General features: G+C 45.8%; 122 protein-coding genes and 2 pseudogenes (2 of these 124 cut by a window edge). 97 read left to right on the plus strand and 27 right to left on the minus strand.

Annotated elements, in window-relative coordinates; genetic code table 11:
- Positions 1–428, plus strand: the final stretch of a protein-coding gene (locus tag RQP52_RS04310) for a YheC/YheD family protein (protein WP_315949680.1). The gene continues 622 nt to the left of window position 1, outside the view; the window shows 428 of its 1,050 coding nt (coding positions 623–1,050); its start codon lies off the left edge, out of view; the stop codon is at positions 426–428.
- 70 nt (positions 429–498) lie between these two features.
- On the opposite strand, the gene RQP52_RS04315 is transcribed toward RQP52_RS04310, so the two are convergent.
- Positions 499–1,626 carry a glycosyltransferase gene (locus RQP52_RS04315; RefSeq protein WP_315949681.1) on the minus strand — a complete coding sequence of 376 codons (1,128 nt, stop codon included), beginning with the start codon at positions 1,624–1,626 and terminating at the stop codon, positions 499–501.
- A gap of 151 nt (positions 1,627–1,777) precedes the next feature.
- Between RQP52_RS04315 and RQP52_RS04320 the strand changes: the two genes are divergently transcribed.
- The 8 genes from RQP52_RS04320 to RQP52_RS04355 all read left to right on the plus strand — a co-directional run bounded on the left by RQP52_RS04320 (position 1,778) and on the right by RQP52_RS04355 (position 11,316).
- The gene (locus tag RQP52_RS04320; protein ID WP_315949682.1) at positions 1,778–2,548 is read left to right on the plus strand and encodes a class I SAM-dependent methyltransferase; all 771 of its coding nucleotides are present in this window, start codon (positions 1,778–1,780) and stop codon (positions 2,546–2,548) included.
- Positions 2,541–3,236: a glycosyltransferase gene (locus RQP52_RS04325; RefSeq protein WP_315949683.1), complete on the plus strand. Its 696-nt coding sequence runs from the start codon at positions 2,541–2,543 to the stop codon at positions 3,234–3,236. The genes RQP52_RS04320 and RQP52_RS04325 overlap by 8 nt, the downstream gene beginning before the upstream one ends.
- A gap of 25 nt (positions 3,237–3,261) precedes the next feature.
- Positions 3,262–4,326, plus strand: coding sequence for a glycosyltransferase family 2 protein (locus tag RQP52_RS04330; protein ID WP_315949684.1), 1,065 nt, complete (start codon positions 3,262–3,264; stop codon positions 4,324–4,326).
- Complete coding sequence (locus tag RQP52_RS04335; RefSeq protein WP_315949685.1) at positions 4,323–6,227, plus strand: glycosyltransferase family 2 protein; 1,905 nt, start codon at positions 4,323–4,325, stop codon at positions 6,225–6,227. The genes RQP52_RS04330 and RQP52_RS04335 overlap by 4 nt, the downstream gene beginning before the upstream one ends.
- A 43-nt stretch (positions 6,228–6,270) precedes the next feature.
- The gene (locus RQP52_RS04340) at positions 6,271–6,471 is read left to right on the plus strand and encodes a BclA C-terminal domain-containing protein (RefSeq protein WP_315950383.1); all 201 of its coding nucleotides are present in this window, start codon (positions 6,271–6,273) and stop codon (positions 6,469–6,471) included.
- Positions 6,472–6,612: 141 nt separating this feature from the next.
- A complete protein-coding gene (locus RQP52_RS04345) occupies positions 6,613–8,877 on the plus strand; it encodes a type IA DNA topoisomerase (RefSeq protein WP_315949686.1) in 2,265 nt (754 codons plus the stop codon).
- Positions 8,878–8,883: 6 nt separating this feature from the next.
- Positions 8,884–9,567: a uracil-DNA glycosylase gene (locus tag RQP52_RS04350; protein WP_315950384.1), complete on the plus strand. Its 684-nt coding sequence runs from the start codon at positions 8,884–8,886 to the stop codon at positions 9,565–9,567.
- A 54-nt stretch (positions 9,568–9,621) separates the two neighbouring features.
- Positions 9,622–11,316 carry a M3 family oligoendopeptidase gene (locus RQP52_RS04355; RefSeq protein WP_315949687.1) on the plus strand — a complete coding sequence of 565 codons (1,695 nt, stop codon included), beginning with the start codon at positions 9,622–9,624 and terminating at the stop codon, positions 11,314–11,316.
- Here RQP52_RS04355 and RQP52_RS04360 read toward each other — a convergent pair.
- Positions 11,313–12,245, minus strand: a complete 933-nt coding sequence (locus RQP52_RS04360; RefSeq protein ID WP_315949688.1) for a zinc dependent phospholipase C family protein — start codon at positions 12,243–12,245, stop codon at positions 11,313–11,315. The two genes, RQP52_RS04355 and RQP52_RS04360, sit on opposite strands and share 4 nt — an antisense overlap.
- Before the next feature lie 204 nt (positions 12,246–12,449).
- On the opposite strand from RQP52_RS04360, the gene RQP52_RS04365 reads away from it, so the two are divergent.
- Complete coding sequence (locus RQP52_RS04365; protein ID WP_315949689.1) at positions 12,450–14,696, plus strand: PAS domain S-box protein; 2,247 nt, start codon at positions 12,450–12,452, stop codon at positions 14,694–14,696.
- Positions 14,697–14,752: 56 nt separating this feature from the next.
- Here RQP52_RS04365 and RQP52_RS04370 read toward each other — a convergent pair whose 3' ends face one another.
- On the minus strand, positions 14,753–14,983 hold the full coding sequence (locus RQP52_RS04370; protein ID WP_127456477.1) for a hypothetical protein: 231 nt from the start codon (positions 14,981–14,983) through the stop codon (positions 14,753–14,755).
- A 236-nt stretch (positions 14,984–15,219) separates the two neighbouring features.
- Between RQP52_RS04370 and RQP52_RS04375 the strand changes: the two genes are divergently transcribed.
- From RQP52_RS04375 to RQP52_RS04390, 4 genes are all read left to right on the plus strand, one after another.
- Positions 15,220–15,876, plus strand: a complete 657-nt coding sequence (locus RQP52_RS04375) for a deoxynucleoside kinase (RefSeq protein WP_315949690.1) — start codon at positions 15,220–15,222, stop codon at positions 15,874–15,876.
- 400 nt (positions 15,877–16,276) lie between these two features.
- Complete coding sequence (locus tag RQP52_RS04380; RefSeq protein ID WP_315949691.1) at positions 16,277–17,545, plus strand: FAD-dependent monooxygenase; 1,269 nt, start codon at positions 16,277–16,279, stop codon at positions 17,543–17,545.
- A gap of 25 nt (positions 17,546–17,570) precedes the next feature.
- Positions 17,571–18,551, plus strand: a complete 981-nt coding sequence (locus RQP52_RS04385; protein ID WP_315949692.1) for an NAD-dependent epimerase/dehydratase family protein — start codon at positions 17,571–17,573, stop codon at positions 18,549–18,551.
- A 79-nt stretch (positions 18,552–18,630) separates the two neighbouring features.
- Positions 18,631–18,939 carry a DUF4870 domain-containing protein gene (locus tag RQP52_RS04390; protein ID WP_315949693.1) on the plus strand — a complete coding sequence of 103 codons (309 nt, stop codon included), beginning with the start codon at positions 18,631–18,633 and terminating at the stop codon, positions 18,937–18,939.
- A gap of 95 nt (positions 18,940–19,034) precedes the next feature.
- On the opposite strand, the gene RQP52_RS04395 is transcribed toward RQP52_RS04390, so the two are convergent.
- A complete protein-coding gene (locus tag RQP52_RS04395) occupies positions 19,035–19,787 on the minus strand; it encodes an MBL fold metallo-hydrolase (protein ID WP_315949694.1) in 753 nt (250 codons plus the stop codon).
- Between the two features lie 243 nt (positions 19,788–20,030).
- On the opposite strand from RQP52_RS04395, the gene RQP52_RS04400 reads away from it, so the two are divergent.
- The 5 genes from RQP52_RS04400 to cyoD all read left to right on the plus strand — a co-directional run bounded on the left by RQP52_RS04400 (position 20,031) and on the right by cyoD (position 24,515).
- Positions 20,031–20,288 carry a hypothetical protein gene (locus RQP52_RS04400; protein ID WP_157326613.1) on the plus strand — a complete coding sequence of 86 codons (258 nt, stop codon included), beginning with the start codon at positions 20,031–20,033 and terminating at the stop codon, positions 20,286–20,288.
- Between the two features lie 275 nt (positions 20,289–20,563).
- A complete protein-coding gene (gene cyoA, locus RQP52_RS04405; RefSeq protein ID WP_315949695.1) occupies positions 20,564–21,550 on the plus strand; it encodes a ubiquinol oxidase subunit II in 987 nt (328 codons plus the stop codon).
- Between the two features lie 34 nt (positions 21,551–21,584).
- Positions 21,585–23,564, plus strand: coding sequence for a cbb3-type cytochrome c oxidase subunit I (locus RQP52_RS04410; protein WP_315949696.1), 1,980 nt, complete (start codon positions 21,585–21,587; stop codon positions 23,562–23,564).
- On the plus strand, positions 23,564–24,181 hold the full coding sequence (gene cyoC, locus RQP52_RS04415; RefSeq protein WP_315949697.1) for a cytochrome o ubiquinol oxidase subunit III: 618 nt from the start codon (positions 23,564–23,566) through the stop codon (positions 24,179–24,181). The genes RQP52_RS04410 and cyoC overlap by 1 nt, the downstream gene beginning before the upstream one ends.
- 1 nt (position 24,182) lies before the next feature.
- Entirely contained in the window at positions 24,183–24,515 is a 333-nt protein-coding gene (gene cyoD / locus RQP52_RS04420) for a cytochrome o ubiquinol oxidase subunit IV (protein WP_315949699.1), read from the plus strand.
- Between the two features lie 73 nt (positions 24,516–24,588).
- On the opposite strand, the gene RQP52_RS04425 is transcribed toward cyoD, so the two are convergent.
- Positions 24,589–24,723: a hypothetical protein gene (locus tag RQP52_RS04425; RefSeq protein WP_258567612.1), complete on the minus strand. Its 135-nt coding sequence runs from the start codon at positions 24,721–24,723 to the stop codon at positions 24,589–24,591.
- Positions 24,724–24,900: 177 nt separating this feature from the next.
- Between RQP52_RS04425 and RQP52_RS04430 the strand changes: the two genes are divergently transcribed.
- Positions 24,901–26,382: a L,D-transpeptidase family protein gene (locus RQP52_RS04430; protein WP_315949700.1), complete on the plus strand. Its 1,482-nt coding sequence runs from the start codon at positions 24,901–24,903 to the stop codon at positions 26,380–26,382.
- An 84-nt stretch (positions 26,383–26,466) separates the two neighbouring features.
- On the opposite strand, the gene RQP52_RS04435 is transcribed toward RQP52_RS04430, so the two are convergent.
- A complete protein-coding gene (locus tag RQP52_RS04435; protein WP_315949701.1) occupies positions 26,467–27,582 on the minus strand; it encodes an aminopeptidase in 1,116 nt (371 codons plus the stop codon).
- Between the two features lie 170 nt (positions 27,583–27,752).
- Between RQP52_RS04435 and RQP52_RS04440 the strand changes: the two genes are divergently transcribed.
- On the plus strand, positions 27,753–28,295 hold the full coding sequence (locus tag RQP52_RS04440) for a hypothetical protein (RefSeq protein ID WP_315949703.1): 543 nt from the start codon (positions 27,753–27,755) through the stop codon (positions 28,293–28,295).
- Complete coding sequence (locus RQP52_RS04445) at positions 28,210–29,445, plus strand: MFS transporter (protein ID WP_315949704.1); 1,236 nt, start codon at positions 28,210–28,212, stop codon at positions 29,443–29,445. Before RQP52_RS04440 ends, RQP52_RS04445 begins: the two co-directional genes overlap by 86 nt.
- Positions 29,446–29,492: 47 nt before the next feature.
- Here the strand turns inward: RQP52_RS04445 and udk are convergent, their stop codons facing one another.
- Positions 29,493–30,128 (minus strand): uridine kinase, encoded by a 636-nt coding sequence (gene udk / locus RQP52_RS04450; protein WP_127456463.1) that lies wholly within the window; start codon positions 30,126–30,128, stop codon positions 29,493–29,495.
- A gap of 114 nt (positions 30,129–30,242) precedes the next feature.
- Positions 30,243–30,560 carry a hypothetical protein gene (locus RQP52_RS04455; RefSeq protein ID WP_315949705.1) on the minus strand — a complete coding sequence of 106 codons (318 nt, stop codon included), beginning with the start codon at positions 30,558–30,560 and terminating at the stop codon, positions 30,243–30,245.
- 308 nt (positions 30,561–30,868) lie between these two features.
- On the opposite strand from RQP52_RS04455, the gene RQP52_RS04460 reads away from it, so the two are divergent.
- From RQP52_RS04460 to RQP52_RS04510, 11 genes are all read left to right on the plus strand, one after another.
- Positions 30,869–31,249 carry a hypothetical protein gene (locus RQP52_RS04460; RefSeq protein ID WP_315949706.1) on the plus strand — a complete coding sequence of 127 codons (381 nt, stop codon included), beginning with the start codon at positions 30,869–30,871 and terminating at the stop codon, positions 31,247–31,249.
- A 13-nt stretch (positions 31,250–31,262) separates the two neighbouring features.
- Positions 31,263–32,798: a sensor histidine kinase gene (locus tag RQP52_RS04465; RefSeq protein WP_315949707.1), complete on the plus strand. Its 1,536-nt coding sequence runs from the start codon at positions 31,263–31,265 to the stop codon at positions 32,796–32,798.
- Positions 32,795–34,360, plus strand: a complete 1,566-nt coding sequence (locus RQP52_RS04470; RefSeq protein WP_315949708.1) for a DUF3369 domain-containing protein — start codon at positions 32,795–32,797, stop codon at positions 34,358–34,360. The genes RQP52_RS04465 and RQP52_RS04470 overlap by 4 nt, the downstream gene beginning before the upstream one ends.
- A 61-nt stretch (positions 34,361–34,421) precedes the next feature.
- Positions 34,422–34,577, plus strand: a complete 156-nt coding sequence (locus RQP52_RS04475; protein WP_315949709.1) for a hypothetical protein — start codon at positions 34,422–34,424, stop codon at positions 34,575–34,577.
- A gap of 237 nt (positions 34,578–34,814) precedes the next feature.
- The gene (locus RQP52_RS04480; protein WP_315949710.1) at positions 34,815–35,666 is read left to right on the plus strand and encodes a patatin-like phospholipase family protein; all 852 of its coding nucleotides are present in this window, start codon (positions 34,815–34,817) and stop codon (positions 35,664–35,666) included.
- Between the two features lie 337 nt (positions 35,667–36,003).
- The gene (locus tag RQP52_RS04485) at positions 36,004–37,047 is read left to right on the plus strand and encodes an ABC transporter substrate-binding protein (protein WP_315949711.1); all 1,044 of its coding nucleotides are present in this window, start codon (positions 36,004–36,006) and stop codon (positions 37,045–37,047) included.
- Between the two features lie 27 nt (positions 37,048–37,074).
- Positions 37,075–37,365, plus strand: coding sequence for a thiamine-binding protein (locus tag RQP52_RS04490; protein ID WP_167054316.1), 291 nt, complete (start codon positions 37,075–37,077; stop codon positions 37,363–37,365).
- Positions 37,365–38,132 (plus strand): ABC transporter permease, encoded by a 768-nt coding sequence (locus RQP52_RS04495; protein WP_315949712.1) that lies wholly within the window; start codon positions 37,365–37,367, stop codon positions 38,130–38,132. Before RQP52_RS04490 ends, RQP52_RS04495 begins: the two co-directional genes overlap by 1 nt.
- An 18-nt stretch (positions 38,133–38,150) precedes the next feature.
- On the plus strand, positions 38,151–38,915 hold the full coding sequence (locus RQP52_RS04500) for an ABC transporter ATP-binding protein (protein WP_315949713.1): 765 nt from the start codon (positions 38,151–38,153) through the stop codon (positions 38,913–38,915).
- Entirely contained in the window at positions 38,912–39,718 is an 807-nt protein-coding gene (locus RQP52_RS04505; RefSeq protein ID WP_315949714.1) for a TatD family hydrolase, read from the plus strand. Before RQP52_RS04500 ends, RQP52_RS04505 begins: the two co-directional genes overlap by 4 nt.
- An 81-nt stretch (positions 39,719–39,799) precedes the next feature.
- Positions 39,800–40,363 carry a DNA-3-methyladenine glycosylase I gene (locus RQP52_RS04510; protein WP_315949715.1) on the plus strand — a complete coding sequence of 188 codons (564 nt, stop codon included), beginning with the start codon at positions 39,800–39,802 and terminating at the stop codon, positions 40,361–40,363.
- Positions 40,364–40,426: 63 nt separating this feature from the next.
- Here RQP52_RS04510 and RQP52_RS04515 read toward each other — a convergent pair whose 3' ends face one another.
- From RQP52_RS04515 to RQP52_RS04525, 3 genes are all read right to left on the minus strand, one after another.
- Entirely contained in the window at positions 40,427–40,729 is a 303-nt protein-coding gene (locus RQP52_RS04515; protein ID WP_315949716.1) for a hypothetical protein, read from the minus strand.
- 121 nt (positions 40,730–40,850) lie between these two features.
- Positions 40,851–41,840, minus strand: a complete 990-nt coding sequence (locus RQP52_RS04520) for a YpdA family putative bacillithiol disulfide reductase (RefSeq protein ID WP_315949717.1) — start codon at positions 41,838–41,840, stop codon at positions 40,851–40,853.
- 145 nt (positions 41,841–41,985) lie between these two features.
- Positions 41,986–42,162 carry a hypothetical protein gene (locus RQP52_RS04525; RefSeq protein WP_164819703.1) on the minus strand — a complete coding sequence of 59 codons (177 nt, stop codon included), beginning with the start codon at positions 42,160–42,162 and terminating at the stop codon, positions 41,986–41,988.
- Between the two features lie 200 nt (positions 42,163–42,362).
- Between RQP52_RS04525 and RQP52_RS04530 the strand changes: the two genes are divergently transcribed.
- The 3 genes from RQP52_RS04530 to RQP52_RS04540 are packed head-to-tail and all read left to right on the plus strand — an operon-like array spanning position 42,363 to position 43,612.
- On the plus strand, positions 42,363–42,671 hold the full coding sequence (locus tag RQP52_RS04530) for a Dabb family protein (RefSeq protein WP_315949718.1): 309 nt from the start codon (positions 42,363–42,365) through the stop codon (positions 42,669–42,671).
- 11 nt (positions 42,672–42,682) lie between these two features.
- On the plus strand, positions 42,683–42,937 hold the full coding sequence (locus RQP52_RS04535) for a DUF2164 domain-containing protein (protein WP_315949719.1): 255 nt from the start codon (positions 42,683–42,685) through the stop codon (positions 42,935–42,937).
- A 36-nt stretch (positions 42,938–42,973) separates the two neighbouring features.
- A complete protein-coding gene (locus RQP52_RS04540) occupies positions 42,974–43,612 on the plus strand; it encodes an NUDIX hydrolase (RefSeq protein WP_315949720.1) in 639 nt (212 codons plus the stop codon).
- Between the two features lie 432 nt (positions 43,613–44,044).
- Here the strand turns inward: RQP52_RS04540 and RQP52_RS04545 are convergent, their stop codons facing one another.
- Both RQP52_RS04545 and RQP52_RS04550 read right to left on the minus strand, forming a co-directional pair.
- The gene (locus RQP52_RS04545) at positions 44,045–44,209 is read right to left on the minus strand and encodes a hypothetical protein (protein WP_315949721.1); all 165 of its coding nucleotides are present in this window, start codon (positions 44,207–44,209) and stop codon (positions 44,045–44,047) included.
- Positions 44,210–44,223: 14 nt separating this feature from the next.
- Positions 44,224–44,478, minus strand: coding sequence for a YpbS family protein (locus RQP52_RS04550; RefSeq protein WP_315949722.1), 255 nt, complete (start codon positions 44,476–44,478; stop codon positions 44,224–44,226).
- A 194-nt stretch (positions 44,479–44,672) separates the two neighbouring features.
- Between RQP52_RS04550 and hrpB the strand changes: the two genes are divergently transcribed.
- From hrpB to RQP52_RS04605, 11 genes are all read left to right on the plus strand, one after another.
- Complete coding sequence (gene hrpB / locus RQP52_RS04555; RefSeq protein ID WP_315949723.1) at positions 44,673–47,165, plus strand: ATP-dependent helicase HrpB; 2,493 nt, start codon at positions 44,673–44,675, stop codon at positions 47,163–47,165.
- A 43-nt stretch (positions 47,166–47,208) separates the two neighbouring features.
- The gene (locus tag RQP52_RS04560; protein ID WP_315949724.1) at positions 47,209–47,946 is read left to right on the plus strand and encodes an alpha/beta hydrolase family protein; all 738 of its coding nucleotides are present in this window, start codon (positions 47,209–47,211) and stop codon (positions 47,944–47,946) included.
- Positions 47,939–48,202, plus strand: coding sequence for a hypothetical protein (locus RQP52_RS04565; protein WP_315949725.1), 264 nt, complete (start codon positions 47,939–47,941; stop codon positions 48,200–48,202). Before RQP52_RS04560 ends, RQP52_RS04565 begins: the two co-directional genes overlap by 8 nt.
- A gap of 37 nt (positions 48,203–48,239) precedes the next feature.
- Entirely contained in the window at positions 48,240–48,884 is a 645-nt protein-coding gene (locus RQP52_RS04570; protein WP_315949726.1) for a class I SAM-dependent methyltransferase, read from the plus strand.
- A 398-nt stretch (positions 48,885–49,282) separates the two neighbouring features.
- Positions 49,283–50,380: a GntR family transcriptional regulator gene (locus tag RQP52_RS04575; protein ID WP_315949727.1), complete on the plus strand. Its 1,098-nt coding sequence runs from the start codon at positions 49,283–49,285 to the stop codon at positions 50,378–50,380.
- A gap of 79 nt (positions 50,381–50,459) precedes the next feature.
- The gene (locus tag RQP52_RS04580) at positions 50,460–52,139 is read left to right on the plus strand and encodes a ribulokinase (RefSeq protein WP_315949728.1); all 1,680 of its coding nucleotides are present in this window, start codon (positions 50,460–50,462) and stop codon (positions 52,137–52,139) included.
- Positions 52,140–52,181: 42 nt separating this feature from the next.
- Positions 52,182–53,669: an L-arabinose isomerase gene (araA, locus tag RQP52_RS04585; protein ID WP_315949729.1), complete on the plus strand. Its 1,488-nt coding sequence runs from the start codon at positions 52,182–52,184 to the stop codon at positions 53,667–53,669.
- Positions 53,670–53,874: 205 nt separating this feature from the next.
- The gene (locus RQP52_RS04590; protein ID WP_315949730.1) at positions 53,875–54,876 is read left to right on the plus strand and encodes an aldose 1-epimerase; all 1,002 of its coding nucleotides are present in this window, start codon (positions 53,875–53,877) and stop codon (positions 54,874–54,876) included.
- Between the two features lie 98 nt (positions 54,877–54,974).
- Positions 54,975–55,130 carry a hypothetical protein gene (locus tag RQP52_RS04595; protein WP_181646487.1) on the plus strand — a complete coding sequence of 52 codons (156 nt, stop codon included), beginning with the start codon at positions 54,975–54,977 and terminating at the stop codon, positions 55,128–55,130.
- 71 nt (positions 55,131–55,201) lie between these two features.
- Positions 55,202–55,534, plus strand: coding sequence for an ASCH domain-containing protein (locus tag RQP52_RS04600; protein WP_315949732.1), 333 nt, complete (start codon positions 55,202–55,204; stop codon positions 55,532–55,534).
- A gap of 89 nt (positions 55,535–55,623) precedes the next feature.
- Positions 55,624–56,046 (plus strand): DUF2269 family protein, encoded by a 423-nt coding sequence (locus tag RQP52_RS04605; RefSeq protein WP_315949733.1) that lies wholly within the window; start codon positions 55,624–55,626, stop codon positions 56,044–56,046.
- A 2-nt stretch (positions 56,047–56,048) separates the two neighbouring features.
- On the opposite strand, the gene RQP52_RS04610 is transcribed toward RQP52_RS04605, so the two are convergent.
- The 3 genes from RQP52_RS04610 to RQP52_RS04620 form a co-directional block, all read right to left on the minus strand.
- Positions 56,049–56,747 (minus strand): class I SAM-dependent methyltransferase, encoded by a 699-nt coding sequence (locus tag RQP52_RS04610; protein ID WP_315949734.1) that lies wholly within the window; start codon positions 56,745–56,747, stop codon positions 56,049–56,051.
- Between the two features lie 153 nt (positions 56,748–56,900).
- Entirely contained in the window at positions 56,901–57,326 is a 426-nt protein-coding gene (locus tag RQP52_RS04615) for a threonine/serine exporter family protein (RefSeq protein WP_157326703.1), read from the minus strand.
- A 2-nt stretch (positions 57,327–57,328) separates the two neighbouring features.
- The gene (locus RQP52_RS04620) at positions 57,329–58,108 is read right to left on the minus strand and encodes a threonine/serine exporter family protein (RefSeq protein ID WP_315949735.1); all 780 of its coding nucleotides are present in this window, start codon (positions 58,106–58,108) and stop codon (positions 57,329–57,331) included.
- A 132-nt stretch (positions 58,109–58,240) separates the two neighbouring features.
- Here RQP52_RS04620 and RQP52_RS04625 point away from each other — a divergent pair.
- Positions 58,241–59,216, plus strand: a pseudogene (locus tag RQP52_RS04625) (FAD-dependent oxidoreductase); the annotation flags it as partial.
- 15 nt (positions 59,217–59,231) lie between these two features.
- Positions 59,232–59,393: pseudogene (locus RQP52_RS04630) on the plus strand (metal-sensing transcriptional repressor); the annotation flags it as partial.
- Positions 59,394–59,465: 72 nt separating this feature from the next.
- Here RQP52_RS04630 and RQP52_RS04635 read toward each other — a convergent pair.
- Positions 59,466–60,224, minus strand: coding sequence for an alpha/beta hydrolase (locus RQP52_RS04635; RefSeq protein WP_315949736.1), 759 nt, complete (start codon positions 60,222–60,224; stop codon positions 59,466–59,468).
- 87 nt (positions 60,225–60,311) lie between these two features.
- On the opposite strand from RQP52_RS04635, the gene RQP52_RS04640 reads away from it, so the two are divergent.
- From RQP52_RS04640 to msrB, 6 genes are all read left to right on the plus strand, one after another.
- A complete protein-coding gene (locus RQP52_RS04640) occupies positions 60,312–61,157 on the plus strand; it encodes an HAD family hydrolase (protein ID WP_315949737.1) in 846 nt (281 codons plus the stop codon).
- A gap of 33 nt (positions 61,158–61,190) precedes the next feature.
- Positions 61,191–61,640, plus strand: a complete 450-nt coding sequence (locus RQP52_RS04645; RefSeq protein ID WP_315949738.1) for a DUF6157 family protein — start codon at positions 61,191–61,193, stop codon at positions 61,638–61,640.
- A 182-nt stretch (positions 61,641–61,822) separates the two neighbouring features.
- Entirely contained in the window at positions 61,823–62,578 is a 756-nt protein-coding gene (locus RQP52_RS04650) for a DUF2087 domain-containing protein (protein ID WP_315949739.1), read from the plus strand.
- Positions 62,579–62,586: 8 nt separating this feature from the next.
- Positions 62,587–62,961 carry a GIY-YIG nuclease family protein gene (locus RQP52_RS04655; RefSeq protein WP_315949741.1) on the plus strand — a complete coding sequence of 125 codons (375 nt, stop codon included), beginning with the start codon at positions 62,587–62,589 and terminating at the stop codon, positions 62,959–62,961.
- Between the two features lie 125 nt (positions 62,962–63,086).
- A complete protein-coding gene (locus tag RQP52_RS04660; protein WP_315949742.1) occupies positions 63,087–64,019 on the plus strand; it encodes a manganese-dependent inorganic pyrophosphatase in 933 nt (310 codons plus the stop codon).
- Between the two features lie 113 nt (positions 64,020–64,132).
- Positions 64,133–65,113, plus strand: coding sequence for a peptide-methionine (R)-S-oxide reductase MsrB (gene msrB, locus RQP52_RS04665; RefSeq protein WP_315949743.1), 981 nt, complete (start codon positions 64,133–64,135; stop codon positions 65,111–65,113).
- Positions 65,114–65,186: 73 nt separating this feature from the next.
- On the opposite strand, the gene RQP52_RS04670 is transcribed toward msrB, so the two are convergent.
- Positions 65,187–66,077, minus strand: coding sequence for a cation diffusion facilitator family transporter (locus tag RQP52_RS04670; RefSeq protein ID WP_315949744.1), 891 nt, complete (start codon positions 66,075–66,077; stop codon positions 65,187–65,189).
- A 243-nt stretch (positions 66,078–66,320) separates the two neighbouring features.
- Here RQP52_RS04670 and RQP52_RS04675 point away from each other — a divergent pair, with 243 nt between their 5' ends.
- The 3 genes from RQP52_RS04675 (at position 66,321) to RQP52_RS04685 (ending at position 68,531) form a co-directional block, all read left to right on the plus strand.
- Positions 66,321–66,968 (plus strand): serine/threonine-protein kinase, encoded by a 648-nt coding sequence (locus RQP52_RS04675; protein ID WP_315949745.1) that lies wholly within the window; start codon positions 66,321–66,323, stop codon positions 66,966–66,968.
- Positions 66,969–67,017: 49 nt separating this feature from the next.
- A complete protein-coding gene (locus tag RQP52_RS04680; protein ID WP_315949747.1) occupies positions 67,018–67,281 on the plus strand; it encodes an HPr family phosphocarrier protein in 264 nt (87 codons plus the stop codon).
- Positions 67,282–67,496: 215 nt separating this feature from the next.
- On the plus strand, positions 67,497–68,531 hold the full coding sequence (locus tag RQP52_RS04685) for a Gfo/Idh/MocA family protein (RefSeq protein WP_315949749.1): 1,035 nt from the start codon (positions 67,497–67,499) through the stop codon (positions 68,529–68,531).
- A 47-nt stretch (positions 68,532–68,578) separates the two neighbouring features.
- Here the strand turns inward: RQP52_RS04685 and RQP52_RS04690 are convergent, their stop codons facing one another.
- Positions 68,579–69,475 carry a YitT family protein gene (locus tag RQP52_RS04690; protein WP_315949750.1) on the minus strand — a complete coding sequence of 299 codons (897 nt, stop codon included), beginning with the start codon at positions 69,473–69,475 and terminating at the stop codon, positions 68,579–68,581.
- A gap of 764 nt (positions 69,476–70,239) precedes the next feature.
- Between RQP52_RS04690 and RQP52_RS04695 the strand changes: the two genes are divergently transcribed.
- From RQP52_RS04695 to RQP52_RS04710, 4 genes are all read left to right on the plus strand, one after another.
- Complete coding sequence (locus RQP52_RS04695; RefSeq protein ID WP_315949751.1) at positions 70,240–72,162, plus strand: DUF2334 domain-containing protein; 1,923 nt, start codon at positions 70,240–70,242, stop codon at positions 72,160–72,162.
- 38 nt (positions 72,163–72,200) lie between these two features.
- Positions 72,201–72,635, plus strand: a complete 435-nt coding sequence (locus RQP52_RS04700) for an NUDIX hydrolase (RefSeq protein ID WP_315949753.1) — start codon at positions 72,201–72,203, stop codon at positions 72,633–72,635.
- A gap of 515 nt (positions 72,636–73,150) precedes the next feature.
- Positions 73,151–74,206 carry a YheC/YheD family endospore coat-associated protein gene (locus RQP52_RS04705; RefSeq protein ID WP_315949755.1) on the plus strand — a complete coding sequence of 352 codons (1,056 nt, stop codon included), beginning with the start codon at positions 73,151–73,153 and terminating at the stop codon, positions 74,204–74,206.
- 92 nt (positions 74,207–74,298) lie between these two features.
- Positions 74,299–74,511, plus strand: coding sequence for a hypothetical protein (locus tag RQP52_RS04710; RefSeq protein ID WP_315949757.1), 213 nt, complete (start codon positions 74,299–74,301; stop codon positions 74,509–74,511).
- Positions 74,512–74,534: 23 nt separating this feature from the next.
- Here RQP52_RS04710 and RQP52_RS04715 read toward each other — a convergent pair whose 3' ends face one another.
- Positions 74,535–74,834: a hypothetical protein gene (locus tag RQP52_RS04715; RefSeq protein ID WP_315949759.1), complete on the minus strand. Its 300-nt coding sequence runs from the start codon at positions 74,832–74,834 to the stop codon at positions 74,535–74,537.
- Positions 74,835–74,941: 107 nt separating this feature from the next.
- Between RQP52_RS04715 and RQP52_RS04720 the strand changes: the two genes are divergently transcribed.
- The 5 genes from RQP52_RS04720 (at position 74,942) to RQP52_RS04740 (ending at position 79,670) form a co-directional block, all read left to right on the plus strand.
- Entirely contained in the window at positions 74,942–75,250 is a 309-nt protein-coding gene (locus RQP52_RS04720) for a hypothetical protein (RefSeq protein ID WP_127456065.1), read from the plus strand.
- A gap of 7 nt (positions 75,251–75,257) precedes the next feature.
- Positions 75,258–75,728, plus strand: coding sequence for a hypothetical protein (locus RQP52_RS04725; protein ID WP_315949761.1), 471 nt, complete (start codon positions 75,258–75,260; stop codon positions 75,726–75,728).
- A 148-nt stretch (positions 75,729–75,876) separates the two neighbouring features.
- Positions 75,877–76,635 (plus strand): phosphoribosylformimino-5-aminoimidazole carboxamide ribotide isomerase, encoded by a 759-nt coding sequence (hisA, locus tag RQP52_RS04730; RefSeq protein WP_315949762.1) that lies wholly within the window; start codon positions 75,877–75,879, stop codon positions 76,633–76,635.
- A 76-nt stretch (positions 76,636–76,711) separates the two neighbouring features.
- On the plus strand, positions 76,712–78,088 hold the full coding sequence (locus RQP52_RS04735) for a PDZ domain-containing protein (RefSeq protein WP_315949763.1): 1,377 nt from the start codon (positions 76,712–76,714) through the stop codon (positions 78,086–78,088).
- 37 nt (positions 78,089–78,125) lie between these two features.
- Positions 78,126–79,670 (plus strand): SAM-dependent methyltransferase, encoded by a 1,545-nt coding sequence (locus tag RQP52_RS04740; protein WP_315949764.1) that lies wholly within the window; start codon positions 78,126–78,128, stop codon positions 79,668–79,670.
- A 38-nt stretch (positions 79,671–79,708) separates the two neighbouring features.
- Here RQP52_RS04740 and RQP52_RS04745 read toward each other — a convergent pair whose 3' ends face one another.
- Complete coding sequence (locus tag RQP52_RS04745; RefSeq protein ID WP_315949766.1) at positions 79,709–80,338, minus strand: TerC family protein; 630 nt, start codon at positions 80,336–80,338, stop codon at positions 79,709–79,711.
- Between the two features lie 107 nt (positions 80,339–80,445).
- Between RQP52_RS04745 and RQP52_RS04750 the strand changes: the two genes are divergently transcribed.
- From RQP52_RS04750 to RQP52_RS04800, 11 genes are all read left to right on the plus strand, one after another.
- A complete protein-coding gene (locus RQP52_RS04750; RefSeq protein WP_315949767.1) occupies positions 80,446–80,967 on the plus strand; it encodes a hypothetical protein in 522 nt (173 codons plus the stop codon).
- A 112-nt stretch (positions 80,968–81,079) separates the two neighbouring features.
- Entirely contained in the window at positions 81,080–81,982 is a 903-nt protein-coding gene (locus tag RQP52_RS04755; RefSeq protein ID WP_315949768.1) for an S-layer homology domain-containing protein, read from the plus strand.
- 132 nt (positions 81,983–82,114) lie between these two features.
- Positions 82,115–82,285 (plus strand): hypothetical protein, encoded by a 171-nt coding sequence (locus RQP52_RS04760; RefSeq protein ID WP_164819675.1) that lies wholly within the window; start codon positions 82,115–82,117, stop codon positions 82,283–82,285.
- 338 nt (positions 82,286–82,623) lie between these two features.
- Complete coding sequence (locus tag RQP52_RS04765) at positions 82,624–83,949, plus strand: ABC transporter substrate-binding protein (protein ID WP_315949770.1); 1,326 nt, start codon at positions 82,624–82,626, stop codon at positions 83,947–83,949.
- Between the two features lie 65 nt (positions 83,950–84,014).
- Positions 84,015–84,911: a carbohydrate ABC transporter permease gene (locus tag RQP52_RS04770; RefSeq protein WP_315949772.1), complete on the plus strand. Its 897-nt coding sequence runs from the start codon at positions 84,015–84,017 to the stop codon at positions 84,909–84,911.
- 6 nt (positions 84,912–84,917) lie between these two features.
- Positions 84,918–85,748 (plus strand): carbohydrate ABC transporter permease, encoded by an 831-nt coding sequence (locus tag RQP52_RS04775; RefSeq protein ID WP_315949774.1) that lies wholly within the window; start codon positions 84,918–84,920, stop codon positions 85,746–85,748.
- Positions 85,749–85,781: 33 nt separating this feature from the next.
- Positions 85,782–86,792 (plus strand): glycoside hydrolase family 43 protein, encoded by a 1,011-nt coding sequence (locus RQP52_RS04780; protein WP_315949775.1) that lies wholly within the window; start codon positions 85,782–85,784, stop codon positions 86,790–86,792.
- 133 nt (positions 86,793–86,925) lie between these two features.
- On the plus strand, positions 86,926–88,266 hold the full coding sequence (locus tag RQP52_RS04785) for an ABC transporter substrate-binding protein (RefSeq protein WP_315949776.1): 1,341 nt from the start codon (positions 86,926–86,928) through the stop codon (positions 88,264–88,266).
- Positions 88,208–90,049 carry a cache domain-containing sensor histidine kinase gene (locus RQP52_RS04790; protein ID WP_315949777.1) on the plus strand — a complete coding sequence of 614 codons (1,842 nt, stop codon included), beginning with the start codon at positions 88,208–88,210 and terminating at the stop codon, positions 90,047–90,049. The genes RQP52_RS04785 and RQP52_RS04790 overlap by 59 nt, the downstream gene beginning before the upstream one ends.
- Positions 90,042–91,643, plus strand: coding sequence for a response regulator (locus RQP52_RS04795; RefSeq protein WP_315949778.1), 1,602 nt, complete (start codon positions 90,042–90,044; stop codon positions 91,641–91,643). Before RQP52_RS04790 ends, RQP52_RS04795 begins: the two co-directional genes overlap by 8 nt.
- Before the next feature lie 78 nt (positions 91,644–91,721).
- Positions 91,722–92,957, plus strand: a complete 1,236-nt coding sequence (locus RQP52_RS04800) for a CapA family protein (protein ID WP_315949779.1) — start codon at positions 91,722–91,724, stop codon at positions 92,955–92,957.
- Between the two features lie 53 nt (positions 92,958–93,010).
- Here the strand turns inward: RQP52_RS04800 and RQP52_RS04805 are convergent, their stop codons facing one another.
- Positions 93,011–93,235, minus strand: a complete 225-nt coding sequence (locus tag RQP52_RS04805) for a hypothetical protein (protein ID WP_315949780.1) — start codon at positions 93,233–93,235, stop codon at positions 93,011–93,013.
- A gap of 105 nt (positions 93,236–93,340) precedes the next feature.
- On the opposite strand from RQP52_RS04805, the gene fosB reads away from it, so the two are divergent.
- Complete coding sequence (fosB, locus tag RQP52_RS04810) at positions 93,341–93,781, plus strand: metallothiol transferase FosB (protein ID WP_315950385.1); 441 nt, start codon at positions 93,341–93,343, stop codon at positions 93,779–93,781.
- A gap of 287 nt (positions 93,782–94,068) precedes the next feature.
- On the opposite strand, the gene RQP52_RS04815 is transcribed toward fosB, so the two are convergent.
- Together RQP52_RS04815 and RQP52_RS04820 are read right to left on the minus strand one after the other, a co-directional pair.
- Positions 94,069–94,239: a hypothetical protein gene (locus RQP52_RS04815; RefSeq protein ID WP_164819672.1), complete on the minus strand. Its 171-nt coding sequence runs from the start codon at positions 94,237–94,239 to the stop codon at positions 94,069–94,071.
- Between the two features lie 59 nt (positions 94,240–94,298).
- Positions 94,299–95,183, minus strand: a complete 885-nt coding sequence (locus RQP52_RS04820; RefSeq protein ID WP_315949781.1) for a DUF2334 domain-containing protein — start codon at positions 95,181–95,183, stop codon at positions 94,299–94,301.
- Positions 95,184–95,564: 381 nt separating this feature from the next.
- Between RQP52_RS04820 and RQP52_RS04825 the strand changes: the two genes are divergently transcribed.
- The 12 genes from RQP52_RS04825 to RQP52_RS04880 all read left to right on the plus strand — a co-directional run bounded on the left by RQP52_RS04825 (position 95,565) and on the right by RQP52_RS04880 (position 108,948).
- Entirely contained in the window at positions 95,565–96,575 is a 1,011-nt protein-coding gene (locus RQP52_RS04825; protein ID WP_315949782.1) for a LacI family DNA-binding transcriptional regulator, read from the plus strand.
- A 103-nt stretch (positions 96,576–96,678) separates the two neighbouring features.
- Positions 96,679–98,112, plus strand: coding sequence for an extracellular solute-binding protein (locus RQP52_RS04830; protein WP_315949783.1), 1,434 nt, complete (start codon positions 96,679–96,681; stop codon positions 98,110–98,112).
- Between the two features lie 67 nt (positions 98,113–98,179).
- Complete coding sequence (locus RQP52_RS04835) at positions 98,180–99,055, plus strand: ABC transporter permease subunit (RefSeq protein ID WP_315949784.1); 876 nt, start codon at positions 98,180–98,182, stop codon at positions 99,053–99,055.
- A 10-nt stretch (positions 99,056–99,065) separates the two neighbouring features.
- Positions 99,066–99,935, plus strand: coding sequence for a carbohydrate ABC transporter permease (locus tag RQP52_RS04840; RefSeq protein ID WP_315949786.1), 870 nt, complete (start codon positions 99,066–99,068; stop codon positions 99,933–99,935).
- A gap of 30 nt (positions 99,936–99,965) precedes the next feature.
- On the plus strand, positions 99,966–101,246 hold the full coding sequence (locus RQP52_RS04845; RefSeq protein ID WP_315949788.1) for a CehA/McbA family metallohydrolase: 1,281 nt from the start codon (positions 99,966–99,968) through the stop codon (positions 101,244–101,246).
- 6 nt (positions 101,247–101,252) lie between these two features.
- A complete protein-coding gene (locus RQP52_RS04850; protein WP_315949790.1) occupies positions 101,253–102,044 on the plus strand; it encodes an endonuclease/exonuclease/phosphatase family protein in 792 nt (263 codons plus the stop codon).
- Positions 102,045–102,082: 38 nt separating this feature from the next.
- Positions 102,083–104,701 carry a glycosyl hydrolase-related protein gene (locus RQP52_RS04855; RefSeq protein WP_315949791.1) on the plus strand — a complete coding sequence of 873 codons (2,619 nt, stop codon included), beginning with the start codon at positions 102,083–102,085 and terminating at the stop codon, positions 104,699–104,701.
- A 96-nt stretch (positions 104,702–104,797) separates the two neighbouring features.
- Entirely contained in the window at positions 104,798–105,808 is a 1,011-nt protein-coding gene (locus RQP52_RS04860; RefSeq protein WP_315949792.1) for a LacI family DNA-binding transcriptional regulator, read from the plus strand.
- A 133-nt stretch (positions 105,809–105,941) separates the two neighbouring features.
- Complete coding sequence (locus RQP52_RS04865; protein ID WP_315949793.1) at positions 105,942–106,403, plus strand: hypothetical protein; 462 nt, start codon at positions 105,942–105,944, stop codon at positions 106,401–106,403.
- A complete protein-coding gene (locus RQP52_RS04870) occupies positions 106,400–107,410 on the plus strand; it encodes a CehA/McbA family metallohydrolase (protein ID WP_315949794.1) in 1,011 nt (336 codons plus the stop codon). Before RQP52_RS04865 ends, RQP52_RS04870 begins: the two co-directional genes overlap by 4 nt.
- 6 nt (positions 107,411–107,416) lie before the next feature.
- Positions 107,417–108,175, plus strand: a complete 759-nt coding sequence (locus tag RQP52_RS04875) for an MgtC/SapB family protein (RefSeq protein WP_315949795.1) — start codon at positions 107,417–107,419, stop codon at positions 108,173–108,175.
- A 17-nt stretch (positions 108,176–108,192) separates the two neighbouring features.
- Complete coding sequence (locus tag RQP52_RS04880; protein ID WP_315949796.1) at positions 108,193–108,948, plus strand: glycerophosphodiester phosphodiesterase; 756 nt, start codon at positions 108,193–108,195, stop codon at positions 108,946–108,948.
- Positions 108,949–109,015: 67 nt separating this feature from the next.
- On the opposite strand, the gene RQP52_RS04885 is transcribed toward RQP52_RS04880, so the two are convergent.
- Positions 109,016–109,360 carry a DUF1904 family protein gene (locus tag RQP52_RS04885; RefSeq protein WP_315949797.1) on the minus strand — a complete coding sequence of 115 codons (345 nt, stop codon included), beginning with the start codon at positions 109,358–109,360 and terminating at the stop codon, positions 109,016–109,018.
- Between the two features lie 209 nt (positions 109,361–109,569).
- On the opposite strand from RQP52_RS04885, the gene RQP52_RS04890 reads away from it, so the two are divergent.
- Complete coding sequence (locus RQP52_RS04890; protein WP_315949798.1) at positions 109,570–109,920, plus strand: hypothetical protein; 351 nt, start codon at positions 109,570–109,572, stop codon at positions 109,918–109,920.
- A gap of 77 nt (positions 109,921–109,997) precedes the next feature.
- Here the strand turns inward: RQP52_RS04890 and RQP52_RS04895 are convergent, their stop codons facing one another.
- Entirely contained in the window at positions 109,998–110,477 is a 480-nt protein-coding gene (locus tag RQP52_RS04895) for a C40 family peptidase (protein ID WP_315949799.1), read from the minus strand.
- A gap of 197 nt (positions 110,478–110,674) precedes the next feature.
- On the opposite strand from RQP52_RS04895, the gene RQP52_RS04900 reads away from it, so the two are divergent.
- The 5 genes from RQP52_RS04900 (at position 110,675) to RQP52_RS04920 (ending at position 114,311) form a co-directional block, all read left to right on the plus strand.
- Complete coding sequence (locus RQP52_RS04900) at positions 110,675–111,490, plus strand: MBL fold metallo-hydrolase (protein ID WP_315949800.1); 816 nt, start codon at positions 110,675–110,677, stop codon at positions 111,488–111,490.
- Between the two features lie 45 nt (positions 111,491–111,535).
- Complete coding sequence (locus RQP52_RS04905; protein WP_315949801.1) at positions 111,536–112,405, plus strand: aminoglycoside 6-adenylyltransferase; 870 nt, start codon at positions 111,536–111,538, stop codon at positions 112,403–112,405.
- 30 nt (positions 112,406–112,435) lie between these two features.
- Entirely contained in the window at positions 112,436–113,320 is an 885-nt protein-coding gene (locus RQP52_RS04910) for a nucleoside hydrolase (RefSeq protein ID WP_315949803.1), read from the plus strand.
- A gap of 22 nt (positions 113,321–113,342) precedes the next feature.
- A complete protein-coding gene (locus tag RQP52_RS04915) occupies positions 113,343–113,489 on the plus strand; it encodes a hypothetical protein (protein ID WP_315949805.1) in 147 nt (48 codons plus the stop codon).
- 108 nt (positions 113,490–113,597) lie between these two features.
- The gene (locus RQP52_RS04920) at positions 113,598–114,311 is read left to right on the plus strand and encodes a 2OG-Fe(II) oxygenase (protein ID WP_315949807.1); all 714 of its coding nucleotides are present in this window, start codon (positions 113,598–113,600) and stop codon (positions 114,309–114,311) included.
- Positions 114,312–114,354: 43 nt separating this feature from the next.
- On the opposite strand, the gene RQP52_RS04925 is transcribed toward RQP52_RS04920, so the two are convergent.
- A protein-coding gene (locus RQP52_RS04925; protein ID WP_315949808.1) for a family 43 glycosylhydrolase crosses the window boundary here: on the minus strand, positions 114,355–115,343 show its 3' portion. The gene runs 874 nt beyond the window's last position; the window shows 989 of its 1,863 coding nt (coding positions 875–1,863); its start codon lies off the right edge, out of view — the gene reads right to left on this strand; its stop codon occupies positions 114,355–114,357.

The following is a 115,343-nucleotide window of genomic DNA, read 5'->3' on the forward strand; positions in this document are numbered from 1 at the left end:
TAGCGACTTACAAAGGCAGGCCATATGACATCAGGGTGTCTGTGCAGCGAAGTGAGAGCGGACAATGGCAGATCACAGGCATCGTGGGCAAAGTCGCGGCTAGAGGCCGTCATGTGACCAATGTAGCGAAAGGGGGCCAAGTGAAGCGCTGCGAGGAGCTTTTTAAGTTGAGCGGGTTTAATGCCGCATACATGACGGAGGAAATACATCAAGCATCGTTAGCGATAGCGAGGCATCTAGGCAGTAGCCTGCCTCACATGGCTGATCTTGGGCTTGATGTCGGTGTGGATCAAAGCGGAGTCATCAAGTTAATTGAAGTGAACGGAAGAGATCAGCGTTATTCCTTCAGAAAAGCGAAAATGACGGCAACTTTTTATAAAACCTATGAAACTCCGATAAAGTACGCGAAATTTTTGTTGAAAAAATGACAGCACGAAATGACATTCCCGGGAGGCCGAGAGTGTTTTTCGAGCTGGCTGCATCCGTTTTCTGAAGATACTAGGTTTCGATTTCCTTCAGCCTGTTAAGCGCATCGCCGGCAATGGTATAGGTCGGGGACAGCTCGTAGGCCTTTTCATAGGCGTTTATTGCCTCTAGGTTATTTCCTAATTTTTCCCAGCATAAACCTAAATAATAATAGGCATGAAAGCTGCCTGTACCTCGCAAGATCAGATGTTGCCCTGTCATGTCCCCCGACTCAATGCAATGCCGAAAAACGTCAATTGCCGCAGCGTACCACCCCTTCAAATAGCAAATGACACCTTTATAGAAATGAAGATCGACATAATCGGGATACAAGGCAATGGCTTTCTCAATACCGGGCCAGGCGCCATCGATGCTCCCTGTGTTAAAGAGGATGGCATATTTCAGTTTATACAGCATAGAAGGGGGCATTTTACCTGATTGAATGAAGCGGACGATGGATAGATTCACATACTCAAATGCTTTGTCATATTGATGCACGCGATAGTACTCGCTGGCTATGTGGTATTCAATCCATGGATTAGAAGTTGCCGCTGGAGTGCTTGCTTCCTGCTGCAGCAGGGTCATATTGCGGGCAAACTTGTTTTTCTGAATCGTAATTGGCTCCATATATCCGCGGTGAAATAATTTGAGAGGTATCGTTCCCAAGATGTCCGTCGTGTCGCGATCAAGGAAAATATCGTCGATATTCAGTGTTTCATGGATGGCATATTTAAACTTCAGCCCGATGTGATTGCGAAAAAAACGTGGATGAGCAATATGAAATGCTTCGTCTTCATTTGGCGTTTCGCCAATATAATTGACTAAATGGAGGGATAAGACAGAGGCTTGTGTCTCTTGTAGCACCTTATGCAAATCGAAATCACCTAGAGGCGATAGCTCCTCATCGGCATCCAAATAAAGGATCCAATCTGACTTTGCATGCTGCAGCCCATAATTCCTGGCATCTGCAAAATGGTTATTCCATTCGTAGGCAAGGACAGAAGCCCCCATGGAACGGGCAATCTGCGCGGTGTTGTCCAATGAACCCGTGTCCACGACGATCATTTCATCCACCCAATCTTGGACACTTCGTAAACAGGCTTCAATTAGGCGTTCTTCGTCTCTCACAATCATGCACAGCGAAACTGTTGGGCGGCTCATCCAAAGGCACCTCCGGTTTATTCACTTATGGCCATTGATATGCGCACACCTTCAATTACATGAAAGAAGGGATGATCACATGCAGCCATGTCCGCTTTGCCAAGCAAATGAAAGCATTATTTTCCATACTTATGAAAAATTTACTTTAGTAATGTGCGAGTCCTGTCAGCTCATTTATCAGCTGCAAGTCGATAAAGTTGTGCCGGAGCAACTAATTAAGGATATATATGATCGGACATGGGTGGCGATGAGAGATATTTATGCCACGAATACATTTAAAGAGCATGCTTCTTTCAGCGTATTGCTGCTTGATATGTTTTTTAACAAAAAAGGGAAATTGCTTGAAGTTGGCTCTGGAACCGGAGAATTTCTATGGTTAGCCAGGGAAACAGGATGGCAAGTGCAAGGACTTGAGCCGTCAGCCGATGCGTGCGAATACGCGAAAGAGCGTTATGGGCTGGAACTCCGGAATGAGATATGGGATTCGAGTCTTTTTGAAAAGGAAGAAAAGTTTGATGCGATTGTTTTCTGGCATGTCCTAGAGCACATTCCGTCTCCAATTTCATTTATGAAGCAAGTACATTCTTTATTAGCACCGGGAGGGAGAGTGCTGTTCAGTGTGCCTAATCAACACTCGCTGACCAATGTGCTGCAAGGAGCTTCTTCACCGCTATTTATAGAAGAAGACCATCTGATTCATTATGCAAAAAAACATATAGAGCAGCTAACGGCCTTAGGTGGATTTGAGATCATCTCCTTATTTTCCAGAGAGGAGCCAACGAGGCTTGAGTATGATTTGCGCATCCATCCGGTGGCGATTCCCGGTATGTCTGAGAAGGATAAGACGAGGATGATGGTTGGACTTCAGTCCAACTGGCACGGGCATGAAATCTTTTGCGTTGCGGGGGTGCACCATGAGTAAATTAACACTTTCCATGGTTGTAAAAAACGAAAGCCACCGCTATTTGCGCAAGGCATTACTCCAGCATCGCAACTGGATTGATGAAGCAGTCATCATTGATGACGGAAGTACCGACGATACTTCAGAGATTTGTGAAGAGCTTCTGTCCGGCATTCCTCTGCAGTTGATTCGCAATCCTGAATCGCGTTTTGCCAATGAGGTGCAGCTAAGAAAGCAGCAATGGGAAGCGACAGTGCAAACCAATCCGGAATGGATCCTGAATCTGGATGGAGATGAGCTCCTGGAGGATCAATTTGCCAATCAAGTGCGTGACTTGCTGAGTCACTGTGAACAGGATGCCATCTATTTTCGGCTGTATGATATGTGGAGCGAAACCAGTTATCGGGATGATGCTTATTGGAGTGCCCATCACTACTACCGTCCTTTCCTGATCCGGTATAAACCGGATTTTCCATATCTCTGGAAAGAGACGCCTCAGCACTGCGGCCGCTTCCCAGCCACGATCAACCATTTTTCCTATTTATGCCACACTGCCAGAATCAAGCACTTCGGATGGGCGAAACCGGAAGATAGGATCGAGAAATATGAGCGGTATATGCGACTTGATCCGAACGCCCAATACGGCTGGAGAGAGCAGTATGATTCCATTCTAGATGAACATCCCAACCTTGTAACTTGGGAGGAATAGCCAATTGATAACGATTAGTTTATGCATGATTGTCAAAAATGAGGAGCAGTCCCTTCACCGCTGTCTTCACTCTGTAAGAGAAGTAGCGGATGAAATCATTATCATAGACACCGGTTCTACGGATAGGACCAAGGAGATAGCTTCCTCTTTTACGGAACTTATCTATGATTTGACATGGAATGATCATTTTGCTGAGGCCAGAAACTTTGCTTTTTCTAAAGCGACTAAGGACTATCTCTTATGGTTGGATGCGGATGACGAGTTTGAAGAAGCAGACCGGCTGAAATTCATAGCGCTTAAAGAGGACTTGGATCCTTCCGTTGACAGTGTGATGATGCCGTATCACTTAGCATTTGATGCCGATCATAACGTAACAACGAGCCTTAAACGCAACCGTTTAGTCAGGCGGGCAGCCGGGTTTCGTTGGGAAGGTCCCGTTCATGAAGTGCTGATCGTCAGCGGTAACGTAATTCAGTCGGAAATTGCCGTTACCCATAAGAAGGATAAGGCGTATACCGACCGGAATTTGCGGATATATCAAAAACGCGAGTCTGCGAATGAATCCTTTTCCCCACGAGATTTGTACTACTATGCTAATGAGCTCAAAGATCATGGTCTTAATGACAAAGCTGTTACGTATTACGAACGCTTTCTTGCTACCAAACAGGGATGGCGTGAGGATTGTTTTGCCGCTTGCCTGAAGATGGGAGATTGTTACGGCAATCTGGCGAATAGGCAGATGCAGCTGAGAGCTTGGTTTAGAACCTTGCTTTACGGGAAGCCAAGAGCGGAGATGTGTTGTCGGGTGGGGAACTTTTTCTACGACGACAATCGGCTGGAACTTGCCATCTATTGGTTTCAGAAAGCAACATCGTTAGGAGAGCCAACCGACTATGTAGGTATGGTTGATCATGCGGCTTGGACGTGGATGCCGCACCTTCACCTCTGCTTGTGCTATGACCGAATGGGACAGAAGCAGAAAGCGGAGCTGCATAATGAGATCGCCTACGTCTACAATCCGACTCATCCGAGCATTTTGCATAATAAAATTTATTTTGCTAATCTCCGCCGAGAGGAGAAGGCACTTTGAGTCCTAAAAAACGTGTGCTGATTGGAAGCCCCATTCGCCAAACACCTGAAATTCTTACTCCTTTTCTCACTTCACTCGCCGAACTTGAGCGCAATAACTTAATCGTGAACTATTTATTCGTGGACGATAACGAGGCAAAAGCTTCACAGCAATTACTGCTTGATTTTCAAGCAAACTATGGTCGGACTGTCATTCATAATGAAGAGAAACATGCCGCAGCCTATGAGAAGGATGAATTCACTCATTATTGGCCGGAGGATACGATTTGGAAAGTAGCCAAAATGAAGGATGCTATCCTTTCTTATGCTTTGGAAAAGAAATTCGATTATGTATTTCTGATTGACTCCGATCTCATTTTACACCCGCACACGCTTGAGCAGCTTGTGTCGGCGAACAAAGCGATTGTTGCCAACATTTTTTGGACGAAATGGCAGCCGGATACGATGGAAATGCCCCAAGTTTGGCTGAGCGACCAGTATACCCTGTACCACAAAAGCAGACAGGAATCTTTATCCGACGAGGAGTCGGCGAGGCGGACTTGGCAGTTCTTCGCTCAACTGAGAATACCGGGTATTTATGAGGTTGGCGGGCTTGGGGCGTGCACCTTGATCAGCCGCAAAGCCATTCAAGCCGGTGTACGGTTTGCCGAAATTCCCAATCTATCATTCTGGGGAGAAGACCGGCACTTTTGCATTCGCGCACGCGCTATGGGCTTCTCACTCTACGTGGACACCCATTACCCAGCCTATCATATTTATCGCAAGTCAGAATTGGCCGGTGTTGATGCCTATAAACAAGGCAGCAATGGGGTAAACGCCGATGAGCGCAAGATCACAATCAGTTTATGTCTCATTGTTAAAAATGAAGAAAACGCGCTTCCGATATGTCTCCATTCCGTTCGAGGGATTGCGAATGAAATCATTATTGTTGATACGGGCTCAACGGACAGAACAAAGGAAGTTGCTGCAAGGTATACTGATCGAATTTATGATTTTGAATGGGTGGATGACTTCGCCGCAGCCAGGAACTTTGCTTTTTCCCAAGCGACGCAGCAGTACATTCTATGGTTGGACGCTGATGATACGTTGACAGAGAAAGACCGGTTGCTATTTCTCGAGTTGATTCGGACGCTGGAGCCGGTTGTGGATCGCGTGACGATGAATTATAATCTTAGCTTTGATGAGAATCAGAATGTGACGTACAGTCTGCGCAGAAACCGGCTAGTTCGCCGAGATTGCCAGTTTCAATGGATTGGCGCTGTGCATGAATATTTAGCAGCAAGTGGATCTGTGATTCACAGTGAAATTGCAGTCACACACCGGAAAGATAAGCTGCATACGGATCGCAATTTACAAATATATCGAAAGAAACTTGCCGGAGGAGAGACGTTAAGTTTACGAGATCAATTTTATTATGCGAATGAATGCAGAGAACATGGCTATTATGAGGAAGCTGTGAACTATTATGAAGATTTTCTTCAATCGCCAGACGGTTGGTTGGAAGATAAAATTGCTGCTTCCCTTCATTTGGCAACCTGCTACAGCCATTTAGGTAAGAGAGATGAACAGCTTATGGCTTTGTTCAGGGCCTTTGAATTTGATACGCCTCGCGCAGATTGCTGCTGCCGAATCGGGTCTATTTTTCTGGGGGAGCAAGATTATTTGCAAGCGATCTATTGGTATGAGATCGCAACACAGTTTACCAAGCCAAAGGAATCGATGGGCTTTATGGATCACTCGTCCTGGACGTGGCTGCCGCATGTTCAGCTTTGTTTATGTTACGACCGGATCGGCAAGGTGGATAAGGCGAAATTTCATCATGATATCTCCTACTCCTACAATCCTACTCACCCTTCCGTTATCCATAACCAAAAATATTTTGAACAAATTGGAATTAACTAGTACTAAAATAAATGTTCGATAAAAGAAGTTTTCTGGTATATACATTAGCAACTTTAGGCTTCTCAAGGGCGTAGCTATTCCAGCGTCTGTGACATCACCTGCGGTTGCAACGACAGCTTATTTAGGAGATTTTATTACTACAGTTACTGCTGGATCAACCATTATTCTCCAAATGTTCGGATTGGTTGCGACGGTTGTCTTATCGCCTCCGGGAGCGACCATTAATATCATTCGTCTAAGCTGATCATGAGATAAAAGGACATCTTACTGTACTGTAAAAATCATAAATTGAACCTTTGCCATATTGCAGACACTTATAAAGTGGGATACACTGAGTCGATAGATGAGATCCATTTAGAAAGAATGAGTAAGGAGCGATACTCTTTTGAAGACACTTATTATTGCGGAAAAACCGGACATGGGGCGAAATATAGCCGCCGCAATAGAACCTAAAGCCAAAAATCTTAGGTCCTACCTGGAGGGTGAGCAGTACATTATCACCTGGGCGATCGGACACTTAATCGAGTTGGCTGAACCCGATCAATATGATGAGAAATATAAAAAATGGAACATAAGCCATCTGCCGATCATTCCTGATGAGTTTAAGCTGATTCCTAATCCGCGGACATATGATCAACTGAAGGTTATTGCTGAACTTGCGAAAAAGTGTGATCAACTCGTCAATGCCTGCGATGCCGGGCGAGAGGGGCAGCATATTTTCTCTTTGATTCAGCGGCACTTAGGGCTGAAACAGCCGGTGAAGCGTCTCTGGATTTCGGACTTAACGTCGGAAACGATTCGCAATGGTTTTGCAACGTTGAAAGACGGATCCGAATATGAGAATCTGACCCGAGCCGCACGTTCCCGAAGTGAAGCCGATTGGTTAATCGGCATGAATGGCTCGCGTGCTTTTACAACAAAGCATAATGTCCTGCTTTCCGTAGGTCGCGTTCAAACGCCGGTCCTTGCGCTCATTTATGATCGTCAGAAACAAATTGAAGCCTTTTCCTCACTCAAGTTTTATGAGCTGGAGGGCTATTTCACACAAGGCGATACCACATACAGAGGCATGTGGCAGGGCGAACGCTTAACAGACCAACCGAAAGTGGAGGCATTAGCGGCCAAGGTGAAGGGGAAACCGGCACGCATTATTTCCTATGAATTAAAGGAAACGAAGGAATACCCCTTTAAATTGTATGATTTAACGCTGCTGCAGCGCGAGGCGAATGGGAAATACGCTTTTTCGGCCAAGAAAACGCTCGATACCGCGCAGTCTCTTTATGAGAAACATAAGGTCATTTCGTATCCCAGAACGAATTCCAACTATGTCACGGAGCAAAATATTCCGGAAATGCATAAGTCCTTATCGGCTTTGCAGGGTACCGCGTATCATGACCTTGTGCAGGGAGCTAACCGCAATCTGGTGCACAAAAACAATAAAAATATTTGCAACCCGTCCAAGGTGGAAGATCATCACGCGATTCTGCCGACGAATCGTAAGGCATCTGGACTCACGCCGGATGAGCAGAAATTGTACGATTTGATCGTGAGACGTTTTTTATCGCAATTTTATCCGCCTGCCGAATATAAGGTTCACACGGTGATGACCGAGGTCGAACAAGAGATGTTCAAGACGACGGTGAAAGAACTTCTCCATTTGGGCTGGAAGGTCATTTATGCCGATCAGAAAAAAGAAAAGCCCAAAAGCTCCAAAGGCAAAGAGAAGGAAGAGGAAGAAGACGAAGAGGTTGAAGTCAGCGAACCTTTCTCCATCGATGCGCAAGGTCAAGTTATTTGCAGCGATGCCGTCGTCAAAGAGAAAGATACTCAGCCGCCAAAGCATTTCAACGAAGGTACACTACTTAAAGCGATGGAAAGCGCAGGCAAGCAAATTGAGGACGAAGAGCTTCGCGATGCGATGAAAGATTCCGGGCTCGGGACGCCGGCAACACGCGCAGCAACGATTGAACGGTTGAAGAAGGTAGGCTATATCGACATGCAGGGCAAAAAGATTGTCCTTACCCAGAAGGGCAGAATGGCCGTCGAATTAATTCGCGGTGCCGGCATCGAGCTGCTTACATCTCCCGAAATGACGGGCCAATGGGAGCGCAGGCTGAATGAGATCTCCCGCGGCACAGCGTCGGACGAGCAGTTTATGCACAATGTCAAAAGGTTTGCGACCTTAATCGTCGACAAAGTACGCGTACAGCCTAGAGCTTCCAAAACAGCCTTCGAAGGTGAAACGCCTGCTCCAGCGGGGAATAAGAGAGGATCTGCGACACGTGCGAAGTCATCTGCCCCTTCAGGCAGCGCCAAGGCGAAAACAGCATCCAAGAAATCGGCGGATTCCAGCAGCAGCCCTTCGGATGGTGCCAACTCATTCTTGGCCGCTTGTCCACGACCAGGTTGCGGAGGCTCTCTTTTTATGGGGCGCAAAGGGTATGGGTGCTCTCATTATAAGGAAGGCTGCAAGTTTGTCATTTGGAAGGAAAGTTTTGGCCGGAATTTGACCGATACACAGGTGCAAGCACTTGTTCAAAAAGGGAAAACGACGAAACTAAAGCTAGTGCTTCCAGATGGAACAGCCACAGACGGACGTATTGTACTGAAAAATATCGATACGGGAGAGCTCGGAACGGAAACAGAGTAATGGGGGATCAAAAAAGTGTTTGATTTAACGAACGATTGGGCTAAGGTAGTAGGCTCTGAATTTGAAGAGCCTTATTTCCAAGCATTATGTGAGTTTCTGAATGATGAATTCCGAGACAATACCATCTATCCCGAACAAGATGAAGTTTTGAATGCTTTGCATTTAACCTCCTACGAAGCTACGAAAGTTGTCATATTGGGACAAGATCCTTATCACGGAAGAGGCCAAGCGCATGGCCTCAGTTTTTCCGTTAAACCGGGCATCACACCACCGCCGTCCTTACAAAATATGTACAAAGAATTGCAGTCCGATCTGGGCTGCTTTATTCCCAATAACGGTTATTTAGTGAAATGGGCCGAGCAAGGCGTACTTCTCCTAAATACGGTGTTAACCGTTCGCGAAGACACACCTAATTCCCATAAAGGGAAGGGATGGGAGCGTTTTACAGACAAAGTGATTGAGGCACTGAATACACGGGAGCAGCCAGTTATTTTTGTCCTATTGGGAAGTCATGCCCAAGCCAAGGAGCGGCTCATTCATACAAATCGGCACTTTATTCTAAAATCTGTTCATCCGAGTCCGCTTTCTTCTTATCGCGGATTTTTTGGCAGCAAGCCATTTTCGCAGGTTAATAAGCTTCTTAAGGAGCTAGGGAGTCAGGAAATTAATTGGCAAATCCCCAATTTATGAGGGATAATGAAGACGTAGCCGTTACATTGAAAAAAATGCGAGGGAGAGAAGTCAATGAAATTTCAAGACTTTACTTATGTAAGACCCGAATTTAGTACATTTGAAGCGGCGTTTAAAGAGCTTTTAGAACAGTTTAAGCAAGCAGCTTCTTTTGAGGAGCAGGACCAAGCGATGGAAGCTATCGTAAAGCTTCGGAGTGAGCAAGAGTCTATGGAATCTATTGCACGAATTCGGCACACCGTGGATACGACGGATGAATTTTATAAAGCGGAACAAGAATATTTAGATGAAATTGAACCTTTATATCAAGGCTCAATCACAGAATTCTACAAAGCGTTGATCGGTTCGTCCTATCGTGCTGAACTGGAAGCCAAATGGGGTAAACAATTATTCAGAATTGCATCCTTATCGCTCAAAACCTTCTCGCCGGAAATCGTTGAAGACCTCGTCCAAGAAAATAAACTGGCCAGCGAATATTCCAAGCTGCTTGCTTCGGCGAAGTTGGTTTATGCAGGAGAAGAACGAAATTTATCACAGCTGATCCCTTTTCAATTATCAACAGACCGAAATGTTCGCAAAGAATCGAATGATGTAAAATATAACTTTTTTATCGAAAATGAAGAGAAGTTGGATGACCTCTATGATCAGCTGGTAAAGGTTCGTACGACAATTGCTAAGAAGCTTGGTTACAGCAATTTTGTAGAATTGGCTTATGCGCGCATGAACCGCTCCGATTATAATGCCAAGGATGTGGAAGCATTCCGCAATCAAGTATTGGAGCATATTGTACCTGCTGCTACGAAATTGAAGGAACGGCAGAAAGCTAGAATCGGCGTAGATGCCCTTCATTACTACGATGATAAGTTCGGCTTCCCGTCAGGAAATGCGACACCCAAAGGGAATGCCGATTGGATTGTCGAGCAAGCACAGAAGATGTATGCGGAGTTGTCGCCGGAAACGAATGAATTTTTCACGTTTATGATCGAAAATGGTTTGATGGATCTGGTGGCTAAGAAGGGGAAACGAGTTGGGGGCTATTGCTCTTATATTAGTACATACCAAGCACCATTTATTTTCTCTAATTTTAACGGTACATCAGGAGATATCGATGTCTTAACACATGAAGTTGGCCATGCCTTCCAAGGTTATAGCTCCAGAGAGTTCCAAGTGCCTGAATATGTTTTTCCAACTTTGGAGGCTTGTGAAATCCATTCTATGAGCATGGAGTTTCTCGCTTGGCCTTGGATGTCGCTATTTTTCGAAGAAGAAACGGATAAATATAAATTTAAACATTTGAGCGAATCGTTGTTGTTTATTCCTTATGGCGTAGCGGTTGATGAATTCCAACACCGCATTTATGAGCAGCCGGAGCTGACGCCAGCGGAACGCAAACTCGTTTGGCGCGAGATTGAACGGAAATATTTACCACATCGTGTTTACGAGGATAACGACTTTTTGGAAAGAGGAGGCTTCTGGCAGCAGCAGCCGCACATTTACAAAAGCCCGTTCTACTACATCGACTACACGCTCGCGCAGGTATGTGCATTTCAGTTCTGGAAACGGGCTAATGAAAATCCGGAGCAAGCCTGGGAAGATTATTTAAGATTATGTCAGCAAGGAGGAAGCCAAAGCTTCACGGAACTTGTTCAAGTTGCGAACTTGATCTCGCCTTTCCATGATGGCTGCGTAGCTTCTGTAATCGGCCAAATTGAGAATTGGTTGGACCAAGTCGACGATTTGAACCTTTAAAGCATTGGCTTCACATACGTTATTTCCAGACCGCTGTCACAATCTTTCCCGGTTTCGTAAGAGCGGTTGCCTAGAACGGCAGTAAAGGCTTGCAGGTCGTCAGACGAACCTCTAAGTAAAACTTGAATTGCCGCTTGGAGGACGATTTCGCCATCTGCCATAGCTATATTCCATAAGTCCCAGATGCTATGCGTATAGGTCTCTTCAAGCGATGTCGGACAGTTCCAAACGGTGTGGGCTTCGTTTAAATAGTCAAGCGGAGCCACACGTTTTTTATAAACCAGCGGCGAAATTTTACCGAGGGTTAATAACCTCTTGATTCCTTTAGGATCGTGAAAAAGACGCTGCGCTTTTATCATATCGAAGTATGCATCGTTCCAATCTTTCTCCGTTATGTTCGTAGTCATGTCCGGGTAGTTGTTAGCCGTTGCTTGGATTAGAGCAGGTACAACGCCAAGCGGCAGCTTTTCACCCACATAAATTTCTTTCCAAACCGGTGTTTTCCATGTCTGAATTCCACGTTTGTGTTTGACGATAAGTGTATCCATAATGATTTCAAATCGTTGGTGATCCCATTTTTTGAAACCTGATTTATAGAAAACATATGGATGCATGTTACGGTCTAAAATATGATGCGTGATGAATCCAAGCACATAAACAACAGCCGGATTATACAGACCGCGGCCTTGCACCTGACGTAGTAAATCCACCAGGAAGGGACCGCAATTTTTCGTATGCATTAGACTTCCTAATTTATTTAGTGTTTTATCCTTTTTCCAAGGCAAGAAATGATGATAGAACAAGAAATCCGGCCCTTGACAGCCAAGGGAGAAAACTTGTCTCATTTGTCTGTCATTCAGCATTTGATCATGACCCAGTTGCGCCATCAATTCTTGGCCGAATATGAGATGAGTCCAGATGTTTGGCAAGTTGTGATTCCTCCTTCGTGCTACTCGTTAAAATATAGTGAGACCCTTTTACATTCTAGCATAACAATTACGCTCAAGGTCACATATCGCGAACTATTTATGTTCCAACGACTTCTAAAGAAGGAATAATATGCAAGTTGTCGAATTCAAAAAACGATCGGTACTGAAAGTCATCCAATGCATATCTATGATAGGAGATAACGTATGAATAGGGTCAATAATCCGCAGGATCGTTCAAACCGTGCAGATCCTGACAATATTCAGGGTTTGCTTTCGAGCACAGAGCCGTCTTTTGCCGCAGTTTTCGAATTCACCACGATGGGTATCGCCATTATTTCGCTGAACGGGTTATGGATAAGAGTAAATACTAGTTTATGTACCTTAACCGGATATGCGGAGGAAGAGTTAATAAATAGGGAACTACATGCGATATTTTCACAGGATGAAGCCGAGGAATTAGAAGCTTATTTCGAGCAAATGCTCTCTGGAGATACAAGCTTCTATCAACTTGAGAAAAAATTGATTCGCAAAGATGGGAGCATCGCTTGGGTGGAATTCAGGATCTCTTTAATGAGGGATTCACAGAATGAGCCGTTTTATTATATGTCCCAAATCAATTATCTTTCACAGAAAACGGAAATGGAACGAAAGCTTGCAGAGAGTGAGCAGAGGTACAAATCATTAATCGAGCATAATCCTGCCGGAATTCTCACTTGTGATCTCAAAGGGACGATTAGAAGTCTTAATCCCGCCATGGAAAGGATTTTGGGGTACACGGAGCGAGAAATGGTAGGTCAATCCATTAACTACCTATGGAAGCAGGAACATCAAGCCAATAATTGGATCGATAGCATCGTTTCTAAGTCCGATAATTACATGCTTCGAGTTAAACATAAAAACGGTGAGCAGATTGAGTTAGGCTTGAAAAACGTGCCCATCATCGTTGATGGCATGAATGAAGGGATTTATGTGATTGCCAGAGACATTACCCAGCATAACAAAGATCGCGAATCCTTGCGAGTTGCTCAACAAGATCTACACGATACTGTGCGTAGACAGCAAGGCATGACGATGAAGTTCAGACAAATGCAAGGGAAGTTCATTCATACGCTTTGCGACGGCGAACTTCTCTATCGATTGGGATTCCAACCTTCTAATATTCTAGGCAATCATCTCTTTGAGATTTGGCCTTATTCTATGGCTGTTAATATGGATTCGTTTTACCGCAGGGCGTGGAACGGTGAGGAAAATGTCATGTATGAAGCGACTTTTCGTGGCATTACTTACTTAACTTCCTTGCGACCGATTTTTGAAAATGGCCGCGTCGTCGAAGTTATCGGATCCTGTGTGGATATTACGGAACGAAAACGCATGGAAACTGAGCTTAGAGAGACCAAGGATCTTCTTGAATCGTTCATCAACAATACGACAGATGCCATTTGTGTGCTTGACTTACGTGCTAGAGTTATTTCTGTCAATGGGGCTTACGAGCAAATATTTGGTTGGCACCAAGATGAATTGTTGAATAAGCCGCTGCCGATTTACCCTGATTTCTTGGAGGAACAGCGCAAAGAAATCTATGACATGCTGAAGGCTGGCAAGCAGATTTCAGGGCTTGAGACCGTCAGACTGCGGAAGGATGGACAGCTTGTACATGTGAGCGTGACGAAAACGCCGATCAAAAATGAAAAAGGCGAGATTATAGGCTTTGCCGGCATCTCAAGGGACATAACAGAACGCAATCGAACGGAGGAATTGTTACGTAAATCGGATAAGCTATCTGTCGCAGGACAATTAGCCGCAGGGTTAGCACACGAAATTAGAAACCCCCTTACTTCACTTCGCGGCTTCTTGCAGCTGCTGCAGAATGATGTAAAGGGGAAGCAGCACTATTTTGACATCATGCTCTCCGAATTAGATCGAATCAATTTTATTGTCAGTGAATTTCTTGTGATTGCTAAGCCGGAGGCGATTCATTACAAAAAAAGCGATCTGAAGGATATTCTTCAATCGGTTACTGCACTACTCGAGACGCAGGCTGTGTTATGCGATGTAGAGCTTGTCTTGGAGTTTGAAACGGAGAGCACACAGCTTGTTTGTTCAGAAATGCATTTGAAGCAATTGTTCATTAATTTGGTTAAAAATGCGATGGAAGCCATTGCGAAGGATGGGCAAATCAAACTGACGGTGTCCCTGCAAGGTGATGAATGGATCAGGGTTCGGACAGAAGACAACGGCTGTGGCATTCCGGATGATCGATTAAAGCAATTAGGGGAACCATTTTACACGACGAAGGAAAAGGGGACAGGTCTCGGGTTGATGATGTGTTTTAAAATTGTCGAGGCTCATAAAGGGACAATGACCATCCAGAGCCATTTAGGAGAAGGAACGGTCATTGATGTGTGTTTACCTACGTTGACAAGTGGACAAAACATCATGGAATGGAACTGAATTCGCGTGAAAAAACCGTCTTTCCACTTATGGAGAAGGGCGGTTTTTTTCGTAAGTTAGAAACTGATGCTGAATTCATTGGATTCACGGGAATACCATTTTGAAATCGATGCGTCTTGCTCATTGTGGATTCTCACTTCATCAGGCGTATATTTGACAATAATCCCTGAGCTGACTTGATAATAAACGCCTAAAGGATCTAACGACCAAACGTAGACAGGTGTTTTGGTCAAGGCTGCAATAAAAAGCTCTATATCTGTATCCAGTAGTTTGGTTCCGTAAATCATCGACACACCTCTGTCTTATTTTTTTATGAACTTGCACTTATTATTAGTGACAGTATGAACAATTAAACAATCACGAAAACATAAGAACATTTTTTGTGGTGGTCCACAAATGGACGATATCGAGAGATGAAGGTAAAAATAATGTTTGCAGGACTTTGAATTCCTTGTATAATAGGAAAGCTTTGCGAAAATTGACAGTAGGTAAATTATGATTGGGTAGAAGGAGAAAGGGGTCAATGGCTGTGATTGTGGTTGGGGGAATGATCGGTCTCGGTAAAACATCAGTATCCACTTTGCTTGGAAAAGAGCTGAATTCAAGTGTTTTCTATGAAAGTGTAGATGATAATCCGATTCTGCCGCTGTTTTACACGTCATCTCCGGAAGAGATTGAGAAGAAGCGTTATCCGTTTCTGCTTCAACTGCACTTCCTGAATACAAGATTTAAGGCGATTAAACAAGCATTGGTACATAATCGAAATGTACTTGATAGAAGCATCTACGAAGATTGGTACTTTGCAAAAGTGAATAGGGAGCTTGGACGAATCTCTCAACTGGAATTCGATGTCTACGAAGGGCTTGCTGACAATATGATGTCTGAACTTGCAGAGCTGCCCAAGAAGGCACCTGATCTGATGGTCTATCTCAAAGCATCCTTTGATACCGTGATGCACCGTATCGGATTAAGAGGACGCAGCTTCGAGCAAGATCAATCCTTGGTTGACTACTATCGACAGCTTTGGTCGGGGTATGATGACTGGGTGATGAATCATTATCACGCTTCTGAAGTGTTAATCGTAGATATGGACCAAGTCGATGTTGTGAACCGTCCAGGGGATGCGCAAGAATTGGTGAATCGCGTACGAGCTAAACTTTCCGAATTAGCGATTGTTTAATAATGAAGACCCCCTCTAACCAGAGGGGGTCTTTCGAATTATATACAAGGTTGAACGGTTTGAAAAAGATAGCATATTGCCCCGTGCAGTTGCATATACATATCGAATATTGACGGTGTCTCGCTTTATTTGTCGGAAAATACAAGAAGGCTGCGCAAAAAATTCATAAAGGAATGGTGATGAATTTGTTATTTATCGTATGTTATAACGGGAAACCTATGTGCCCTCCACTGCCGAAATTGGCTGCCTCTGAAAAAATGCAAAAACTAAGCCTTTTTTTCTCCAACTTAGAACTGATTGAAGTGAAGCAAGAAAAAGTTGCCAATTGATTACTAAATGACAATTCATATGCATGATCGTAATACTCCTTACTCTTTGGATTAAGGAGTATTTCTCTTTCTTGGAATATGATAAAGTAGATGGAAATGACTGGATTTGGGAGGGTGGCATGGAGTCTGTTGCACCTGGCAAGAAAGCGATTATTATTGGGGCAGGCATTGGCGGCCTCACTACAGCCTTATTTCTACAAGAAATCGGATGGGAAGCAGTTATTTATGAGAAAAAGGAAACACGAACTGAATTCGGAGCAGGGATCGTCATCGCCGCGAATGCATTGGAAGTCTTGACTGATCTTGGAGTCGCCGATAAGGTGAAGCAGGCAGGTGCCAAAGTTGGCCAGGCAGATATTCGCACTTGGGATGGCAAAGTCATCACATCCGTTCCGGTAGCCAAACAAGCAGCCCGTTATGGAACGTATAGCTATCTTATTCATCGTGCGAGACTGCAGGCTATTTTGGCAGAGTCTCTGAGGGATGAAACCATGCTGCATGATCGGAAAAAGATGATCTCATTTGAACAAAATGAGCAGGGTGTCAGCGTTCGGTTTGAGGATGGAACGGAAGACCACGCCGATATTTTGATCGGTGCAGACGGGCTGCATTCTGATGTTGTGAGGCTCTTGTTTGGGGCAGGCACGCTGACGTATTCGGGATTTACGGCTTTTCGTGGTGTAGCTGCTTATGTAGACCCTGCATACACATTAGAGGTTGGCGGAGGTTTTGAAGCTTGGGGCAGCGGCCGGCGATTTGGATTTTCACAGTTGGGTGAAGGTCAAATCTATTGGTTTGTTGCGATTAATGCCCCTGAAGGTCAAGAAGTGCGGATAAAAAAAGAACACGTCCTTCAGCAATTAAGTGGCTGGCATCCTCCAATTGAAGAGGTGGTAATGGCGACAGACGAACAAGCGATTCTTAAACATGATATTTATGATCGAGAGCCGCTTTCTTCCTGGAGCAAGGGCAGAGTGGTCCTGCTTGGGGATGCGGCGCACCCGATGCTGCCGAATTTGGGGCAGGGCGGAGCACAGGCGATGGAGGATGCTTATGTCCTTGCAAAGTGTCTGAAAGAAGCCGCAGATGTATCGTTTGCCAGTATCAGAAGTGCTTACGTGTCCTATGAAGCGATTAGAATCCCGCGAGCTAATCGCGTTGTGCGGCAGTCGAGACGCATGGGCCGAATGGTACAAATGAAGAACCCGATGACGATAAAATTGCGTAATTTATTGCTGAGTTTATTTCCAGATTCATTCAAAATAAAGCAGCTGCATTGGTTGCTTGGCTATCGCATGTCCGATTGGGATCGTAAGGAATGGCTGAAATGCTACGATTAGAAAATATAACAATGGGAGGACACTGATGAAAATACTGATTCTTGGCGGTACTAAGTTTCTTGGACGAGCCCTGACGGAAGCGGCAATAGCGCATGGGCATGAAGTTACCTTGTTTCATCGCGGCTTGCATGATGCCAATGCCTTTCCAAACGTTCAGCATATTATTGGCGATCGGAATATCGATTTAGACCTCCTGCAAGGTCGTGATTGGGACGCGGTGATTGATACCAGCGGGTATGAACCTGAGTCTGTCTTAGCAGCGGCTAAGCAGCTAAAGAATCAAGTGAAACACTACACGTTCATCTCTACGATTTCCGTTTACGATGATCTGAAAAAACTGAATGTTAATGAATCAGCACCTGTTGCAAAACTGACGGATCAGATGGATCCTGGTCAGAAATACGGGGCAAAGAAAGCCCTTTGCGAACTAGCCGTGCAGCAAGAATTCCCCAACCATACGCTTGTTATTCGTCCTGGTCTCATTGTCGGACCCCACGATGTGTCCGATCGTTTTACGTATTGGCCAGCTCGTTTTCACCGTGGGGGTGAGGTGCTAGTGCCTTTGCCGAAAGAACGAAAACTGCAATTTATTGATGTGCGTGACTTGTCAGCTTGGATTATTCGTCTAGTGGAGCAAGAGATTGTAGGCACGCTGCATGCGAGCGGAAGTGATTATACAATGGAGGAGGTTGTTCAAGCTTGTACGCAAACTGCTGAGCGTGAAGTTATCTGTACGTGGGTGCCGGAAGAGTTCCTAGTAGCACATGGGGTCGGTGAATGGATGGAACTGCCGCTTTGGATTCAAAGCGATAGTCTGGTCGGGATGTTCTCCTTGGATAATACGAAGGCTTTTGCAAACGGTTTGACAACACGACCATTGATTGAAATTGTTCGAGATACGTTGGCATGGGATCAAAATTGTTCTATGACTGTGACCCGTGCAGCCGGAATGGACCCTGCCCGTGAGGTGGAACTCTTGCGGATATGGTCGGAAAATATTTTTTGAATTGTGTGAAAATCAATAGAATAGATGGAAAAGTCCGAATATAATGGAATAGTATACTTTGAGAAAAGAGGTGCTGTCCATGTACGATTCCACGGATATTCAAAGTAATAAAGGAATGGCTATTATTGCTTATATCTTGTTTTTCGTTCCACTGATTGCTGCTAAAGATTCGAAGTTCGCTATGTATCACGCGAATCAAGGACTAACGTTATTCCTCTGCTGCGTCATCGTGAACGTGGTTTTGGGAATCATTCCGTTAATCGGTTGGATTCTGCTGCCGCTAGCCAACCTGGCACTTTTCATCTTCGCCATCCTAGGCATAGTTGCAGCCGCTCAAGGTCAAGTCAAACCGCTGCCGGTAATCGGCGCATACACGCTATTAAAGTAGTTTGACGTACATAATGGAAAGCAGGTTGCCTTTTGGGGGCAGCCTGCTTTTTAATTTTAGAACGTTCAGAAGGGAAATAGCTAGTTAATCGCCATTCAAAGCTCTGTTATTAGTTCAGCAATCCGCGCATTGGGATTATCATGAAACAGCCCACCGTGATAACAAATGACGGTTTCAATGTCATAGTTAGCAAATCTCTTAACCGATTGCTTCGCCAACTCATAGTCATAGCAATAAGCAGGAATTGGACCCATCAACTGTCCGTCCGCAACAACCAACGCATCCGCAGCAATCAATGTTTTACTTGGTATGTGATAAAAGCTTAAATGCCCTGGCGTATGGCCCGGAGTCAAAATGACTTGAAGCCCACCGGCGATCGTAAGCACCTGGTCATCTTCCAAGATGCCATGGACTTGGCCTTTAGGGGGATTTTCTAAATTCGTTCGAAAAGCTTTCCGCCACTCGGGTGAAACATCCGCAGGCAAACTCGCGACAGCGCGCTCAATGGCTTCCGGCGTGATTTTAATCAACATTTTCTCGCCTTCGATATAAGGTTTTTCAAGTTGGCTGGCAAGTACAGTTAGTTTGCGTGGCATTTCAGATAAAAATGTAGGCAAGCTCCCGATATGGTCAATGTCCTGATGAGAGATCACAATCGTTTTTAAATATTCAAGTGGGACAGAGGCGTGTTCGAATGCTTTACAAATAAGAGGGTAGTTCCCAGGGTAACCGGTATCGATGAGTACCGCACCGTCGTTATCGCTCAATAGGATAGGATAAATAACGTTTGTATGTCCCATGATGAGAACTTCCAGCTCCAACATATGAATTCCGTTTGCGATTTGCATCTTAATCCCTCCAAAGTGATAGTAAAGAATGAAACTATCATACCTACAGAGGTTCGTAAAAGTCAATAAAATATTTAATTATAACACATATTAAAATAAATGTCAATAGTTAATTCTGTGAAGTTCTAATTTTTATTTTTGTCCAAAATTTGATCAACGTGTGAATAAAATATGAACATTTTTTTATTTTTTGTGTTATAATAACTATATTAGATTTTTACTTCTGAGTTTGGAGTGATGATGATGGCTGTTAAAACAGTAACCGTAAGTAATGAACGCAGTGAACGTGATGTGGTGCCATTAGTGAAGTTAATGACAATCGCGGCATGGGCTTTGCTTGGCATAGGGTTAGTATTAAGCTTATTGAGTTTGGATCATTTCAGTGATCGCAATGCTACGTTAATGATTGGAATCGGATTCATGGTAGGTAGTGTGTTCGTTTATGTGATTCGCACAGCGATTCATCTGGTTCATTCACGTGCCGTGTCGAAGGACGAATGAGACAAAAATCATGAATAAGTTTAGCCTTTCAGGTGAATAACTTGAAGGGCTTTTTTGATTTTCATGGATTTTCATACTTTTACATAATAGTCAACAAACGTTGTGTGACATTTGTTTTACAGTAAAACGTCGATCCTTTGACGTATTTGTTAAGTCCTGCTAGCGCCTGTGTACTTTTAAATGCAATTTGTTATCTTAGTATTAGATAAAAAAGCGCATGTTAATAAATACTGAGAAACAGCACTTTGTAGATTGTGGATTAGGAGGTTAGTTGGATGAAGAAGAGAAAACTCGTACAAGCACTGCTGCCTTTGATGATGATTGCCATCGTCGTGTTATTGGCAGGCTGCAGCAATCAAGCAATGGTATTGGATCCGAAAGGGCCGATTGCTGAGACGCAAAAAGATTTGATGTACATCTCCACGGTTATGTGTTTGGTCATTCTTGTTCCGGTTTTGGCACTAACGGCATGGATTGTATGGCGGTATCGGGATCGAGAAGGAAGTAAAGCTTCTTATAAACCGAACTGGGCACACAATACAACGCTAGAAGCTGTATGGTGGTCAATACCGATTATCATGATTGCGGCACTCGCTGTAATCACCGTTAAATATACGTACGCTTTGGAGCCATCCAAACCGATTAAGTCGGAGAAAGCTCCGATTACGATCCAAGTGACATCGCTGGATTGGAAATGGCTGTTCACTTATCCGGAGTTAGGGATTGGCACACTAAACTATGTGCAAATTCCTGAGGATACACCGATTAAGTTTGAACTGACCTCCGATGCTCCGATGAACTCATTCTGGGTTCCGCAGTTAGGCGGTCAGATTTATACGATGTCAGGAATGGCAATGACCTTGTACTTGCAGGCGGATGAGATTGGTCATTATTTCGGAACGGGAGCTAATTTCAGCGGATCCCATTTCGCCGATATGACATTCGACGTGAATGCGACGTCCCAAGCGGATTTCGATGCCTTTGTTGCAAAAACCAAACAATCGCCAACCAAACTTACGATGGAAAGATATGAAGAACTGGCGAAGCCTGGTCAATTAAAAGAAGTTCAGTATTTCTCCGCTATTCCAGATGGACTATTCCAGAAGGTAGTAACGAAATATACGAATGGTCAATCCGTTCACAGTGGTCATGGCGCTTCTGAAACCAATCACGATGCGATGAAAACTTCATCGACGTCAGAGAAAAGTGAAGCGAAAGACCATAAGCAAATGGATCATAGCCAAATGAATAGTTCAAAATGATAGAACGAAGTTTTTACGAAAGGAAGTCATGCTCATGTTGGATCGTATTAAAGAGTTCGCATCAGAGTTTTTCGTAACGGGCGACCCGCTTATTCTGGGCGCTCAGGTAAGTATCGGGCTCTCGATGATTGCTATGGTTTTCGTACTGACTTATTTCAGGAAATGGGGCTGGCTCTGGCGGGAGTGGTTAACAAGCGTTGACCATAAACGGATCGGAATCATGTACATCATTTGTTCCATCCTTATGCTTTTCCGCGGCGGCGTTGACGCGCTTTTGATGCGTGTACAGCTCGCAGTGCCAAATATGCAGTTTCTACAAGCCGATCACTATAACGCAATTTTCACAACGCATGGTGTTATTATGATTTTGTTCATGGCGATGCCGCTCATGTTCGGTTTATTTAATATCGTTGTTCCTCTACAAATTGGAGCGAGGGACGTTGCTTATCCTTTCTTGAACTCACTCAGTTTCTGGTTGTTCTTCTGGGGAGCGATGTTGTTCAACGTATCGTTCGTCATCGGTGGATCACCGGATGCAGGATGGCTTAGCTATCCGCCGCTTTCCGAGCTTTCCCACAGCCCGGGCGTCGGACAGAACTTCTATATTTGGGGGATTCAAATCTCAGGTATCGGTAGTTTGGCTACAGGGATTAACTTTATCGTAACGATTATCAAAATGCGTGCGCCAGGCATGACTCTGATGAAAATGCCGATGTTTACTTGGTCCGTATTTTCCAGCTGCGTCACCATTATCTTTGCTTTCCCAATTCTAACGGTAACTCTAGCGTTGTTGTTCCTGGATCGTTTCTTCGGCGCACATTTCTTCACCTTGGATGGCGGCGGAAATCCGATGATGTACATCAACTTGATTTGGATGTGGGGACATCCTGAGGTTTACATTGTTGTCCTTCCAGCTTTCGGGATTTTCTCGGAAATTGTTGCAACGTTCTCCAAGAAGAAATTGTTTGGTTACAAATCCATGGTTTTCGCTATGTTCATCATTAGCTTATTGTCCTTCTTCACATGGGCGCATCACTTCTTTACGATGGGCTCAGGCGCGGATGTAAATGCGTTCTTCGCACTTACGACGATGCTGATTGCGATTCCTACCGGGGTCAAAGTGTTTAACTGGTTATTCACCATGTTCAGAGGGAAAATTCGTTTCTCGACGCCGATGATGTGGACGATTGCGTTCATACCGTGTTTCGTCGTAGGGGGTATGACAGGGGTCCTGCTTTCTGTGGCACCTGCTGACTTCCAATTCCATAACAGTTACTTCCTGATCGCGCATTTCCATCAAGTTTTAATTGGCGGTGTAGCTTTCGGATACTTCGCAGGCTTGTACTACTGGTGGCCGAAAATGTTCGGCTTCAAACTCAACGAGCACTTAGGCAAATGGGCTTTCTGGCTGTGGAACATTGGCTTCTATGTTTGTTTCATGCCGCAATATTTCTTAGGCTTAGATGGTATGACTCGCCGTACGTATACGTACGACTTCGATATGGGCTGGGGACCGCTCAACTTGGTATCCACCATCGGCGGTTTCTTGATGGGGATCGGGTTCCTTTTCCAAGTATGGCAGATTGCGCACTCCATTAAGTTCAGAGAGCCGGATGTAACTGGAGATCCGTGGGATGGACGTACGCTTGAGTGGTCGATTCCTTCACCGGCGCCAATTTACAACTTTGCTGTGCTTCCACAAGTGTCTACGATCGATGCATGGTGGGAGACAAAGCAGAAGCAAGGTACCCAAGCTAAAGCAGCAGCAGCGGCACCAGTCGTTTATGAACCGATTCATATGCCAAAAAATTCAGCTATTCCATTCTTGAAGTCTGCATTTTGGTTCTTCGCAGGATTTGGTTTCGTATGGGATTGGATGTGGCTCACGATTCCAGCGCTGATCGGTGTCGGAATTTGTATGATAGCTCGTTCATTTACTTATGACACGGACTACTACATTCCGGTAGACGAAATTAAACGTACAGAAGCCGCATTGAAAGGAGCGAAAGTCTAATGGCACATGCAGCCGCGAACGGTGGGCAACACGCTCATGCACACGACCATGAACATGATCACGAATCGCTCAAGACCTTCGGATTCTGGATTTTTCTAATCACGGATGTCATTTTATTCGGATCTTTATTCGCCACATATATGGTTCTTCATCAGAATACAAATGGGGGACCTACACCGGAAGAGCTTTTCAAAATGCCGGGTATCATAGCTGAGACATTCATTTTGCTTACGAGCTCCTTCACTAGCGGTTTAGCGGTGTTAGGTATGAACAAGGGCAACATGAAGCAGTTGATCGGCTGGCTAATTGTTACCGTGATTCTAGGGGCTTCCTTCGTCGGGCTTGAGGTATCGGAATTCGTTACCATGGTGAATCACGAGGGAGCATCCATTAGTACAAGTGCTTTCTTGTCCGGTTTCTTTGCACTCGTAGGGACGCACGGGCTTCACGTTTCAGTGGGATTGATCTGGATGATCGGGTTAATCCTGCAGCTTAGACGCAGAGGCATTACAGCTGTGACCAAGCGCAAAGTGGAAATTATTTCTCTGTACTGGCATTTCCTTGATGTCGTTTGGATCTTTGTCTTCACAATCGTTTATTTGATGGGGGTGATGTAAGATGAGCGGGCACCAACACCATACAGGAACTCACGATAACCATGCACACGGGTCGTTAAAATCTTATATCATCGGCTTCGCGCTCTCCATCATCTTAACCATCATTCCGCTGGCTGTTGTTATGAACCACATGATGAGTAAGACTGGAGCACTGGTTTTGATTCTCATCATGGCTATTCTGCAATTTGCCGTACAATTGTTCTTCTTCATGCATGTGAAGGAAGGCGAGAATGCGCGTTGGAATATTATGACGCTGATTTTTGGTCTCATTATTCTCGTGACCATCGTTGGCGGTTCCATTTGGATCATGACCTACAACCAAGTGGCGCATTAATACAAAGGTTAAAAGGAAAAGACGCTCTAAACCGCAATCGCGCGGGAAGGGGCGTCTTTTTCCTATTAGGAGACTAGCATGATGACTTGTTATTGCGCTCTTTCATTTCACGTTTATCTTGTTGGGCGGCCTTGTCTCCAAATTGATCCAGGCGAGAAGGGCTGCCGGATGGTCCGTTGTTTTTCGGTTTGCTGTTTCTCCCACTCATCTTTATCACCTCCGAAATTCAGCTTTTGCTAAATCGGAAAGGTTCATGCTGGTGCATTCAGGAAGCAAGAAAAGGGTTGTTTTCATGCAGGTAACATGATACATTATGTATCAGAGATACTAAACGTATCAGTCATCTATTATGGACAAGCTAATTTATTGAACGGAGAGGAGCCGAATGATACGCCGTAACCAGCGATTTCGTAACCATCTCGATGACAATCTCATTCATTTGCGCAAGAACTTGTTCATTTCACCATCCGATCCTATGTACTATGAGAAGGTGATCCGGTATCTGGATGCTACTTCACCGGAAGCTCATTATAAGATCGGACAAAAGTTTCAAAGGAGAGGAAATTTTAAGCGAGCAATTTTTCATTACAAAGAAGTTCTTCGCACCTACCCATCGCCGTTCTATTCCGCCGCGAATCGAGCGATTCGCGACATCGAAGAGGAGAAGGCTGCACATGCGATGAACATGCAGCATGCGTTTCCGGAGGAAGCGAAGGGGATTTTGCCGCCTTTTATGAAAACGCTGCTCATCGTTCTACTCGTCCTTAATCTCTTGTTAATTGTTTTGTTTGCAGGGAGCAATCCGCTTTACAAAACCATTTCTACGATGAAGGTCTGGGGCGCTGGCAGCGACATCACTTACGAAACGGTTGACGCGCCTTTCGTGATGTATATCGCGCCTGAGACCGAGAACAAAGCGATTGAAACCGCCTTGCACAAACAAGCGCTGGAGCTGGCTAAGGAAATGCCGCAAACGAATATCCTGATTTACGGCGTTATTTCCCAGGATAACACGTCTCAGGGGAAAACCATGCTTCTCAGGGATGAGGAGCTGACGAAGAGTGCTGTGGTCGTTGCTGAGTACCATCCTGCAACAGATGAAGCCGTAAAAATTCGTTTCTTGAATACCGAATTTGGAAAGCACCAACCGCTTAGTGCGATTGGTGCTAATTTAGTTCGCACGGCGTTGACGGCATACACCAAAGATCATGGCGGCCCGCCAGCCCGTCTGGATGCACTGCTGCAGGATTTTCCGAACAACTATCTTAGCTTTATCCCTTTGGAAGCGACAACGGGCTCTAATGGCATTTCCGAGGCTTTCACGGGGGATGGGGGATGGGTTTATACACCGGATGCGGCAAACCCGTCGCAGATGTTCTATCCGAATTCTGCTGGTGTACAGGACATTCCTTACGAACCCGTTCATATTGAAATTAATAAAAAGGAACATCAACTTAAACTTGTTAGTGGAGATTATATTTTATGGGATAAAGAAATCGGTCTTGGCGCGAATGATCGCACTCCGCTAGGTCAATTCCTAGTGAAGGACCGCGTGCAAAATCCTCAGGGAAGCCGCACGCAAAGCTACGGGGAAGCCGGTTTGGGGTTGGGCGCAATTGCGCTTCACGGCACTTACGATGAAAGTTCCATCGGTTCGGACAAATCGCTGGGATGTGTGAGATTAACGAATGGGGACGTGCAGCAGCTCTTTCCATTTGTGCCTAAGGGCGCAGAAGTTCAGATCCAGGCATCAACATGGGCTGCGCCAAGCCATGAACAGCTGAAGAACATCAATCTGCTTATTCCTGCTTCGCGGCCGACCTTGGATGAATCGCCGGAAGACGTCATATTCCATTGGCTTGGGTAAGTATTTATGCCAAATTTAGTGCCATTACATAAAAAAGCAGCTGAAGCTATCCGATCGTTCCGGATGCCTCAACTGCTTATTTGATTACATTAAGTTTTCCGGATTCAGCTTCTCAAGCTCCGGTAGGACGAAACGTCCGTCTTTGCGAATCAGTACATCGTCAAAGTAAATTTCTCCGCCGCCGTACTCCGGACGCTGGATCAGAACCATATCCCAGTGAACGGAAGAGCGGTTCGTATTATCCGCAGTTTCATAGGCTTGGCCAGGTGTGAAATGGATGCTGCCGTCAATCTTCTCATCGAATAGAATGTCTTTCATCGGATGCTGAATATAAGGATTCACTCCGATAGCGAATTCACCGATATAACGAGCTCCGTCATCCGTATCCAGAATATCGTTTAATTTCTTGGTGTCATTGCTGGTCGCTTCCACAATACGCCCGTTTTCGAAACGAAGCACGATGTTCTCGAAGGAAGTGCCGGAGTAGATCGTTGGTGTATTGTAGCTGATTACACCGTTCACAGAGTCTTTCACTGGGGCTGTGTACACTTCGCCATCCGGAATATTTCTCAGCCCGGAGCAAGGGACTGCGCCAATATTTTTGATGGAGAAGGAGATGTCCGTGCCTTTGGCAACAAGACGGACTTTATCTGTCCGCTTCATCAATTCTACCAGCGATTCCATAGCTGTCGCCATTTTGCTGTAATCGAGGTTGCAAACATCAAAGTAGAAATTTTCGAATTCCTCGGTGCTTTTGCCGGCTAGCTGGGCCATTGAAGGATTCGGGTAGCGCATGACGCACCATTTGGTATTGTTAATGCGCTCGTCAAAGAGAGGACGTTGGAAATATTTCAAGTACAGGCGCATTTGCTCATCAGGCACGTCTGACGATTCTGTAATGTTGTCTCCGCTGCGAACGGCTACATAAGCATCCATCTTTTTCATGCGGGCAAGCTCGAAATCAGCCCATTCACTAAATTGTTCTTGAGTGCCTTTCATTTGCAAGCTTCTCATGACCATAGGATCACGCATTTCAATGAATGGCTTGCCGCCTACGGCATATACTTCTTCGATGAAGCATTTGGCGAGTTCGGGATCTTTGACGCCAATCATCTCAATCAGAATGCTCTCTCCAGGTTGAAGACTAACGGAATAGCGGATAATGTTGCGGGCAAATGTTTGAAGTCGCGGATCTCTCATGCTATAGGTCTCCCTTTAATTGAAAATTAGTACTTAGAAAGTATATCGCAATGGGAGCCTTAAAGCCAATTGAGCCCTCATTTCATAGAACTTTAAAGGGTATGCTACAATAGAGAATTGTGAAGTACAAGACTTGCTTGAGGAAATCAAACATCAAGAGGAGGACATGCATGGCAAGAGAGCAGATTAAAGTGCCTTTCGGGTATGAACCCCCTGCCCAGACGCACAAAGGGACAGTGTTTGTATTCGAAACATTCGAAGATTGGACGGAGTCCGACATGCAGGCTTTTACGGCATGGGCGGAAGAGAAGAAATTCGTCAGAGCCATCTTTTACCCACAGCATGAAGAAACGCTTCGTAGAATGGATATTACGAGCAGTATGCCCTATTATGCCCGAGTGAAGCATTTGGAAAGCCTTGTGAAACAAGTGAGCACCACGGTTCAAGTAGATGTGGACACATGGGAGGGAAAACGTAAGAAATATACCCCTATGGACACTTCCTTGCATTTTTTAACGGAGAAATCATCAGGTCCTTATTTTTTATGCCTAAGTGATCGCTATGCCAATTTGTTCGTTACGTATCCGTCCTTTAAGGAATGGATTAAGAACCTAAGACTATACATTCATGAGCAATTCCATGTCCCGCTCCATGGCAAGCTGCACGATTACGCTCAAAGATGGGAAACCGTTCGTTTTGGAAATGGCTCTTAAAGAGGGGCTGGCCCCCAAAAAATTAACCATATTAATTATGGTGATAATTGTAGCAGGTATGAGTCAAGGCATGCTTCTGCCGCTGCTAACGATTTTGCTGGATCGATCGGGGGTATCTACCGATGCCAATGGCCTGAATGCCGCTGCCCTGTATATCGGCATCTTCTCGACGATGTTCTTCATCGAAAAGCCGGTCAGGCGGTTTGGCTATAAGCCGGTCATTATGGTTGGGATGGGACTGGTCATCACGGCGAACTGCTTATTTCCTGCCTGGCAGCATATTGGATTCTGGTTTGTGCTTCGCTTAATGGTTGGAATAGGGGATAGCGCTCTTCATTATGCCACACAGCTATGGATTGTAACGTCCAGCCCCAAAGAGCATAGAGGACGCAATATCACGCTGTATGGAATGGCATATGGCATCGGATTCAGTTTAGGGCCTGTTGGGATTACACTTTTAAAAGTGGGGATTTGGGGGCCGTTTCTGACCACGAGCAGCTTTTTTCTTATTATTCTGCTGCTCATGACAAGGCTGAAAAATGAGCGTCCTGAAAGAGGCGAGCGCGTGGAAGCTGTACATAAACGTGCTTCTAAAGTGGCTGCCATTGCTTGGTTTCCGCTAATTACTTCGCTTCTATATGGGTATATGGAAGCTTCTATGAATAGCAACTTTCCGTTGTATGGTTTACGCATAGGTCTGTCAGAGGCTAACATCGGCATTTTACTGCCTGTCATGGGGGTAGGGGGCCTTATCATGCAGCTGCCGCTGGGCATATGGAGTGACCGCATCGGGCGGAAGAAAATCCTCATTTCATCTGGACTTATTGGCGCATTAGCCTTTCTTTGTATCCCATTTGCAGGCACGAAACTGTGGCTGATTGGCTTGTTATTTGCCATTGCCGGAGGCATGGTAGGCTCGTTTTTTTCGCTTGGACTAGCCTATGCGGCAGACATTTTACCCAGACATCTGCTTCCCACGGCCAACGTATTGGCGTCTATTCAATACAGTGTAGGGAGCATTGCGGGCCCTTTAATCGGAGGAATAGCTATTCGTTACTCGAATGTGGCCAGTATTTTTTATATGCTCAGCCTCATTTACGTCCTATTCGCACTTTCTGGGCTTAGGTTTCGCCGTGAAACTGCGGCATAAAGAAAGACACTCTTACCCGAGAATGGCGAGAGTGTCTTTTGCATGTTTTAACCTATTTCATAATCAGCTGCCTGATCCGTCATATAGCGTTCCGTCAGAATCGTCAGCATGGAGATGCCGATTTGGTTTTCTCCGCCTTCAGGAATAATAATGTCCGCATATTTCTTGGAAGGCTCGATGAAAGCATCATGCATCGGCTTCACTGTCGTCAAATACTGATCGAAGACCGATTGCAGCGTGCGCCCCCGTTCATTAATGTCCCGAGAAAGTCGGCGAAGGATACGCACATCCGGGTCTGTATCAACAAACACCTTGATATTCAATGCGCTGCGAAGATCTTCATCGGTTAATACATGAATGCCTTCTAGCAACACAATAGGCTTAACTTCAACGCGGATCGTTTCTTGCGAGCGCGCATGCTTCGAGAAATCATAAACGGGGATATTGACTGCGTTTCCGTTCTTCAATTCATTCAGATGCTTAAGCAGCAGCTCGTTCTCAAACGCGCGCGGGTGATCGTAGTTAATGCGCTCCCGTTCTTCAAAAGTAAGACCACTATGATGAAGATAGTAATTATCTTGTGAAATTAATGTCACGTTCGTGGATCCCAGCTTATTAATGATCGATCTGGCTACTGTAGTTTTTCCTGAACCGGTACCTCCGGCAATTCCGATAACGAGCATGAAATGTAGTGCCTCCCCAAATAACTTGAAAACCTTCCCCAGTAGTTTAACATATTGTTCATATAAAAAGAAAAAGTGATCGAATTTCGATCACCTTTTACATAGAACCGATGTTTACCTAATTTGCTTAGGGGTGTGAAATTTCACTTGATTGGCATCGACGTCCTGAGAAGCTTGGTTCAATTGTTCCAGCGTTTGCTGGATTTGCTGCCCGTACTGCTCATTATTGTAGGTTTGAAGCTGAGCCTGAGCATCTCTGACCTTGTGCTTGGCTTGCGTTAGAGCAGCTTGTGCGGATTGGATATCTTGAGGGTGAGCCTGCATGATGGCTCTTTGCAGTTTATACTCAGCATCTTGAGCCAGTCGTATGGCTTGATCTGCTGCGTCAATGGCGTGTTGGACCTGCATCGAAAACTCACGGGTGTCGGACATAGGGGAGAGCCTCCTAAGAATCGTGTTATTTTAAAATGAACAGTGACTTTACTACATTGCTCCAAAGCTGGGGAAATCATTCTTAATTCGGGAAATGAAATTATTTCCTGGGTAAGCGCAAAATGTGAGCGTTCTCATGATGATTCGACAAGAAAAGTCTGAAAATTAAGAATACATTGAATAGCGTTCAAATAAAGGGTTTTGTTTCCAAAATATAAGTGGACAAACCATATGAATATTCATAAGCTAAAGAGGATAGCTTTTTTTGACATGAATAGACAATTAACGATTAAATAGGGGATGAAAAGATGAGATTTTGTAAAAGTATTTGCTTGGCAGCTGCAATGGCCATCTTGATTTCCGGATGCGGGTCAGCCAAAACGAGTACAGCGCCGACAAATGCGTATACGCCAACGTTAGAAGTCAGCGCGGCTGTCAATGGCGATGCCGTAACGCTGCAGATGACGACGGACCTGAAGATTTCCAAGGAGCATTATGATCATCAACGGGTTGAAGGGGAAGGTCATATCCATATTTCCCTGGATAAAGGCGAGAAAATTGTCGTGACGGACAAGCAGAAAGTGCTGGATCATTTGAGCAAGGGGCCGCATGAGGTCAAAGTATCCTTACATAACAACGATCATACGCCTTATGACGTTAGCAAAACGATAACGTTCGACGTGAAATAGGAGCCTCTTGCATATGCCCATACTGCGAAAGAAGCTCAGTTTACAGAAACGAATCGTATTTCTAATTACATCGGTGACGGTCATTATGATTTCGACGATGATGGTGTTCGATACGAAGAGTTTAAATCAATCCATCAAAGAAGCTTATGTGAGCCAAATTAGCGGCATGACCATCGCCATCAACGGGCGTTACGAGGAATCCCGCTCGATTTCGGATGTGCAGCAAATTTTTGACTATATTCAATATAAAAACACGCGGGTTCTCGAAATGAAGCTGTACAGCAAAGACGGAGCTATATTGGCTGCTTCTGATCGCGAACAGGTCGGCAAGCGTATGGATTCGTCCAGCATTATTATCCCAAAGCAGGACAAAACGATCGTAGACCGGCTGCCGATGGCGAAAAACGAGAAGCCGGTTGTTCGGCTCATTGCGCCGCTGCAGGAAGATGGCATGGTTGTTGGAGCGGTGGAAGTTATTTTCGACTCTTCCGAGGAGTCTGTGCTGCTTAAGAAGCGCACGAAACTCATTTTAGCTGTAGGAATTAGCATTGCTATTATCTTATCCGTTTTGCTCTGGCTCATTTTACGCACAATTGTTATTCGACCTTTAAGCAAGCTTCGCGAAGCCGCTGTAATTGTCAAGCAGGGAGGGGAGCTTCCATTGCTGCAATTTCAGACTTCTCCCGAAATTACGGAAGTATCCGAGGCTTTTAATGATATGGTGAAAAATCTGGATGAACGCTATAAGGAGCTCCAACAGGCGCTGAACACGCTGCAAATTACGCAGGATCAGTTGGTTCAATCCGAGAAAATGGGAGCCTTAGGCAACCTTGTTGCGGGTGTCTCTCATGAGATTAATACACCCATTGGCATCGGAGTTACCGCGATTACCTATTTGGATCAGAAGACGAAGGATTTCCGGAGCTTGTACGAAACAGGTAAAATGAAAAAGTCTGATTTGGAGCAGTTTCTTTCCATAATTGGTGAAACGAACGCCATGGTCCAGACGAATTTGGAACGTGCCTCTTCGTTGGTTCGCAGCTTTAAACAAATTTCCGTTGATCAGAGCGTGGAAGTGAAGCGTACATTTCTTTTGAGGGAGTATCTAGAAGGAATCGTTGCCAGCTTAAAGCCATCACTGAAGAAAACGAGACTTCGTGTAGACATCTATTGTGATGACCGCCTTAATCTTTATACTTATCCCGGAGCTTTATCGCAAATTGTTACGAATTTAGTTATGAATTCATTGAATCATGCCTATGGGCCAGAGGATGAAGGCAGCCTGAGCATTCGTGTTACTGAACACCAAGATCATATTCGGATCGCTTATTCCGATGACGGGAAGGGAATGACGCAGGAGGTACTGGATCATATTTTTGACCCCTTCTTTACGACCAGCCGCGGGAAAGGAGGTACCGGCTTAGGCATGAATATCGTTTATAACCTTGTCACGCAATCGCTGAATGGCAACATCCAGTGCTTGAGTACGCTGGGACAAGGCAGTTTGTTTATGATCACGATTCCGTTAGAGGAGGAGTCAGAGCTATGACGAGACAGGATGGGTTAATGGACCTGGATGAACTTCTTTTTGCTGATGAGGAAGAGAACGTTCCCACTAATGATTTGGTGATGGAACAGGAACCATGGATTGTCTTAATTGTCGATGATGAAAAACAGATTCATCAAGTGACGAAGATGGTTTTGCAGGATTTTGAGTTTGATGGCAGGAAGTTGGAGTTTCATAGCGCTTTTTCCGCAGCAGAAGCCAAACAAGTCCTAGAGCAGCAGCCTAATGCAGCATTGGTTTTGCTCGATGTAGTTATGGAACAGGAAGATGCAGGGCTTCGAACTGTAAGATATATACGCGAGGAATTAAAAAATACAGCGATACGAATTATTTTGCGTACAGGCCAACCCGGTCAAGCTCCTGAGCGTACCGTCATTATGGATTATGACATTAATGATTACAAAGAGAAAACCGAGCTAACGACCCAAAAGCTGTTCACGACCGTCGTTACCGCGCTGCGCTCATATCGGGATTTGAAGACAATTGAGAAAAGCAGATCAGGCCTGGAGGAAATCATTAAATCTTCGGCAACGCTATTTGAGCTGCAATCTATGAAGAAGTTTGCCTCGGGCGTATTGATGCAAATGACCTCAATCGTTAACTTGCATAAAAATGCTATACATTGCAGCTTTGCCGTAACAAAAGGCGTCGAGGATATTTATATCTTGGCTGCGAGCGGCGACTATGCGTCCAATCAGGATGAAAGAGCGCGTGATGTCGTTCCCGAGCACGTTCTTGGTGAGATTGAGCTCGCTTTTCTAACGAAAAAAAGCTCATTCGCTTCCGACCGTTTTGTGATTTATTTTCAAAGCAAGATGGGTATGGAGAATGTCATTTATATGAATGGCTTCAAAGAGCTGAGCGAGTGGGAGCGGTATTTGATCGATATCTACTGCACGAACGTTTCCGTTGCTTTCGAGAATATCTATTTGAATGAAGAATTGGAAAGTACACAGCAAGAAATCATCTATACGATGGGTGAAATCACGGAAACAAGATCCCGGGAAACAGGACATCATGTGAAGCGAGTAGCGGAATATTCGCGTTTGCTGGCGATAAAATACGGATTGTCAGAACAGGAAGCAGAGGTTATTCGTCTAGCCTCACCGATGCATGATGTGGGGAAAGTCGGGATTCCGGATGCGATACTGAATAAGCCAGGCCCATTGACACAGGAAGAATTCGAAATTATGAAAACCCACTCGAACTTGGGTTATGAAATGCTGAAGCATTCGAACAAGCAAGTGTTGAACGCAGCGGCTATCATTGCTCAGCAGCATCATGAGCGATTCGATGGTTCAGGGTATCCGCATGGACTTCGCGGCGAGGATATTCACGTCTATGGGCGTATTACGGCGTTAGCCGATGTGTTTGACGCACTATGCAGTGATCGTGTTTATAAGAAAGCATGGGAGCTGGAGAAGGTGCTGGATTTATTGAAATCCGAACGCGGCCGTCATTTTGATCCCGTGGTTGTGGATCTTTTTCTGGAGCACTTGGATGAATTTCTGGTGATCAAGGAGCTCTACAGAGAACAACGTTAACGGCATTAAGGATCGAAAAAGCATAATAAGCCGTCAGCCTTCTCATACTAGGTGGGAGATGATGGAGGTGAAGGCAATGACCAAAGTGAATCGTCCTGATAAGAAAAATAATCAACAGAATGATGCTTCTTTGATGGAAGAAGCTCAGACGTTAAAGAAGCAGAATGCTGCTGAATTTCCACCTAGCTTAAACAACATTAACAAAACGAATTCATAGTTAAAGCGGTAAGGCTGTTCAAAAGGTCACGAAAGACCTGCGAGCAGCCTTTTCTTATAGGCATATGAAAATTTGGTCAAAAACGCGGATTATGTGGTGTGATTCCCGAATCCATATAAAAAAAGGGCTTGAACCTGCTTCTTTGTCACTCTTACGGAGACGGAGGAGCATTTATTTTAATTGACATTTCCTGTATGCTAATAAAGGGCTAGAGACAGAGAGAAAGAAGGTGTCACCATGGAAGGAATTGGACTCGTACTGGAAGGCGGAGGTATGAGAGGCGTATATACCGCGGGAGTCTTGGAATACTTTATGGAGCAAGATTGGTATTTTCCGTATGTGGTTGGTGTATCAGCGGGGGCCTGCAACGCGGTATCCTATATTTCGAAACAACCTGGTCGCAATAAGAAAGTGACCATTGACTATATTGGAGATCATCGCTATTTAAGTTATCGCAATTTATTGCGTCATAAAAGCATCTTTGGAATGGATTTCATCTTTAATGAACTGCCTAATCATTTAGTGCCGTTTGATTACGATGCATTCTATCGTTCCCCCCAGCAATTCGCTATTGGAACTACCGATGCGCACACAGGAGAACCGGTCTATTATACGAAGCATCAGCTCGACCAACAAACGATGCCGATCGTTCAAGCATCAAGTTCGCTGCCGTTTGTTGCGCAGCCCATCCATTATGAGGGACGCACCTTATTTGATGGGGGCTTGGTAGACCCTATCCCTGTGAGGAAGTCGGTCGCAGACGGGAACAAAAAACATATCATCGTATTAACCAAAGAGATGGGTTACCGCAAGACCCCTTTTAAACAGCGCTGGTTAGCTAAAAGCTTCTACCCGAAATATGATGGCTTGGTAGATGTGTTAGTTAATCGCAGTGAAATTTATAACGGCACGCTAGAGCTCGTTAGGCAAATGGAAGCGGATGGCAGCGCGATCGTCATTCGCCCATCGTCCAAAGTGCTGGTAGGTCGAATGGAGAAAAATCCTAAGAAACTCGAAGTTTTACATGAGTTGGGTTATCAGGATGCGAAGCGGCTAGGCTCTCAATTGAAAGACTGGCTTGTTAATTAATCGATGGATAAGAAGAAAAAGTAACCGAATGTTCATATGAACTGCGATTACTATGAAAAGGAATGGTGGTTTTTGTTTGCATTCATAGCGAACATGCGGTATGGTAATATCAAACCAATAAGAACCCACGGGAGCTTGAGTCGTCAGGCTGAGATTGTGACCGAAATGTCACTAACCGTTAATCTGATCTGGGTAATGCCAGCGTAGAGAATTCACACAAAATGTTTGTCTATTTATTAATTTTGTATGGGTTTATCATTTTTCTACCAATGGCGCTCCCGGATAACGGGAGCTTTTTCTTGTGGTTATATAGATATAAGGGAGAGGGAAACAAGAAATGAACTGGAAAAAAATTGCACCACTCATGCTCGTTAGCTTGACTGTCCTTGCAGCAGGTTGCGGGAATCAAGAGGCTAAACCAGCTAATCCGGCTAGCCCGGCTAATTCAACCAGCCCAGCCGCTTCGGCAAAACCGCTTACGGATGTAAAGGTTGTTCTGGATTGGACGCCGAACACCAATCATACGGGTCTGTATGTGGCGAAAGACCAAGGATTTTTTGAACAAGAAGGACTGAATGTTCAAATCATTGCGCCTGGCGACGCCGGAGCGGATGCGATGATTGCTTCGGGAGCGGCTGAATTCGGGGTCTCCTATCAAGAAAGCATCACGCAAGGTCGCATCCAAGGTGTACCCCTCGTTTCCATTGCAGCTGTTATTCAGCATAATACATCAGGATTTGCTTCACCTGTAGCGAAAAACATTAAAACGCCTAAGGATTTCGAAGGAAAAACATACGGTGGTTGGGGAGCTCCGTCTGAAAGCGCAATGATCGACTCGCTGATGCAATCCGAGAAAGCCGATCCAAGCAAAGTGAAAATCGTGAATATCGGTGATGCCGATTATTTCACAGCGGTCAAAAGAGATATCGACTTCGCATGGATTTATTATGCTTGGACAGGTGTGGATGCAGAGCTTCGCGGAGAGCCGATGAATATGATTTATTTGAACAAATATTCGGATAAACTGGACTACTATACTCCTGTATTAGCTACAAATGAAAAAATGATTAAAGAAAAGCCTGAGCTTGTTAAAGCGTTCACTGCCGCAGCAGCCAAGGGTTATCAATTCGCGATCAGCAAGCCTGAGGATGCCGCTAATATCTTGATCAAAGCCGTACCTGATTTGGATGCCAAACTCGTGATGGCCAGTCAAAAATGGCTTAGCCCTCGCTATCAGGATGATGCGCCGCGTTGGGGCGAACAAAAGCCTCAAGTATGGGAAAATTATGCGAACTGGATGTTGGAGCATAAGCTTTTGGAGAAAAATCTCGATGTTGATGCAGCGTTTACGAACAATTTCTTACCTGCTGTCACGAAATAATTTTATGACTCGGAAGGGGCATTTACGATGGCTAACGCACTTGTAAGTATTCAAATTATTCCCAAAACCAAAAACAATGAAGATGTGATCCCGTATGTGGATCGGGCGATTGAAGTCATCGCCAAGTCAGGTGTGAAATATTTCGTTTCTCCACTTGAGACGACGATGGAAGGGGAACTGGATCAGCTTATGCTGATCATCCAAGATATGAACGCAGCGATGATTGAGATGGGCAGCCCCAACGTTATCTCGCAAGTGAAAATCTATTTTAACCCGTCCGGCGCATCGATGGACAAACTGACGGAGAAATACAGATAATGAAAATGAAGAACGGATTGAAAGCAGGGTGGCCACCGATTGTTGTGGTCATCCTTCTCTTGCTTATTTGGCAGCTTGCGGTGACTTGGGGAGGAACGGCTAGCTGGCTGCTTCCAAGTCCGCTCAAGATCTGGCAGGACGGTACAACGGACATGCCTCGGGTATGGATGCACACATTTGCTACAGTTCGTTTAATGTTAATAGGGTTTATTGTTGGTGTAACAGGAGGTGTCATCGTAGCAAGCTGCTTGCATCGAGTGCCTTTTCTGAAAGCGGGATTTTATCCGCTCCTCATTCTTTCGCAAAACGTCCCGGTTATCGCGCTGGGACCGCTGCTAATTATTTTATTTGGTTTCGGCATTTTACCTAAAATTATTTTGATCGCATTAGTTTGTTTCTTTCCTGTCACCATGTCAACGCTTGACGGATTTATGCAGACGGACCGAAACATGTACAACTATATGCAAATGATTGGCGCCAGCAGGCGGCAGATTTTTTATAAATTAGAGCTGCCGCATGCCCTTCCGTTTCTGTTTACCGGGCTCAAAATTTCCGCTACATACAGCGTCATGGGAGCTGTTATTGCAGAGTGGCTGGGCGGCGGTGTCGGCCTGGGATATTATATGATTTTGCAGAAATCAGGTTTTCGTGCAGATCGCGAATTTGTCGCCATATTAATCATTGTTGTGCTTAGTTTGTTGTTCTTCTGGCTGATTGCCGGACTTGAAAAGCTCGTTGTTCGGTGGAACGCGAAACGGTCGTCTTAAGGAAGGGGAGAATGGAACTTGAGCAAATTAGAACTGAAAGGGATCCATCACACGTTCACTGGCAAAAAACAGCGGGTCCCCGTGCTTTCTGATATCTCGCTGCATGTCAAAGAGGGTGAATTCGTTTCCATCATCGGGCCATCCGGAAGCGGGAAAAGCACGCTGTTTCACATCATCGGAGGTCTCATCGCTCCTTCCGAAGGCGAGGTTTGGCTGGATGGCTCCAACGTGACTGGAGCCAAAGGGCTTATCAGCTATATGCCGCAGCAGTCGGCGTTATTCCCTTGGCGCTCTATTGAAGCGAATGTAGCGCTCGCGCAGGAGGTAGCAGGGGTATCGCGTGCTAATGCCTTGGACAAAGCAAGAGAATGGCTGCCTAAGGTTGGATTAGGTGGCTATGAGCACGAGCTGCCGCATGTGTTGTCAGGTGGTATGCAGCAGCGGGTTTCATTCCTGCGGGCACTTTTGAGCCCCCAAGAGGTCATGTGCCTCGATGAGCCGTTCGGCTCCTTGGATGCACTAACACGGCAAGCAATGCAGTCTTGGCTGCTAAATATATGGGAACAAAACAAACGGTCCATTCTGTTTGTAACACACAGCATTGAAGAGGCGATATTCCTCTCGGATCGCATTTATGTTCTCTCGAGCAAGCCTGCACAAGTACTCGAACAATTTGTTGTGCCATTTGAACGGCCACGACATGAAAAAGTGATGATGGACCCGAAATTTCACGAGCTCCGCCAACATATTCAGAGCCTATTGCGTCAGGAGATCCTAACATGAATAATAACAATGCCATTGATGCACATATACATCTTGATATGTATTCAGAAACAGAAGCTCAGAAGATCGTGTCGGAGCTGGATCAATCGCGAGTCGAGGCGCTGATTGCGGTATCCAGACACTTGACATCCTGTTTGGCAACGGAAAGGCTGAGCCTACAAGCGCCAAATCAGGTTTACCCGGCGTATGGCTTTCATCCTGAGCAAGAGATCCCACATGAGGCCGACCTCCAGGAGCTGTTAAAATGGATAAGCGAGCGCGCGAATACAATGGTCGCAGTGGGTGAGATTGGCTTGCCGTATTATAGGAGGCTCGAAGCTGAAGATAGGGGGGAACAACTTGATTACACCCCTTATGTTCAATTGCTGGAACGATTCTTGGAGCTGGCAGCAAAGTTAGATAAGCCTGTTGTCCTGCATGCGGTGTATGAAGATGCCGATGTTGTGTGCGATCTTCTTGAGAAGCATGGTGTTTCAAAGGCGCATTTTCATTGGTTTAAAGGCTCCCCCCAAACCGTTCAACGTATGATTCAAGCTGGATATTACATTTCCATCACGCCGGATGTACTCTATGAAGAAGAAATTCGTGAGCTCGTTCGAAATTATCCGCTTGAGCTACTTATGGTCGAAACAGACGGACCGTGGCCGTTCGAAGGAATCTTCGCAGGTCAGATGACACATCCGCAAATGATTCACAAAGTCATTGAGCAGATTTCGCTTCTGCATGCCGTGGAGTCAGACATCGTGGCGGAAACGGTCCTGCACAATACGAAACAATTTTACAACCTGCTTACCCTTGGTTAATTGAAACTGGACATCTGTTCGCATTGGTTCTATAATGAAAGAGAACAAGTGTTCGATATCTAGATGAGGTGAGTGTATAAAATGACGGTCAGATGCTCTTGGGTCAATGAGGATCCGTTATATGTCAATTACCATGATCATGAATGGGGAGTTCCGGTCCATGATGATCGCAAATTGTTTGAGATGCTGAATCTGGAAGGGGCACAAGCTGGATTAAGCTGGTATACCATATTGAAAAAACGGGAAGGTTATCGCGAAGCATTTGATGGATTTGATCCGGAAATCATCACACAGTATGATGACAAGAAACTGGCAGAGCTGCTGCTGCATCCCGGGATCGTGCGCAATCGATTGAAAATCGCAGCCGTAGTCCAGAATGCGAAAGCTTATCTGAAAGTGCAGCAAGAATTCGGGTCTTTCGACCAATATATATGGGGATTTGTAGGCGGTCAACCGATCATGAATCACTGGACGGACATGAGTCATGTGCCGGCGACATCGGAGATTTCAGATGCCATGAGCAAGGATTTGAAAAAACGTGGTTTCAAGTTCGTAGGTTCAACGATTTGCTACGCGTATATGCAAGCCGTTGGCATGGTGAACGATCATAATCAAAAGTGCTTTCGTTATCACGGTGTGAATTAAAAAGGAGAAGGCCATCGGTTAAGGATGAAAGTCCCTAGCAGATGGCCTTTTGTGTGCATTCACTCAGGCATATTGGAGTTGTTTCTCCATCAAATTATATTTAATTAAATAGATCCGCTTGCGCACGTAAAAATCATAAACGGCGCCAGTTAATTCTCTTGGCTTAATTCGGTTATTCGTGTCGTTGTCTATGATAATCACGGAGCCGTCGTCATAGAACTTGAACGTATAATCGGCATAGTGAGTATGTGCTTCATCCAGCATGGCGTCAATCTGTCCAGGGAGCAGATGGTCAGTGTCACACAATGCCTTGTGGTACCAATAATCTCTCTCAATAAACCGGAAATTGTGACTGGCGTTCATCATGTAACTACCTCCTCATCTAAATGGAACATTTGTTCTTGTTTTTATTATATCAAACAAATGTTCGCATTGGAAGAGGGGTCTATGAAAAACAGGAAATATTTTCATAGAAAAAACCCTTCAATCAGCTAGATTGAAGGGTAATTGTGGACATGATATGTTTGGTAATCGCTAAACCATGCATTCGGCCTGATTCAATGAAAATTTCGTTCGCATCATATTTGGAGGAAGCCACGACACCCGCGACATACAACCCCGGGATACTCGATTCCATCGTTTCGGGATTAACAATCGGAGCATTCGTTTCTTCGTGAAAACCGACGCCGAGCGAAGTCAGCAGCTCGCGATCAGGTCGAAAGCCGGTTAGGGCCAACACGAAGTCATTATCCAAGGTGACTCGCTCGCTTTCTTTTCGCACCAGGATGGAGTGTTCATCAATGTGTTCAACCTGGGAATCAAACCACATCTGGATTCTTCCTTTGTTCACCATGCTTTCAAAAATAGGGCGGACCCATGGTTTAATGTTAGCCGAGAAATCTTTTCCCCGATAAATAACCGTGACTTCAGCGCCTACTCGAAGTAAATCCATGGCGGCATCTACAGCGGAGTTGTTTCCGCCGATTATGGCCACCTTAGTACCCGAATAAGGATGCGCTTCTTTGTAATAGTGCGTCGTTTTCGGCAGATCCTCTCCAGGGATTCCAAGCATATTAGGATGATCAAAGTAACCGGTAGCTACAATAACTTTCTTAGCTGTATAGACTTTCTTTTTGCCAAATTGATCAGCGGTATGGACGCTAAATCCTGTCTCTATTGGTTCAATAGAAACAACTTCCTCATAGGAATTAATACGAAGCTGCTCTCTTCTGGCGACCTCTCTATAGTAAACCAGTGCTTCTTGGCGATATGGCTTTTCATGAGGGGTGGAGAAAGGGTAGCCGCCAATTTCGAGCAGCTCCGGTGTGCTGAAAAACTGTAAATACGTAGGATACAAATAGATTGCGTTCACGATGCAGCTTTTTTCTATCACTAAGGGGGAAAGCCCTTCACGCTGCAAAGCTACGGCGGCGGACAATCCGCAAGGCCCTGCCCCTACGACGATAACTTGTTCCAAAGTATGACAACCTCCTCTTAGCATTTCCCTCATCCTATAGTAGCGCAAGCTGAAGGGGATGCCAAGTTCGGGCAAGCAAAAATAGAGCAGAGAGCCGACCGATAAATTTCGGAAAGCAATCTGCCCTTCATTTACGCTGCCTGAATTACTTCTGATTCAATTGATGGCCCTCATCACTTTCGCTAATATCGTCTTTAGCTAAATTGACGGGGGTGATACTAGGTGCATTCTCTAACGTGTCATTCACGAACTCCATGTCCTGATTTTTTGCATTCATATTCGTTGTTCCTTTGTAGTTGCCGGTATGTTTTTTGTTTTCCATCGTTTGCCATCCTTTCTGCGTCAGATTAACGTTCAGCCTTAACGTGTACACTTGGGGACAATTTTATTCTCCATAATAAGGAAGGAGCGCGAAAAATCTCTTTAGAGACATGCATGAAAGCTGATCTTGAGGTTGTGTAGTTCACACCAACAAAATCCGCTATAATAAGTGAAGTTGGATAAAAAAGGAGACATGAGACGATGAATTCAAAGCGTATTAAACATATGGTTGTTTTTAATTTGCAAGTTGGCAAGGACACTCCCGAAGCGGAGCAGTTTCTCAAAGAAAGCGCACAAGAACTTGCGGCCATACCTGGGGTCGAGCAATTTGAAGTATTTCGTCAAGTGAGTGCCAAGACGGATTATGATTTCGGATTTTCAATGGTTTTTGCGGATCAAGCGGCCTATGACGCGTATAATGTTCATCCCGTACATACGAAATATGTTGCAGAGCGTTGGGTAAATGAAGTCAGCCGTTTTCAAGAAATTGATTTAACTGTATACGAATAAGGAGCTTCAAGATGAAACCATTCAAATTACCCAAGGAAGAGAAAGATATACTGATCAGCGACTTGCAGGAACATATGGAAAATGATCATGGTGTTACGATGGGCAATTTAGCGGCGGAGCAACTGTTAGACTATATGATCCAACAAGTGGCGGCACCTATTTATAATCAGGCGATTGAAGATGCCAGCAAGACGTTAATGGATAGAATGAGTGTCTTGGAAGACGATCTGTACGCGATGAAAATCTCCAAAAAAACGCGCAGATAGCTTGTGTCAGGTTGGTCTGAGGAGGAATAGAGCACGTTGAATAAGTCCGAAGAAATGTTTGATATCTATGATGAGAAAATGAATTGGCTTGGACAAGCGCCACGCTCCGAGGTTCATGCAAAAGGTTTATGGCATGCTACTTTTCAATGTTGGATTGTAAGTCTGGAAAGTGAAGAGCCTGCACTGTTGCTTCAGTTAAGACATCCAGATAAGGATTTATTTCCGAATCTGCTCGACATCTCCTGTGCAGGACATCTAGCAGCGGGGGAAACCGTTCAAGATGGCGCTCGCGAGATGAAGGAAGAGCTGGGGTTGACCGTGGACTTCAATGCACTGATACCGTGCGGACTTTTTGCTGAAGAGGATCTGATGTCCGAACATCTTATCGATCGTGAGTTTTGCCATGTTTTTATTTACCGCTGCGATCAATCTCTGGACAAATATGTTTTACAGGCAGATGAGGTAACCGGTTTATTTAAAGTGAGTGCAGCGGAGTTAGAGCGTTTGGTGCATGGAGAAATCGGACAATTAGAAGCAGCGGGCTATCGAACAGGACGAAACGGACAACTGGAGGAAACGAGTTTGCTTGTGTCTGTGAATGATTTGGTCCCACATCCAGCGGCTTATTATGATCTTGTTTTTCAAACGTTAAGGAAACATGACTTGTTTGCATGAAAAAGAACTTATTTCGATGAAATAGCGCCGGTGGAGAACTCCCCTTGCCGCTAAAAACTCAGCGTTACTGCGACGCTTGGCGGAGGGGGTAACCTCATACTAGCGAGCGATACATCCTTGAGGAACTACAGTCTGCTATTCTGGCGAGTTCAGCCCGTTTCCGCGTTTAAGTGGAACTACAGGGCGTTATTTAACCGCCAAATCCTGTTTTGTTTATGTAAACGGATAAATAGAGGACCACAGTTCCCCTAAGCGCAAAAAAGAGCCTGTTTCAATGAAATAGCGCCCTGTAGTTCCCCTTGTTCTGCCAGGGAGGAACCGCTCAAGCAATAGCAGCAAATTCATGGGGTGGAGTGCTAAGCTTCGCTTACGCCTGAACCCCAAATAGATAAAAGAACCGGTCGGTTAAGCCGACCGGTTCTCCAAAACAATTTAAACGAAGTATTTATTCGCTATGTAGGAGTAAACGATATAACCTGCGATGGAGAGTCCGAAACAAACGATTCCAAGCGCGATTTTACGTTTAAACAAAAGCAAGAATCCGGCGCTAAAAGCCGATCCTATAATTAGCATTGCTACAAATGTGAGTATTCCCATCGATCTTTATCTCCCTACCCTTTGTTTACGTAATCACGTACCATGTCCTCGGTTACATAAGAACGTAGAGGAGAAATACCTTCTTTGGCGTGGGCGATGATCTGAGCCGTAACCGCATTGATTGCATCAACGGTAAATGGCTGTCCGCTTTTGCACAGTGCTACTGCTGCATCAATCGCACTCTCGCGCTGCGCGTCCAGTTCTGCAAAACGCACGAGGTGCAGATGCTGAGCATTCGAATGTTTGGTTATCGCTTCGTGTACATTCATCTTCAAGTTCTCCTTTTCGTGACCAGATATTCCTTCAGTATACACGATTGAGTGGGTCAGGAACAGTTTTTACAAGCCGAATTCCGAATAATAATCGACAAATATCCAGACATTTCAGAGTGAAGACCTAAAAACAGATCAATGCGTACGAATCAATCGATTATAAGACTTATTGACAGCTCGGAGTGAAAGAAATGAACACATTACCGATTGAGTCGGTTCTCCCGCAATTGAAGGAGGCACTGCGAACCCAGGCGTGCGCAGTGCTGGTCGCTCAGCCGGGTGCGGGGAAAACAACGCAAGTACCGCTTGCTCTTCTGCAAGAAACATGGCTGCATAACCAGAAGATCTTAATGCTGGAACCTAGGAGATTGGCAGCGCGCGCTGCGGCCCGTTATATGTCGCGACTTCTGGGTGAAGTTGTTGGACAGACCGTTGGATACCGCGTTAAAAATGATACCTGTGTCGGACCGAAAACACGGATTGAAGTGATCACGGAGGGAGTCCTTACCCGTATGCTTCAAACGGACCCTGCCCTGGAGGGGGTGGGGATTGTTATTTTTGATGAGTTCCATGAGCGAAGTCTTCATGCAGATTTGGGCTTGGCGCTGAGCCGTCAATCGCAAACCCTTCTAAGGGAAGACCTGCGAATTCTCATCATGTCTGCGACAATTGAAGCTGAGCCTGTAGCTGACATGCTGGATCAAGCTCCGATTATTCAAAGTGAAGGGCGAGCTTATCCCGTGGCCACGCATTATTTGAATGCGAAACAAGAGGAAAAACTAGAAACTACAGTAGTCAAAAGCATTCGCCAAGCCTTACAAACAAATGAAGGCAGCTTGCTCGTTTTTCTTCCGGGCGCAGCGGAAATCCATCGCGTGGCGGGCAGCCTAGCGGCGCTGCAGTTGGGAAAAGAGGTGGAAATCGCACCTCTCTATGGGAATATGGCACAGGAAGCGCAGGATCGCGCCTTGGCGCCCTGCTTGCTGCCAGGGCACCGCAAGGTCGTGCTCGCGACTTCGATCGCCGAGACCTCTTTAACCGTCGAAGGCGTCACGGTTGTGATCGACAGCGGCCTCATGCGGGTGCCGCGCTTTTCACCGCGCACCGGCATGACTCGCCTCACGACGGTGCCCGTGTCCGCCGCCTCTGCCGATCAGCGCAGAGGCCGGGCCGGCCGTCTCGGTCCAGGCGTGTGTTACCGCCTGTGGACCGAGACCGAGCAGCGGCAGCTAGCGCCAAGCTCCACGCCAGAGATCCGCGAAGCGGATCTGGCGCCGCTTGCGCTCGAGCTGGCCGCCTGGGGCGTGACAGACCCAGCGGAGCTGGTCTGGCTGGACATGCCGCCTGCTGCTGCTTATCAGCAGGCGCGGGAACTGCTCGTGCAGCTCGGCGCGCTGCACGAGGACGGCGGCCTAACACCGCACGGGAAGCGTGTGGCGGCGTTAGGCTTGCATCCACGGCTTGCGCACATGGTGCTGCAAGCCATACCGCTTAAGCTTGGTGCGCTGGCGTGCGAGCTCGCCGTTATGCTGAGCGAGCGCGACATCCTGGCGGGCGCTCGAGGCCGTGATGCGGATGTGCGCACCCGCATCGAAGTGCTTTGGCGCGCTGCACAGGGCGAGCAGCGCGCGGACGTTGACTTTGGCCTATGCCGCCGGATAACGGCGGAGGCCAAAGGGTTGATGCAGTCGCTCGGCTTGCGGCCGAGCGAGCAGCGGGCATCGGCGAGCGGCTTGCTGCTCGCCTTCGCCTACCCCGATCGCGTCGCGCAGCGGCGATCGGCAGGGCGGTTCTTGCTCAGCAGCGGGCGTGGAGCCGTGCTGCCTGAGCTGCAGGAACTCTCGAACGCACGTTATCTCGTGGCGGCCGAGTTGGATGACAACGGTGCGGAAAGCCGAATTTTTCTTGCTGCCCCTGTACAGGAGGAAGATCTGCTGCAAGCTTTCGGAGCTCAACTCCTGCAGGAACAGGAAGTGCTTTGGGATGCAGCGGCCGGCGCAGTCAGAGCCCGACAGCGCCTAAGATTAGGCGCGATTATACTGAAAGAGAAGCCCTTGCAGGAGCCTGATCCAGAGCTGCTCGTGCAAGCCTTGATTGCCGGCATTCGGGCTGAGTCGCTGGAGCTGCTGCCTTGGAGCCGCAGTGCGCGCCAGCTGCAGGAGCGAGTTGTTTTTCTGCATCATCATCATGCAGGCGAATGGCCCGATATGCGCGAAGGCGCGCTGCTCGAAGCACTGGAAGATTGGTTAGCGCCGCATCTCTTCGGGATGACAAGTAAAGGTGCCCTTGGGCGGCTTAACTTGACAAATATATTAGAGGAAATGCTAACATGGGAGCAGCGGCGATGGTTGGATGAGTGGGCGCCAACACACATTCAAGTACCAAGCGGTTCGCGTATTCCCGTAGATTATAGCGTGACAGAATCGCCGACTTTATCTGTGCGTCTGCAAGAAATGTTCGGGTTGTCGGACACTCCGCGAATTGCCAAAGGCCGGGTGCCGCTGACCCTGCATTTATTATCGCCGGCACAGCGTCCCGTTCAGGTGACGAAGGATTTGGCGAGCTTTTGGCGCGAGGCTTATTTCGAGGTCAAAAAAGATCTCAAAGGCCGTTATCCCAAGCATTATTGGCCGGACGATCCGATGGCCGCAATGCCGACGAATCGAGCGAAACCGCGTGTTTGACTTATTTGGCACTTAGGGTGCCGTGAAGGGAACTGAGTGATCCATGACCATTCACTCCGAATCGGAGGAAATCGTCATCTATATAACGGCCGGCTTTGCTACGGCGCCAGATTTTTTGGACCGCTTTGGCGCAGCGCTGGCCGCTCGCTTTGAAGAGGCGGGTAAACGTGCCCGCGTTGTGATACATTTTCCGTATGGAGATTGGAGTCGGCAGCGGCAAAAGCAGCTTCGCGAAATAACAAGCGATATGTGGAATAATGCCCACCGGAAGCCTTCGCGATATGGTGGCAAAAGCCTAGCTAAGTTAGTCACAGACCAGTGGAACCCTCGTCAATCGTTGCTTTTTATCGGGCACAGTGCGGGTGCTGTTGCTTCTGTTCAAGCGGCAGAGGCTTTAATAAAAGCCGGTTTTCCCGTTCTTGGGGTGATCCAAATCGGATCGCCGAAATGTGCGATTTCTCCTGAATTGAAGGATCGAGTACTATGTATCCATGGGGTCAATCCTATGGATCAAAAAGTAGATCCGATTCCGCGGCTGGGCACTTGGGGAGGCTGGATCAAGTCTCGTTTTGGCGTATTTCGCTGGCATCGATTGAAGCATGCGCCCATTCACAGGGAAACTTTTCCAATGATTGGCGGGCATGCGGATTATTTTAGAGATCACAATCCCTACATATGGCAGGATGCAACGAATCTGCAAACGACGATTGCGTCCATCTGGTCGTGGTTGTCCCAACAACAGCAGGAACATTTTAAAGAAAAGGAAGATGAAGATGTTTAACATTTTAAAAGCAAATATGGATTACAGCAAAGCGGAGGGTTACCTTGGTCACGTACAGTTTAGCGTAGAAGGTCACGAGCATCCCTATGAAATTACGCTGCAAAGCTTGCGTGGCAAAGATGATTGGAGTTATGCGCTGAACTTTTTGAGTGAATCCGGTAAAGAAGAGGATATTGAAGCGGTTGAAGAGCTTCTGGAAGAAGACGAGTGGTTCGATCTGCTTGTGAATGCGGGACTTCAGGTTTTAGAAAAATAGTTAGATCATGCTCAGACATAAAGGGGGATGATGAAACTTGGATTCGTCGAATGATTCTGGGGTCAAACAGGTACTTAAGGCGAGTTATGACCAACAAGCTAGACAGCGCGACGGCGAGACGATGCAGCAGTGGAAGATAGATGAGCTGAATGATTTTCTAGCCAGATTGGATAAGGCTGGCGGCAGCAGCAAGCGTGTGCTGGATTTAGGGAGCGGGCCGGGTCATCAAGCTGACTATTTGCGGGAACACGGCTGCGAGGTGGTGTGCATCGATTTGTCTGAAGAGATGGTCGCCATTTGCCGTGAAAAAGGACTCGAAGCTTATGTCATGGATTTCTTTGCCTTGGACTTGCAGCCAGCTTCGTTTGATGCCGTTTGGTCAATGAACACGCTGCTGCATGTACCGAAAGATAACCTACTGCAAGTGCTCAGGAACGTCGAGCGCGTGCTGAAGCCTGACGGTTTCTTCTACTTAGGCCTCTATGGCGGGTACGAAAGCGAAGGGATTTGGGAGAACGATTCGTACAGACCGCAAAGATTTTTTGCTTTTTATGAGGATGAGCACATTCAGAAGAAGGTGCGCGAGGTGTTCGCTCTTGAGCGTTTTCATGTGCTGCAGATGCCGGAAATGCAGCCCAATTACCAGTCGATCATCGCGAAGCGCAGACAATTAAACCCGTGACCTCACGGGTTTTTGTGTTGATTTTTCGGAAGCTTAGTGGTGTGAGACTGGTTGGATGCGAGACAACAGTGCAGTCGCGATTAACGCCGATTACTCCTGCAATTTGTACAGTTTTTTCCACTTTATCGCAAGTAACCTGATTTTCTCTTGTTAAGTTCAACAAAGAATGTAGTTTTCAGCCTGCTATCAAAGATTTTGATGGAGTTTATCCAGTTAATTCCTAGTTTACAGCCGAAACAGCTCAGAATAGCTGTAGATTTTCCTTCTAATCAAGTCGAAGTACTATTCGGGATATGACATAGCTTTGCAGGTTTACGGTGAACTCCACAATATGTACATACAAGTTAAGCGAGTGTTATAATACGTTCAGAATCAAACGCCTGAGGTGAAAGTGAAACATGAAAGAAAAGCAAATGCCGAAATACTTGCAGTTGAAACAGGAAATATTAACTTGGCTTCATACGGGGAGATTGAAACCGAACGATCAGATGCCGTCGGAGAACGAAATTGCCGAACAGTTTCAAATGAGTCGTCAAACGGTGCGCCAGACATTTGGCGAACTGGAGCAAGAGGGCTGGCTGTACCGGATGCAGGGAAAAGGTACTTTCGTCTCTACGCCCCAAACGCAAAAAAGCCGTGATGTACAGACGATCGGCATCTTGACTACGTATATATCCGATTATATTTTTCCTCACATTGTGAGAGGAGCGGAATCAGCTTTACGTGCAAGAGGCTACAGACTTGTCTTGTCGTCGACAGACAACGATAAGGACAAGGAAAAGGAAAGTTTGACGATGATGTTAAGTCAGCCCCTAAGCGGGCTGATTATAGAACCTACGAAAAGTGCGGAAGGCAACCCGAATCTTAACTATTATCTTTCGCTCGACTATCAGCATATCCCTTATTTGATGATCAATGAACGTTATCCGGAGATGAACTGCCCGTCTCTAGTTGTCGACGATGAAGAGGGCGGTTTTAAGGCGGCGCAGCATCTGATTGAGCTGGGGCACCGCAAGATTGCCGGATTTTTTAAGACGGATGATTTGCAAGGGGTCAATCGCCTGAAAGGATTTATTCGCGCTCATCACCATTACCAGGTTCCCTTAGTACCGGAGCTTGTCATCCACTACACAACGGAGGAAAAAAGGCAGAAGCCTTATGAGCATGCACTCTCGCTGCTAGGCCATGAGGACGAGCGTCCAACGGCTTTCGTCTGCTATAACGATGAGCTCGCTGTCCACTTGCTTGAAGCTGTACGTACCTTAGGGCTTCAGGTGCCTCAAGATGTCTCGTTAGTCGGTTTTGACGACTCTTCTTTGGCGATGGCGACGGAAGTGAAATTAACGACACTTTCGCATCCCAAAACCGAGCTAGGCACAGATGCTGCTGAGCTTTTAATTGATATGATTGAGAATAAGCGAGTAACGGGAAGAGAGACAGGCAAAATCTATAAGCCTGAACTCCTGGTTAGGGAGTCTACGATCCGTCTTTACTGAGGAAAAATTTCATCTAGCCAACTTGTACGTACAAGTGCTATACTGGACATAGGGATTGGAAAATCGAAGGAGGTTCTCTATGTCTAAGAAGTATGCAATTGGCGTCGACTATGGAACGGAATCCGGACGCGCCGTTCTGGTTGATTTGAGTGACGGCACAGAGGTTGCAGATCATGTAACCCCTTATCCGCACAATGTGATTGACGAGAAACTGCCGAATTCCGGCGTTAAACTTGAATATGACTGGGCGCTTCAGCATCCGCAAGATTATCTGGATGTACTTACGCGTTCAGTACCCGCTGTTGTGCAAGCTTCCGGCGTTGACCCAGCGGACATCATCGGTCTTGGTATCGATTTTACAGCTTGCACGATGCTTCCGGTGGATGCGCAAGGTCAACCGCTTTGCTTTAATCCGGAGCTGGCGAATCAGCCGCACAGCTGGGTGAAACTGTGGAAACATCATGCCGCTCAAGACGAAGCGAACCTGATTAATGAAATTGCTGAACGTAGGGGCGAAGATTTCCTGCCTCGGTACGGCGGTAAAATTTCATCGGAATGGATGATCGCGAAGGTATGGCAAATATTGAATGAAGCTCCTGACATTTATGAGCAAACGGATCGCTTCCTGGAGGCGACGGATTGGGTTGTCTCACAAATGACAGGCGCTTCTGATATTGTGCGTAACAGCTGTACGGCCGGTTATAAAGCAATCTGGCATAAGAAGAAGGGTTTTCCGAGCAATGAATTCTTCAAAGCGTTGGACCCGCGGCTGGAGAATGTCACTCAAACGAAGCTTCGTGGCGAGGTTGTGGCGCTTGGCACCAAAGCCGGCGAATTAACGGAATCAATGGCTAAATTGATGGGCTTACAGCCAGGTATCGCCATTGCTGTAGGGAATGTCGATGCCCACGCGGCTGTACCGGGTGTCGGTGTTGTAACACCGGGCAAATTGGTGATGGCGATGGGAACTTCGATTTGCCATATGCTTCTTGGGACCGAGGAGCGGGAAGTTGAGGGTATGTGCGGTGTTGTTGAAGACGGCATCATTCCAGGATATTTGGGATACGAAGCTGGGCAATCCGCTGTAGGGGATATTTTTGCTTGGTACGTGGAACAGGGAGTACCTGCTTATGTGCAAGCTGCGGCAGAGCAAGAAGGAACGAATGTGCACGAATGGCTGGAGCGTCATGCATCCGCTTACAAACCAGGTGAAACAGGTTTGCTTGCGTTGGATTGGTGGAATGGAAATCGATCTGTGCTGGTAGATACGGAGCTTAATGGCCTTATTCTGGGCTACTCGCTTTTGACTAAGCCGGAAGAGGTTTATCGATCGCTGCTGGAAGCAACCGCTTTTGGAACTCGTAAAATCGTCGATGCTTTTCACAATAATGGCGTTGAGGTACAGGAATTGTACGCATGCGGCGGACTTCCGCAAAAAAATCGCTTGTTGATGCAGATTTATGCGGATGTAACGAATCGTGAGATTAAAGTCGCGGATTCCAAACAAACGCCGGCGCTAGGAGCCGCCATGTTCGGGGCCGTAGCCGCAGGCGCAGCTAACGGCGGTTACGATAGTATCGTAGATGCCGCTCAAAAAATGGCGCGCGTACGTAAAGATACGTTTAAACCAATTCCGGAAAATGTCGTCGTTTACGAGAAGCTTTACCAAGAGTACAGCAAGCTGCACGATTATTTCGGCCGCGGAGAGAACGATGTCATGAAACGTCTTCGTGCAATCCGTGAGGAAGCGCGGCACTAATTCACATCCATCCATTCCCATTATCCAAGGAGGCAAATTGCCATGAAAGCTTCAGCAGAGAAAGTATTTTGGTTTGTAACCGGAAGTCAACACCTATACGGACCTGAGACATTGCTACAAGTAGAAGATCATTCGAAACAGATTACGGAAGGAATTGACCGTGATCCTTCGATTCCGAGTAAACTTGTGTTTAAGCAAGTTTTGACGACGCCGGATGCGATTCGCAGATTATGTTTGGATGCCAATGCGGATGACAATTGTGCAGGTATCATTACTTGGATGCATACCTTTTCACCGGCGAAAATGTGGATTGCTGGCCTTGCTGAATACCGGAAGCCATTGCTTCACTTACATACCCAATTTAATCGTGATATCCCGTGGGAAACGATTGATATGGATTTCATGAACCTCAATCAAGCTGCGCATGGAGATCGCGAGTATGGTTTTATTGGAGCACGCATGGGCATTTCCCGTAAAGTGGTTGTTGGTTACTGGGAAGATCCTGCCGTCCTCTCCCGTATTGCGGGATGGATGCGCACGGCGACAGCCTTTGTTGAAGGACGCAGCTTGAAAGTGGCTCGTTTTGGCGATAACATGCGCGAAGTGGCTGTAACTGAAGGGGATAAAGTTGAAGCGCAGATTAAATTCGGCTGGTCGATTAATGGTTATGGCGTAGGCGACCTTGTTCAGCGCGTAAGAGACATTTCCGAGTCGGAAGTGGATCAATTAATGGATGAATACAATGAAGTTTATGATATAACGCCTGAGGGGCGCTCAGCAGGACCGGTGCGTGAGGCGATTCGTGAGCAAGCGCGTATTGAACTTGGGATGAAAAGCTTTTTGCAAGAAGGCGGTTTCGGGGCGTTTACGACGTCGTTTGAGGATCTTCATGGTCTGAAGCAGCTGCCTGGCCTCGCTGTTCAGCGGTTGATGGGGCAAGGTTACGGCTTCGGCGGCGAAGGCGACTGGAAGACGGCAGCGCTCACGCGTGTCATGAAGATTATCGCAGGTAATAAAGGGACTTCCTTCATGGAGGATTACACGTATCATATGGAGCCAGGAGCGGAGCTTGTACTTGGCGCACATATGTTGGAGATTTGTCCGACGATCGCAGCGACACGTCCAACCATCGAAGTTCATCCGCTTGGTATTGGCGGGAAAGCCGATCCGGCGCGCCTTGTTTTCGACGGAGCCTCCGGTCCGGCGCTGAATGCCTCACTCATCGATATGGGCAACCGTTTCCGGTTGTTAATTAACGAAGTGGATGCCGTGCAACCGGTGAAAGCGATGCCTAAGCTGCCGGTAGCGCGCGTACTTTGGAAACCGCGGCCGTCCCTGCGTGACTCAGCAGAAGCATGGATCTATGCAGGCGGAGCTCATCACACGGTTTTCTCCTACGAAGTAAGTACGGAGCAATTGGTAGATTGGGCGGAATTGGCTGGCATTGAAGTCGTGATTATTAATAAAAATACATCTACGCTGCAGTTCCGTAACGAACTACGTTGGGGCGAGGCGGCTTGGAAGCGCTAGGATCGCAAGCCGTCAACTGTACGTACAACCGAGGACCGTTCTTCCCTTGTGGGAAGACGGTTTTCTTTTTCCACCCGAGTAAAGAAGTCACTTTTGTCGATATTGGCGCAATTTTCATCCATTGACTTCCTTGTTTCTCATGCTTTAAAGTAAATTCATATGAGCCTGTCCAAATTATGGGCATCGCATTAGGAGGATAACACAGATGACAACGAAAGCCTACGAAGGTACATTCCATGGAGAGAAAGCGTTTTGGTTGCAAGCAGGCCGTTATGAAGCAGCGGTATTGCCGGAAATCGGCGCGAACCTGATTGCTTTTAGAGACAATGAAAAGGAATACCGCTTTCTGCGTGAGCCATCCCTGGATGAAATGGAAGCGTTTAAAGCACGTCCGATTATTCACGGTATTCCTGTTTTATTTCCGCCAAACCGTTACGAAGACGGGAAGTTCCCGTGGAAAGGCAAAGTTTTTCAATTTCCGGTCAATGAGCTGAAAACAGGCAATCATCTGCACGGTTTTGTCCATGACATCCCTTGGGAAGTAGAAAGATTTGGCACAAATGAAAGCGAAAGCAGCGTTACTTTGGCGCTTAAAGTAAGAGAAGGGCATTCCGTATATACCTATTTACCGTTTGAGTTCACGATCCGCCTGACATATGTGCTGAATCAATTCGGTTTGCAGCAGCATATTTCGGTCCATAATGAAGGTCAAGAAGAGATGCCTTGCCTAATTGCCTACCATACAACGATCAATGCGCCTTTTGCGCCGAATTCGCAAGCAGCGGATTACACCTTCAAAATGACCATCGGCAATCGTTGGGAAATGAGCGAAAGAATGCTGCCGACTGGCGAGTATCAACCGCTTTCAAGTGAGGAAGCGAAGATGAAAGTCGGAGGCTTGTCCCCTTTCTTCGAGTCGATGGATAATCATTACACGACGGCTCCGCAAAATGGACGAAATTACATGGAATTGACAGACTCCCGTGAAGGCGTCAAACTGGTGTATGATGTGGGCACATCCTATAAACAGTGGATGATCTGGAACAATGGCGCTACGGAAGGCTTTTTCTGTCCAGAGCCGCAAATGAATTTGGTTAACGCTCCTAATGTTGATATGCCGGCTGATCAAATCGGTCTGGTGAGTTTGGAGCCAGGTGAAGTGTGGAGCGAGTCTGCTCGTCTTTATACGATTGCAATCAAGAAATAAGGCAATAAGTCAGCCCCCTTTTGACGCATGGAGAGAATCCACCGTGATGCTCTGCAGGCGGGGAGGGGGCATTTTTATCGAAAGCTCAGGTGAACCGCATGGACAAAGAACAATTACTCGCAGAAAATGAACGTTTGAAGCTGGAGAATGAGAAGCTGAAGCAGGAAATCGCCAAGCTTCGCGGCGTTAAGCGGCCCACAGCAGGTTCGATGGACAGCATGTCTACGAAACTGAAGGAAGCGCTTAGAGAGTAGGGAATCCGGGTCGTTCGACAAATCGGATCTCATTCGTTATAATGAGTACTGGAAAAAGGAGGGAAACATCAATGAACGAAACATTACCGCCAAAAACTTGCACCATCGACCGCCTTGTGACCAAAGAAGCTGAAGTTGGCAAAGTATTAGCCGGTCAAAAGACAGCTTGCAGACGCAATGGGCGTTATGCAGACATCGGTGAAACGATGGAGCTGCAGGGCAACTCTTTTACTGTAACCAAAGTCTACCAGCAAGCGCTTGGAGATCTGACAGTAGAAGATGCTATTGCTGAAGGACACGCAACGATTGACGAATACCGCGACAGTATCTTATCCATACATCCCGGCATGCCTTGGCTGCCGCAAATGAAAGTATGGGTACACGAATTTCAAAAAGCCGAATAAGTGATGAAAAAAACAGTGTGGATCGTAGGATCTACACTGTTTTATTGAATTTTTCTACAGAATGGATGATGAAGTTGTCCTGGTACATCTTGCTTTTATATATTCATATTTTCAGTGTTGTACTCAGCATTGGCCCTTATTTTGTGTTATTCCCGTTATTGGCTAAAATAAGAACCGCGCCGTTTGAGCTTTTGCCTGAATATTTGGAGCCTTTCCGGATTACGGTACGACTGACGAAACATGCTGGACATGTGTTGGTAGCGACCGGAATTTTGCTTACTTGGCTGACTGAATGGACGTGGAAAACATCTTGGATCGTTTTCACGGTGCTTATTATGGTAGCATCCTTATATTTTATTGCGCGTGCATTTTCACCGTTGCTAAGAAAGCTCCGTGCGCCGCACGATGACCGGAACGTATTGGTGAACCAACTGCGCAGCGCGTTAATCTGGTATGTGATCATTACGTTGTCGATGATGTGGTTTATGGTGGCGAAACCTTCGTTTTGGTAACCTTAAGCTTCCGGTTTCTGAGCAAACATGACGACAAAATTATAATATTTGTAGACACAATCAACATCGGCGAAACCGATGGCTTTCAGCCATGCAAGCTGCTGGTCGAGAGGCGCCATTTTATCCAGTTTGGTTCTTTCATAGGCAGCTTGAAGCGCTTCTCGGGTTAAGTCAGTGGCTTCTATTTTCGCCTCCCAATCCGCGCGGTACAAGTGATCAAGAAAAGGCGTGCTTCCTAGAATTTGATCTGCATTTACGAAAATGCCCCCTGGTTTTAACAGCTTAAAAATCCGCGCATATAAGTTCTGTTTGGCTTGATCCTCCAGATGATGAATGGACAAAGCCGATACCACACAATCAAACGGTTCATCCGACTCGAAAGTCGTATAATCTCCCGCCTGAATCGTCAAATTTTCGTTCATTTCACCAAATCGCAGCTTCGCGATGTCAAGCATCCCTTGGGAAAGATCAATTAACGTCAGCTTCGCAGCCGGATACTGGGCCAGGATATAAGAGGAGAGAAGTCCCGTTCCAGCACCAAGATCAAGAATGCGAGGCGCACTTGCACGCGGCTGAACCAGCGAAGTGGCTGTCCTGTAAAAGTCATCAAAACAGGGAATGAGCTTCCTGCGTTGACCGTCGTACTTCTCGGCGATTTCATCGAATTTCGTTATCAGCTGGTCATTGTTTCTGTTCATCATAGGAAATCATCTCCATATCGTTGTTTGGCGAGACTTGCTTCTTGGGACTATTTTATAGGGAGAAGAAGGAAAAATCTAAGATATAAAACCGATTATGTTTATAGGTAAATCCTATGAAAATTCCGCGACCTATTAGGATAGGTCAGAAAAGGGCTATTTTGCCCGGCGGCGAAAAAGCTGATTCAACACTTCGGAGAAGACAAGTCCGATTGCGATTGCGCCAGAAAGCATGAAGGCTTTGGCAGCCAGCTGCACAGCAAGATCGTAATGATTGAGCACGGCATTTTTCATCGCGTCATAGGCTAACCCCCCTGGCACTAAGGGGATAATTCCTGCAACACTGAAGACAATAACCGGGGTTTTGTAAATTCTTGCGAAAAATTGGCTGATGACGGTCACGAGAAAAGAGGCCATCAGCGTTGACAGAATTGGATCTAATGGAATCAATTGTGTCGAAACGTACATCATCCAACCAACCATTCCAATGAATCCACATTGTATGATCGTGCTCCGCGGCACATTGAATAAGATGGCAAACGCTGCTGTGGAGACGAAGCTGGTGACGAGCTGTCCAAGCATATTCACACCATTCCCTCCCCATTGTAAAAGGATAATACAAAGGCGATGCCTGCCCCGATGGCAAAAGCCGTAAGAAAAGCTTCAGCCCCTTTGGAAACACCTGACACAAAATGTCCGGCCATTAAATCCCGCACCGCGTTCGTAATGAGAAGCCCTGGAACTAGCGGCATGACAGATCCGATAATGATCGTATCCAAATCATGGCCAAAACCAATGTGCACGAATAAAAATGCTAACGCTCCTATGAATAATGAGGCCAGAAATTCAGCAAAAAATTTAATCCGGACCAAGCGATTAAAATAACCGAGGAAGGTTAAACCTGCTCCTCCTGTAAGAAATGCCGGTAGGAAATCATGCCACATCCCTTTGAACATGATTAAGAAACAACCGCTCGCAACCGCGGCTGCTAGTATTTTAACCCATGTGGGGAAGCTGGTATTGGCCGCATCGATCTCTGAAAGCAGGCGGTAGGCTTCCTGAGGCGATAAATCTCCTTTGCTGATGCGTCTGGAGATAGCGTTCACGACGGTCACTTTATGCAGGTCGGTAGATCGGGCCGAAATCCGAATCAGTCTTGTCGTCTGCTCAGGCCCATCGATAGAGAAAATAATGCCGGTGGGGGTGACGAAGCTATGCGAATTAGGGACACCGAAACCTTCTGCAACGTGAGTCATCGTATCTTCGACGCGGTAGGTTTCGCCGCCGTTTTCGAGCATAATTTTACCGGCTAATAAACAAACTTGAGCAATTTCATAATTGGTTGGTGGGAGAGGTTCCTTCATTACTTGTCTCCTGTTTTCATATTTGACCAAAGTATAATACATTTTGGCAGTAATTCCTAAGACAAGCCTAACGCATGGCGAGCAGGCAGTAAATAGATCCGATTATTTATATACCCCAATGGGGTATTATTAAAAGGAGTTACGCTGATTTTCAATGATAATGTACAGGAATTGATGGATAACGGAAGAACGTTGAAACTTCAGTCAGGTAAAGTTTTAACCACGGATATGATTATCTATCTGTCGGGGTGAGACCCGAAAGTCATTTGTTGGCTGCGGAGGCAGGTCTCACGTTAGGTGTCAAAGGCTCAATTCAAGTCAACGCACATATGCAGACGAATGATCCGTCTATTTATGCGATGGGGATGCGGCAGAGATGTAAGACAGAGTTCAAGGCTTTGAGACGGTCGTTCCACTGGCTTGGGGTGCTAACCGACAAGGCCGTCTCGTTGCGGATCACATTAACGGCCTTCAAGCTTCTTATCAAGGTGCCTTCGGTACTGCAATCGTAAAGGTGTTTGATCTGACGGCCGCCGTAACCGGGGAGAAGACGCTTCGCCGCTTAGGTGTACCTTACGAAGTCATTCATATTCATCCGAATTCGCACGCCGGTTATTATCCAGGCGCGGCTTCGATGTCAATGAAGCTTCTGTTTGACAAAGATAGCGGGCGCATACTTGGCGCTCAAGCCGTTGGAGCGAGCGGCGTGGATAAACGTATCGATGTGATTGCAACAGCTATGAGAGGTGGTTTGAGAGCGGATGAACTGGCTGATATTGAACTGTCGTACGCACCCCCTTACTCATCTGCCAAAGATCCCGTCAACATGGCTGGATATGTAGCAGCGAACATGCTGGATGGTTTGGTTGAAACGATGCAATGGCACGATGTGGATCGTTTCGTGGAGCAAGGTGGACTCCTCATCGATGTGCGAGATGAGATTGAACGGGAGCTCGGTTATATTCCTGGTTCCGTTTGTATACCTCTGAATGATATTCGTGAACATTTGCACGATATTCCGGTTGGCTCAGAAGTCGCTGTTTCCTGTCAGGTCGGTTTACGTGGATATTTGGCAGCTCGTATTCTGAAGCAGGGGATGGAAGCGTGAGAAGATTGCCGGGAGGTTGTGACTCAGCTATCAGCGGTTCGAACTGCGGTAGACCGGACAATCGGTGTCGTGATCGGGTCCAATCTTCAGCATTACATCGAAGAGGAACTTGCCAAAGGAAATTCGCCGGACAAAGTGATTCAAGAAGCTGTGGAGCTTCTCGTAAAAAGCAGATAAAAAAAGGGGGTGTCACATCAGGTTATGAAAACTTGATGGACAACCCCTTTTTTATACGGTAAATTCAACTTATTATTGTGATCGCTTGGTAGGATGCACAACGGATCTTTCCCAATCCAGCAGCAGCTTGACGGTTTCATCCAATTGTTGCTCCGCCGAAATTTCTGCAGGATGATCCCCTTTCTGAAAGCCGTAGCTGCCAAATTGCGAATGATTTCCGCCGCGGATCGTATGATATTCAGCCGTATTCGGTAAATCACTTTTTGCTTTTGTCAGCGCCGCCATATTGATGGCTCCATCGTTGGAACCAACGATGGAAAACACGGGCAAGTTAGACGAAACTAAGCTTCCTTTAGGATCAGGATAAGAAGCAAAGAAAAACACGCCTTCCAATTCGCTGGCATGTGCTGCAGCATAACGAGCTGCCATCACGCCGCCAAGCGAATGGCCGCCAAGCAGAAAGGTTTCATCCGCCGCTTTCGCCGCAATGATCGGCTGAGCACGGTCTCCGCCGAATATGGCCAGATTCAGAGGCATTTTCACAATATAAACGCGGTGACCTGCTTGCGCAAACGCTTTAGCATAAGTTGCATAGCTCTCCGGCTTCACGAGACCACCAGGATAATAAATGATGCTGGGTTGTACTGGTGTTTTGGGTTCAAAACGGATGACCTGTTCCTCATCACTGACCGTAATCTCATCAGTAGACTGCATGGCTGACAGCGCATCTAGACTTGGCTGGTAGGGTCTCAAATACAAGTAGATTAATCCCATCAAAAGGATAATAAAGGCTAACCCCACTTTCCACCAGTGGCGTTTGAAAGCTTTCACGATTCATCACCTCTCGCCGAGTAGGTTATCAATTCATAGGGGGGAGTGTCAAGTGAATCCAGTGAATCCATATGAGGAGGTTTTTTAATGATCAAAGGTTATTATTTGACTGATTTAGACGGTACTTTACTTCGCTCAAATGCCTCTTTATCCGATTATACGGTCCGTGTAATCACAGAAGCACTGGAAGCAGGAACGGTGATCAGCTACGCAACAGTAAGGAGTTATCAAAGCTCAACCGCTGTTGTTTCCCAAATTCCTTGGCGTTACCCGCTTGTCCTCTACAATGGAGCCTTGCTGTTTGACCCCGTGCATAAACGTGTGTTAGACGGTTACTTTCTTGACCGGGAGCGTACGGAAGCAATTTTAGCCATCGGCAAATCAAGAGGTTTTGTTCCACTCTTATTCGCTCTAGACCATGAAGATCAGGAAAAGGTCCTGCATGAAAAGCTTGTTAGAACGGGGGATCTGCAGTTTGCTGCTAGTCGACCGAATGATCCTCGATTCAACGAAGTGAAGGAGCTAAGCTGTCCGCCACATTTACGTACGCTGCTTATCACGTATATTGGTTTGCTAGAGGAGTTGGAGCCCCTCAAAGTGGCAGTTACTTCAGCGTTTGGCGCTGAAATTCATATTCATATGATGAAAGACAACTATATTGAAAATCATTATTTTCTGGAGTTCAGCCATCCCCAAGCGAACAAGCAGGAAGGACTCCTTTTATGGGCAAAACATGTTGGCTGTGCGGCAGATAAAATCACTGTTTTTGGCGATAATCTCAATGATGTCGGGATGTTTCGCGCTGCTGGCCGCAAAATTGCTGTGGAGAATGCGCATGCTGAGATTCTGCATATGGCGGATGAAGTCGTGTCAAGCAATGATCAGGATGGCGTTGCTGCTTATGTGGAAGCTCGTTTGAAAATGGGTGTATAATGGAAAAAATAGGGGAAAGGAGTGAATTAACCAATGCCTTATAACGATGAACACATGAGTTATTCGAATACGTTCATTCAAGTCGCGACGGACTGTCCCGTTGAGATGGCAGTCGAGCCGCCGTTGAAAAAGGAGGGCAAAACGGCTCACCGAATTCAATATGAGCTGTTGTCGCAGAATCCTTACAAATTCACGCAAGGTGAACTCATTTATGAAGTGCATTTGCAGCATAAACAGATTACAGATGAGGAAAGTGAGCAGCGCGGCGCTGAAATTCGTGAGGTGTTGTTTGCCAAAAATCACCCCTGTCTTCGAGCGTCCATGCTCCCGAAGAAACATGGCTGGGGCGTTCACTACAATGAAGAAGGCAAAATAGCGATCTACCCGATGGAATCGGAAGCGTACCGGCAATTTGTTGAAGCGGGGACGCACCAGCCGGACGGGCCTAAGCTTTTATTTGCAATGCGCAGTTCCCGCGGATGAGTGGAAGAATTATTGGGGGTAACCGCCTTGAGGGTTACTCCTTTTTATTTTAGGTTTAACGGAAATAGATGGAACTATGCGCAAAGTGCTGAATGTGTATCACCTTGAGTATTATTGACATATTCATAAACAAAATAATATAATGTCTATGAATTACTAAACAATTTGAGGAAGTGTTTGTTGTGGAAGTGTCTGATCAGTTTTGGCAGGCTTCAATCGACGACTGGAAGCGCGGCTACGTGAAGGACAATGAATACTATTGCTGTCTGCTATGCGGCAAGCGGACGGAAGTGGGTATTATTTATCCGGAAAGCGGAGTTTTATATGAAGCAGAACGATATATGAAATGGCATATCCAACACGCGCATGTTTCAGTTTTTCACTATTTAATCGGTCTGGACAAGAAGCTTACAGGGCTGACTGATCATCAGAATAGTTTGTTGAAGCTGTTCTACGAAGGCAAGAACGATAGTGAAGTTCAGCAGGCAATGGGGATTGGCAGCGCCTCGACCATTCGCAATCATCGCTTTGGGCTTAAAGAGAAAGAGCGGCAGGCCAAAGTTTTTCTAACGATGATGGAGCTATTGAAAGAGAAAGATCAGCATGCGCCAACTTTTGTAGATATTCATAAAACGGCTACGATGGTGGATGAACGATACAATGTGACACAAGATGAGTATGAGCAGATTGTTAAAAAATATTTCCCGGAAGGCACGTCTGGAAAGCTTATCTCCTTCTCGCAGCAAGAAAAACACAAGTTTGTTGTCCTTCGCGAGATTGCCAAACGATTCGAACAGGATCGCTTGTATGGAGAAAAGGAAGTCAATGCGTTGCTAAAACCGGTGTTTCACGACTATGTGAAAATCCGCAGGTATTTAATTGAATATGGCTTCCTGGATCGCGAGCCTGATGGTAGCCAATATTGGTTGAAAGGATGAAATGAGACATGACTAAAAAGGAATCAAATCAACGGAGACAAGAACTGCAGCAAATCTATAAAGAAACGAAAAAAGAATCCGGAGTATTTCAAATCCGCAATACCGTGAATGATAAGCGATGGATCTCGAGTACGAAAAATTTGCGCTCCTTAAACGGCAAACGAATGGAACTTGATATGGGTAAACACATGAATCATGCCCTGCAACTCGAATTGAACGAATTTGGAAGCAGCGCTTTTGAAATTGAGGTACTGGAAGTGCTTAAGGTAAAGGAAACAGGGTACTTCGATGAGGATGACGCCTTGAGGAAACTGGAGGACAAATGGCTGGAACAACTGCAGCCTTATGATGATCGCGGTTATCACAAGCGGAAGCCTGAATAACTCGGATCATTTCTGCACGCAGTATAAGGTTTTGGTTTAGTAATGGATTTACTGAGATTTTTTAGTATAATCGTAGGTAGAGATTGAAAACTCTTACTACACTTTTACTAATAAGGAGTATTATCATGTCAAAAACACTTATTTTCGGACATAAAAATCCGGACACTGATTCAATCACATCAGCAATTGCTTATGCAGCACTGAAAACGAAGCTTGGCCAAGAGGTTGAAGCTGTTCGTCTAGGCAGCGTGAATGGCGAAACACAATTTGCACTCGATACGTTTAAAGTTGCGGCGCCTCGTCAAGTTGATACGGTTGCGAATGAAGCGGCGAATGTGATTTTGGTTGACCACGTTGAACGTCAGCAAAGCGCTTCGGACATTGATCAAGTGCGTGTAGTGGAAGTTATCGACCATCATCGAATTGCAAATTTCGAAACGAGCCACCCGCTGTACTACCGTGCAGAGCCAGTTGGTTGCACAGCAACGATTTTGAATAAATTGTACAAAGAAAACGGCGTTGCCATCGATAAGGACATCGCAGGTCTGATGCTTTCTGCTATCATTTCAGATTCCTTGTTGTTTAAATCCCCGACTTGCACAGAACAAGACGTTGCTGCAGCTCGTGAGCTTGCAGCTATTGCTGGCGTAGACGCTGAAGAATATGGTCTGCAAATGCTGAAAGCCGGCGCTGATCTGTCCGACAAAACCGTTGCTCAATTGATTTCCTTGGATGCAAAAGAGTTCCAAATGGGCAGCTACAAAGTGGAAATCGCGCAAGTTAACGCGGTGGATGTGAATGATGTGCTGGCGAAGCAAGCCGAGATCGAAGCTGCGCTGAACACAATTATTGCTGATAAAAACCTGGATCTGTTCCTGTTCGTCGTGACAGATATTCTTAACAACGATTCCGTGGGTCTTGCCCTTGGCCGCAAAGCTGAAGCTGTTGAAAAAGCATACAGTGTAACGCTTACCGACAACAAAGCGCTTCTGAAAAGCGTAGTTTCCCGTAAATCTCAAATCGTTCCTGTCCTTACGGATATTTTCAACAACTTGTAAGCCTGAAACGGCATACCGCAGGCATCGTTCGCGCAAGTGGACGGTGTCTTTTTGGTTATCGAGCAAACTTTTGGTATGATAGAAGTGATTTTAATGAAAGAGGTGGAGAAGAGATGGAAACTAATGTTCAACAAAGTAAATATGACAAGGCTACATTTGCCGGGGGTTGCTTCTGGTGTATGGTTACACCGTTTGATCAGCTGCCGGGGATTGTGTCCGTCGTATCTGGTTATATAGGTGGTCATACAAGTAATCCGACATATGAAGAGGTATGCTCGGAAACAACAGGTCACGCCGAAGCCGTCCAAATTACATTTGATCCTGAACTTTTTTCGTACCATAAATTATTAGAAACCTATTGGCGCCAAATCGACCCTACAGATGCCGGTGGACAGTTCCACGACCGCGGCTCCTCCTATCGTACAGCGATTTTCGCACATACGGATCAGCAGAAATTGGAAGCGGAAGCCTCCAAGCAAGCTTTGCAGGATAGCGGGCGTTTCAACGCACCGATCGTAACGGAAATCGTGCGTATCGATGCGGATGCTTTCTACCCGGGAGAAGAGTACCACCAGGATTATCATCATAAAAATCCGCTGCGCTACAAAGCATATCGCAAAGGCTCCGGACGCGACGCGTTTATTTCCAAGCATTGGAACACGGCGAAAGATAAAGAAGAGCGCAAGAAAAAGCTTACTCCGCTGCAATATGAAGTGACGCAAAACAGCGCGACAGAACGTCCTTTTGACAATGAATTCTGGGATTCCCATGAAAAAGGATTGTATGTAGACATCGTTTCAGGCGAACCGCTGTTCACATCCATCGATAAATTCGATTCAGGCTGTGGTTGGCCCAGCTTCACGAAACCGGTATTCGAAGGCAACGTGAAAGAGAAAACCGACACCAGTCATTTCATGGTCAGGACGGAAGTACGCAGCCAGGAAGCGGATTCGCATTTGGGCCACGTATTTAATGATGGTCCTGGACCAACTAGACTCAGATATTGTATCAATTCGGCCGCGCTTCGGTTCGTTCCGCTTGCTGATATGGAGAAAGAAGGATATGGGGCTTACCTTCGTTTCTTTGAAGATTAATCACTTATTAAGCAAAAAGACGCTAGTCAGGTTCATGCCTGATTAGCGTTTTTCCGTTTATATGCTCTGATCTTTAATCTTCATACCAGGGATTTAAATGGATCAGAACTTCATCAACATCAGCATGCTGGTCCATAATCGATTTTTTGATCACACGGGTAATATCATGCCCTTCCTGAACGGTTAGTTCGCCAGGGATGGAAACTCTAGCATCTACCAGAATATAGTGGCCATGTTCGCGAGCACGAATACGGTCTATTCGTTTCACTTCAGGCACAGCCTCAATAAGTAAGATATATTGGTGAAGTTTCTCTTGATCAACCGTTTTTTCCATCAAAATATCAAAGGATTCTTTGCCCATTTCCACGGCTAGTCTTAGAACGAGCAGGGATACGATAATTCCCGCTGCGGCATCGCCAAAGGATAACCACCCAATGTGATAGGCTCCTCCGACAAAAGCCAAACCAATCCCAACTACTGCGGCAAGCGACGCGTAGACATCGGCTAAGTGATCCTTCGCAGTCGCTATCAGTCCCTTGCTGCTCGTGTTAACGCCAATTCGCATGGTGTATTTATAGAGGACATACTTCCAAACGGTTGAAATAACAGCAGCCGTAAATGCGACCCAACTTGGGGATTGAGGTTCATGAAATAAAGCAATAGTAGAATGATAGCCAATATAAAGTGCTGCGATCAGCAGGATAAAAGCGACAAATCCAGAGCCGAGCACCTCAGCTTTGCCATGCCCGTAAGGGTGGTCCTCATCGGCTGGAAGTTTGGATATGCGCATCGCGCTAAGGGCCGCGATTGTCGCGATAATATCGCCGGCATTATGGAGTCCATCGGCAAGCAAAACTTCACTTTGGAACCATAACCCGATAATAATTTTCATGAGCGTAAGAAAAATGTTACTGATCAGCGAAAGCCATATCGCCAGTACGGATGAATTGTTGTCTACAGTCATTAATGATGACCTCCTACAAAAGTGTTTCCCGAAGGAAAAAAATCCCTTGACCTAGGTACTGCTCAGGTCAAGGGATTTTTTGATTTATATAGTAATCTAGTAAATATCAATAGGCGCATAATCAACACTTCACTTTACACAAATATCTTTGTATAATACCACACATAGCAGGAATTAACAAACCACGAATCAGAGGTTCTTGGAGAGACACTTATTTGTGGGGGAAGGAAGTCTAAAGAAACAATGTTAAAGCCTTGGTTGCTTGAGATCGAACATCAATTACTGCCACAGTTAGAGATATACAGCAAACAACCCTACGATCCGATTGTAGTCCATTATATTCCGAAGCCGTGGAAATTGCTTGGTTCAGGTAACTATGCGGCGGTTCTTATGCATCCCAATTATTCTGATCTTGTTGTAAAGGTATACGCGCCAGGCAGGCCGGGAATCGAAGAAGAAACCGAAGTCTATCGACGACTAGGCAAGCATCCCGCTTATTCCGAATGTTTGCATGCAGGAGACAATTACTTAGTACTGCGCCGGTTAACTGGCGTTACGCTTTATAAATGTTTGCAGCGTGGACTTCCGATTCCAAGACAGGTCATTGAGGATATAGATGAAGCACTATCTTATGCGGTTAATAGAGGCTTGAATCCACATGATGTTCATGGGAAAAATGTGATGATGAAGGATGGCCGAGGATTAGTCGTGGACGTATCGGATTTCATGAAACAGGAATATTGTCCGATGTGGGACGATTTGAAAAACGCTTACGACCGATTTTATTATCCGTGGGTTCGTAAAATGCCTATCCCTAATTTTGCTTTAAATGTTGTGCGGAGAAGCTATAGGAAATGGAAGAAATTTCGCCGGACTCGTGGTACAATCTAATTAGAAAAGATGAGATTTCCTAAATTTTAAACATAAGGAAGGCGCGTCTATGAGAGTACATGAATTCGAGCTTGGCGCTGACTTGCAGCGAAGTGATCTAACGGCGATTTCGGCCAAATCTTCACATTTTATGTCGGACATTACGATTGATTTTGAGTATGATCATTCCATGCATTGTGTCGATGTGAAAAGTTTACTGGGTATGCTGTTGATACCGATCAGAGCGGGGACTACGCTGCGCTTGCTGACCAAGGGCAAAGACGAGGAAGAAGCGATGCACTACATGTTCGATCTGTTTGAATCCTTTCGGTAAAATAAGCATAGATCCTGATAAAGACGTCCATTTTGACGCTCTCGAATGCTTCCGTATTCGATGGTGTAGAAGTGGCGTCTTTTTTCAGAGATGGATGTAAGCGGTTAATTAGGACAAGATGAGGCGATATTCCGTCAAGATTGGATAGGGCATGTACCTTACAAAAGGGTTAAAATAGGACTATATGGACGGAATAAAGGAGTGTGACTGCTTAAATGAGTAAGCATCAAATTGTCATCGTTGGTTGCGGAGGCATGGCAAATGTCTGGGTTGACTATGTGTTAAAACGAGAAGATTGCTCGATTGTAGCGCTTGTAGATATAAAAAAGGAATTCGCTCAGGCAATGGCGGATCGTCATCATCTGACCTGCGGGATTTATACGGATCTGGAGCAAGCGATTGAGGAGTCCGGCGCCAATCTGGTGCTGGACATCACCATCCCGGCCAGCCATTTCCAGGTTGCGACGACGGCGCTTCGCCATGGCTGCAATGTCTTCGGCGAGAAGCCGATGGCCGCCACCATGGCGGAAGCACGCGAGCTCGTGCAGCGGGTGGAACAGTCGGGAGCATCGCTCTCCGTCATGCAAAACCGGCGCTATGACGCGAACATCCGCGCCCTGCGCGAGCTTATACACGCGGGCACGATAGGCCGCGTGGGTTATGTGGGGGCCGATTTCTTCCTCGGCCCGCATTTCGGGGGCTTTCGCGATGCGATGGAAAGCCCGCTGATCCTGGACATGGCGATCCATACATTCGATCAGGCTCGCTTTATTACAGGGGCAGACCCGGTGTCGGTGTACTGCCAGGAGTTTAACCCTCCCGGCTCCTGGTACGCCGGGAATGCTTCGGCCATCTGCATCTACGAGATGTCAGACGGCACGGTGTTTTGTTACCGCGGCTCGTGGTGCGCGGAAGGAGCGCCGACCTCATGGGAGGCGTCATGGCGCGTGACGGGCGAGACCGGCAGTGCCATCTGGGACGGGGCTGGCGCACCGTACGCCGAAGTTGTCGCCGGCGGCGAGCAAGCCGGCAAGTTCCTCCGCGAGCATACGCGTATTGACGCGGAAGTGAGCTGGCAGGGCCGCAGCGGGCACGCTGGCTGCTTGGATGAGATGTTCGCGGCGCTGGAGCAGGGACGCCGTGCGGAGACGGACTGCCGCGACAACATCAAGAGCATGGCCATGGTGCTTGGCGCCATCGACAGCGCGAAGAGCGGCCGTAAGGTCGATCTGAGCAGCTACTGGAGATGACAAAAAGGGTTGAACAGATGAGCTTCTGTTCAACCCTTTTCTTGTGTTTAGTGAATGTCTTTCTTTTTGAAGCGGCCGCCTTTGACATCGTGAATGTTACCAATGGCGAGAAAAGCCTTGGGATCCAGCTCATCGACGATGGATTTTAATTTGGCCTCTTCCAGCCTGGTGATGACACTGAAGATGACTTTCTTGTCATCTCCCGTGAACGCGCCTTCGCCCTTGAGATAGGTAACGCCGCGGCCTAAACGGGAGGTGATGGAATCCCCGATTTTACTGAACTCATCGCTGATAATCCAAACCGATTTGGATTGATCCAACCCTTCAATGGTGATGTCAATCATTTTGAAGGCAATGTAATACGCAATCAGCGAGTACATGGCATGATCCCATCCGAAGACAAAACCTGCGCTGCCGAGAATGAAGAAGTTGAAAAACATCACGATTTCGCCGACGGAAAACGGCGATTTTTTGCTAAATAAGATCGCGACGATTTCAGTCCCATCTAGAGAACCGCCGGAGCGGATAACGAGTCCGACACCGATTCCCAGTATGATGCCGCCGAAAACTGCGGCTAACAGAGGATCAATCGTGAACGCTTGAACCGGATGAAGCAAGGTCGTTCCGATGGACATTAAGATAACGGAAAATAGCGTAGATAAGGCAAAGGTTTTACCAATCTGCTTATATCCGATTAATAAAAATGGCAGATTTAACAACACCAGAAAAATTCCTAACGGGAAGTGGGATAAATGCGACAAAATGATAGAAATACCCACAATTCCGCCGTCGATAATATTATTCGGCACTAGAAAGACTTCTAATGCGACAGATACTAAGGCGGATCCGATGATCATAAACATGACTCTGCGTAAAAATTTGAGGCGGGTTAACTTTTGATGTTGGGAGCTTAATTGTACGGCTCCATTTGGCAGGTTAGACATAATAGGTTCCTCTTTTCCTCATTCATTTCCAAAATAGCGCTCTGTATGAAATAGGAAGTATGAGGCCCGTGTAACCCGAGGTGAATTTAAGGAATGACAGAAGAATTGTTTTTAATCTAAGCCAAATTTTCTTGACAAGATAAATAATGAAAATAACAAATACGGTAATTTCATATTGTGTATAAACATCATACGGCCATTGGAGTTTATCAAAGCGCGTATAAATTGTTTTTTTGGCAGGAGTATGATCCTGAATCGAAAGAACTTGTGAGGTATTGGCGAGAACAAGTATTTCTGTATCTGACGAAAAATGATGAGAAATCGGTGGAGTTAAAGGGAAAATAAATAAACCGAGAATGATCCAGACCAATATTTTCCACTGATGTTGTCGTGTAAATCGATGCAAGAGTCATCCCCTCCTTGTGCAATATACAACTAAATTTGTTTGAATTGTAGCATTTCATTTTATCTGAGTCAAACCGCCAGAGTGTTGATTTATGATTTTCAATTCATACAGGGAGTGATAAAATAGGGTTGAGGACAAAAAGCGACAACGTTATGCAGCTAGAAGTTTGATTTACATAATTTGTAAGCGTATACATATTGTTGGGGTAGAAATTTTATTATGAATTAGCGCATGAATCGCCTTCATTCATCATTTTTTTTGGAGGAATTAAAGATGAGCATAACCAATTCATATCCAAAGAAGATCATATCCGCAGCCAATTTGCATCAGAGTTTCAGCTTCCATGGGGGGAATTTGTTTGATAAAAAGGTTACTACATAAGAATACTTGGTTGCGGTATGGGATTGCCGGCTTAGTGTCCTGCGGCTTATTTCTCGGCTTATATCACATGATGACTGTCGAAGGGGCCGATAACAATCCGCGATTCATGATGCTCCGATTGGAAGACATTGGACCCGGCGGTTACTATAGCTCTCTTGAGGGACTCGGCAAGTTAAGGGCGGTCCTTCACTATTTGGACGAGAAACACGTGCAGTTCGGCATGGCCGTCGTTCCGCGTTGGATAAATATAACAGATGAAGGAACACGCTACGATAAATCGATCGATCAGCTGGACGATACGTATATCCAAGCCTTTAATAAGGTTATCAAAGAGGCTTCAGAGCATCGAGGTACCCTCGGCATGCACGGTTATACGCATCAGGCAGGGGAAGTGCGACGCGGCGATGGCCAGCACGCTTCCGGCGTTGGCAACGAGTTTAATGTCAGCGATTTGCCGGAGACGACGACAACGGCGTTTGCGGAGAGTCGGGTTAAAGAAGGGTGGGGGCGCTTCCGCAAAGCCGGTATGACGCCTCATTTCTGGGAAGCGCCGCATTATCATACAGCTCCCGAGCAGGATAAGGTGTTCCGTTCTTATTTTGGACTCCTGTATCAACCGGATGTCAATATTGATCCTAATCCGCCAGTCGCGAGATATGAAAATATGGTTAATAAAGGATTTGGAAATGCATCGCTTGGCAGTGTATATGTACCGACGACGCTTTCCTATATTCCAATCGGTAAAGACGAGAAGTTTATACTGAACCAATTAGGGGTAGCAGAACGCATTTATTCTTTCTTTTATCATCCCTTTTTGGAATTCAATTATTTGGAACCTGAGCTGGATGAGTTAGGCTTGCCTGTTGTCCGCGATGGCATTCCAGCTTATCAATATACCGGTGAAAATAAAAGCGTACTTCAAAAGTTGATCGCACAAATTCAGCAAAAGGGATATCCATTCTATTCGATACATGATTATGTTCCTTTTACACCGGGAGAGCGTCTGAAGGTTGGCAATGCGAAAACAGCTTTGACTGAGATTGGGAATGTCAGCGGCAGCGGTCAGATGGACATCGTGACGTGGGATAAGAAATCGGCAGCCATGTCCGTTATCCAAGGGCAATACAAGGAGCTGCGCAATGATCGTCAGCCGGCACCTCACACATGGGCGTCGATACCGTATGCGGATGGCGCGGCATTTACCTTGAACAGCAGGATCGATAGTAAGAAGCAAGGACTTTGGATCGTGCGTCCGAACGGTAAACTTGAAGCCTACGCATCAACGGGAGATTCATTTAAACGAAGCCAAACGTGGTCCATTCCCGCAAATCGCTGGTACGATTTATTTGAACTGAAACAACCGAATGGAGATTGTATCCTTGCTGGGCAATCGCAGGATCGAAGCAAACTTCTCGGCTTATATTTACACGGTAACGAAATTAAAAGCATTAAACCGTATACGTTCAGATCGAGCGCGGCTCGAGATTTAATCGTGCGGAATTTAGCTGGCCAGGATCAACAAAAACTGATGTTATTTAAAGAAAATACATCACAAGGTGTGGAATTTGAGCTGGATCAGTCTAGTATGCAGTGGAAACTGGACAAAGTTGAGCTCGACATTCCGGATGAACTCGGCAGCATTCGTTTCGGTGATTTCAATGGGGATGGGAAAGAAGATATTCTTCGCTGGGATCCCAGAAATTTAACCAATCGTGTGTATCAGCAAACGGAGGATCATACCTATAAGCTGCTTTCCATTTTTGGACCCTGGGGCAAAACAAACGGACGTCTGTCTGTCGCTGATTTCGATGGAAACGGGAAAGATGATATTGCGATGTATGGAAATGAAGACGGGTTCTTGGATGTAGCTTTATCGTTTCAGACCGATCATGTAAAATAAAATAGGTTCATTCGGAAAGAAAAACTTGGAGGATCACCATGCGAACACCTATTTTATACGGATCGGTACACATTTTATTTTATCGAAATGACGAGGTCTTATTATTAAAACGGCAAAATACCGGGTTTCAAGACGGCAATTGGAGCGTAGTGGCCGGCAGAATGGATGGCAACGAGGAGGTCGTCGCTGCGGCGATCCGGGAAGCAAAGGAAGAAGCAGGCGTCGATATCGAGCCTGATCAGCTTGAAATTATCGGAATGATGCATCGCAAAAACACGACTTCCGAATGGGTTGATTTCTTCTTGAAAGCGCACGACTGGAAAGGCGAGATCACGAATATGGAGCCGGAAAAATGCGAGCAATTGACATGGTTTCCCTTGAGCGAGCTTCCGAGCCAAATGGTCAGCTATATTCGGGTTGCAATCGAGCATAAACAAGAAGGACTTTGGTTTGAAAGCATTGGTTGGAAATAAAAGGAGCTGGCGGCTGCCAGCTTTTTTTGTTTGTTTTATTAGGATAATTTCCATTTAAAGGCCTGGAAGCCGTAGAAAATGAACAAATTAACGGCATTATTTTCAGTTATAAGTTGAGTGATTGGTGATTTGCGAACGGTGATGTTGAATGCCTACGTTGCATTTTATACAGCATAGTAGCATGAATTGACTGTGAATACGGTGTTTCGTTGCACAAAATACAACCATTTCTCTTGAAAAGGTGAGATCCGAGCATTTAATGGTTTAATGATTGTATAAAATACAATATAGAGGTGATCTGAGGCACAATCACAGCTATATCATTGCATAAAATACAACTTAGAACACTGTTGCAGCACATTCCTCGCCCTCTCGGCCCCCGAAGCCAAGGACTGGCAGAAGCGGACATCCGGCTTGGCATGTGAAAAAAAGCTCATGAATGACGTTCTTTTGGACCAGAAGGGAAGCAAATGCATACAGTGTTATGGATGGCTTTTTTTGGTGGAGGTGTTCATATGCGCAATGTAGTGGGCATTCTTTTGGATCGAAAAACGTACTTAGGTATACAGAGTAAACAAACCGGATATGAACAAATTGAATTGTATAATCAAGCGGCTGAAAAACTTGGTATAACGCTTTTTTATATTTGCTTGCAGGAAACGAGCGGGAAGACAGCCCTTGGTTTATGTTTTGAGAACAAAAGTTACCGCCTACTTCGTCTTCCAATCCCCAAAGTCATTCACAATCGAGCTATTTCACTTTCCCCATATATGCTTAATAAATTGCACCATCTTGCTGCATCAAGCCATGTCTTCAATCGTCAAAATCGGTATGATAAGCTGCGTATTCACAAGTTGTTACATACGAAGGAGTCGCTGCGGGCGCACCTCCCGGCGACTTTGTCGTATTCTCCCAAGCATCTACTGGAGGCAATGGAGCAATTTTCCGATTTTTTCGTCAAACCGACAAACAGCTCCTTAGGCAAAGGGATTATTAAGCTTTCGAAGCAGGAGAATGAGGCATGGGACTTGTTTTGGAGCAATAACCAGCCCAAGAAGTTGACCCGTGACCAAGCGCTGGCTTTTATCAAAACCAAGGTTGGAAAGCAATCCTATCTCATTCAACAAGCTATTTCTTTAGCGACGCATCAAGGCAGACCCTACGATTTACGAGTTTCTGTTCAGCGCGGAGCAAAGGGCAAGTGGCAGGTAAACGGGATTGCAGGAAAAGTTGCCGCTCATGACAGACAGGTTACCAATTTGGGCAAAGGCGGAGAAGCTTGGCGATGCGAACTCCTATTTCATCGGAGCGGGTTTCAGCCTGAACGTATGAAAGATACTGTTGAGCAGGTGTCCCTAAGATTAGCTGAAGTATTGGGCAAACGATTACCGAATATGGCGGATATAGGATTGGATATGGGTGTCGACAAGACAGGGCACATCTGGTTTATCGAGGCAAATGGAAGGGACCAAAGGTACGAATTCAAGCAGTTAAAAATGGAGGATTCGTTCTATCAGACTTATGAAACTCCACTTGTGTATGCCAAGTACCTACTAAATAAACGGGGGTAATCACCCATCTATAAATGAAGAATTCATCTAGTACACTAGCAGTGAGAAGCGAATAAACTGCTATTATAGCGCTGTAAAGGTGGAGTTTGATAGTGAAAAATAGGGTGTTAGTCATTAAAATGAATTTATTACCCTGGTACAATGAGCTCAATGATGAATTGGAAATTAACCATCCGGCATTTCCTGTACCGGTGAAAACGAAAATTTTAATGTTCGGTGAGTATTCCATTGTAGCTATTAATCGAGTAGAAACAAGATTACGACAGGTACGCCAACAATCAGATGAAAAAACCTCCAAACCGTGAAGTGGGTATTGGAGGTTTTCTTTTTATAAGTGAAATCTTTCAATTTGTTCCCATTGCTGTTCAAGCTCTAAAATTTTCTTTTGAATGGGCCCAAATAGGTCGTAATGCGGGTAAGAGGGACTGTGGTGGATATATTGAGGATTGAGACCGTGGGACAAACACCAGTTGGTTAATCGTTCCAAATCCGAGCAGCCGACCTTGGTTACGGTAGTTACGCCGGCAAAACGATCATCCAGCCAATAGTGGGTTAAAAAGGCGATTTCACCGCGGCTGACGGCGTCTTTCCATCGATAAAGCTCATCTCTTTTTATGCCAAATGCCATGTTGAACTCCATCCTACTGTTAATTTTCAATGTTAAGGCTTAGAATATATAAAAGTGTGTTATAATTATACAATACATCAATGGTTCATGGAAAAGGGGCACAAAAATTGAATGTTCATTTGAATTTTACGAACAAAGGTAAGCTGGTCATCGAGAATTTTAACAACGAGGAATTAATCGAAATTTTTAGTCGATATATGAATACATTGACGAAGAAATATGCCGTAGATGTTAACGTTCCGGAAGAGGCCAATCAAAACATTGTCCAAGATGGTTCATTTAAGGTTGTTCTTAGCAATGTACAATGCGATGTTGACACTTTTTTCAAAGAGCTTGGTCGTGATATCAAAATTCCTCTGAAAAAAAGATCCGAAGGCAAATTGGAGAATGTATTTAAAATTCAAGTGATGGAGTAATTGACGCATGCTCAGTTTAGAAGAAAAGTTAGCGATTGTGGAATCATTTCCCGAGTTACATCGTAAGGATGTTTCTCTGGGACGCATTAATTTTCATTATGAAGAAAGCAGTTATGATAAGAAAATTGTTGTCTACCACTTGCACCCGAACGGCAACGGATTTGTTTATGCGGAATATGTGAAGGGGTATGCAACCGATAGCAAAGGGTTAATCAATATTCGTGATTTTAGCGCGGAAGAGCTTCGGGATATTATTCGGAAGTCCATACAGTCTTTAACGAGCACCGCGGTTCAAACACAACCGGTGTCGGACTCATCGCAGGAAGAGCTGTGGACGGATGAAGAAGGCCATGCTTTGACTGTTACTTTTGAAGAAGATCTGTGGTATGTCTATGCCGGCAGCAATCTGGACTGCGCTTTTGAAACCTACGAAGAAGTTGAGGAATACATGGCGGAAGAAGGATTCATCAAGCAATAAGAGAATGACATATTCGACCAGGCCGTCCCGAACGTTAAGGGAAGGTCTTTTCTTTTTGAGATGTGATCTAGGGTCTTCGTTGATAGAATGTGCTATAATAATTGGAAAATCAAGCTAACAACAATTGCGGATAGTGGGGGTAAAGTCATTGGAATTTCGGCCATGCATCGATCTACATAGCGGGAAAGTGAAACAAATTGTTGGTGAAACGTTAGGCACAGAAGGAAAAGCCATCATTGAAAACTTTGTATCTTCATATGACTCCAAGTATTATGCGGCAATGTTCAAAAAGGATCAATTAGTTGGCGGGCACGTCATTATGCTCGGAGATGGGAATCAAGATGAAGCCGTAAGTGCGCTTCAGGAATATCCAGGCGGTTTACAAATCGGTGGCGGCATTCACGCTGAGAATGCCATGTATTATTTGGATCGCGGTGCATCCCACGTCATTGTGACGTCCTACATTTTCCGGGACGGACAGCTTAATCAGGAAAATCTGGATAGAATAGTAGATAAAGTTGGAAAGAAACGCTTAGTCATTGATTTAAGCTGCAAAGAGAAGGACGGCAAGTGGTTCGTTGCGACCAACCAATGGAAACAATTAAGCGATTTTGAGCTGAATGAAGAGAATATTCGGTTTCTGGAGCAATACTGCGATGAGTTTCTTATCCATGCCGTCGATGTAGAAGGCAAGCAAAGTGGTATTCAACAAAGTCTGGTCCGCACACTCGCGGAATGGGTTACGATTCCTACAACGTATGCCGGCGGAGCGAGATCCTTCGAGGACATCGAGCTGTTTAAACAATTATCGGCCGGAAAGCTGGATATTACGATTGGCAGTGCATTGGATATTTTCGGTGGAAATCTTCCGTATGATCAAGTTGTCGCCTACATGAAAGAGCAGTGAAGTTGAGTTGAAAAAAGTAGCGAACTCTCCATACGAGAGCGTCAGCTACTTTTTTACATAGGAAAGGATGCATAGGATGGCTCTTTGGAAAAAGTTGTACTATTCGGCTATGGTTCTGACGCTGGTCTTAGTTGTTTTGGGGGAGTTGATTTGGCTCCCGGACCCGCTGCGGCTCAGCGCTACAATCTACTGGATTGATATGATCGACGAACTTATCTATGTCCTCATCCTTATTCCATTACTTTGGATGGCTGGTTCACTGATCCACCTAAGGTCGTACAGACAGCAGCTAGGGATGTGGGTGAGAGCTGCATCCATCATCGTGGCAGGACTGGCCTGTGTCATCATCTTATTGACGGTACCGAAGAAGTTAGAGTATTCGGCAGGAGCATTTATTTTGACCTGGCTGTTGGTTTTGGTGGATTTATTCGTCAATGAGCTGCAAGGGCGCAAGCTGCCTATAAAAACTATAAGTCTTTTTGCTGCAACGATAGGTTTGATGTTGGTGATGTTCTGGCCGACTAAGTACTTAGTGACGTATCCTGGCTTGACGCTAAATATGAACCGCTATGCACATACCAGTGAAAGTAATGTTCATGGAGACATCTCAGGGGTACTGGTGTTTGAACGTCCCGCATTTCCGATTGATTGGGTATATGCGAAGCTCTTCGCGAAGTATTCATTTGAAGTCGAAAATTTAGGGATGACGTTAGGTGAATACAATCAGGAAGTAAGGCTCATGAAGGCCGATGCGAATGCCGCGGGAAGTGCCGTTGCTTTTCAGAAGGTCGGAAAAGGGAAGGGAATCTCGTCCGACGGTGTTCGCATCACAGCCATTCTCAAGGACAGTCCAGCGAGCGGTCAGATTCAATTAGGGGATGTGATCCAACAAGTGAATGGGCAGGCTGTTACCACAGTCCAAGAACTCACTGAGCGTATGAAATCGGTCAAGCCCAATGATCAAGTGGCCCTCATGGTAATGCGCGGCGGCAAACAAGTCAGCGTGCAGGCCAAGACACGCACGAATCCGGATGATCCGAGTCGTGCTGCCTTCGGCATCCAAGTCGAGAACGAAGTGCAATATGATCTTCCAATCCTTGTGAGTTATCATGATTATTTATTGCATGAGGGCGGACCTTCCCATGGTGCAATGCTAGCGCTAACGTTGATTGATCAACTCACTCCTTGCGGTGTAACCTACGGCAATCATGTCGCTGGTACTGGAACTATGGAGCCAGACGGTTCCATCGGACCTGTAGGGGGATTGGAACAAAAAGCCTACACCATTAGCAGAACGAATGCCGATGTTTTCTTTGTCCCGGCCGCGAATGAGTCGGAAGCGAAGAAAGGGGCGCCGAGCCTGCAGATCGTGCCCGTACACACGTTAGATGATATTCTGAACTGGTTAAAAGATCACCCGAAACAAACGGCGGGCCAGCTTTCTTGTCCTTAATTTTTTACCAACATTTATGAAAAGTAGGTTCACTTATATGGCAATGAACGATCAAAACATGTATCGGTTCAGTGAATCTCCCATCTGGGAGCTGCAGCGAGCCTATTATGAAGAGCAGGGCATAAGCGCATGGCAAAATAACGAAGTCCCTGAGTACATCACAAGTAATCCGGTGATTGCCACCTCCTATGCGGAGATTATATTTGGTTTTCTTCAAGATCGGGCACAGTTAGGGTCTCTGTCTGAGCCTGTTACGATCGTTGAGCTTGGTGCGGGCTCCGGTCGGCTCGCCTTTCATGTACTGAAGGAATTGTGCGCCATGAGAGATTATGCAGGAATGACTCTACCCGCTTTTCGTTATGTCATGACGGATTTGGCGCTCAAAAATTTGGCGTACTGGCAGCAACACCCTAGCTTGCGGCCTTTTGTGGAGCAGGGGATCCTGGATTTCGCTGCGTTCGATGCCTTGCAAGATACGGAGCTGAACTTGACGGAAAGCGGCATCAGTGTCCGAAACGGAGACTTGCAGCAACCGCTGCTGGTGATTGCGAATTATTTTTTCGATAGCATTCCGCAAGAGCTGCTCTACGTGGATAATAAGCGAGTTTATGATTGCATGGTATCGCTGCGTTTCACCGATGAGGTCGCTGGTGGCAGCGCCGCTGAAATGCTGGAAAGCGCAACGGTCGAGTATGAATATCGGCTATCTGAGGAATACGAGCAAAAATCATATGCGTACAGCAACGTTATTGCGCAATACACCCAGAAATTAGAAGATTCACATATCCTATTTCCGGTGATTGGTTTGCAGTGTCTTGAACGGTTGAATCAACTTTCGAGGGAAGGATTCGTTCTGCTGACTGCTGACAAAGGAGACCACCGACTGGAAAGCTGGGAGTACTGTGAGCCGCCGCAGCTGATCCATCACGGCAGTTTTTCGTTAACGGCGAACTATCATGCCCTGAGCGAAGTTTGGGAGCAAAAAGGAGCTCTGTGTCTGTTTACACAGCATCCTTATCATCACCTGAACATTGGCTGTATGTTGATGCTCACCCATCCAGCCGGGTACGGAAACACTCGTTTAGCCTATCGGCGATTTATCGAGCGTTATGGCCCGGATGATTTTATCACGATGAAAGAATGGCTCGATGGTTATTTGGAGCAGCTGGAAGTGCCTCAATTTCTTGCCTTTTGGCGATTGTGCGGGTATGATGCACAGTTTTTCCTGCAATTTGCAAGTCAGCTAACGGAGCTGCTGCCGATGTGTGAGGAGGGCGTTTACTCCGATTTACGTCTAGGCATTTACCAGATGTGGGAAGGGTACTACCCGATGAAGGAGCAGCATGAAATGGCTTTGGAGTGCGCAGCGCTTTTGTATCAGATGGAGATGTATCAGGATGCCAGTGTCTTTTTCGAGAAAACGGAAGAAGCTTACCATCAGAATCCGGATGTACTCTATGATAGGGCGATCTGCTATTATGAGGTCGGGGATGTCGATGCAGCTAGGCGTTACGCAGAGCTTACACGGAATTTTGCCCCGGAGCATGAAGGTGCTTTAGCACTATTGGTGCTTATAGATTAACTAGCTGTAAATCAGTCGTGCAAGTACAGAGATGGCGATCACATCGGGTAGGATCGGTTTCTCAAGTAATTAAACCAACCCACCGCGCAAACCACGCACATCGTGATGATGCCCATCAAATCGAACCATTCCTCTTGAAGTAACAGCAGGATACCTGGTTCTTTTTTTATTTGCAGAACAGCAAGTTGCGCTAGTAAGCCGGCTATGACGATTTCGAGCCAAGGCATCTTGAAAAAAAACATTTCCATTTTGGAGGAGAAAAAGAAAAGAAGAAATAAAGCCGGGAGCACGCCTGTTGCGATAAAAACGACATTATCCGAAAGTCTGGCCGATAGTAGAATACTGTCGATGCTCATGACTAGATCCAAAGAAGCTGTGCTGCTGAAAATCCATAATAATGAGAAATGTTTTCTCATTTGATTCTTGGGCAGTACCATTCGAATCGCAAAAAATAACATGATAGCGGCTGTAAACAAGTTGATATAAGGAATTCGATACGAGGACTGGACACAAGCGATGTAGATGATGCGCAGCAAGCATAAGAGACCAAGAAGGTACAATTTGAATTTACTTCTCAGGCTATATCGGTTAAGGGAATTTTGAATCATAATGGCGTTATCGACATTGGTAAATAAATTGTATATGAAAATAATAAACCAATTTTGCATCTTTGGACTTCCTTTCCAGGACATCGGCCTGTCCTCAGAAACTAAGATCATTATATGATTGGAATTCCAAAATAAACCAAATACTACAGATAGAAAAGAGAATATGAATGGAAATAAAAGATCTTGTACGGATAACTGATAAACTTACTGAGTTTAGCATTCCATATGCGCTAGGTGGAAGCGGTTTATTGCACGCTTTGGGACTTGTGGAGCAGATGAATGATTGGGATCTTCTTGTGGAGTGTCCGAAAGAAAAGCTTACTGAGGCCATTCACGGGTATTCCTGGCAGGAACAGACAAGTGGAGAGGGTCTTTTTGCGAGCGAATATCGGATCCAAGTTGCACCTTTATCCATTGATTTTATTGGTTATTTCGCACTGCGGAGCACAAAAGGGATCGTGAAATTGCCTCTTGGGAAAAGGGACGGGAGTACTTGGCAGGGTATCCCATTGAGCGCGCCTGAAACTTGGTATGTGGCATATAAAATGATGGGGCGGGAGCCTAAAGCAGAGCTACTGTATAATTATTTGAAAAATATAGACAGGAGCGAAGAAATCATAATAGAGCTTGTAAGACACGAGATGATGGATGAGTCAATTAAAGCGGACTTGCTTAAGCTGCTTGGTTGAACGTTGAAATAAGTGTTTCCATGGGAAATTTTGCAACATTTTTCGGAGGGATAACGTTAAGAGGGTAACGACACATCGAGTCATCTCAAAAAGGGTAAAGGAGAGAATGAGGATGAAAAAATTAGCCGCTATAACATTAACGTCCTTGTTAATCAGCTCATTGGCTTTTAGTTCGGCATTTGCCTTTTCTGATCTGGAAGAGGGTCAATCCGATGCTATTATGGCGCTAAAAGACCGTGGGATTGTAAGCGGAATTGACAGCGAGCACTATGTGCCAAAAGGCAAAATCAGCTATGCGCAAAGCGTGCAAATGATTGTAAAAGGCTTGAATTTGAACATGGATACGATACGTTTCATCAAGCAGCCATTGGCGTCGGACACGTACACGAATGTTCCAAATGATGCTTGGTATGCAGACGCCTTCATCATTGCTCATTATAACGGACTGGACATTCCTAAGGATGTTAATCCAAATGCAACCATTTCACGTGAGCAATTCGGGGATTTATTAGTCCGCGCTCTTGAAACGAAAGGCAATTTCCCGCTTGTTAAAATGTTTATTGTGATCAAGGATGAGGATCAAATTAACATCAATTATCAAGGCACTCTGCAAAGATTGCTGTTGTACAAAATCACACAGCTGGATAGCGACGGCAAGTTCAACCCGAAAGCGGAACTTACCCGTGGCGAAGCAGCCAGCTGGGTTTATCAGGCGATTCAATTTGTAGAATCTCATGCACAGAACCAGGCTCCGGTTGAAGAGGTCTCGGTGAAAGTTGAGAAAGTGAATGACGAAGTCAACAAAGTGATATTGTCCAAAGAAATGCCGAGTACCGGATATGGCATTGCTATACAGGCAATTGAGTTCCAAGCAGATGGGCAGGCTGTCATTCGCTATACGATTCAGCAGCCAAAGCCGGGTATGATGTATCCGCAAGTGATTACCGAAGCGAAGGCGGAAACGTTTGTATCTTCCAAATATAAGGCGATCGCTAAACCAGCCGTCTCGCCATGAGTAGTGTCATGCTGCCGCCTTGATTGAGGTGGCGGCATTTTTTGTGCGTCTGTATCACTGTCATTTGGACATGTCCGATGCCAAGTCTCTCTCATAGAATATAGCATCCTATTTTCATAGGAGGTGAGAGAGATGAAAGTAAACTACTATACGTTAACTTTGGGCTTGATCGGTGCAGCCAAATTGATTTTGGACGCGTACGGTATGGACCTTATTAAAGATGCGGATATGAACGCGATTGCCAATGGTGTTGCTGCGTTGCTATCTGTCGTTGGTATTTATACAAACCATCAGAAATCCTAATTCATTTCTAGTAGGGATGGATGTGGGCAAGAAAGCTTCGAGCGATAGCTCGGGGCTTTTTTTATCTGAAAATATGTCCAAAGGTTCTTGAATATCGTCATGGTAACGTTTTCTTGAAATGATTATAGTTAAGTTGCGGGTACGAAATGGAAGAAGGGGGATCGACAAAGAAAAAGCGATAAAAGGGTCCATTGGTGTGGGCACGCCTTATTATCGCACGTCGGTAGTGAGACTGAATTTTTGGCGAAATTCAATCATCACTATAATTTTGACACAAGAGGGTCCTGAGATGCAACTACTATAATCTGTGTTTAAATTGAAGGGAGCTTAAAAACAGGATGAAAATGAACAACTTGAAAGTAATCGGTTTATCTTGTATATCTTTTGCCATGGTTTTGTCGGGATGCTCGACCACGAAAACAGCTGAACCAGCTGCGGCGACAACGGCACCGGCGGCTTCAACAGCAGCAGCGACTAAAGCGCCAGAACCGGCAAAAAGCGGTGAGAAAATAACGATAAACTTCTGGAATCCTTTCTCTGGTAATGACGGTCCATTTATGAAGAAAATTGTGGACAATTATAATAAATCACAAGACAAATTCAACGTGAAAATGACGATTCAACCTAACGGCGACTACTACAAGCTGTTGGATACGGCGATTGCGACGAAAAAAGGGGTTCCTGATGTGGCCATTATGCATCTTGATCAAACGCCTACGTATATTGCCAAAGATTTGCTGCAGCCATTAGATGAAGTGGCTAAATCCGCTGGTGTCGATAAGAGCAACTTCCCGGCAGCAACAGTGGACTATGCGACCAAAGACGGCAAATGGTACAGCATTCCGCTCGATATTCACCCATTGGTGATGTACTACAATAAAGATTTGTTCGCAGCGGCAGGCATCACGGCTCCTCCAACGAATCGTCAAGAATTTGTTGATGCAGCGAAAAAGCTTACAGATCCGTCCAAAGGGATATGGGGAGCGGCGATGCCAACGTTCTGGATTCAGAACTTCTTATTCCCGACGGTATTATTCCAAAATGGCGGCAGCTTCCTTGATGAGAAAGGAAACATTGCTTACAATTCACCGGCAGGTGTTGAAGCTGTTACCTTCATGAGAAGCTTAACCACGATGAAAGTTTCCCCGCCTACGGTGGCGGCGGACGGCGATTTCAACTTGTTCCAGCAAGGTAAAAGCGCCATGCATTTCAACGGCCCATGGGCGAAAGACGCTTTCGATAAAGCGAAAGTGAACTATGGCGTTGCGCAGGTGCCGCAATTAGGTACAGTGAAGCAAGCTGTTTTCGCCGGATCGCACAACTTTGTCATTCCTAAATCAACGACGGATGCAGCGGTGCTGGCTGGTGTCGGCGATTTCTTGAAATATGTATCGAATAATTCCATCGATTGGGCCGAGTCCGGCCAGGCAGTTGCATCCAAAGTCGTTCGTGACAGCGCAGCGTTTAAGGCGATGACACAACAACAAACGGAAGTTGCCAAAGAATTTGATTACGTGCAATTTGCGCCTAAAGTTTTGAACTGGGGTCCAATCTCCGACAGTATTTGGAGTGAACTGGCGAATGCGCTGCAAGGGAAAAAGGATCCGAAAGCGGCACTTGACGATGCAGCTGCGAAATCCACGATTGCGATGAACAAAAAATAATGATGATCGAAGGCAGGCGGGTACACGTTACCCGTCTGCCATTTTAAAAAAAGGAGGGGAAACCCTTGCCTACAACATCCTCTTGGAAATCAAAGCTGACTTCCAGCTTATTCATACTTCCGTATTTTGCGGCCTTTATGGCGTTCACGCTAATTCCGATTATTTATGGTTTTGTGATTAGTCTAAAACAATATAACCTGCTTGATCCCGTACATCCGTTTGTTGGACTGGACAACTACAAGAGCATTTTCACAGAGGGTACACAAGAAAATGATCTCTTTTTTATCGGCATGAAAGCGACTTTGAAATTTGTCATCTTTTCCGTTCCGTTCTTAGTCCTTGTGGGCTTAGGTTTTGCCTTATTGTTAAATGCACTTCCCGACAAACTGCGCTCCTTCTTCCGCTCGATCTACTTCATTCCGTATGCGGTTTCGGCTACTGTGATGGCGGTCATTTGGAAAAGGATGTTCGATGTTACGGGGGGATTCATCAATTTGCTCTTGGCCAAGATGGGGATTCATGAATTTGACCCGATCCCATGGCTGCTGGATAAACCGTTTGTGTGGATTGCGTTGGTCGTGGCGACACTCTGGTGGACGATTGGTTTTAATATGATTATCTTTGTCAATGCGCTTAACGGTGTTCCAGAAGACCTGTATGAAGCTGCCAGAATAGATGGGGCAAATGGTTGGGATAGGCTGAGAAGTATTACGCTGCCATCGATCCGGCCTGTGGTCATCTTTGTGCTGATTACGTCCACGATTGCTTCTTATAATGTATTCGCTCAGCCGAATCTCATGAGTAACGCCGGGGACGAGACCAAGGTTCTGCTTATGGGTATTCTGCAAACGGCTTACACAGCTCGGGAAATTGGTTCGGCATCGGCGATGGCCATTCTGATGGGATTAACGATCATGATCGTATCGATCATTCAATTTAAAGTCACGAGCAGAAAGGAGTAGAGGACGTTGAAACCTTTAAAGCTATTTTATGTGGTGTTGGCCAGTGTGTTAGGCATCATATTTATTTTGCCGATTCTGTGGATGTTTTCCAATTCGTTCAAGACCGACGTAGAAGTAATGTCTCCTGTGTTTCATTTATTGCCGCAGGAATTCACTTGGGATAATTTCCATACGATTTTTGTCGGAGGTGACGTCGAGGTTCCGATTTTTCGTTGGATTTTCAACTCATTCTTTGTAGGGTTTGCTGCGACTTTCTTGGTAATTCTGCTGGACACGATGGCGGCGTACGCGTTAACAAAGCTTGATTTGCCCTTTAAAAAGACTTTAATCGCCTTGTTTGTCGGCTCTTTGATGGTGCCAGGCATTATTTCTTTTCTTCCGCAATACTTGAACTTCAGTAACTTAAATTTGATCAATACGTATTATGTGCTTATTTTGCCTTATTCCGGCGGCGCCCTTGGCGTCTTTCTGTTGATTCAATTTTTCCAATCGTTCCCGATTGAGATTATTGAAGCAGCCAAAATGGATGGGGCAAACAAATGGCATGTGTTCACGTCTGTTCTGCTGCCGTCTTCTGTTTCGATTGTGACAACCTTGGCCATTTTCACGTTCATGGGGGTTTTCAACGATTATGTGTGGCCGTTTTTTACGGTGACCGATTTGGAAATGCGCACGCTCACTGCGGGAATTGCCGTTATGGCTACTGGAAGTTTTGTGCAATCGTATGGTAAATTAATGGCACTTGCCACGCTGTCCACACTTCCAACCCTTCTAATTTTTCTAATCGGGCAGAGACAATTTATTCAATCTATTACAGCCACGGGAGTTAAGCAGTAAACAGGCTGTTTCTCGAGGGTGGTGTGGTCAATAATGCGCATGTTTTTTGTGGTGTTCATCTGCTTCCTGCTTGCAGCGGGTTGCACAAAAGGAGCTGGGAAAGAAGGAATGACGAGGACCTTTACAAATCCAATTCTCGATAATGGAGCCGACCCATGGGTGACTTTCAAAGACGGCACTTATTATTATACGCATACGACAGGTAACTCCATCCGAGTGTGGAAGTCTCAAAAGCTGACGGGGCTTGCTGACGCCGAATATAAGGATGTGTGGTTCCCGCCTGTAGCAGGACCTAATACTTCGAACATCTGGGCGCCTGAGCTGCATTATTTGGAAGGAAAATGGTACATCTATTATGCGGCAGATGATGGTCAGAATGAGAACCATCGCATGTTCGTGCTGGAATCAGAAACAGATGATCCGCAAGGCGGATATATCAATAAAGGAATGATGGATACAGCTGGCAGGTGGGCAATTGACGGGACGACGCTGCAAAAAGAGGACGGTTCCTTATACTTCATATGGTCCGGTTGGGAAGGAACGGTCAATGTCAGTCAGCACTTGTACATTGCTCCAATGAGTAATCCTTACACGATTAGCGGCAAGCTGGTTGAAATTTCGAGACCTACCTATGATTGGGAATTGAATGGTACACCAACCATTAATGAAGGCCCGCAGGTTTTGCTGCATAAGAATCAAATTTATGTCATTTACTCAGCGAGCGGCAGCTGGACGGATGATTATTGTTTAGGGATGCTGAGTGCGACGATGAGTAGTGATTTATTGAACCCGGCGTCATGGAAAAAGCACGAACAGGCTGTTTTTTCCAAAACGGATCAGGTATTCGGACCAGGCCACAGCTCCTTTACGAAATCGCCGGATGGCAAAGAGGATTGGATTCTGTATCACGGTGCGAAGACGCAAGGCTCTGGCTGGAATCGCAATGTGCGTATGCAGCCATTCAAGTGGCATCCGGACGGCTCTCCTGATTTCGGAGTACCGATTGCAGAGGGTGTCCCTATTCCTGTACCGAGCGGTGAATAACATTCGAAACATCTCCATGATTGGGGATGTTTTTTTCGCGATTTGTTGAGGGATCCAAAAATATGTCCATGTCTGGTGGAAATAGGTCATTGGATTCAGCAGGGGCAATTTGTATAATGAAGACACACTATGTATGGAGCGAGGGATTACTGTGAGAGGCAAGCTGCGAGCTAGAATTAGCACCATGATCCTTCTGATTCCACTCAGTTTACTAACTATAAGCTGCAGCTCTCAGCCGGATACACAAGGTGATGATGCGGCATCAAATAAGCTCAGAATTACGTTCTGGTCACCATTTAGCGGTGGAGACGGCCAATTTATGGCTGAATTAATTCAGCAGTATAACAATGAGAACAAAGATCATGTCAAAATTGATCAAATTAATAATAATTCAGGTGATTATTATACCAAGCTGTCAACAGCGATTGTGACAGAAGAAGCGCCTGATATCGCAATTGTCCATTCGGCCAAATATTCGCAGTATGCTCCGGCTGGATTTTTAACGGACTTGAATACGCTTGCTTCAGAAGCGGGCGTGAACTGGCAAGATTTTAACCAGACGATATTGAAAAGTACGGTTGCCGACGAGAAACATTACGGAATTCCGCTCGATACCCATCTGGAAGTGATGTACTATAACAAGGCTTGGCTTAAACAAGCAGGCCTTCTAGATGAGAAAGAGAAGCCAGTACTGATGAATGGCGAGGATGGGTTCCTGCAATTTTTACAAAAAATAAAACAACATGTACCCGCAACTGTTACGCCATTGGCTGAACCTAATGTACGTATCGACTCATTTTGGCTATGGTACTCCTTTTATAGTCAGATGAATGTAGATGGTGGGCGATTTTATACAGACGACGAGAAGGAAGCGGCCATTGATAATGCTTCTGCGCTTAAATCTCTGAATTTTGTTAATACCCTATATTCGCAGGGGTTCATTATTCCAAATATTAATGATTCTGTACAAACCTTTTCGAAGGGCAACGCCGCTTTGTTAATTACGGGTGTTTGGGCTACGGGCACGTTTGAGAAAATTCCGGACCTTAACTTCGGTGTTACGAAAATACCGCAAATATACGATCATCCCGCTGCTTGGGGGGATTCCCATACCTTTTCCTTGCCTTATCACGAAAAACCGGATAAGAAGAAGCAAATCGCAGCGCTCAAATTTGCGAATTGGGTTGCGGCGCACGGCGCTAGCTGGGCGAAAGCCGGCCACATTCCAGCGGTGAAACAAGCGGTTCAATCGCCGGAGTTTCAGAGCTTAAAATACCGTCCGGACTATGCAAGCTCCGCTGACGATGTGAAATATTTTCCGAATCACCCTAGACAGGGGAAAATGAATGAAGAGATCGTTCGCGAATTTGAAAAGATGATGGTGGGGCAATCCACCCCGCAAGAGGTGCTGCGTAATGCGCAAAGGATTATTAACACGAATATTCAAATACAGCAGAATACAGCTCCAGACTAAAAAGCAGTGGATCCAGAATCTTCCGATCGTCACCAAATTAATCGTTATCAGCTTTATCCTCATAGCCGTTCCGCTGGGGATAGCCAGTTATTTGACGTTTACGAGTTATTCGGCTTCGATTCAGAAAAACACAGGAAAATATCAAATGGACGTTGTGAAAGAGCTTATGGCTAACATTGATACGTACATGAATGAGCTTAATCTTTTATCCTTAATGCCATATCAATCCCAGGATATTGTGAGATATTTAGAGTCGAATAAGGGGACGGAAACGACAATCTCGTTTGATGATCGCGTAACCGTTGAAGATTTCGCCAAGCGTGTGTATGCCAATGGACGTGTAGATATTTCGGGATTAACCCTGTATCGCTTATCGGGCGGCACTTATACGGCGATGTTAGAGGAGCAAGCGAATTATTCTCTGAAAAAGGTTGAAAATGAACCTTGGTACCCCAAGGTTTCCACGACAGGGAAGGTTGTCTATATCGGCACGTACAACAAGAATGCGTATGATACGACGAATCAGGTATACTCTTTTGCGAGGAAAATACGCAGTGTAGATACCGGAAGAGTGCTGGGCTATCTCGTTTTGGATGTGGATAAAAATATCATTCGCAACAAAATCGAAACGATTTCCAATGACAAGAAAAACATTATGATTGTCGACAGCGAAGGGGCGCTCATATATAAAAGCGCTGACTCTTGGGTAGATTTGGACAAAGTGCAGCAATATCAGGGGACGGGCACAGTTATTTATAAGCAAGGTCAAGATACAGAGCTGTTATCCTACTATACTTCGCTGAATACCGGATGGACGATGATTGAGATGGTGCCGCTCGCGTCTTTGCTCCAGGACACAGTGAATGTGAGGAATTACATCATTCTGATTGGCGTCGTTTGCTTGCTGCTGGCTGTCATTTTGTTTACAGCCTTAGCTTTTCGTATCACAAATCCGATTGGCGAACTGCGAAATCTCATGAAAAAAGTGGTTCTTGGCGATTTGGACGTTTCGATTCCCATTCGAAGCCGGGATGAAATCGGTCAGTTAAGCCAATCTTTTAACCTCATGGTTTCGAAGCTCAGTGATCTAGGCTACCGGCTTTACGAATCGGAAATCAGAGAGAAGAATGCGCAAATATCTGCGCTGCAAAGCCAGATCAATCCCCATTTTTTGTACAATACGCTGGGCTCCATTAGCATGTATGCTGAAATTCAAGGCAATCGCGAAGTTGTCAAAATGACAAATAATTTAAGCAAGCTGCTCCGTTACAGCATCAATAGCCACAAAAGCCAAGTACCGCTGAACATGGAATTGGAGCACGTGAAGGGTTACATGGCTATCCAGCAGATCCGCTTCGAGGATAAAATACAATTTCGTGTCGATATCGAGCCTGAATTGCTTGTCTATTCGGTGATTCGTTTCATCTTACAGCCGATCGTCGAGAACAGTATTGTGCACGGTTTTGAAAAAGGAAGCGGGTACGGAACAATCACGCTCACCGGGAAGAAGCAAGATGACACGATGGTCATTATCATTCAGGATGATGGTGCGGGGATGAGTGAAAGCCGGCTGCAGCAAGTGCTTCAGAAACAATTTGATTTTACCCCAAACGAAGAGGGAACAGGCGGGCACGGATTAATGAACGTGCATCGGAGGATTGTGCTTCGTTATGGCCATCCATACGGCATGAAGATTGAAAGCCTATTACACCGAGGAACGACGATTATTCTCACATTACCACTCATCGCAGATGAACTTGAAGGGGGCAAACTGGATGCCTAAGCTCCTTATCGTGGATGATGAAACTATTTTCCGCAAAGGCATTGGTTTAATGATTGCTGATATGCAGTCGGAATGGTCGGTTATTGACGAAGCCAAAGATGGCGTGGAAGCTTTAGAGAAAATTGAAGCCTTGCAGCCGGATCTGATTATTACGGATATTAAAATGCCTCGCATGGACGGCATTCAGCTGCAGTACATTGTGAAAGAGAGATATCCGCATATTTCCTGTGTGGTGATGAGTGGCTATGACGATTTTCAGTACGCACGTGAATCGCTTAAATTAGGGGCGAAGGACTACTTGATGAAGCCTTTCGAACGTGCGGAGCTTTATACTTTATTGGAAAAGCTTCAGGTTGAAATCGCGCTTGAGAAGGAACAATTGACTACGAACAAGAAAGACAAGCAAGTTCAGAATCAAATGCTCCAGCATGTGCTGGCCGGACTGTTGACAGGAAGCATTCCTCATGGAGAAACAGAGTTGCTCGATAATGTCGGCGTACAGTTTCTGCTTCCCTGCATTAGCTGCTTGGTAGCCAAGCTGGACCGTGATTCCGTCACGGATGAAAGGTATTACCAGTTAAATCCATCATTATTTTCTGTGTATATTCAGCAGTTTATCCAGGAGAGCATCGAAAAACCGCTGCTTGGTTATGTGTTTATTTTAAATGAGAATGAAGTAGTCGCGCTTATTAATCACGATGATACATCGGCTTCCTTTGCTGACATCGAGAAATTAACGAATCAAATCCGTAAGGGGATTCGGGGACAGTCCAATTTTACGATCTCATTCGGGCTCGGAAGTCCTGTGAAAGATTTGGAGTCAATCTCCAAGTCCTACAAGGAAGCGGGTTTGGCTCTGCTCTATCGTTTAGTTATTGGCGGGGATCGCCTTCTTTCCAGTGACACAATTGCAGAAATGACAATGGAAAAGCTTGAATGGCACACTGCCGATTGGAATTTACTCAATCAGTATGTCCAAGAGGGCGATTTGGCGAATGTGCATCTTCAAGCCGATCAATTCGTTACCAAGCTATGTCAGCAATGGAGAGATCCCGAGCTGATTCATGAGCAAATTTGCAAAATGCTGCTGCATTTTTACGAGCTGGCCGTGAATTTAACCGTGGTGAAGATGTGGCTGCAAGGTACGGATATGAAGCAGGTATTAATGGAGATTTATTCGATTTCGTCCAGCAAAGAGTTAAGTGAGCGCTGCCAGAAGCTGCTGGGGGATTTGAGTGTGTGCATGGTGAACCGTAAAAAGAAATTCGTGACTAGCCCTGTTGAATTGGTGGTCCGGTATGTGGAAGAGCATTATGCGGAATCCATTACCCTGAATATGATGGCGGAGCTCGTCTATCTCAACCCTTCTTATTTGAGTTCTTTGTTTAAAAGCAAGCAAGGCCAGTCCTTTATCGATTTCTTAACGGAAAAACGGATCGAGAAAGCGAAAGCTATGCTGCTTCACTCAGATGAGAAAATTCAGGTTATCTCGGATTCTACAGGTTTTACGAACATTCGCCATTTCAACCGCGTATTCAAAACGCTTACGAATCGAACGCCGACGGAGTACCGGGAGGGTAGACAAACGAGCTGACAAACGGCTAATCAAAGTGCGAGGGAATTATTTTGCTGGGGCATACTAATGGAAAATGTCCGGCAGGAGGGATTCCGCTTGCAAAGGAAACGCGTTGTAGTGATAGCTTTCTTGTTGACTCTGATCACCGGTTGCTTCTATCGCGCAAACCCTTCTGCTCCCAAGGAAGCGCAGCCAGAAGTTAAACAAGAACTGATAGATGTTAAACAGTATGCTAAACCCGAAGCTAAACCCGAAGCTAAGCGAGATCAGCCACCGACTGTAACGGTACCGACGATTCCACCGGTTGTTTCGGAGCCTAGGGTAAGTAAAGTCACATTGGGAGCTATCGGGGACGTTCTCATCCACAGCGAAATATACCAAGATGCGAAGCAAAAGGACGGCACGTACAACTTTTTCAAAATGTTTGAAGATGTGCAGAGTTATCTGCGTATGCCTGATATTTTGGTAGCAAATCAGGAGACGATGATTGGGGGGAAGGAGCTGCGACTTTCCGGTTATCCGTCATTCAATAGTCCGCAGGAAGTTGGGGATGCCCTCAAGGCGGCTGGGGTGGATCTTGTTACAGTGGCTAATAATCATACGCTGGATCGTGGGGAAAAAGTGATTCAAAGCGCTCTGTCGTACTGGGATCGTCTTGGCATTCCATATACCGGAGCATTCAAATCAAAGGAAGATCAGAAGCATATGCGTACGATGGTCAAAAATAACATCACGTTTTCGTTTCTGAGCTACGCCTATGGCACGAATGGCATCCCCCATCCGAAAGGGAAAGCGTATTTGGTTAATCGAATCGATACCGCTCAGATTGCGCAAGAGGTCGAACAAGCCAAGCGTATATCTGACGTTGTTGTGGTGGCTATGCATTGGGGAACAGAGTACGAAACTTTACCGAATGAGAGTCAAATGGCGCTGGCTCAAAAGTTGGCGGACTACGGTGTTCATATCGTCATTGGGAATCATCCGCATGTTTTGCAGCCTCCTGCTTGGGTATCAGGCATTAATGGGCACAAAACGCTGGTTTTATACTCGTTAGGCAATTTCATATCCGCCCAAGGCGGAGTTGCCAAGCGAGTAGGCGGAATGGCGACGATTGACGTCGTCAAGACGACAGGGAAAGAGAAGACCGTTACGCTGAAACATCCGTCCTTTCTTCCGACATTTACCTCTTACCAAAATATGACGCAGTTCAAGGTGCTCCCGGTGAATCAAGCTGTTCCTGTGCAAATTAGGAACGGTACGATTCAGTTTGATCCTATTAAGCAACATATGAGAACATACATGCAGGAGCTTCACTTTATCGGCACGGAATAAAATACCCCTCGAACAGGTGCCGAGGGGTATTTGCTGCTGTTAGTTGCTCGGCATTACGAGAGACTTTCGTCATCCTCGCTGCTTGCAGATGATTGCGTCGTACGTGCTTCGGCTAATTGTGCATGCGCCGCGTCCAGCTGCTCCTGCGCACCTTGAATCACCTGACGGCGGTTATTGTTGGCAGTCTGGGCTACGTTCAGATTGTGCAGGGCATCCGCCACGGCATTGTGAGCTTGGATTTCTGCATTTTGTTGTTGATCGGATTGTTGATCTGACATGGAGGAACCTCCTAATTGTTGGAATTTTTCTTCGTTAATATGCCCAAGAACGCAGGATTCATTCACGCAGCGATAGAAAATGTCGTGTGGAAGGAGGCGGAAGAGTTGAATATCAAAAGTGTGAACCATTTTCTTTTTTCGGTTACGGATTTGGATAAGTCAATTTCATTTTATCAAGAAGTGTTTGGTGCCAAGCTGTTGGTCAAGGGGAGAAACTTGGCTTACTTTGACTTAAGTGGCATATGGTTAGCGTTGAATGTAGAGAAAGAAATCCCTCGGAATGAGATTCGATATTCTTATACCCATATGGCTTTTACAGTAGATGAGGCGGATTTCGATGCTGTGGTGGAAAAGCTGAAGCATCTAGGAGTTAATATACTTCCTGGGCGCGAGAGAGATGAACAGGATAAGCGTTCTGTCTACTTCACCGATCCGGACGGGCATAAATTCGAATTCCATACCGGCAGCCTGGAAGACCGGTTAGCCTACTATAGGAAAGAGAAGCCGCATATGGAATTTTATGAGGATGATGATGATGCCAAATAATACGGACTGATCTTGCTAAGCTTTAATGGGGTTAACGCCGATTACTCCCTCTATTTCCAGCGGATAATCCATTTTTAGCCATCTAAATGGATTATCTACCGCTATTATCGCCAAATGTGGCTTTATCGGGTTACGGCAGCGAAATTAGGTGGAGCTTGTCCTGTTAATCCGTTCCATGCCGCTAAGAAGCACGGATTAACGTGAGTTTTTCCATCTATTTCGGGAACAATCTGGTGCATAAACATAAAAAGAGGCTGCCATCGGGCAGCCTCTTTGCTGTCTAATTCTTAATCCTGCGAATCGCTATTAGAAGAAGAGGATGAATTGGATTGGAATACTTCTGCCGCTTCCTCTGCGGAGAATTCTGTATCCTCTTGACCAGGAACCGGTAATTTATTTAGTTCGGTAGTCTGTACTTGCGCTTTGGATGCTTGATTGGATTGATTTTGATTTGGCATAGTGACACCTCCTTTGCTCAATAAACAACAAAGAGTAGTATGTCAAAGTTTGGAACTTTCTATACGGATTGTGTGGACATAAAAGAATAAATCAAATCTTGAATGTTAACGAACCGACGCTCTTTCGAGAGCATGTGGTGCACTAGCCGTTTCAATGGGGTTCGTTCCTCGTAATAAGGTGGGGCATATTTTCGAATGTGAATATACGGAAATTCGAGAAAAGGGTGGTAATAAAATGAGGCCAAATCATCCTCACCGTATTGATTCACTTGATCCATAATCCTTGTGACGTCCTGCTCTACGGCATCACCTCTGACAAACCCCAGTGGCGTTGGGACGTAATAGGTTCTTCCAACGATCGAAGCGGCTATTTGATAGGTCACTTGGCGATTGGTAGGGTCATGGGGATTGTCTTCGTACATTAACCATGAGCATGATTCTATAATCGTACGCTGCACCTCCGAAGCTGCATAGTGTGGAGTTTCAAACCAATCGGGACGAAGGCCAGCGGCTTGAAAGGCGGATAAGGCCATATGAAATCTGCCATACGCATAGGACCTCTGAATATGCAGACTGTCAGAAAGGGAAGACCTCGGGTCATCCGGCGGGCAATCCTTGAGGCAGTCCGGATATGCGAATTCATAGCCCTCGCCGCTGATGGATTGCCCATATTGATGGGTGTACCCGTGAATACCTAGTGAAGCCCCGCGAGTTCGCAATGCTTGTAACGTTTCAACAAATCTCACGGAAGTGGCGTCAAACGGATTGCTGATGGTGCAGTCATATTGCAGATTCGGATTGATGTATCGGGGAATGACGGCCACATGAAAAGGGATCTTTTGCATATATAAATAATCCGCAACGGCACGTAACTTCATTTGGTTTTCTGTTTTTTCGTAATAACCGCCTGGTCCGACATCTTCAAGCCGCAGTAATGCTTTCACGGTGAAATCCCTCCGCAACGAGTAAGTTGGATACTTCCAATACCATTGTATGTGTAAGTCTTCTGTTTCATTTCGATGAATATATGGGATGGAATCGACGGGGGAAAATGTCGAAATTTGTCCGAAAAAGAAGAATCCTAGCAAAGAGGAAAGATGGTTAAGGTAAGCGGTTTCAATTTTTATTAAAATAGTGTAAACTCCTTTTATATCATAAGGTTAACCGCTTTCCCTTATTTTACGAATTATTAATAAAAAACGTGTTGTAATTTGTTTGTTTTTAACTATAATAGGAAATATGAAGAGCGTTAAACCGGTTTAATTAAACCGCTTTAATGATTAGAAAGTGAATGCTAATTTTAATTGCATAAAGGAGGTGGAAGGATGGCTACCATTGATGATGTTGCCAAGCTTGCGGGTGTTTCCAAAGGAACAGTTTCGAGCGTTTTCAGCAAAAAGAGACCGATTTCTCAACCGGTAACGGATCGAGTACTTTCGGTAGCCAAAGAACTGGGATATTTCCCGAATCATATTGCCAGAAGTTTGGCAATTAAGAAGACGATGATTGTTGGACTCAAGATGCCGATTTCTAAAGAGGGCTCGACGACGCAATTTGAAATTCAAATGCTGAATGGGGTCATCAAGGAATGTACGAAGCATGGGTATCGTATTCTGCTAGACACGCTTCCAGAGCATGAAGATCTTACACAATTTTCAAGCGATCCTGTCGATGGTGTTATTATGTTGAATCCACGTAAGCACGATCAACGCATTGAGCGATTCGAGCAGATGAGAATTCCGTTAGTGCTCGTAGGCAGACCTGACCCCTTGGAGAGTTCAATCAGCTATGTAGATAATGACAATGAGCAGCTTGCCTACGAGGTTGGCAGCTACTTATTGACGCAAGGCCACCGTTCTATTTTATTTTTAAATGCATCAGCGAACATGACGGTTTCAGCCGATCGTGTAAATGGTCTTCGGAAGGCATATGAAGAGCGTGGAGTTTCTTATGATAACGTCCATGTTATGAACTTTGTCCGTCAGCAGCATGCGACACCGATGGATTACGGTTACATGTCTATCTTGGAAATGCATGAACAGATTCCTTTCACAGCGGTTGTGTCGGATACAGACAGAGTTGCATTAGGGATTCTGCGGGCCACCCGTGAACTCGGTATCCATGTTCCAAGAGATCTTTCGATTGTGGCATTAAGCAACGATGTGAGACTAGCCGAAGAGATGTCGCCGAAATTGACTTCCGTTGAGCTTTCTGCGGAAACGCTGGGAGCAGAGGCAGGACGTATTTTGATTCAAAAAATGAAAGATCCGTCAACGGTGGAACAACTTATCGTGGACGCACAGCTCATTGTACGCGAGTCTACCCGAAGTTTATAAGGATTAGACGCCATGAAGAATGGATCATTGTCTATCGTGAAAGCGCTTTATTAACGTTTCGTAAAGGTTAATCCTATAACAACGCATATAACGGAGGGGTACTATGAAGGCCAAAAAAGCGAAAGTCGTTACGTCGATGATGGCGGCTCTGCTTGTCGGAAGTTTAGCAGCGGGTTGTACATCTAACAGCAGCACAGGAACTGAAGCTCCGAAAGCATCCGATCAGCCGAAGACGGAAGGGAATAAGGAAGAGCGTTCTTTGCGAATGATGTCCGGTGTTGTTGGCGGTAAAACACCAGAAGAGAATGTCCTGTTTGAGAAAGAAATCGAACGCTTGACAGGCATCAAAGTTAAGATGGAAAAGCCGGCTTCCGATTATAATCAGAAGCTGATGGCGGCTGTTTCCTCCGGCGAGAAATACGACCTCCTGCAAGTAAGCAAAGAGTTGATGAACACGCTGACTGAGCAAGGTATTCTCATGCCTTTAACAGATCAAGTGAAAGGGTCAAAAACACTTCAAGATCCTGAAGTTTTGCCAACGTCGGAGTGGGATCAAGTGAAAACCAAGGACGGCAAGATCTACGGCGTCTTCAGTAAATTCCAAGGTGGAACGATGCCGATCGTTCGTGCGGACTGGCTCAAAAAGCTCAATCTGCCTGAACCGAAAACGTTTGATGACTACTACAAGGTTCTGAAAGCATTCACGGAGCAAGATCCCGATGGCAACGGGAAAAAGGATACATACGGATTAAGCACTGCTGGTATGTATGAACTGCAAGGTTTCTTCAGCGGAGCCGGCTTGAAACAACGTTACGTGGAGAAGGACGGCAAGCTGGACGTTCCTTATTCAACAGACGCAGCCATTCCGGTCTATGAATGGTTGAACAAATTGTACAAAGAAGGTATTTTGGACCCTAACTTTGCTACGAACGATACAGGTAAAATGCGGAATCTATTCCTTGCGGACCGTGTCGGGATGATTACTTACTGGGATGCTTGGGTTGGCATGCTGAACAATACAAGAAAAATTGCCGATGCGAATACCGCATTTGAAGCGAAGGGCCTTCCAGGAATCGCCGGAGCTGACGGGAAATATATGCTGCGCCGTGGAGATCCGGACGTTTGGGTTATTCCAGTGAATGCGCAACATCCAAAAACAGCTTTTGAATTCATAGAGTGGTGGCACTCCAAAGATGGCATTGTTTTGGGCAGCATGGGTATCAAAGATACGGACTACACGGAAAATGGCGGGAAATACGAGCTTACACAAACAGGGAAAGATCATGCTATGGATCACGGCGTACCTTTCTGGTATAACAAAAAATTCCCGAATCCATTCGGTTTACTTCCAGGCGTGAAAGAAGCGCAGGATCTTGTTTTGAAAAATGCAACGTTAGAGCTGACGCCACCGAAATGGGCCGATGCTGAGAAAATTATTAATGAATATTCCTTCAAAGCGATTCTTGGCGAAATGCCGGCTGCGGATGCCGTGAAGAAAATGCGTGAACAATTAAAATCAGCGAAATTGATCGACTAGTTCATATGGGCAGGGGAGTATGCGCGACATACTCCCCTTACAATTAACGGCAAGGTGGTGACTTCGTTTGAAAGTTGTATGGAAATTCAAAGCCCTGTACTTAATGATGCTTCCAATCATGGCTTATTTTCTTGTGTTCTCTTATTATCCGCTCGTTCGCGGTTTTATCATTTCCTTCCAAGAGTTCCGATTGATTGGAAACCGGCCTTTTATCGGATTTGATAACTATATTACCGTGCTTAAGGATCATGCTTTCTGGGAAATGCTGCAAAACACTCTGCTGCTAGGCGGAGGCATGCTGGTGATCGGTTTTATCATGCCAATTCTGCTTGCGTTGTCGCTTAATGAGATTCTACAGGCATGGTTTAAAAAAGTGGTTCAGATGATTGTTTACATCCCCCATTTGTTCTCTTGGGTTGTCGTAGGCGGGATGTGGATTCTTATGCTTTCTCCGGACACCGGTATTGTGAATGCGATTCTCAAGCTGGTTGGAGCAGAAAAACCGATTACTTTTATGGCCAGTGCGGATTCTGCCCGTTGGGTCATGGTGCTTACTTCGGTGTGGAAAGAGATGGGCTTTATCTGCATCCTCTATCTAGCGACGATTGTAGCCATTAATCCAGCATTATATGAAGCAGCAAGAATGGATGGAGCGAACCGCTGGCAGCTTGTTCGTTATGTAACACTGCCATCGCTGGTGTCAACGATGAAAGTTGTTATTATGCTGAATGTGCTTAGCATTTTGCGTATTTTTGATCAAATCATCGTGATGCGCAACGGTGCCATTGCCAAGAAAGTGGACGTCATCATGATGTACACGTACCAAAAAGGGATTCTGGAATTTAAAGTCGGTTTAGCAACATCAGCAGGATTTTTAGTGATTTTCGCGACATTGCTCATTACGTTTGTGACCCGAGCGATCATTCGCTATGATGAGGGGTGAAGGGATCTCCATGAAAACAAACAATCTGCCTACAAGCTGGGGAAGCCGGTTATTCGATGGAGTTAATTTATTATTTTTATTCATTTTACTGGCTACCATGCTTATTCCGTTATTGAATACGTTCGCACTGGCTTTCTCATCCAATTTTGCTTCCATGCAGCCAGGTATCATTTTATTTCCAAAACAATTCAGTGTTGAGGGCTTCACGACGGTTTGGAATCGCATGCAATTGTATACGCCGTTCCTGAATAATGTGATTGTCACGCTTGTAGGGACAGTATGTCATGTGCTGCTGTGCTCGATGGCTGGCTATGTATTGATCCAAAGAGGGTTGCCCGGGAAAAAGTTTATGGTTTCCGCTATTCTCCTTACAATGACGATTCCAGGCGAGGCGATCATGATCCCCGTTTATGTGGTGAACAAAGAGCTTGGCTTGTTAAATTCTTTAACGGCATTAATTATGTCGGGCTTAGTTTCCGGCTTCAGTATTTTACTTATGCGTAATTTCTTCCTGTCCGTACCTGTGGAAATGTCGGAGTCTGCGACGATGGACGGAGCAGGAGCATTTCGTATTTTTATTACCATGTACATCCCATTAGCTGCTGCTGGACTTGCGACGGTGACGCTTTTCGAGTTCGTTAGCCGTTGGAACCAATTCACGCCAGCGCTTTTATTTATTAGCGATCATGCGAAATATACGTTGCAAATCGCCTTGAAATCCTTAATTGTAGATACTGATTCTACATCCAGCAACTTTATTGTCACGACGAATGTAAGGATGGCAGGGATTGTGATTGCACTTCTCCCTCTCGTTATTATTTATCCCTATGTGCAGAAATATTTCGTCAAAGGCATTTTGGTTGGTGCTAACAAAGAGTAACATATATGAAAAAGGAGCGTGGAGTTCGTCATGTCGCAGACAAGCCGAAGAAAACAAGTCACGACTTACCGCAGAGAGATTCATCACAGTGAGGAAAGTACATATGTAGAAGTTCCTTTCGAAATGCCTGAAAAGGTGGAAGAGATTCATGTGCAATTTGTCGTTCAATCTCACGGTGATGCAAAGCCTGTCATTGATCTTGGCGTCAGAGACAGCCATAAAGTGCGAGGCTGGAGCGGAGGGGCTCGCTCCGAGTTTATGATCGGACTAGAGAAGGCGACTCCCGGTTATTTGCCTGGCGAACTGCAAGCCGGGGACTGGGCCGTTCTTCATAACGCCTATAAGGTTCCTGAAGAAGGTTGTGAAGTTACGATCACCATCACGTTCTTTTTTCATACAGCACGCTGGCTTAAAGGGGATTTGCACACGCACAGTGTAAACAGCGACGGCTCTTATACGCTGGAGGAAAATGCGGCGATCATGGAGCAGCTAGGTTGCGATTTCATTGCGATGACGGATCATAATGCGGTTAGCCAAAATTATTCGTATCCTCGAAATACGCCTGTCGTCATGATTCCGGGCATGGAGTTTACGACCAATTTTGGGCATAGCAATTTTCTTGGCGTTTTAGAGCCTATTGATGATTTTCGGGTCAAGAATCAAGAGGATGTTAATCTTCGACTGGCAACGGCACGTGAGCGTGGGGCGAAAATTGTCCTTAACCACCCCCATTGCGATTATTGCCCGTGGGAGTGGGATTTGAATACGGATCACGACTGGTGGGAAGTCTGGAATGGCCCATGGACAGCTCGCAATGAGCGGGCGCTGGCTTGGTGGCAGGAGCAACTCGCATCAGGCAGGAAGCTTGTTGCAACTGGCGGCAGTGATGTTCACCGACCTGAACGTTATGTCAAACATGCCATGCCGTGTACATGGGTTTATGCCGAAACGAAAACGGTGAATGGCATTCTTCAAGGGATCGATAAAGGGCATGTGGTGATTAGTTATTCACCGGAAGGCCCTTTTGGGCAGCTAACTTGTGGTGACTATATGACAGGCGATACCGTATCAAATGACGTGTCTGACAACGTACTAATCATGGTTGAACACATTCGTGAAGGTGACCAAATCAAACTCATTAGTGAACATGGCGTAGAGTTAACGGAAGTTTGCTCTTCAACAGGATCATGGGAACTTGCGGTTGAGCAAAAGGGCAGAGCTTTTTACCGCGTTGAAGTATGGCGTCATTTTGAGGAAGTCGATCTTACCTTAATGGCGATGTTGACGAATCCAATCTATTTTCAGAGGTGAGTGTAGATGACCTATACCGTAATGACATTTAATTTAAGATACAACAATCCAGGGGATGGACAGAACGCTTGGCCGAACCGGATAGACCGGGTTGCGGAAATGATTCATACGCATGTACCACTTATTGTCGGAACACAGGAAGGCTATTACGATATGTTGAATGACCTGCAACCAAAATTAGCCGAGTATGCGTGGATTGGCGAAGGCCGTTTTGGCGCTCGCGAGAATGAACATTGCGCTATTTTCTACAAGCAAGAGGAGCTGGCTCTTCAGCAGCATGGACAGTTTTGGTTGTCAGAAACGCCGGAAGTGACCGCTTCCATTTCGTGGAACAGCGGTTTCCCTCGTGTTTGTACGTGGGCTATTTTCGAACATAAGAAAACGGGAGAGCGTTTCATCGTATACAACACGCATCTTGATCATCAAAGCCAGCAAGCCAGAGATCTTGGCACGAAGGTAATCTGGAAATACATCGACGCTCATCATAAGGAACATGCACTTCCCGTGATTCTGATGGGAGATTTCAATAGCCGCCCTGCGGATTTACCGATTCGTTTCCTGCGCGGAGAAACCGATCTAGATGGCGAGCAATCCTGGCTAAAAGATGCCTATACCCAGTTGCCTGGTCCGATTGGATGGACAGCACATGATTTTCAAGGCGGCGAAGTAGGGGAGCCTATCGATTATATTTTTGTATCGCCGGATGTAGCCGTGATTCGAGCGCTTGTAGATCGAAGAGAAATTGGCGGGGGTTATCCATCCGATCATTACCCGGTCATTGCTCAGATTAACCTCTAAAAAGAACAACTAGATGACAGTCAGAAGGAGATAGAGGAATGACACTTGAGAAGATTTATGTCGTTTTTAAAACGCATTTTGACATTGGTTTCACAGGACTAGTGTCAGACGTTGTGGGGCGTTATCGCACCGAAATGCTGAAGGATGTTATCGAGATTTGTGATCAAACCCATACGAATGATGAGAATGAAAAATACGTTTGGACCATGTCTGCTTGGCCGCTGCTTCAATCCTTGAAAGGCAGTCAAGAGGAAGAGAAGCAGAAGGCGCTTGCCTATCTGGAGAATCGACAGCTGATTTGGCATAAGCTTCCTTATACGACACATACGGAATTTTGCGGCTTAGAGGAATGGATTCGAGGGATGTATGTATCTGAAGGACTTACTAACCTCTATGGATACGATCCGAAGGATGCCAAAATGACGGATGTACCCGGGCATACCTGGGTCGTGCCGTCGCTCCTTAAAAAAGCAGGCGTGGAGTTTCTGCATCTCGGCTGTAATCCGGCTACTACACCGCCCGACGTTCCTCCGGTGTTTTACTGGGAGGGCCCCGATGGCGAGCGTTTGTTGACGTTTTATTCCAAAGGGTCCTATGGGACGGGCATTTTGCCGCCGGAAGAGTGGACGCATCCCGTGTGGCTTGCGATGATTCAGACCAGCGATAATCACGGGCCGCATGACGCGAGCATTATTGAAGAAATGAAAGCCTCCATTCGTGAAAGCGGTTCAAACGCAGAGCTGCATATCGGCAGCTTGGGCGACTTTGCAGCGGATTTCCTAGCGCGGAATCCGGAAATACCGGTTATTCGCGGAGATATGGCCGATTCCTGGATCCATGGGGTTGGGACTGCGCCGCGCGAGGTGGCAAGGGTAAGAGCGCTAAGAAACCAAGTTACAGCAGTGGAAAGCGCGGTGGCTGTGAATCATTTTGAAGGTGCAAATCAAGCGTCTGAGAAGAGAGTAAAAGCCTCCATCGATGAAAGCTATGAGCACACGCTGCTGTTTGGTGAGCATACGTGGGGGATGGATTGCAAGACATTCCTTTTTCCGAGAGTTGCTTACGATAAGAAGTCATTCCTGCAGTTAAAGCAGAGCGAACGCTATCAACGTATGGAACAGTCCTGGGCTGAACAGGTTGATTATTTGAACAAAGCAGAGAGCTCTTTGCAAGAAGCAAAAGCGGAATTGACTAGTGGGCAATGGACAGATAATCAGGCGACTAAGGTGCTGCGAGTCCATTCTAATTTGGGTTGGAGCCGTACAGCCAAAACCTGGATTCAAGAAAGCGATCTTCCTGCTGCTGATGAAGTACTAGTCGATGCGGAAACGGGTGAAGCAATTGCCTTAGAGCGCTCCGAGGGTGGCGCAGAAGCTTATATATCCGGCTTGCCTGCGCTTGGCTATAAGACTCTGAAGTATGCGAAGAAAGACGATCAGACTCTTCTCGTCGAAAATAAAGGAAAAGCGCAAGTTTATTTAACGGAGACGCAGGCTGTTATTGAGAATCCTTTTATCATCGTAAAAGTAGATCGAAACACGGGCTGGATTCAAAGCCTCTGGGATAAAAAGCTCCGGAAGGAATGGATTGACGATCGCGCGGAAGCCGGTTTTGGTCAATATAAGTACGATATTTATTCCAATAAAGAGATCACGCGCTATTTGAAGAAGTACGCCTATCGCTTTTACGATTGGGGTGTACATGACTTTGGTAAAACCGATTATCCGGAACAGCAGAAAAGGCTCACGTTTACTACGCAAGCTGCGGATATTCAAATCTGGGAAAATGGCGGTTCCGTTGGCCTTACTTGCAAAGCAGCTACAGACATTGAAACTTCGACGGAGTATGGCAACGCGAATTCTATCGAGTGGACATTCTCGTTGACCGAAGATTCTCCGTATCTGGATGTTGCCTACAAGCTGCATGCCAAACAGGAAACCCCGCTGGCAGAATCGGGGCATATCGTGTTCCCTCTGAAGCTGGAACGCCCGCAATACAGCATCAATAAGCTGGGCTCAGTCGTGAATCCGCTCACGGATACGATTCGCTCATCGAGCACACTGCTTCATTGTTGTGAGCATTTTGTCGATATTTCCAATGGATTCGCGGGAATGGCGATCATTCCGCTCGATTCGCCGCTCTTTTTTATCGGGAAAAATGGCATGTGGGACTTCGAGCATGCGTATAAACCGGAGAAGCCAGAGCTGCATTTCAATGTATTCAACAATTGGTGGGGGACGAATTTCCCGCAATGGAGCGGCGGCGACTTGCATTATCGTTTTCGTTTGGTCCCTCATGCCGGTGATTGGCGAGAAGGAGAAGTTTGGAAAGTCGCACAGGAGACGATGTCGCAGACGGTTACGATTGCAGCGCCTGCAGATGAGCTCCAACCCATGCAAGATATCCTTCCAGCGGGGCTGGACGGGATGGCCGTTAGCTGCTGGAAAGTTGCAGAAAATGGGGAAGGCTGCATCCTGCGTATTCGTGAATGCACAGGCGTTCGAAGAGAAGTTGAGATTGTTCTCCCGGAGCAGGTCAAAGAAGTCCGCGTTACGAATCTCCTGGAACGCGATCAAGGCAACGTACCATTAAACAATCATCGTCTTCGATTGATAACGAAACCTTTCGAAGTTCATACATTTAGAATTATCAATTAATTGCTATTCTCACATTTACAGCTCGGCGGTTCTTATCGTATGATAAAGCCAATATGGATTGTCAGTGATAGGAACGTTTATTGAGAGGGGCAAGGAATGAAACCGACCATCTACGATGTTGCCCAAGCCGCCGGGGTGTCCATCGCTACCGTCTCCAAAGTTATTAACGCCACGGGCCGAATTAGCGATAAGACGCGGAAGCACGTACATAGCGTAATGGAGCAGCTGAAATACCAGCCAAGTATGGTAGCGGCAGCGTTAACGGGGAAAAGCACTTACACAATCGGACTTACGCTCCCCGACTTGGCGAATCCTTTCTTCGCCGAGATAGCCCGGTCTGTCGAAGATCGGGGGCATGAGCATGGTTTTAACGTGTTTATCTGTAACACCGATAACGATCCGGACAAAGAAGTGAAATATTTATCGCTGCTCTCACAGAAGCGAGTGGACGGAATCATCTCCGCGACTCGAATTCAGAATGATCAGTTTCTGAAAAAGCTGATCCAGCAAAACATTCCGATTGCTCTAATTACGGGCGAAATGCCAACGCTTGCCGTGGATACGGTCATGGTCGACGACTATCTTGGAGGTTTCCAGGCGGGCAACCATCTATTAGAATTAGGTCATAAGCGAATTGCCATCCTCGTAGAGGATATGGATAATATGAGTAACCGGGAGCGAATCAGAGGCTGTAAGCAAGCATTGAGCATCGCCGGTTTGCATGTCGAGGAACGGTTGATCGCTACAGGCGGCTTTTCTGTAGAGACCGGCCAGCAGGCGATGGCCCAACTGCTACAGCTGGAAGACAAGCCTTCGGCCGTGTTCGCTTGCAACGATCTGTTAGCCATCGGCGCCATTCGCGCGGCGAGAGTGGCGGGCATGCAGCTGCCAAACGAGCTATCGGTCGTCGGTTTCGATAATACGATTCTAGCAACTTTGATCGATCCTCCCCTTACCACTATCGCTCAACCGATTCAAGAAATTGGACGCAGGGCGGTTGATCTGTTAGTAGAGGAGATTAAAGGAGAGAAAGTGCTTAAACAGCGGGTTGTTTTGCTGCCGGAGCTTGTTTTACGGAACTCATCTACGTCTTACAATGAGCAATAAATCAGGCCGTTCTACCTTTTTATGTGAAAGGTTTAAAAAGGTAGGATGGTCTGCATTTTTGACATTGGGTTAAGCGCTTACCCTAATATTGCCCATTTGGGCAAGGTGCTATTATCTAGAAGGAGGTTATAGGATGAAAACTTTGTTGATTGCAGAAGGAACCGTAACACCGAGCTGTTCGAAAAGCCATATTACTTATACGCTTCATCTGCCAAGAGATTGCCATGAACTTCATGTAAAGTTCGCTTATGATCCGAAAAAGCTGGAGGATGAGGCTCAAGCGGAAGCGTTGATTCGCGAAGGGCTTAACCAATACATCTTGGAAGAACATAGGGCTTCCTACAACTGGCGGGAGTTTCTACCTTTGCAGAATTTATTGACATTATCCTTCGATGATGAGCATGGTTTTCGAGGCGCGGGTCATCGCCATGATCCTGTCCAGCACCTTACGGTTACTACTACGGAGGCATCTCCCGGATTTACGCCGGGTGTTTTCCCGAGGGGGCAATTGAAGATCATGATTAATGTTCATTGTGTTGTAACTGAGGAATGCCGCTATCGCTTGCAGGTATGGGATGGAGGTGAAGACGCATGAAGCAATGGCTGCCATTTGAGCTGCACTGTCATACCTTTCACAGTGACGGCAAGCAATCCCTGCTAGAGCTAGCTGAAGCAGCCAGAGAATTAGGGCTGCGGGGAGTCGCGCTAACAGATCATAACACGATGACAGGTCTCTCGAATCGTGATGAGGTCGTGGCCGCAACAGGGGTCGAGGTAATCCCGGGATTGGAATGGACCACTTTCTTCGGTCACATGCTGACACTCGGATTGTCCGAGTATGTTGACTGGCGAAATTTAAGCCCGTTTCACATCCATAGAGGCATAGATGGTGTTCATCGCCAAGGCGGGCTTGTCGGGCTAGCGCATCCTTTCCGTGTCGGCAGTCCAATGTGCACAGGATGCTACTGGGAATTCGAGGTTTCGGACTGGAACGAGATCGACTATATTGAGGTATGGTCGGGATTATTTCCTTCGATTCGGAGAAATAATGCACGCGCATTCGGTATGTGGACGGATCTGCTCAATCAGGGCTATCAGATTGCCGCGACCAGCGGCAGAGATTGGCATGTATCCGATCCGGTTTCAGAGCCGATTTCGGCGACTTATTTAGGTCTTAACGATTCGCTTGTGGCAAGCTCAGGTATTGTCGCAGCAGCGCTTGATGCGTTGAAGCGCGGAGCGGTCGCGGTTTCCATGGGGCCGATGCCGCAGCTCCGCGTAGGTCAAGCCGGCAGTGAAGGTGCGGATATCGGCGATAGGTTTCCAGTCAAGCCGGGTGATCTGACGGAAGTCACGATTGGCGTCGATTTTACAGCAAGAGAGGGCCACTGGGAGCTTCCGGATCATCCATTAGAGATGAAACTGGTTAGCAACAAGGGGGAACTTGCCGTATTAAAACTGACGCGAGACCAATCCCAACTGACAACAGAGCTTGATTTAACGGGCGTAACGTGGATGCGAGCGGAGATGTCAGGTGTTTTTTGCAGCGTTAATACGTTAATCGGATTTACGAATGCGATTTATCTCACAGAAGGGAAGTGAGTCCTAATGACGGGAACTATGGGTATCTGGACGATCAGTCATAGTGAGCTGCTATTGCGCATGGTTTTGGCCGTTATTATGGGAGGCGCAGTTGGCATTGAAAGAGAATGGCATAATCACGCCGCAGGATTCCGAACGCATATCCTCGTCTGCTTGGGCTCAACGACAATCATGCTGCTTTCGATCTATGGGTTCTCTCAATTTGCCAATGAACCGAATGTGCGGTTGGATCCCGCACGCCTTGCAGCCCAGGTCATCAGTGGAATTGGCTTTATAGGTGCCGGCGCAATTCTGCGCAATGGTTCGACCATCAGCGGTTTGACGACTGCGGCATCCATTTGGGTCGTCGCTGGCATAGGTTTATGCGTAGGTGCCGGTTTTCTCTACGCAGCTGTTTTCTCCACCATGCTCCTGCTGATCTCTCTTTTTGCCCTTAATAAGTGGGAAAAGTACGTCATGCGTAACCGAAGAAATCATGAGATGACCATTAAAACCCTTGATAATCCTACCGCGCTTGGTCAAATTGCTACGGCGCTCAGTAACGAGGGCATCCAAATTGTAAATGTTAAAATGATGCGAAAAGACGCTGCTGCAAATACTGGAGACGCCTCAACCCTCCAGCTACAATTTGTCTTGAACGTGCAGAATCCAGTCAAACTTATGGAAGCCATGGAAAAAGTACATACCTTGGATTTTGTTATTTGGACTGAGTCCGGAGGAAAATCATTGGATATCACGTATCAAGGAGTCAGACAAGTACATTAAAGAGGAGAATAAAATAGATGAATTCATTTCCACGAATGACAGCCCACACCGGCTGTATGGGCACACCGGATAATACACTCAAATCCATCGAAGCCGGATTAAGTTGCGGAGCCGATATCCTGGAAGAAGATGTTCTCGTTACCGCTGACGGGATTCTTGTTCTTTCCCACGATGATAACGTTCATTTGGCAGACGGTACGGAATGCTGGATCTCTCAAATGAGTTATGAACAACTGCATAAATTAGAGGTTAAAGCCCATAACGGGGCTCCTGGCGAAACCATGCGCATCCTTCCTTTGGACGCTTTGCTTCCTTACCTGCAGAAGTCTGGTGTGCGGATGAATTTGGACCTTAAATCAGATGCTTGTGTAGAGCCCATATCGGCATGGATTGAACAGAATCAACTTCTAGAACAGGCTTTCTTGTCCGGCTGCGAGAAAGACCGTGCCCAGCTTGTTCAGCGTGTAAATCCGCGTCTACGCAAGCTGTTAAACGTCGATCCTGCTGTATTTATGACAGATGCTCCTTATATGGAGGTTGCTCATCAAATTTGTAAAGATGCCTCAGCCTCGGCCTGTTTCGGGCTTAATTTGAACTATCGCGTGGTTGCACCTGAACTGCTGCCAATCACAGCGGAGTATGGGCTGGATGTCTGCATTTGGACGGTCAATGAGGTAGAAGAGATAAAGCATTTTATTCAAATGGGGGTTCACTCGATTACCACACGCAACATTGCTACCCTCGTCCAAATAAAAACGGATCAGCAGATATAGAAAAAGAAAACCTCCCAAACCACAGTCGTGGTAAAGGAGGTTTTTTACTTGTTCTTCATGACCTGAATCATGTTAAGGAGATGGGTTCTTCCAGAATGGACTTTAAGGGTTGTCCTTCTTTGTAATACAAATGAGGGGACAATAGAATAAAAAAGATATGAACATCGCCATAGCCATGCGCGGCTAGCAGGTTATTCATCTCTTGCGCAATGCGGTCATGCATTTCCTGATCTCTTGGAAACATGAGAATTTCGAGCGATTGCGGTGAATTGCTAAGCTGTTCTACGAGTAGAAGCTCGATTTTCACCTTTTGCGGCAAGACGCCGGTTATCTTTGAAAACTCCTGCACCACGCTAGTTGAGATCGAAGAAACAAAGTCCTTCTGAAATCCTTTGAAACGGAGAAACGGCATGCTGATTCCTTCTTTGCATAGTTGTTAGCGAATTTAATCATTCTATTGAAAACTAAACATAAAAACAAAACCTATTTTAGATGAAATCATTCTCAGATCTCGATAGGTCGTGTGAACGATCTTGTACACTTAATCGTATTATAGATGTTCAGATAAGTTTAGGAAAGTAATTGGCTGAATGAAAAAAAATGAAGCTCGGAGGTAATCCTATGCCAAGAACCGTTGAATATACGAGTGACAGCCTCATTCTGCATCTATCAGGATTAACAAGCGCTGCCGCGTTAAAACGTCAAGTCGATATCCCTTTCAAAAACATTAAGAAAGTGTCGATTGAAGATTTCCAACTATCCATGTTTCAATTCCGGGTGGGTACTTCGGTAGCCGACATTCGAGAAGGACGTTTTTTGATTGGGAATAGATGGTGCTTCATTTCTTACGAAAATCACAAGGATGTCGTCGTCCTTGAACTGGAGGATCATGAATTTGGCAAAGTTGTGTTTCAGATCGATCATCCGGAGGAAATCAAGCAGCGTATTTTGGAGCAATCGGTGAAATCATAATTGAAAAAGGAGAGATTTCAAAGGAATGGATATTCCTTGAACTCTCTTTTTAGTAAGTAAACCTGATATATAAGGGATTAATAATGTCTAGCTGTTATGTAGCGAGTACTCCAGTAACCAGTGTTTAAAGACGAAATGACAACGCCGGAGCTCTTCGTGTTACTTATGAAATTACCATTTCCAACATAAATGCCTACATGATCGATTTGGCCAGGCTTGCTCACGCTGAACATGACGAGGTCACCGATGGCTAATTGGCTCTTGCTTGGAACGCGGGAACCGAAACTCGTTTGAGCTTTGGAGCCCCATGGAATATTAACGCCATTTTTCTTAAATACAAATTGTGTAAATGCGGAGCAATCAAAGACGAGATGCGCCGGATCTTTTGTACCGAAACGGTAAGTTACTTTACCGATATAAGATTTTGCTGTATTTACAAATTTATGACCGTTCGTGGCATAAATCTCTTGTGCCGATGCAGAAGCAGGCATTGACACCCCAACCGTCGAAAATAGTACAGAAAGCGCTACCGTGGTAGATATAACTAGTTTTTTCATATGTGATGACACATCCTTATTCCAAATTTGGTAGTAAAAAGCCTTTATGGGATAACTGTACCATAGAAAATCATGGTGGGCTTTAGTGGATTAATGGGTACGAAGGGTTTATTAACCATGGTAATTGTTGTGATTACATTTAAACGTAAGATAAGATAATGAATACGTTTCGCTAAGAAAGAAGGATGAGATACCCTATGATTCAATTGCAAAATAAAGCCGTGACAGTTTTCCAAAGCGCACTGTTTCAAACCACTTCGACCGTCATACAAACGAATGAAATGATCATCGTCGTGGATCCCAATTGGCTGCCGAATGAAATTGAAACCATCCAACATTATGTCCAATCCATCCAGGGGGAGCGGGAGATTTATCTGCTTTTTACACATGGAGATTTCGATCATATCATTGGCTATCAGGCGTTCCCGGGCGCGAAAACAATCGGAAGTTTGGCCCTCCAGAATCACCCCAAGAAAGACCATAAGCTGAAGCTTATCAGGAACTTTGACAACGAGAATTATGTGATCAGGAACTATCCGATTCTATTTCCCGAGCTGGATATCGTGATCCAGGAGGACGGTCAGCAGTTGCAGCTGGGAGAAACGACATTGACTTTCTACTTGGCGCCAGGACACACGGCAGATGGATTAATGACGGTAGTTGAACCCTTGGGCATTCTGATTGCAGGGGACTATTTATCGGATTTTGAATTGCCTTTCATTTACGATAGCGCGAAGGCGTACAGTCAGACACTTGATAAAAGTAACAGAATCCTCGAGCAGCATCATGTTCAGCTATTGGTCCCTGGTCATGGCTTAGCCACATCCGATCAAGGCGAAATGAAGAGACGCGTAGAACTGGCAGCCGATTACCTGGAAAGGCTCCGTCAGTCTGTTATCGCGAACGATGAATCGGCACTAGAGGCGCTTAATCAAGAGCATGCTTTTCCATCTTCCTTCACGGAAGAGTGCCATAAAGAAAACGTGAGGATTATGAAACGTGAATATTTGTAGTCCAATCTTATGGACGGTTCACATTCTGTTTGTGGAGGAATTGAAATGAGGACTGAAAAAGAGATGCTTGCACTCCTTCTAGGGTTTGCACAAGAGAGCGAATACATACGAGCGGTCATCATGAACGGTTCACGCGTCAATCCGAACGTTCCGAGGGATATTTTTCAGGATTATGACATTGTGTACGTGGTGACCTCTTTGCAATCATTTATTCAAGATCGCAGCTGGATTGACCGCTTCGGGAATCTTATTATCATGCAAACACCGGATGAGATGGGGGAGGAAGTTTCAGAACCTTTACATAAATTTACATTCCTTATGCAATTTACGGACGGTAACCGAATTGATTTATCCTTCTACGAGGCAGACCATATCTCAACTTGGCATAGAGACAGTTTGAGCGTACTGCTGCTGGACAAGGATGGAATTATCGCGCCATTTGATGAACCAAGCAACCGCGACTATGTGACGCAGCCTCCTACTTCTGCTCAATTTGCGGGCTGCTGCAATGAGTTCTGGTGGGTTAGCACCTATATAGCGAAAGGATTATGGCGCAGAGAGCTTGCCTATGCGAAATTCATGTATGAGCACCCCGTACGGGATATGTTAATAAGGATGCTTCAATGGCAGATCGGAATCCAAACGGATTTTGCTGTTGACTCCGGAAAATGCGGCAAATATTTTGAGAAATATCTTGCACCCGCTCAGTGGTCGGCATTTGTTCAAACCTATCCAGATGGGGATTACGATCATATGTGGCAAGGACTGTTTATCATGTGTGAGCTTTTCAGGGAAACAGCCAAGGAAGTAGCTCGCTATTGTGGTTATGCCTATAACCTGGAGGAAGATGAGAAGGTTACAGCCCATTTGGCACATGTAAGAGAACTTCCTGCGAACGCGGAAGGGATATACTAGGATTAAAGTCGGATAGAGCGGAGGGCGTCTATGAAAAAAGTGTGGTTAGACACCGATATCGGCGGAGATATTGATGATGCTTTATGTTTGGCGTACTTGCTCCGACAACCGGCATGTGAATTGGTCGGGCTATCGACCGTTGGAGGTGAAGTTGAGCAAAGAGCCATGATTGCCGATAGCATCTGTAAAGTCGCTGGCCGTCATATTCCCATCTTCGCTGGTGCGGACAGGCAGCTCTTACCTAGCGATCTGTATCCCACTCCTGGCGGGGCTGTCAATTTGTCTCTTTTTCCGCATGACACACACTTTCGTAAATATGAAGCCGTGGATCGCATGCGCGCAGCGATAAGAGCGCATCCGCATGAAATCTCCCTCGTTGGCATCGGGCATTTAACGAATATCGCACTGCTTTTCTCCCTAGATCCGGAAATCCCCACGTTGCTCAAAGAATTGTTTATCATGAGCGGCGTATTTTCGGAGGCGTTGGAACAAAGTTTGAATATGCCTCAAGATAACTGGAACGCATGGGTTGATCCCCACGCTGCGGCTATTGTTTACCATGCAAACGTTCAGCATATGAAGACATTCGGGCTTAACGTGACGACCAAGCTTGTCTTAGAAAAGCAGGAGAAGGAGGATCTTTTTCACACGGATGTGATGAGAGCGGTGGAAAGTTTCGGATCCCCCTGGTTGGCGGATCACCCGATGACGTTCCATGATCCATTGGTGGCCGCCTGCTTATTCGAGCCAGATCTTTGTGACTATCAAAGAGGGCACATCGAGGTTGATTTTAAGCATGAGCAGAAGTTTGGGATGATGAGTTTTTGTGAAAGGGCAGATGGTAGACATGTAATAGCTTCAGCCGTTGACCGCACGCGATTTTTTGAACATTATTTCTCTGTGGTGTGTGGATAGTCATATCGGGGGAGGGCGCAGTATGCATGAACTTGTTGGTACGTGTAACCTATGCGGTAAACCGATTTATTGCCGAGAAGGGTTTTTGGACGGAGTTATTTTGGAGGACAAAAGTCTCGTTTGTTTTGAATGTTTGGAACTTTCGAAGCCGCGGGAGCCGTCGGAGTAACCATGTATATTTTCGTTATCTTGCTGTCATATTCGAGAAAACGTACAAGAGCTTATTTTGGGGCTATACTGTTTGTTGACACAATTCTCATAATGGGGGACTTACAATATGCCTGAAAACCTCTTGTTAAGCGTAGAAAATTTGGATTGGAATTTCATTCAGCAAATGCTGGACGAAAACGGTTATGCGAAACTGCCCAGTCTGTTACAAAAAAGTGAATGTCGAGAGCTCATCGACACTTATGCAGAAGAAAGTCTCTTTCGGACGACGATCGACATGTCTCGGTATCGCTTTGGGATTGGAGAGTACAAATATTACAATGCTCCACTCCCATCTTCGTTAAAGAAGCTGCGTGAAGGATTGTATCCGGAGCTTGCTATAACTGCGAATCGCTGGCTGAAACAATTAGGACACGATGCTTCATATCCGGCAACACTGGAAGAATTCCTTGAACAATGTCATCAAGAGGGACAGAACCGTCCAACCCCACTGATCCTGAAATATGAAGCAGGGGGGTATAATTGCTTGCATCAGGATTTGTATGGGAAAGTATTCTTCCCATTTCAGGTCGTGTTCGCTCTTAATCAAAAAGAAGAGGATTACACAGGCGGTGAATTCTTATTGGTGGAACAGCGACCGCGGGCGCAAAGCCGTGGGCATGTCATAACCTTGAATCAAGGGGAAGGTTTTATTTTTCCAACCAACCATCGTCCCGTATTAGGAACGCGTGGTTATTATAGAACAACACTCAGACACGGTGTAAGTACGGTAACTACAGGTACAAGGCACAGTTTGGGTATTATTTTTCACGACGCGAAATAGAAAATAACACCTAGACTAGGGGCCTAGGTGTTATCTATTTTCATCAATTTGGTACTAGTTTAATGTAATCAAGTGACAGATGGTAGGCTGAACTTGCGCCATTTTTACCTGCAACGTTAAATTTGAAAGATTTATCGCCTGCCGAGCTGAAAGTGATATTGGCGACATTCAGTTCCACATAGTTAAATCCTGTTGAGTATAAATCCTGAACCAAACCATGATTTACACCGTTTACCGACAATTGGAACTGCCCCCTGTTGGATCCCTTTTTGACGCCGACCCTTACACTATAGCTGCGTGCCTCGGGCACATTCACCGTGTATGTCACGTAGTCATTGACGGCATTGGCTTCCAGCGCGGTTCCAAATCCACCGCTCAAACTGAGGTCTCGACCGGATCCATTTCCAAACATCGTGTGCTTGTCGCCTGAGGTAGCGCTTACAACTAAATTTTCTGTTTCGTATCGGCTGCTTTGAAAGGAAATATTATCAAATTTGGCCGCTGAATCATAAGTTCGAACCCCTACGCTCCCCCCCTTATAGGTGGAGTCCGTCACACTAATCTTAGGTGTCGTCATATCCCCAACATAAACTTTAATGGAATCATCTTGTGCAACAATTTTAACATGATACTTTGAATTAGCCGTTAAGCTCATAGAAGCAGTGGAAAGCGATGTCCAGTTGTTGTTTGCTTTTCCGATCAGAACCTGCTGATTTGGAACATCGAGTCCAGCATAATAACCTTGGTAAGCATCCGCACCAGTTCCAGGATTGGATACCCTGAATACCAGACCCGCATTGCCGGTTGACCCCGGTGTCACATCAGCTTCATAAATCACATCTGAGAAGCTGGTATCCAAAAGAGCCTTGGCCCCCGGATCTGATGTTACACTATACTGACCGCCAGCTACGGTCCATGCACCGCCATATCTTGTCCAACCTGTATCATTACCGTCATCAAAGTTATCTTCTACGGCCATTTCGACTGGCTTAATCGTATTATCAGCATTGAACTCAAATTTATCTAACGCCA

It is taken from the genome of Paenibacillus violae (assembly GCF_032461945.1).
In the GTDB taxonomy this organism is placed as follows: domain Bacteria; phylum Bacillota; class Bacilli; order Paenibacillales; family NBRC-103111; genus Paenibacillus_E; species Paenibacillus_E violae.

Bases quoted from the DNA above. Each gene is read 5' to 3' on its own strand.
- RQP52_RS04315 (WP_315949681.1), bottom strand. From the start codon at position 1,626: ATGAGCCGCCCAACAGTTTCGCTGTGCATGATTGTGAGAGACGAAGAA.
- RQP52_RS04320 (WP_315949682.1), top strand. From the start codon at position 1,778: ATGTGCGAGTCCTGTCAGCTCATTTATCAGCTGCAAGTCGATAAAGTT.
- RQP52_RS04325 (WP_315949683.1), top strand. From the start codon at position 2,541: ATGAGTAAATTAACACTTTCCATGGTTGTAAAAAACGAAAGCCACCGC.
- RQP52_RS04330 (WP_315949684.1), top strand. From the start codon at position 3,262: ATGATTGTCAAAAATGAGGAGCAGTCCCTTCACCGCTGTCTTCACTCT.
- RQP52_RS04355 (WP_315949687.1), top strand. From the start codon at position 9,622: ATGAAATTTCAAGACTTTACTTATGTAAGACCCGAATTTAGTACATTT.
- RQP52_RS04365 (WP_315949689.1), top strand. From the start codon at position 12,450: ATGAATAGGGTCAATAATCCGCAGGATCGTTCAAACCGTGCAGATCCT.
- RQP52_RS04370 (WP_127456477.1), bottom strand. From the start codon at position 14,983: ATGATTTACGGAACCAAACTACTGGATACAGATATAGAGCTTTTTATT.
- RQP52_RS04375 (WP_315949690.1), top strand. From the start codon at position 15,220: ATGGCTGTGATTGTGGTTGGGGGAATGATCGGTCTCGGTAAAACATCA.
- RQP52_RS04385 (WP_315949692.1), top strand. From the start codon at position 17,571: ATGAAAATACTGATTCTTGGCGGTACTAAGTTTCTTGGACGAGCCCTG.
- RQP52_RS04390 (WP_315949693.1), top strand. From the start codon at position 18,631: ATGTACGATTCCACGGATATTCAAAGTAATAAAGGAATGGCTATTATT.
- RQP52_RS04395 (WP_315949694.1), bottom strand. From the start codon at position 19,787: ATGCAAATCGCAAACGGAATTCATATGTTGGAGCTGGAAGTTCTCATC.
- RQP52_RS04400 (WP_157326613.1), top strand. From the start codon at position 20,031: ATGGCTGTTAAAACAGTAACCGTAAGTAATGAACGCAGTGAACGTGAT.
- cyoA (WP_315949695.1), top strand. From the start codon at position 20,564: ATGAAGAAGAGAAAACTCGTACAAGCACTGCTGCCTTTGATGATGATT.
- RQP52_RS04410 (WP_315949696.1), top strand. From the start codon at position 21,585: ATGTTGGATCGTATTAAAGAGTTCGCATCAGAGTTTTTCGTAACGGGC.
- cyoC (WP_315949697.1), top strand. From the start codon at position 23,564: ATGGCACATGCAGCCGCGAACGGTGGGCAACACGCTCATGCACACGAC.
- cyoD (WP_315949699.1), top strand. From the start codon at position 24,183: ATGAGCGGGCACCAACACCATACAGGAACTCACGATAACCATGCACAC.
- RQP52_RS04425 (WP_258567612.1), bottom strand. From the start codon at position 24,723: ATGAGTGGGAGAAACAGCAAACCGAAAAACAACGGACCATCCGGCAGC.
- RQP52_RS04430 (WP_315949700.1), top strand. From the start codon at position 24,901: ATGATACGCCGTAACCAGCGATTTCGTAACCATCTCGATGACAATCTC.
- RQP52_RS04435 (WP_315949701.1), bottom strand. From the start codon at position 27,582: ATGAGAGATCCGCGACTTCAAACATTTGCCCGCAACATTATCCGCTAT.
- RQP52_RS04440 (WP_315949703.1), top strand. From the start codon at position 27,753: ATGGCAAGAGAGCAGATTAAAGTGCCTTTCGGGTATGAACCCCCTGCC.
- RQP52_RS04445 (WP_315949704.1), top strand. From the start codon at position 28,210: ATGAGCAATTCCATGTCCCGCTCCATGGCAAGCTGCACGATTACGCTC.
- udk (WP_127456463.1), bottom strand. From the start codon at position 30,128: ATGCTCGTTATCGGAATTGCCGGAGGTACCGGTTCAGGAAAAACTACA.
- RQP52_RS04455 (WP_315949705.1), bottom strand. From the start codon at position 30,560: ATGTCCGACACCCGTGAGTTTTCGATGCAGGTCCAACACGCCATTGAC.
- RQP52_RS04460 (WP_315949706.1), top strand. From the start codon at position 30,869: ATGAGATTTTGTAAAAGTATTTGCTTGGCAGCTGCAATGGCCATCTTG.
- RQP52_RS04465 (WP_315949707.1), top strand. From the start codon at position 31,263: ATGCCCATACTGCGAAAGAAGCTCAGTTTACAGAAACGAATCGTATTT.
- RQP52_RS04470 (WP_315949708.1), top strand. From the start codon at position 32,795: ATGACGAGACAGGATGGGTTAATGGACCTGGATGAACTTCTTTTTGCT.
- RQP52_RS04475 (WP_315949709.1), top strand. From the start codon at position 34,422: ATGGAGGTGAAGGCAATGACCAAAGTGAATCGTCCTGATAAGAAAAAT.
- RQP52_RS04480 (WP_315949710.1), top strand. From the start codon at position 34,815: ATGGAAGGAATTGGACTCGTACTGGAAGGCGGAGGTATGAGAGGCGTA.
- RQP52_RS04485 (WP_315949711.1), top strand. From the start codon at position 36,004: ATGAACTGGAAAAAAATTGCACCACTCATGCTCGTTAGCTTGACTGTC.
- RQP52_RS04490 (WP_167054316.1), top strand. From the start codon at position 37,075: ATGGCTAACGCACTTGTAAGTATTCAAATTATTCCCAAAACCAAAAAC.
- RQP52_RS04495 (WP_315949712.1), top strand. From the start codon at position 37,365: ATGAAAATGAAGAACGGATTGAAAGCAGGGTGGCCACCGATTGTTGTG.
- RQP52_RS04505 (WP_315949714.1), top strand. From the start codon at position 38,912: ATGAATAATAACAATGCCATTGATGCACATATACATCTTGATATGTAT.
- RQP52_RS04510 (WP_315949715.1), top strand. From the start codon at position 39,800: ATGACGGTCAGATGCTCTTGGGTCAATGAGGATCCGTTATATGTCAAT.
- RQP52_RS04515 (WP_315949716.1), bottom strand. From the start codon at position 40,729: ATGATGAACGCCAGTCACAATTTCCGGTTTATTGAGAGAGATTATTGG.
- RQP52_RS04525 (WP_164819703.1), bottom strand. From the start codon at position 42,162: ATGGAAAACAAAAAACATACCGGCAACTACAAAGGAACAACGAATATG.
- RQP52_RS04530 (WP_315949718.1), top strand. From the start codon at position 42,363: ATGAATTCAAAGCGTATTAAACATATGGTTGTTTTTAATTTGCAAGTT.
- RQP52_RS04535 (WP_315949719.1), top strand. From the start codon at position 42,683: ATGAAACCATTCAAATTACCCAAGGAAGAGAAAGATATACTGATCAGC.
- RQP52_RS04545 (WP_315949721.1), bottom strand. From the start codon at position 44,209: ATGGGAATACTCACATTTGTAGCAATGCTAATTATAGGATCGGCTTTT.
- RQP52_RS04550 (WP_315949722.1), bottom strand. From the start codon at position 44,478: ATGAATGTACACGAAGCGATAACCAAACATTCGAATGCTCAGCATCTG.
- hrpB (WP_315949723.1), top strand. From the start codon at position 44,673: ATGAACACATTACCGATTGAGTCGGTTCTCCCGCAATTGAAGGAGGCA.
- RQP52_RS04560 (WP_315949724.1), top strand. From the start codon at position 47,209: ATGACCATTCACTCCGAATCGGAGGAAATCGTCATCTATATAACGGCC.
- RQP52_RS04565 (WP_315949725.1), top strand. From the start codon at position 47,939: ATGTTTAACATTTTAAAAGCAAATATGGATTACAGCAAAGCGGAGGGT.
- RQP52_RS04575 (WP_315949727.1), top strand. From the start codon at position 49,283: ATGAAAGAAAAGCAAATGCCGAAATACTTGCAGTTGAAACAGGAAATA.
- RQP52_RS04580 (WP_315949728.1), top strand. From the start codon at position 50,460: ATGTCTAAGAAGTATGCAATTGGCGTCGACTATGGAACGGAATCCGGA.
- araA (WP_315949729.1), top strand. From the start codon at position 52,182: ATGAAAGCTTCAGCAGAGAAAGTATTTTGGTTTGTAACCGGAAGTCAA.
- RQP52_RS04590 (WP_315949730.1), top strand. From the start codon at position 53,875: ATGACAACGAAAGCCTACGAAGGTACATTCCATGGAGAGAAAGCGTTT.
- RQP52_RS04595 (WP_181646487.1), top strand. From the start codon at position 54,975: ATGGACAAAGAACAATTACTCGCAGAAAATGAACGTTTGAAGCTGGAG.
- RQP52_RS04600 (WP_315949732.1), top strand. From the start codon at position 55,202: ATGAACGAAACATTACCGCCAAAAACTTGCACCATCGACCGCCTTGTG.
- RQP52_RS04610 (WP_315949734.1), bottom strand. From the start codon at position 56,747: ATGATGAACAGAAACAATGACCAGCTGATAACGAAATTCGATGAAATC.
- RQP52_RS04615 (WP_157326703.1), bottom strand. From the start codon at position 57,326: ATGCTTGGACAGCTCGTCACCAGCTTCGTCTCCACAGCAGCGTTTGCC.
- RQP52_RS04620 (WP_315949735.1), bottom strand. From the start codon at position 58,108: ATGAAGGAACCTCTCCCACCAACCAATTATGAAATTGCTCAAGTTTGT.
- RQP52_RS04640 (WP_315949737.1), top strand. From the start codon at position 60,312: ATGATCAAAGGTTATTATTTGACTGATTTAGACGGTACTTTACTTCGC.
- RQP52_RS04645 (WP_315949738.1), top strand. From the start codon at position 61,191: ATGCCTTATAACGATGAACACATGAGTTATTCGAATACGTTCATTCAA.
- RQP52_RS04655 (WP_315949741.1), top strand. From the start codon at position 62,587: ATGACTAAAAAGGAATCAAATCAACGGAGACAAGAACTGCAGCAAATC.
- RQP52_RS04660 (WP_315949742.1), top strand. From the start codon at position 63,087: ATGTCAAAAACACTTATTTTCGGACATAAAAATCCGGACACTGATTCA.
- msrB (WP_315949743.1), top strand. From the start codon at position 64,133: ATGGAAACTAATGTTCAACAAAGTAAATATGACAAGGCTACATTTGCC.
- RQP52_RS04670 (WP_315949744.1), bottom strand. From the start codon at position 66,077: ATGACTGTAGACAACAATTCATCCGTACTGGCGATATGGCTTTCGCTG.
- RQP52_RS04675 (WP_315949745.1), top strand. From the start codon at position 66,321: ATGTTAAAGCCTTGGTTGCTTGAGATCGAACATCAATTACTGCCACAG.
- RQP52_RS04680 (WP_315949747.1), top strand. From the start codon at position 67,018: ATGAGAGTACATGAATTCGAGCTTGGCGCTGACTTGCAGCGAAGTGAT.
- RQP52_RS04685 (WP_315949749.1), top strand. From the start codon at position 67,497: ATGAGTAAGCATCAAATTGTCATCGTTGGTTGCGGAGGCATGGCAAAT.
- RQP52_RS04690 (WP_315949750.1), bottom strand. From the start codon at position 69,475: ATGTCTAACCTGCCAAATGGAGCCGTACAATTAAGCTCCCAACATCAA.
- RQP52_RS04700 (WP_315949753.1), top strand. From the start codon at position 72,201: ATGCGAACACCTATTTTATACGGATCGGTACACATTTTATTTTATCGA.
- RQP52_RS04705 (WP_315949755.1), top strand. From the start codon at position 73,151: ATGCGCAATGTAGTGGGCATTCTTTTGGATCGAAAAACGTACTTAGGT.
- RQP52_RS04715 (WP_315949759.1), bottom strand. From the start codon at position 74,834: ATGGCATTTGGCATAAAAAGAGATGAGCTTTATCGATGGAAAGACGCC.
- RQP52_RS04725 (WP_315949761.1), top strand. From the start codon at position 75,258: ATGCTCAGTTTAGAAGAAAAGTTAGCGATTGTGGAATCATTTCCCGAG.
- RQP52_RS04735 (WP_315949763.1), top strand. From the start codon at position 76,712: ATGGCTCTTTGGAAAAAGTTGTACTATTCGGCTATGGTTCTGACGCTG.
- RQP52_RS04740 (WP_315949764.1), top strand. From the start codon at position 78,126: ATGGCAATGAACGATCAAAACATGTATCGGTTCAGTGAATCTCCCATC.
- RQP52_RS04745 (WP_315949766.1), bottom strand. From the start codon at position 80,338: ATGCAAAATTGGTTTATTATTTTCATATACAATTTATTTACCAATGTC.
- RQP52_RS04750 (WP_315949767.1), top strand. From the start codon at position 80,446: ATGGAAATAAAAGATCTTGTACGGATAACTGATAAACTTACTGAGTTT.
- RQP52_RS04755 (WP_315949768.1), top strand. From the start codon at position 81,080: ATGAAAAAATTAGCCGCTATAACATTAACGTCCTTGTTAATCAGCTCA.
- RQP52_RS04760 (WP_164819675.1), top strand. From the start codon at position 82,115: ATGAAAGTAAACTACTATACGTTAACTTTGGGCTTGATCGGTGCAGCC.
- RQP52_RS04765 (WP_315949770.1), top strand. From the start codon at position 82,624: ATGAAAATGAACAACTTGAAAGTAATCGGTTTATCTTGTATATCTTTT.
- RQP52_RS04780 (WP_315949775.1), top strand. From the start codon at position 85,782: ATGCGCATGTTTTTTGTGGTGTTCATCTGCTTCCTGCTTGCAGCGGGT.
- RQP52_RS04785 (WP_315949776.1), top strand. From the start codon at position 86,926: ATGGAGCGAGGGATTACTGTGAGAGGCAAGCTGCGAGCTAGAATTAGC.
- RQP52_RS04790 (WP_315949777.1), top strand. From the start codon at position 88,208: ATGCGCAAAGGATTATTAACACGAATATTCAAATACAGCAGAATACAG.
- RQP52_RS04795 (WP_315949778.1), top strand. From the start codon at position 90,042: ATGCCTAAGCTCCTTATCGTGGATGATGAAACTATTTTCCGCAAAGGC.
- RQP52_RS04805 (WP_315949780.1), bottom strand. From the start codon at position 93,235: ATGTCAGATCAACAATCCGATCAACAACAAAATGCAGAAATCCAAGCT.
- RQP52_RS04815 (WP_164819672.1), bottom strand. From the start codon at position 94,239: ATGCCAAATCAAAATCAATCCAATCAAGCATCCAAAGCGCAAGTACAG.
- RQP52_RS04825 (WP_315949782.1), top strand. From the start codon at position 95,565: ATGGCTACCATTGATGATGTTGCCAAGCTTGCGGGTGTTTCCAAAGGA.
- RQP52_RS04830 (WP_315949783.1), top strand. From the start codon at position 96,679: ATGAAGGCCAAAAAAGCGAAAGTCGTTACGTCGATGATGGCGGCTCTG.
- RQP52_RS04840 (WP_315949786.1), top strand. From the start codon at position 99,066: ATGAAAACAAACAATCTGCCTACAAGCTGGGGAAGCCGGTTATTCGAT.
- RQP52_RS04845 (WP_315949788.1), top strand. From the start codon at position 99,966: ATGTCGCAGACAAGCCGAAGAAAACAAGTCACGACTTACCGCAGAGAG.
- RQP52_RS04850 (WP_315949790.1), top strand. From the start codon at position 101,253: ATGACCTATACCGTAATGACATTTAATTTAAGATACAACAATCCAGGG.
- RQP52_RS04855 (WP_315949791.1), top strand. From the start codon at position 102,083: ATGACACTTGAGAAGATTTATGTCGTTTTTAAAACGCATTTTGACATT.
- RQP52_RS04860 (WP_315949792.1), top strand. From the start codon at position 104,798: ATGAAACCGACCATCTACGATGTTGCCCAAGCCGCCGGGGTGTCCATC.
- RQP52_RS04865 (WP_315949793.1), top strand. From the start codon at position 105,942: ATGAAAACTTTGTTGATTGCAGAAGGAACCGTAACACCGAGCTGTTCG.
- RQP52_RS04870 (WP_315949794.1), top strand. From the start codon at position 106,400: ATGAAGCAATGGCTGCCATTTGAGCTGCACTGTCATACCTTTCACAGT.
- RQP52_RS04875 (WP_315949795.1), top strand. From the start codon at position 107,417: ATGACGGGAACTATGGGTATCTGGACGATCAGTCATAGTGAGCTGCTA.
- RQP52_RS04880 (WP_315949796.1), top strand. From the start codon at position 108,193: ATGAATTCATTTCCACGAATGACAGCCCACACCGGCTGTATGGGCACA.
- RQP52_RS04885 (WP_315949797.1), bottom strand. From the start codon at position 109,360: ATGCCGTTTCTCCGTTTCAAAGGATTTCAGAAGGACTTTGTTTCTTCG.
- RQP52_RS04890 (WP_315949798.1), top strand. From the start codon at position 109,570: ATGCCAAGAACCGTTGAATATACGAGTGACAGCCTCATTCTGCATCTA.
- RQP52_RS04895 (WP_315949799.1), bottom strand. From the start codon at position 110,477: ATGAAAAAACTAGTTATATCTACCACGGTAGCGCTTTCTGTACTATTT.
- RQP52_RS04900 (WP_315949800.1), top strand. From the start codon at position 110,675: ATGATTCAATTGCAAAATAAAGCCGTGACAGTTTTCCAAAGCGCACTG.
- RQP52_RS04905 (WP_315949801.1), top strand. From the start codon at position 111,536: ATGAGGACTGAAAAAGAGATGCTTGCACTCCTTCTAGGGTTTGCACAA.
- RQP52_RS04910 (WP_315949803.1), top strand. From the start codon at position 112,436: ATGAAAAAAGTGTGGTTAGACACCGATATCGGCGGAGATATTGATGAT.
- RQP52_RS04915 (WP_315949805.1), top strand. From the start codon at position 113,343: ATGCATGAACTTGTTGGTACGTGTAACCTATGCGGTAAACCGATTTAT.
- RQP52_RS04920 (WP_315949807.1), top strand. From the start codon at position 113,598: ATGCCTGAAAACCTCTTGTTAAGCGTAGAAAATTTGGATTGGAATTTC.